Source organism: Desulfospira joergensenii DSM 10085 (assembly GCF_000420085.1).
Taxonomy (GTDB): Bacteria; Desulfobacterota; Desulfobacteria; order Desulfobacterales; family Desulfobacteraceae; genus Desulfospira; species Desulfospira joergensenii.
The window spans coordinates 919,251-1,034,593 of sequence record NZ_ATUG01000002.1; the positions used below are offsets into that span (position 1 = coordinate 919,251).

The following is a 115,343-nucleotide window of genomic DNA, read 5'->3' on the forward strand; positions in this document are numbered from 1 at the left end:
GAAGGAGAAAGGCAAGGATCTGGAATTATAGGGGGTTTTTCCGGTCGGCCCATTTGGAAACTCTTGGGGCCTCATAGGTCATGAACTTCTGGATAAGTTGTTCAGGATCTCTTTCCACAATCAGCATGGGCCGATGGGCTTCCATGATGAACCCCTCTGCCGTTGCAAGATCCAGAAAAGACTTCAGATGGTCGTAATACCCAAGGACATTGAGCAGCCCGCAGGGTTTGCGGTGAAATCCGAGTTGGGTCCAGGTCAGGACTTCAAGGAGTTCCTCCAGGGTTCCCAGACCGCCGGGAAGGGCGATGAATCCGTCGGAGAGTTTCGCCATCAGGGCCTTTCTTTCATGCATGGATCCGACGATTTTCAATTCGGTAAGTCCGGGGTGGGACACCTCTTTGTCCACCAGGGCCTGGGGCATGACCCCGATGACCCTTCCCCCTCCCGCAAGCATGGTATCGGCAATGATGCCCATGATGCCCACACCGGCTCCCCCGTATACCAGGTCAAACCCCTGTTTCAGGAACTCCCGGGCCAGGGCTGCGGCGGCCCGGCCGTATTCAGGCCGGAGACCCGGGTTGGAACCGCAGTAAACACAGAGGGTCTTCATCCAAACTCCTTTTTGATCCAGGTCAGGCAGGTTAGGATCACGGATTCGTGAATATCCTGCCCGGTCCGGGGATCTGATTTGGGCAGTTTGAATGAATGATCCCCTCCCTGGATGATTTCCAGGGTATGGGATGAACTCATATCTTTCAGTACCGGTCTGAGCAGATCAAGATCACAGAAGGGATCCCGGGTCCCTTCCACAAAGAGCATGGGAACCTGAATCTCCTTCAGGGGGGCGTCCCGCAGCTGTTCTTTCCGGCCCGGGGCATGGAGGGGGTAGCCCAGAAAAATCAGGCCGTCCGGCTGGAGAAGTCCCTGGGCAGACGCCTGGGCCGCCATCCTTGCCCCCAGAGATTTTCCAGCCGCGATGAGTTGATTACAATGGGTCCGGGACCGGATAAAATCTGCAGCCCGGCACCAGGCACGGATGAGCCTGTGTTCCGGGTCCGGACTCTTTTTGCCTTTTTCCCGGTAGGGGAAATTAAATCTCAGGCAGGAATATCCCCGGGCAGACAAACCCTCGGCCCCGGCCGCCAGCAGGGCATGGTTCATATCGTTGGCGGCCCCGTGGGCAAAAACCACACCGATTCCCCTGTCCGGCTCTTTTGCCAGGGAGAGTATCCCGGAGATCTTTTCCCCGGAATCCAGATCAATGGAGATCTTTTCAGAATCCATTGAACTTATTTTCCGTTTGTATGGTTGGCGATAAAGTCCTTGACCATCATATCCCCCAATTCCTTTGACCGTTTGGTGGCCGACTCCACGGCATTGATCAGGGTGGTGCGGAGCCCCCCCTGCTCAAGGGTGTGAATGCCTGCGATGGCTGTGCCGCCCGGGGAGGCCACACGGTCTTTGAGCTGTCCCGGGTGTTCCCCGGATTCCATGAGGAGCTTGGCCGCTCCCAGGACGGTCTGGGTGGACAGAAACAGGGCGTTTTTTCTGGACAGTCCCATTTTAACCCCTGCATCGGCCATGGCGTCCACAATGGTGAAGATATAGGCCGGGCCGGATCCGCTCAGGCCCGTGAATGCGTCCATGAGAACGTTTTCCTCGATAAACACGGTCTTGCCCACGGAATCAAAGATGGCCCTGGCCATTTCCACGTCGTTTTCAAGGACAAACTCGCCGGCGGCAATGGCTGTGGCGCTCTCTTTAACAAAGGCGCAGATATTGGGCATGACCCGGATCAGCCTGAGTTCTTTGCCCAGGCCGGCGGCAATGGCCGCCAGGGGCACGCCTGCTGCAATGGAGATGATCAGTTTGGACATGTCCAAAGCCTCTGCCGTCTTGTTGAGCACGGCACCCAGGATCTGGGGTTTGGTAGCATAAACAATGATATCCGAGGTTTTGGCCACCTCGATATTATCCGTGGTAACGGATATGCCGTATTTGTTTTTGACCTGATCCAATTGTTCCCGGTCAATGTCGGAACAGATGATATCTTCGGGCCGGGCCGCTTTAGACAGGACCAGGCCGCTGATCAGGGCCTCTCCCATGTTTCCGCCACCGATGAACCCGATTTTTTTATCCGTCAGCATGGGTTTCAACTCCTTGTTGAGTATTAAAAGAAGGATTCATATTAAGGCCATGGGCAAAAAAGTGTCAAGACCTAAATCATAAAGCCAGACTGGCCAGGGCCCAGACGCCGAAGAGGATCAGGACAATACCGGTGATGCGGTTTGTCTTTTCCTGGATGTTCCGGGAAAGCCGGGTCCCGAGTCTTGCCGTTCCAAAGGTCAGGAGGATCCACCAGAGGGCCGACCCTGTAAACACCCCGGCAACCAGGATGGCTGAGGCGGTATACCCGTTATCCGAAGCGGCCAGGCCCAGTCCGGCGAATATGGCCATGAAAGCCATGATGGTCATGGGGTTGGTCAGGGTAAGGACCAGGGCCGACAGATAGGACATGGGATATCCCTTGAAATCCGAATCCGTTCCCTCTTTGCTCCCGGTCCCGGGCTTCAGGGCCTGCCATCCCAGAAAACAGAGAAACAGGCCCCCGATGGTGTGAAGTTCCGTTTTCATGTTTAAAAGGAATCCCGTGATAAAGGTGAGGCCGAATCCGGCCACAAATCCGTAAAAGGCATCGGCCGTGGCCGCGCCCAGGCCGGTGACCAGCCCGGCCGCAGGTCCCCGGGCCAGGCTCCTCTTGATGCATAAAAGCCCGATGGGGCCGATGGGTGCTGCAATGGAGAACCCGATGACAATGCCCTTGATTAGGTACTTGATTTCCATGTATGATCCTCAATGTCAATTTCAAAAATGGCGGGTTTTGGGGCGGCCATTTGATTTTGCGTTCTATTTTATCGGATTTCAGCCGGGCAGGTACATGGGGAAATCCTGGTTTTGCGTTGGAAAAACATTAAAATTTAAGGCTGGCCAGACATGGACTTTAAATTTCAAATTGTATTGGACTCCCTGGGAAAAGCCATTCTCCGGGAGCTTGAGGCAAATGCCAGGATCAGCTTCAGTGATTTGGGTCGGAAAGTGGGGCTGTCCAGCCCGGCCGTTACCGAGAGGGTGAGGAAGATGGAAGAGGCCGGAATCATCAAGGGATACCATGCGGTCATTGACCTGCCTCCCAGGAAGGAAAGCATCACCGCCTTTATCCGGCTGACCACGCTTCCGGAACGATATGCCCGGGTAAAAACCTTTCTGGAAAACCGGCCTGAAATTCTGGAATGCCACCATGTCAGCGGTGAGGAATCTTTCATGATCAAGGTTCTTGTCCCTTCGGTTCAGGATCTGGAAAAAATTGTTGAAAACCTGAGCCCCTTCGGCCAGACCCGGACATCTATTGTCCTTTCCTCCCCCCTGGTCAGATCCGGCCCCTGACCGGACCTGACCAATAAAATTTCCAGGAAATTACCGGCTCCCCTTCCACCGTCTTGACTATTCCCCGGGCAGTCCTATTTTATTCGTATGGCATGATTCTGTGAGGTCAGGCTAATTGTTTTAGCGAAATACCCTGGCCTGTGAGTCTCTATATAAAAACGGCAAGGCAGCCATGCCTTGAAAATAAAAGGTGATGATATGGAAAAATTTCAATGCGTAACCTGTGGGAAAATCTCGTCAAACAGGGGGGAGATCTGTAATGCCGGTTCTGACATCGGTTCGGTTTTTGTCTGCAGCGACTGCAGCAAAAGAAGCAGCCGGGCAGAAGATATCTGCAACCCCGTTGAAATGACCCCCTCCTTTTACTGCGGGAAATGCGGAAACTCTGCCGTTGAAGAAGGTGCCCTGTGCGATCCTCTTAAACTTTAAAACCACTCTAATATTGTCTTTTGGCCCGATTTTTTCGCTGCAGGAAAATTTTAATTCTTAAAGATGCCCATATGCGTATCCAGAATCCATTTCTTTTCCCCTGTCCAAATGATTTTTCCTGGACAGGGGAGACACAATCCTTTACAACTTGTCCGTAACGTGGTCTCTGTTGTGTATTGGATGGTCTGGGGGAAAGTTCAGTGTCTGAAAATCTCATTGTTCTGGCCGGGAAATCGGCCTATCGTCATATCCGGGAAAAGGGGCTGGACCCGTCAGATATCGATCTGGTTCTCGGGGCGTCCGGGGCGGCCAAGTGGCTGGCCATTTACGGACTCGATTCCGTTCTTTTTTCCCATTGGTTTAGAAACAGGAAAACTCCGCTGCATCTGTTCGGCACCTCCATCGGGGCATGGAAATTTGCCGCAGCTGCCCGGTCTGAACCGGAGATGGGATTTGCCAGTCTCAAGGATGCCTATATCCACCAATACTACAACGGAGATGTGACCCCTGCCAAGGTGTCCCGGGAATCCCGGCGGATCATGGACCTGTTTCTGACGGAAAAGACTGTTGACCAGGCTCTGTCACATCCCTTCTTGAGGATGGGGTTTTCCGCGGTCCGGTGTAAACATCTCATGGCGTCTGAATCCAATCTTCTCCAGGCCCTGGGCATGTTGTCCGCCTTTGATCTGAATCTTCTGTCCAGGAAGCTCCAGAGATTCTGCTATGAAAGAACCCTGTTCCATGATCCCCGGTACAATCCCCAAGTCATGGAATTAAACGATTACCCCACCCAGAGGGTTGCCTTGGACAAAAACAATTTTTCAAAGGCCCTTCTGGCTTCAGGCTCCATTCCCATGGTCATGAAAGGGGTAAAGGATATCCCGGATGCGCCCAGGGGAGTGTACCGGGACGGCGGGCTGTTGGACTACCATCCGGCCGTTCCCCTGGGACCGGATCAAAAAGGATTTATCCTCTACCCCCATTTTTATCCTGAAATCACGCCCGGGTGGTTTGACAAGAAATTTCCCAGGCGCCGGGTCAAGGGAGGGCTGGCCGACCGGTTCATCCTGCTGGCCCCTTCGCCCGAGTTCGTCGCCACTCTGCCCTTTGCCAGAATCCCGGACCGCCGGGATTTTGTCCGGCTCAAGGGCCAGGATGAGGTCAGGGTCAAAGCCTGGACCCGCGCTGCGGACATGAGCTATGCCCTGGGGGATGAATTCATGGAAAGTGTTCAAACCGGTTCCATCCGGGACCGGGTCAGGATGATCGCCTAGATTCTCAGTATAGGAATATTAAATTCATTTCTTAATTCAAATTAGAATAATCAATTTGAAAAGTTTCAGGACCTTCATCTATTAAAGATGTAAGTGCGCCAATTCTGCAGGATCTCCGGAAGCAATGTGCGTTCCACAAACCAGATGATATAAAGGAGAAAAAATGAATAGAACAATGAAATTGGTCCTGATATTTGTATTGTCCCTGTTGACGGCGGGATTCTGTTCTGCATCGGGGCTGGATGGATTTAAGGGGGAAAAGGGCGTTTTAAGAATTTCAGGGGGAACCGCCCATATCCCCGTGATGAAAGAGGCGGCCAAGAGAATCATGGCCTCTAATTCCGATATCCAGATCACCATTGCCGGTGGAGGGTCCGGTGCCGGCATCAAGCAGGTGGGGGAAGGTCTTGTGGATATCGGCAATTCCGGGAGAAAACCCAGTGAGGCTGAAGTGGGAAAATACGGCCTGTCCATGTACAAGTGGGCCGTTGACGGGGTGGCACCCATTGTGAATCCTAAAAATCCGGTAAAAGAATTGCTGGGAAAACAACTGAGGGACATCTTCTCAGGAAAAATCAGCAATTGGAAGGATCTTGGGGGCGAGGACCGGTCCATCAACCTCTATACCCGTGACAAATCCAGCGGCACCCGGTCTGTCTTCTGGAAAAAGGCTCTGAAAAAGGGGGATATCTCAGGGAAGGCCAATTTCGTGGCCTCCAACGGGGCAATGAAATCCGCCGTGAACAACGATCCCTATGCCATCGGTTATATGTCCGTGGGGTATATTGACGAAAGCGTCACCCCTGTTGCCCTGGACGGAGTGACCCCGAACCTTGATACGGTTAGGAGTGGAAAATACAAGGTGGCCCGGGGCCTTTACAGCAATACCCGGGGGGAGGCTTCAGGACTTGCCAAAAAATTCATCGACTTCCTGCTCAGCCCCCAGGGCCAGGAGATCGCTGCTGAAAAAGGCTTTATCCCCGTTAATTGATGGGGCTAAGGGACAGGATTCTGCGGTCCGTATTTTTATGGGCCGCTGTTTTAAGCTCTTTTGCGACCCTATCCGTATTCGGGTTTGTCGCCTTTCTGAGCCTGCCCGTGATGGAAAACGGGATGCTCGGGGAGATCCTGACCGGACCGTGGTCGCCTGACCATGGGCAATTCGGCATCTTCCCCATGATCATGGGCACCCTTTATATTGCTTCTCTGAGTTTGGTCATTGCCTTTCCCCTGAGTCTGGGCTGTTCCTTTTTTATCGAAATCGTCCGTCCCTCGGGGCCTGGAAAATTGGTAAAGAAAATGGTCCAGCTCATGACCGCCGTTCCAACGGTAATTTACGGATTTGTGGGGGTGTTCCTCCTGGTTCCCCTGGTACGGACGATTTTTTCCTACGGGTCCGGGATGTGCATTTTATCGGCCTCTCTCATGCTGGGTTTTTTAATTTCCCCGACCATGATCCTTTTCTTTTCCCAGAGTTTCGCCCGGGTTCCCAAGTCTTATCTGGATGCCGTGGATGCCCTGGGAGGAAGCCCCTTTCAGAAACTGATCCATGTGATCCTTCCCCAGGCCTGGCCCGGCATATTGACCGGGCTTATCCTGGCCTTTGGCCGGGCCATGGGGGATACCCTGATTGCCCTGATGATCAGCGGAAACTCCGTGGCTGCCCCTGGATCCCTTCTGGATTCGGCCCGGGCCCTCACCGCCCATATTGCCCTGGTCATTGCCGCGGATTTTGAGAGCGTGGAATTTACCACCATATTTGTCTCCGGCTCCATTCTTTACATGATTACGGGAATCGGGATTCTCCTGGCCCGGACCGGGAAGGCATCATGACAGGGGAACGGTTTGCCGACAAACTGCTCTCCCTGTTCTCCTGGGGCTGTGCAATCCTGCTTTTCGGGGGACTGGCAACCATAATCGGTTTTCTGATCCTCAGGGGATACAGGGCCCTCAACCTGGAACTCATCTTCGCCGATACCCGGGTCATGGATGCCCTGCTGCTGAAACGCCAGGTATTCGGTGGGCTTTTCCCGGCCATGGCCGGGACCCTTTTTCTGATTCTCCTGGCCATGGGATTTGCCCTGCCCACAGGGCTGGCTTCGGGGATTTTTCTGGCAGAGTATGCCCCGCCCCGGCTTAAAGCCTTTCTCGGACTGGTCTTTGACATCCTTGCCGGCATCCCTTCCATTGTGGTGGGATTGTTCGGATTCTCCATCACCGTATTCCTCCACCATTTTTTCTCCAGCCGGATCTATCCCTGTCTCTTGATCGCCTCCCTGTCCCTCTCATTTCTGGTCCTGCCCTATATTATCCGGACCACCCAGGTCGCCCTTGAAAGCCTTCCCCTGCAGCTCAGGCTGACGGCTCCCAGCCTGGGGGCCACCCAGCTTGAAAACATTTTCCATGTTCTTTTGCCCGCCTCCCTCTCGGACATCATTTCAGGGGTCGTCCTTGCCATTGGACGGTGCGCCGAGGACACGGCCGTGATCATGCTGACCGGGGTGGTGGCCACGGCAGGGGTGCCCGGATCAATTTTTTCAAGTTTTGAAGCCCTGCCTTTTTATATCTACTATACGGCATCGGAGTATGCAGATCAGAATGAACTGATCAAAGGGTATGGTGCGGCCCTCATTCTCCTGGCCATCTGTGCCGGGCTTTTTGCCCTGTCCCACTGGATCAAGAACCGGCTTGCTTTTCGGGCCGGGTTCAGGCATTAAAGTCAAATGGCCAATGAAACCATAATAAAGATACGGGATCTTAGGTTTTTCTATAAAACCCTGCCCGTTCTGGAAGGCATCCATGCGGATATTGCGGCAAATGCCGTGACCTCCATATCCGGTCCTTCGGGCCAGGGGAAATCCAGTTTTCTCATGGTCCTGAACCGGCTCTGGGAATCCGTTGAAGGGGCAGGGGTCAAGGGGCAGGTGAGTATCGATCTGGGAAAAGGATTTGAAGATATCTATGCCGACGATATGTCCCTTTCCCGGCTGCGCAGAAAGGTGGGCATGGTGTTCCAGGTGCCCAATCCCCTGCCCATGAGTATCTTTAAGAATATTGCATTCCCCCTGAAGCTGATCGGAGAAAAGAATCCGGGCGTCATCTCCCAAAAGGTCCGGACCGCGCTTGAACAGGCATTCCTCTGGGATGAGGTAAAAGACAGGCTTTCGGAAGATGCTGAAAAACTTTCCGGCGGCCAGCAGCAGCGGCTCTGCATTGCCCGCTCCCTGGTGCTTCAGCCCCGGGTTCTGCTCCTGGATGAACCCACCTCCTCCCTGGATGAAACCTCGGTCCGGGTCATTGAAGATCTTCTTCTGGAGTTAAAAAGCAGATGCACCATTATCCTGGTCTCCCATTACATGGACCAGGTGAAACGGATCGCCGACCACCGGCTGGTCCTGTCCCACAGAAAATTGAAAAAATTATGAGCTTTTTTGATAAGGCCCTAGATTTCCTTGACAACCCCCTGGTATATTTTTAAGAAAAAGGATATAGGATAGAGTTTAAAAAATTATTTCCAAAAGGATTGAACAATGAAAAGAGTAGGACTGGTCGGATGGCGGGGGATGGTGGGCTCGGTGCTCATGGAACGGATGACGGCGGAAGAAGATTTTAAAAAATTCACCCCCCTGTTCTTTACCACCTCCCAGGCCGGCCAGAAAGCACCCGATGTGGGCGTGGAGGCCCCTCCCCTCGTGGATGCCCATGATGTGGACGCCCTGATGGAGATGGACATCATCGTGTCCTGCCAGGGGGGGGGCTATACCGAGGCTGTCCGTCCCAGGCTTGAGGCAAACCAGTGGAAGGGATATTGGATTGATGCCGCATCTACCCTGAGAATGGATGAAAACAGCATTATTGTCCTGGATCCTGTGAACCTGAAGATAATCGAAGAGGGACTGGCCCGGGGAATTAAAAATTATATCGGCGGAAACTGTACGGTTTCCCTCATGCTCATGGCCCTGGGCGGGCTGTTTGAGAATGACGTTGTAGAATGGCTGACCTCCATGACCTACCAGGCTGCTTCCGGGGCAGGGGCCAAAAACATGGAAGAGCTGGTCGCCCAGATGCGGGCCATCGGAGAGGCCTCTTCAGATCTCCTGGATAACCCGGCCTCAGCCATTCTGGATCTTGACCGGACCGTGACCTCTGCCTTGCGCTCCCCGGATTTTCCCGTTGACAACTGGGGCGTGCCCCTGGGGGCCAGCCTGATTCCCTGGATCGACCGGGCCATGGACAACGGTCAGACCCGGGAGGAGTGGAAAGGGTTTGTGGAGACCAACAAGATCCTGGGAAGGTCGGATCGTCCCGTTCCCATAGACGGCCAGTGTATCCGTATCGGCTCCATGCGCTGCCACAGCCAGGCCTTTACCATCAAACTGAAAAAAGAGATCCCCCTGGATGAGATCAACTCCATGCTGGCCGAAAACAACGACTGGGTCAAACTCATCCCCAACCTGAAGGAAAACTCGGTCCGGGAACTGACCCCGGCAGCCGTAACCGGAACCCTCGCCGTCCCGGTGGGCCGGGTCAGGAAGATGACCCTGGGAGACCAATTCCTCACCGCTTTTTCCGTGGGAGACCAGCTGCTCTGGGGGGCGGCCGAACCGCTAAGGAGGGTGTTGAACATTATCCTATAAGGGGCAGTGTTCAAAACCAAAACAGGGAAAAAGAGTTCAGCCCATGCTGTCCGGGCTGTTTCTTTTTATATGAAAATGGATGCCGGTTCAGGGTATCGCCGGGTAAAACATAGTTCTGATAACATTAAAAAGGGAGAAGAAGGGATGACAAAAAGCTCCAGATTGATTTTGACTGTTCTGCTGATCGGGTTGGGGATTCACGGGTCTTGTGCCTGGGCCGAAGGGAGTTCGCCCGAAGCCGTTGCAAAGAAGTTTACCAAGGCCTATTTCATGCTGGATAATTCTATGGCCGGCTATCTCAGTGAAGATGCCCGGGTGGATGAAGAAGACAGGGACGCGGTGGAGGTCTATCTCAGAATCAAAGAGGTTGAGGCCGAGAATCGGGGATACGGCAGGAATTACCTGAGGATGCTTCCCCTTCTCATCAAGACCGAGGTAAAGGAGATGGACGATTCTTCCGCCTCTGTGAAGCTGGATGCGGTGATGATCCGGAGCATCAATCCCCTTTACAGAATCGTGGGATATATCTTCTGCCTGCTCCAGGAACATGAGGTCGAAACCGTCATCAATTTGATCAAGGAAGACGGGGAGTGGAAGATCGGTCCGGGCGCCTTTGATATGCCGGTGTAAGAATTCCATGCAATGGGTTGCCCTTCTGCCGGCAACCCATTCCATCTTCGGTTTTATACTCCCAGGCTTGCGCCGGATGTCACGGTTTTCCCCCGGCCTGGCCCGGGAGGTCCCCGGGCTTAATTCTTGACAAGCCTCGGTCTCTTCCTTTATCATTATCCATATAAATCCTAAAAATTTCGTCCTAGGCCCGGCATCTGGTATTGATGCGAATCCGGGTGGCCGGCAGGACATCGCCAAGACTCAATATCGCCTAAAACGGAGATATCATGGAAACCAATGATCTGTTATTCAAACCTGAAGAGACCTCTTTTACCGAAGATCCCGGGAAGTCCGGAGAATGTCTGTGGAAACTCCTCATTGTGGATGATGAACCGGATATTCACAGAACCACCAAATTTGTCTTAAAGGATTTTCAATTCGATGGGGCCGGCCTGGAATTTATATCCGCCTTTTCCGGGGCCGAGGCTGTGGAACTTATGAGATCCAACGGGGATATTGCCGTGGTCCTTCTGGACGTGGTCATGGAAACCAGCCATGCCGGGCTTGACTGTGCCCGGGAGATCAGGGAAACCCTGAAAAACAGGATGGTCAGAATCATCCTCCGCACCGGACAGCCCGGTGAGGCCCCGGAGCGCCGGGTCATCATAGATTATGATATCAATGACTATAAACATAAGACCGAACTTACGGCCCAGCGCCTGTTCACGGCCGTATATACCGGGATCCGGTCTTACCGGGACATGGTATCCATTGAAAAGAACCGGCAGGGACTCAAATATATCATTGAAGCATCCGGGGATTTTTTCAAGCAGCAGTCCGTTAAAAAACTGGCCAAGGGGGTCCTGACCCAGATCGCGGCCCTGTTTCGCCTCCAGAATTCTTTTTTCCTGAGCAGCCAGGGATTTACCCTGACCCGGGATGCAGAGGGCGAACTGGAACTCATCGCCGCCACCGGTCAATATGAAAAGGGAAGAGAGGATGAGATCCTCTTCCGCATCACACCGGAACTCAAAGACCAGCTCAGCCGGGTCACGGAAGAAAAGAAATCCGCTTATTTCGGGGACGACTATATCGGATATTTTCCCACACAGACGGACAAGCACCATATCCTTTACATGGAAAACTGCGGCAGGGAGCAGAGTCAGAACTACCGGGACCTGCTGGATCTGTTTGCCTATAACGTGGGCGTTGCCTTTGACAATACCTATTTGAATCGGGAGGTCCTGAATACCCAGCAGGAGGTCATCCATCTCCTGGGAGAAATCGTTGAAAACCGGTCAAAGGAAACCGCCTTCCACGTGGTCCGGGTGGCTGAAATCATCGGAGTTCTGGGAGAGGCCGTGGGTCTGCCTCCCGGCGAAAGGGAATTGATCAAGTCCGCTTCTCCCATGCACGACGTGGGCAAGATCGCCATACCCGATGTCATCCTGCTCAAGCCGGGAAGACTGACCCCCGAGGAAATTGAAATTATGAAGAGCCATACCGTTATCGGTTTCAAGATCCTCAGCAGTTCCAACCGGAAGCTTCTCAAGACGGCCGCCACCATTGCCCACAGCCACCATGAACGCTGGGACGGAAACGGCTACCCCCTTGGGTTGAAGGAAGATGCCATTCCCCTGGCCGGCCGCCTGACCTGTATCGCCGATGTCTTTGATGCCTTGAGCAGCAGCCGGGTCTATAAACCGGCCTGGTCCATGGAACGGGTCCTTGACTTTCTCAAGGAAAACAGGGGCTCTATATTTGATCCGAACCTGGTGGATGTGTTCATGGAAAATAAGGAAAGGATATATAAAATTAGAGAACAATATACAGCAGAAGCTTGCCCTGCCTGAAATAATTTTGGACAGGCTGCGGCCCTTTGTTTGCCCGGACTTAAAAATCCCTTTGTAATTTTTTGAATATAATGAGACAATACCCCCTGCTCGTGTTGACGGAACAATTCGTGCTAGGTCGATTGTCCGTAACCGCCATGGGAAACGGTTTTCTGGAACATTTTTTACAGAGGGGAGTATCATGAAAATACTGGTTGCCTACGATAAAAACACCTCATTTGCCAATGTCCTTGATACGGCCGTGAAAAGGGCTGCCCAGGATAATGCCTATGTATATCTGGTCAGAACCTGTTCCGAAGACGCCAAGGCCGATGAAATCGCCGAGCTGGATCACCGCCTCAATGAGATGATGGTCGAGGTTTTCAACAAGCAGGGCATCCAGGGCGAAACCCATATTCTGATCCGGGGATTGACACCGGGGGAAGATGTGGTCTCCTTTGCCGCGGAAAAGAACGTGGATGAGATCATCATCGGTATCAAGAAAAGATCCAGGGTGGGAAAGATGGTGTTCGGATCCACGGCCCAGTTCATTATCCTGGAATCCCATTGCCCGGTCCTGTCCGTAAAATAGACTTCCAAGCCCTTTCCCGAAAAGCAAGCCCAAAACCAGGCCAGGAAATTGTATGGACCGGATCCGGATAATTGCCAAAGGATCCGGCTGTCCCGGAATCAAAATCCAGCCTGAATTTTGTATTGCCTTTTTCGGTTTTCACCGAGTATAAAGATTCATTGTTGGCCTATAGTTCATAATCAGGATGCTGCCATGGCCCACCACCTGAACCGAAAAACAGCCTTTGCCGGCCTTACGGACCGGCTCAACAGATTCCCCCAGGGGGCTCCCCCATCCCCTCTCTTAAATAAGATCCTGGCCATGTTGTTTTCAGAAAAAGAAGCCGGACTGGTTTCCCAGCTTCCCATCCGGCCCTTTTCCCCTGAAAAGGCCGCAAAGATCTGGAAAATCCGCCTGGGCGAGGCCCGGAAGATTCTGGACCAGCTGGCCTCCCGGGCCATCCTTCTCGACATTGAGACCGAGGACGGGTTTGTCTATGTCCTGCCCCCTCCCATGGCCGGTTTTTTTGAATTTTCCATGATGCGGGTGAGGCATGATGTGGATCAGAAAGCGTTGAGCGAGCTCTTTTACCAGTATTTGAACGTGGAAGAAGATTTTGTCAGGAATCTGTTTGCCCAGGGGGAAACCCAGCTGGGCAGGGTCTTTGTCAATGAGCCCGCGCTCCCCGACGGGGACTCCATTCAGGTGCTCGATTATGAGAGGGCCTCCCAGATCATCTGCACCGCTTCCCACATGGGCATCAGCCTATGCTATTGCCGCCATAAAATGGCCCATGTCAACCGGGCCTGTGACAATCCCCTGGAGATATGCATGACCTTCAACACTTCTGCCGCTTCCCTGATCCGGCACGGCCACGCCCGGCAGGTGGACAAGGAGGAAGGGCTGGAACTCCTTGCCCAGGCCCATGAGCACGGCCTGGTCCAGTTCGGGGAAAATGTCAGGGAAGGGGTCAATTTTATCTGCAACTGCTGTGCCTGCTGTTGTGAAGCCATGATCGCGGCAAGGAGATTTGCCCTGCTCCACCCGGTCCATCCCTCCAATTTTATCCCAAAGATCAATCCGGATTCCTGCACCGGGTGCGGCAAATGCGCGGCAGCCTGTCCGGTGGAGGCCATGGCCCTGGTATCGGCCAACGATCCCCGTCAGCCCAAACGCAAAAAAGCCCTTCTCAATCCGGATATCTGCCTGGGCTGCGGCCTCTGTGTCCGGGCCTGCGACCGGAACAGTCTTGAGCTTGAGCCCCTTGCCCGTCGGGCAATCACTCCCATGAACGGCGCCCACCGGGCCGCGGTCATGGCCCTGGAAAGGGGCTCCCTCCAGAATCTGATCTTTGACAACCAGGTGCTTTACAGCCACAGGGCCCTGGCAGTCCTTTTGGGGGTGATTCTCAAACTTCCGCCCCTCAAGCAGGCCCTGGCCCTGAAACAGGTGAAATCCAGGTACCTTGAAACCCTGGTCTCCTATTTTGAAGGATCGGATGCTGTCTGACCTTCCCACCTGGTTTTTATCCATGCCGGGATTGCTATTCTTTATAATCTGGAATATTAAAAAGGGCTTTAAACCATTATCCTTTTTAATTTTATATAGGTGTTTGAATTGTGGGAAAGAACAACAGGAACAAATCTTTATCCGGGTTGATTTCCGGGACATCGGCCTTTCTGATCTGGGGGCTTTGCCCGGTCTACTGGAAGGTCCTTTCCCATGTGCCGGCCATTGAGACCATCACCCACAGGATTGTCTGGTCTTTTCTCTTTCTCTTGCCGGTCATCTATTTCCAGGGGAACTGGAAGGTTCTGATCCGGACCTTTAGATCATTGAAAACCCTGGGACAGCTCAGCGTCACCACTCTGCTGGTGGCTGCGAACTGGTTTCTTTTCATCTGGGCGGTGAACAACGATCTGATCCTTCAGACCAGCCTGGGCTATTATATCAATCCCCTGGTCAACGTGCTCTTCGGCATGCTCTTTCTCAAGGAAAAATTGAGAAAATTTCAGGTTCTTGCCGTTTTCATCGCCGGAGCCGGGGTGCTCTACCTGACCTGGCAGTACGGGGCCTTCCCCTGGATTGCCGTCATCCTGGCCGTTACCTTCGGCTCCTACGGACTGATCAGGAAAATACTCGACCTGGACCCGGCCGTGGGCCTGGCCGTTGAAACCCTGATTCTGACCCTTCCCGGGCTTATCTATCTGTTCTGGCTGGAAAAGAATGGAACCGCCACTTTTCTTCATGTCAATACCTTCACCGACATTTTCCTGATCGGGACGGCCCTGCTCACGGCCCTGCCCCTGCTGCTGTTCAACATGGGGGCCCGGCGGCTCAGGCTGGCCACCCTCGGATTTCTCCAATACCTTGCCCCGAGTGTCACCTTTCTTCTGGCCGTATTTGTATATAAAGAACCCCTGTCCGGCCATCAATTCATTGCCTTTGTGTTTATCTGGACCGCCCTTGCCGTATATACGGCAGATTCCGCCCGGGAGTTCAGGGGAAAATAGCCCCCCGGGAAAACCGGGTTGACAAGGGGATCGGTTTCTATTATCGTTTATTTACGATTAACGATAATAGAAGTGAGTTCCAGATGAATATTGAAGAGCAAGCTGCTGTTTTCAAGGCCCTGGGCCATCCCACCCGGTTGAAGATCGTCCGGCACCTGATTGAGATCAATACCTGCGTCTGTAAAGAGATCGTCAATATCTTTCCCTATTCCCAGTCCACCATCAGCCAGCATCTTAAGCATCTCAAGGCATGTGGAATTGTCTGCGGCGAAGTCGAAGGCCCCAAAACCCATTTCTGTGTGGACAGGCAGGTGTTAAAGAAAGTCAAAGAGTATGTAAAGGATCTTTAGCCATGGACAAGACCAAACAAAAAAAGAGTGAGGCTCCCGGCCCTTCGGGTTTCTCGGGCCGGAATCTCAGTATCCTGCCGTCCATGCCCTCCCAGGAGAATTCAGACCTGTCCTGCTGCGGCAGCGGGGTGCGGGAACCTGCTCTTCCCGGGGATCAAAAACCCGGGTATGCGCTCTGTTCCCATGTCGAGGATTTTCTGCCCACCCATGCCGGCCGGGTGCCTATAATCAAAACACGCCTGAACCGGGAGGACCTGTTTTCAACCTTTTATGTCCGGTGCGGGATCGGGCGGGATGATTATCGGGTGGCCCCAGGTCTTTACGCCGTGGGAAAACCGGACCGGGAATCCGAAGTTCTTGTGACGGCGAACTTTAAGCTCACCTTTGACCATGTAAGGAAAAATTTAAAGGAGGTCGACGCCTGGATCCTGGTTCTGGATACCTGGGGTGTCAATGTCTGGTGCGCCGCCGGGAAAGGCACCTTTTCCACGGGGGAACTGGTCAGCAGAATCGAAACATCATGCCTGGATAAGGTGGTGGATCACCGCAGGGTCATTGTTCCCCAGCTCGGGGCCACCGGAGTTTCGGCCCGGGCCGTGAAAAAGGCCTCGGGCTTCAGGGTGGTCTACGGCCCCATCCGGGCCAGGGATATTCCCAGGTTTCTGGAAAACAGAAGAAAGGCGGATCCTGCCATGCGGAGGGTGACCTTCCCGCTTTACGAACGCTTTATCCTGACTCCGGTTGAGATCAAAATCGCCCTCAAGCCGGCCCTGATCACCGCCATTGTCCTGATCCTCCTTTCAGGCATCGGCCCGGGAGTGTTCTCCTTTTCAGGAGCCTGGGAAAGGGGGATGGCAGCCATTGCCGCCCTTGTTACGGGCATCCTGGCAGGGGGCTTTGTCACCCCGGTTCTTCTGCCCTATCTTCCCTTCAGGGCCTTTGCCCCCAAGGGGATCATCATTGGAAGCGCGGCATCGGTTTTGTTATTATTGATGTCAACCCATGAAACAGACTCCCTATCCCGGATTTTGGCCCTTTTTCTGTTCAGCACGGCGGTCTCTTCCTATCTGGCCATGAACTTCACCGGGGCCACCCCCTTTACTTCGCCTTCCGGGGTGGAAAAGGAGATGAAACAATTCATTCCGGTCCAGGCCGGGGCCCTGGCAATTTCTCTGGGCTTATGGATCTATTCTGCATTTTAAAGGACAGAACATGAAAAATTTAAGATACCTGGATGATGTGTCCAGTCTGGTCCTTGACCGGGATCTCTGCATCGGATGCGGCCTGTGTACGCAGGTCTGTCCCCAGGAGGTCTTTGAAATGGAGGAGAACAAGGCCTCCATTGTTGATTTCAACGCCTGTATGGAGTGCGGGGCCTGTGTGAACAATTGTCCCTCTGGGGCCCTACAGGTCAGCCCCGGGGTAGGCTGAGCCTCCTATATTATCCAGGTCTGGATAAAAGGGAAAGAAAATGCCTCCTGCGGGGGGGATGCAGGCTGCTGTTGATCATGTTTCCTGATACCTGAGGAAAAACCCCAGTCCGACAAGGATGAGCACCAATCCCATGACGGATTCCCAATTGGGGGGGGCAGCCCCCAGAAAGACAAGTCCCCCCAGCAGGGCAAAGATCACCTCGCTGGACTGGGTGGCATCCACTGCGGCCAGCTCATTTGAGTTGGATGCCCGGTTGCGGGCGAACAGAAAAATGCTGGTGGCGAACACCCCTGAAAAGAGGGCCACCAGAGAGGTGTTGATCACCTGGGACAGGCTGGGAGGCGGAGGTCGTGTGATCAGGACCAGGCAGATCCACAGGGGGAATGATCCAAGGGTCATGAGAAGCACCTTGTTGAAAACATTGTTCAGAACCCCGGATCTGATCCGGGGCAGCTTTTTATGGGTCCCGTTCTGGGCTTCCCAGACCAGCTGATTGCCAAAGGGGTAACAAAAGGCCGCTATCCCCACGGGAAGTCCCCCCAGCATCAATGCCCCCAGATTAAAATCTTCAATTTGGGATAGATTCACCAGGACCACACCCAGAAAGATGAGGGATGAAAAAAACCATATTTTTTTGGGGAATGACCGGCCCAATGCCAGAAATATAAAAAGGCTGGCAACAATGGTAAACTGCCAGGTGGCTGCGATTACCCATCCCGGAGAAAAATCGGCGGCAAAGCAGATCAGTGCATAAAATCCCCCAAATCCGATGCCTCCGGCCGTGATCCAGAACTTCCAATGGGAGAAAAACAGGTGAAAAACCTCTCTCAGCTGTTTCATCCCCCCACTGAGCAGAATGATCAGGATCAAAAACAGGGTCATGAACACATACCGAAGGGAAGCAGACCAGACCCAGTCTCCCCCTTCCAGGCTCATGGCCTCGTTGAGGATAAAGGTGGTGCTGAAAAAAGCACCGGACAGGATTCCCAGAAAGATCAGTCGAATCATGGATATGTCACCCGTTTAAAAAGTGTTCAAGTGCTGAAAATCCCTTATCCCGGGTTTAAGGCGGTCCGCACTGGTGCCTTGTTTGATCGGAACGATTAGGAAATAAGGTATGCCTCCGCCTTTTCAGGATCATTGAAAACCCTGTACTTAAACGGGAGCACTTTGGCCATGGTCACAAACATCTCTGCGATGGCCTTGTTCATCTTTCCCGGTACGAGAAGGGATGACCGGTCGGCAAAATTCTTTTTTTCAGGTTTATAGAGGCGCAAAACCCCGATAATCTCCTTGAGATCTCCAATGGACAGCCCCATGCTCCCCTGGGTTAAATCCCAGTAGGTGTGCTTTTCCAGGAATTGAGGATGATGCAGGATTTCTGACATGACTGTGATGAGCTGGGATTTAACAATCAACCCGGATATGGTTATTTTGATGTACTTCTCATGGGACGGGTCTAATGTAAAATCCATTCAATTCTCCAGGGCAGATAATCTTAAAGCGCCCAATGAATACCATAAAATAATGAGTTGTCAAGAGATTTAAGGACCCATCCCTTTCCCCCGGATCCATGAAATCCGCTCCAGGGTCCTTGTTAAATCCGACAGGGTGGTTTTTTAAAAATCCAAAAGCCCGCACTTTTCTTCAATTGCCCGGGAGGTTTTATGAAAACCTAGGGCCATATATCGTAAAAATGCTTGACCGGGCCGTGACCTTTCCCGATTTTATACCCTGCTCCGGCCTTGAGAGCCCCATGGATATAGGTATTGGCATTTTTAACGGCCGTTTCAAGGTCCATTCCCCGGGCCAGGAAGGCGCAGACGGCCGAGGACAGGGTGCATCCCGTACCGTGGGAGTTGGGGGTGTGGATGCGTTGGGCCGGAAGCTCTGTGAGGGTTCCGGACCGGGCCTGGAAGAGCAGGTCTCTGATTTTTTCCTCTTCAAGGTGGCCTCCCTTGAGAAGGACGTTGGGGCATCCCAGGGCGGCGAGGTCCCGGACCGCCTCTTCCATGTCCCGGTAACCGGTGACATCCCGGCCCAGGAGCACCGATGCTTCGGGAAGGTTGGGGGTGATGATGTCGGCCAGGGGGATAAGCTTTGTTTTCAACGCCTGGATTGCATTATCCAGAAGGAGTTTGTCCCCGCTTTTGGAGATCATGACCGGATCCAGGACGATATTGGTACACTTCCAATGGGCCAGCCGGTCTGCAACCGCTTCAATGACTTCAGGGGAGTGAAGCATGCCGATCTTGACGCCGTCCGTGCCGATGTCTTCCAGCACCGTATCGATCTGCCGGGCGATGAACTCCGGAGGGGCCGGGAATATGCCGGTGACCACCCTTGTGTTCTGGGCCGTGAGGGCCGTGATGGCGGACATACCAAAGACGCCCAGGGCGGAAAAGGTTTTCAAATCAGCCTGGATTCCGGCACCTCCGCCGCTGTCGGATCCGGCTATGGTCAATGCTCTGAAATAGGTCTTCATCAAGGGTTCTCCCTGTAATTGTTTTGAAAGATAGTTACCAGTTTTTTTGCAGCGGCAAAGGGATCTTCGGCCGAGCAGACGGCAGAGACCACAGCCAGAGAGTCGGCCCCGGCACGGATCACCTGCTCTGCATTGGACGAATCCAGTCCGCCGATGGCGACCAGGGGAAGGTCAAGCCTCCTTCTGATCCGCTGGAGACCTTCCAGGCCCCAGGGGGTCTTGGTGTCGGTTTTGGTGGGGGTGGGAAAGACCGGGCTTACCCCCAGGTAGTTCACATCCTTGTTCCGGGCCGCCTCCACATCTTCCCAGGTTTCCACGGAAAGGCCGATGATGGCCCTGGGGCCCAGGAGATCCCGTGCCGTTTCCGGGTCCATGTCGCTCTGGCCCAGGTGGATCCCGTGGGCGTCCACGGCCAGGGCAATGTCCAGTCTGTCATTGATGATCAGGGGGATGTCAAAGGGCGCCAGAAGTTCTTTGAGTTTCCGGGCCCGGTCCAGAAAGTCCCGTGTTGAGGCCTGTTTTTCCCTGAGCTGTACACAGGCGGCCCCGGCCCGGGCCGCCTGTTCCACAATCAACTCAAGGGGCCTGCCCAGGCAGGCCTTCCGGTCGGTGACAAGGTAGATGCCTTTCATGGGGTTCCTTTCATTGGCGAAAAGGCTAAAGCCCGAAGCCGAAAGCTTTGGGGAGAGTTTCCAAAAATCAAAAATCTAAACTCCCAATTCATCAATCTTCAGCCTATTCTCAATATCCGTTTCAGAGATATTGTACAGGGCATCGATAAAATTTACCTGGAGGCTTCCCGGTCCCCTGGCGGTTTCGGCGGCCATTTCTCCGGCCATGCCCATGACGGCCATGGCATGGGCTGAAGCCCGGCCAAAATTGGGATTGACCGCGGCAAAGGCTCCGCAAAGGGCCGTGGCCGTGCATCCCAGGCCCGTGACCCTGGGCATCATGGCATGGCCGTTTTTAATGGTCAAGGTTTCTGACCCGGTGATGATATAATCGGTTTTTCCGGTGACGCAGACCGTGCAGTCAAGGTCCAGGCTCAGGGACCGGGCCGGACTCACTGCCGCATCCGAACCACTGGTGGAGTCCACCCCTTTGGTGGCCGCCTCCTCCCGGCACAGGGCCATGATTTCAGAGCCGTTGCCCCGGATGACGGCAGGTATACATTCCCGGATCAGGCCGAGGGCGGTCCGGGTCCTGTAGGGAGTGGCCCCGGCCCCCACCGGGTCCAGAACAATGGGGATCCCCCGTTCTTTTGCCTTTTTTCCCGCCTTGAACATGGAATCGATCCAGGGATCGCTGAGGGTGCCGATGTTGATGACCAGGGCCCCGGCCAGGCCTACCATGTCCTCCACTTCAGGCCCGGCATGGGCCATGACCGGGGATGCGCCCAGGGCCAGCAGGGCGTTGGCCGTGTTGTTCATGACCACGAAGTTGGTGATATTGTGTACCAGGGGGGCGGTTTGTCTGATTTTTTCCATGTCCTGCCATATGGCAGAGGGTTGAATCGTCATGAAAGATCTCCTGTTTAGAAAAAGAGAGAAAGGCCGGGTCAGCCAGAGACCCTCTATCTGTTTTTAATCCTTCCACTCATGGATGAGTTTTGCCGTGTCTACCGGATGCTTTATGAGTCCGTATTTCAGGGAAAATTCCATAAACGTTTTCCATTTTTCCTTGTCGTGGCCGGCTTTGGAGGCAAAATAGGGGCGGGTCAGTTCAAAGGCCTTGGTTTCGATTTCCCTGTCGGCCTGGGGCACGGCAGACAGATAAAGTTCAAGACAGGCCTCGGGGTCGGCCTGGGTCCGGGCAAGTCCCTTTTCAAGGGCGGTCACAAATCCGCGGATGGCCTTTTTCTTTTCTTCCAGGACCCTGGGGCTGCAGACAAAGATCAGCTCTTCGTAATCCGGGATTCCGTATTTCTCCAGTTCAAAGAACAGGGCTGCATGTCCGTGCCGGGCCATGCCCACGGTTTCATAGGTCTTAAAAGGGCCCATGACCGCATCCACCTTTTGGGAGACCAGGGGGGGCAGGATGGTGAACCCCACGTTTACCGGGGTATACTCTTTGATCTTGTTGATGTCGGCAAAGGCCTTGAGCATCACATCCATGAGCCCGGGAACGGTATATCCGATTTTTTTGCCGGAAAGATCGGCAGGGGTCTGGATACTCTTATCCAGGAAGAGCAGGGTGGTCAGGGGATGAACCACCAGGGGGGCAATGACCCGGATGGAAAGTCCCTGGTCCGCCGCGATCACGGTCTGGGGCTGGTAGGACACGGCCAGGTCGACATTGCCGGAAGCGGTCAGTTTCAGTCCGTCCGAGGTTTCCGAGGGGCTGATGATCTCCACTTCAATGGACTGGTCTCTAAAGTATCCGGATTCCCTGGCCACGTAAATGGGCAGATGGTCCACATTGGGAAACCAGTCCAGCATGAGGGTCAGCTTTTCCGTTGCAGATGCGCCAACGGTGGAGAGCAGGGAAAAGACAAGAACAAGAATAAGAGTTTTTTTCATGATGTTTTCCTTAGGTTTTCCAGTTAATAAATCGTTTTTCCAGGATTCCCACCAGGGTCCACAGGATCAGTCCCATGGCCGTAAGCCAGAGGATGGCGGCAAATACCAGGTCGGTCTGGAGTCTTGCATTGGACTGGATCATGAGAAATCCAAGTCCCTGCTGGGCACCTACCCATTCCCCGATCACGGCCCCGATGGTGGCCACGCTCACCCCCACCCGAAGACCGGCAAAGAATTGGGGCAGGGCCCAGGGCCAGTAGAGCAGGGTCATGGTCCTGAAAAAGGAGGCTCCCATGAGCCGGAACAGGACCCTGAATTCCGGGTCGCAGCTTTTAAATCCCTGGACCAGGCTGACAGTGATGGGGAAAAAAATGATGATCCAGGCCATGAATACCTTGGAGGCCATGCCGTAGCCCAGCCAGACCACCAGAAGGGGGGCCAGGGCAAATACCGGAACCGCCTGGGAGGCCACCAGGAACGGGGCCAGGGCCTTTTCCAGGGTCGGCCGGGCAAACATGGTTACGGCCAGGGGCAGGGCCGTGGCCACGGCCAGAAGGATCCCCAGGACGATTTCGGCAAAGGTTGTCGCGGCATGGGGAAATATGGTGTCTGCCCTGAAAATCGCAGTGGTCAGGATATTGACCGGTGAAGGCAGAATAAATACGGGGACAGTCGCAATCCTGACCCAGGCTTCCCAGAACCCCAGGATCAGAAGGATCAGGACCAGGGCGATCAGGTTAGGTCGTCCCATGGATCAGGTCTCCTTCAAGCCGGGCCAGGAAATACTCTTTGATTTCCAGGAGTTCCGGGTCATTGAACCTTCGGGGTTTGGGCTGGTTCAGGATGAACTCCCTTTGAATCTCCATGGGCCTGGGGCTGAGCAGGCAGACTTCATCACCCAGGAGCAGGGCCTCTTCAATATCATGGGTGATCATGAGCAGGGTCTTGGAAAATTGGGTCTGGAGCATCAGTAAAAGGGAGTGCAACCCCCTGCGGGTGATGGCGTCCAGGGCGGACAGGGGTTCGTCCAGAAAGACCAGATCCCGGTCAAATATCAGGGTCCGGACCAGGGCACATCGCTGGCGCATGCCCCCGGACACCTGGCCGGGCCGGTGGTCTTCAAATCCCTCAAGCCCCAGTTTCCTGAAAAGATCCAGAGCCATGACCCGGGTGTCCTTCAGGTCCTTTTGAATGACTTTTGCGGGCAGCAGGGCATTTTCCAGCAGGGAAAACCATGGAAGGAGCAGATCTTTCTGCTGCATATAGGCGGCATGGGCTCCCAGGTGGGGCAGGTCCCGGCCCTGCCAGGAGATCTTTCCCCTGTCCAGACCGGTTGCCCCTGTGAGGGCGTCAAACAGGGTGGATTTCCCGCATCCGGACGGACCCACCAGAACCTTGAACCGGCCCGGAGCCAGTTTCAGGTCAAATCCTGAAAAGATCCGGCGCCCGTTAAATTGCTTTTCAACACCCGAGACTTCAAGCATGATTCCATGGCCGCTCCAAAAGAGCAGGTACCATCCCTTTGGTTTGGCAAACGGCGGATGAAAAAAGGAGGGAGAGAATGGCTTGACTTTCCTTCGCCAGTATAATCTGGATCAGGTTCCAAGGGTCGAAACAAAACAAAGTTTCCTCTCAGCCGTTCTTTCCCGGCTCCCCTAGTCCGTCTTTGCGGTTTTGTTCAGTGAAGGAAGGTACCACGGGGGTATTGGGTTGTCAACTATCCATGGGGCTGCTTTTTCAACTCCTCATCAATCAGGGTCTTGAACCCCTGAAAAGTTCTTCTCTTGAGCCGCCGGCCGTTGACAAAAATCGTCGGGGTGCCCCGGACCCCGGCTTCCCGGCCGTCCAGGAGATCGGCGTGAATCTTGAGCTGGATTTTGGGGGAGTCCTGGTCGGCATTGAACCGATCCATGTCCAGCCCCAGGGTCTGGGCGCATTCCTTGATTTTTTCCGGGGTCAGGCTGTCGGAGTTGTCAAAAAGCAGGTCGTGCATGGGCCAGAATTTTCCCTGGTTGTGGGCGGCCAGGGCAGCAGCGGCAGCCGGCAAAGCAGATTTATGCATGGACAGGGGAAAGTTCTTTAATACAATTTTTACCTGATCCGGATAGGCAAGGGCCACTTCTTCCAGCAGGGATACGGCCTTTGCACAGTAAAAGCACTGGAAATCCGTAAAAATCACGATGGTCACCGGCCCGTTTTCAGGACCCTTAAAGGGGGAACCCTGGATGTCGATATCCTGGATAAAATCCACCCGGATCATCCGGATATCCCCGGTTTTGGAATCTGTGAGGTAAAGAATGTCCCCCTTTCCGGAGACGGCAATGCGGTCGGCGGGAAAGTCCAGGGAGAGGTTTTCCTTTAAAGCAAGGTCGGAAGAATAAATTTCAAGCTTCCCCTGGCGGGTCAGGACAAAGAGCAGCTGCCCGTCCAGGGACATGCAGTTGTCAACTGGGGTGCTTCCGGCCCGGACCTGGTCCTCCAGGCTAAGCTCGGCTTCCGCCGGGACCATGGCAGGGAAAATAAGAAGCATCAAATACCAGACCATTGTCTGTAACAATAGTTTTTTGAACATGGGAAAAGATCTCCGCAAAGGAATTGAACGTTATTGTCAGTCATACACCATTCCCGGGCCAAGCTCAAAATATTTATCCCGGCGTTGTCTAAAAAACATCGGCATGATATCCTAGCCGGGTATGAATATCTTTTCTTGACAGCCTGCCGGTTGGGTTTTCGTACTTCTTGATATTATTCGGCGAAATGACAGGAGCCGTTTTAGGTATGGATAAAATTTTAATTGTGGATGATGAGGAAAGCATCCGTTTCAGTTTTAAAATGACCCTGGCCGACGAGGGGTACGACGTCATGGGGGCCGGAGACTATAACTCTGCCCTGCAGCTGATCTCCAAGGCGGAACCCGATCTGATCATTACAGATATCTTTTTGGGAAGGCTTACGGGGATTGATTTTTTAAAGGAAATCAGGAAAAGGGAGCTTGTCTGCCCTGTGATCATGATGACCGGGATTCCTGACATCAAAACTTCCCGGGAGGCAGTCCAGTTTGGGGCCTTTGATTATATTCCCAAACCCATCAATAGGGAAACCCTTTTGCGCATTGTCAGCCACGGGCTCCGGCACAAGGAACTCCTGGACAACAAGCATCGCCTTGAACGGGAAAACCTGAGGGTCCGCAAGAACATGGAGGCCATCTTCCGGAGCCTGAACGACGGGGTAATCACCGTGGACAATGATCTTTGCGTGGTTGAGGCAAATGATGCCGTAAAGGAGATCTGCGGGAGGACGGCCGGGGAAATCATCGGGAACCGGTTTAAGGGGTGCGGTTCATCCTGTGGGGGGGCCTGTGTCAATGCCCTGAAGAAGATTCTGAAAACCAGGAAGGCCATGGATGAAATCCAGGTTGAATGCCGGCGTCCGGGAAAGCCCGGGCAGGTGGTGAGGCTGACAGGGTCTCCCCTTAGGATAGATGAGAATAAGGTGTCCGGGGCCGTCCTTGTGATACGGAATGTGACCCAGCTGGCAACCCTGGAGAGGGAATTGGAAGAACGCCAGCAATTTCACAGGATCATCGGCAAGGGCAGAAGGATGCAGGAGATCTTCGGGCTCCTGGAAAATATATCAGACACGGACAGCACAGCCCTGATCACCGGTGAAACCGGAACCGGCAAAGAACTCATCGCCCATGCCATCCACCACAACAGCCCGAGGAAAAACCGGCCTTTTATCAAGGTGAACTGCAGCGCCCTTTCCGAGAACCTTCTGGAGAGCGAATTGTTCGGCCATGTCCGGGGCGCCTTCACCGGTGCGGTCAAGGATAAGAAGGGCCGGTTTGAAATGGCCGACAGGGGAACCATCTTTCTGGATGAGATCGGGGATATCTCTCCTTTGATTCAATTAAAGCTGTTACGGGTTCTCCAGGAAAGAGAGTTCGAGCGGGTGGGGGATGCATCCACCATCAAGGTCGATGTGAGGGTGATTGCCGCCACCCACCGTAACCTGAAAGAAATGACCCGGCTGGGGGAGTTCAGGGAAGACCTCTACTACAGGATCAAGGTTGTGGATATTCCCATTCCGCCCCTAAGGGAGAGGCGGGAGGATATTCCCATACTGGTGGATCATTTTTCAGCCATGTTCAATAAGAGGTTCCACAAGACCATAGACGGTGTATCCAATGAGTTCATGAATGCCCTCATGAACTATTCCTGGCCCGGGAATATCCGCGAGCTTGAGCATGCCGTTGAACACGGTTTTGTTCTGTGCCAGGAGAAAATTATCCTGTACGACCACCTGCCCGTGGAGATAAGGAACTATTTCAAGGAAGAAAAACCGGGCAGGCCGGGAATACAGGATATGGGCCGGGAAGATATTGTCCGGGCCCTGGCCAGAACCGGATGGAACAAATCCAAAGCTGCCCGCCTCCTGGGCATGGGGAGAAGGACCATTTACCGGAAGATTGAGGAATTCAAGATCACCCCGCCGGAAGGTTCAAAAAATTTATAAGTGTGCGCGACACACTATCGTGCGCACATTTCTGTGTCAAGCACATCCATTCTTGATTTCAAAATTCTGCAAACGGAATCGAAATATTTTATAACCATCTGATATAAAATCAGAAAAATGTTTATTGTTTTTTGTTGTCCTGCTGGCACAGGGGTTGTATATACAGCCCTTGTTTTAGAGAATATTCAGAAAAATGAGCATTGCATCCCTGTTTAGACCGGGTGCAGGATCAGATAATATATGAAAAATAAAGCGGAGACAGGTATGGACTGGAAAAATTTAAGCATATTTAAAAAAATCGGTGTGGGTCCCGGGATCGTCATTCTTTTTCTGATGATCGTGGGGGCCCAGAGTTTTTTCGGGATCACCGGTATCCTGGATGATTCCAAGGAAGTCATTTACGGCAACAGGCTGGACGGGCTCATTGCCCAGAAAGAGGTGGACCATCTGAACTGGTCCAACCGGGTCAGCAAACTGCTCAAGGGAGAAGACCCGGCAACACTCAAGATTCAGACAGACCACAGAACCTGTTCATTCGGTAAATGGCTTTACAGCGACGAAAGGAAAAAAGCCGAGCAGGCCGTACCGGATCTGACACCGCTGTTAAAGGCGATTGAGACCCCCCACAGGGAGTTGCATGAATCTGCCGTCAAAATCAAGGAAATCTACAAACCGGATCATTCCGGTCTTGACCTGGTGCTGTCCAAGCTTCTGAATGACCATGTCAACTGGGTATCCAAACTGGGGGAAGCCATTGCCGAGGAGGCAGGCGGGCTGTTCGTTTACCAGAGCCTGCTTACGACCGGTGTCCAGCAGGCCATGTCCCAGATTAAGGCCATTGACCAACGCAGGGAACTGACCGTAAACCAACGCAAGGCCATGGCCTATGAGATGTTAAAAAGTCTGAGATACGGGGAAAAGGAGAGCGGGTACTTTTTTGTCCTGGACGATCAGACAACTATTCTCATGCATCCCCACAACCCCCTCATGGAAGGCACCAGCCAGAAGCTGACGGCAGACAAACGTGGATCTTTGTTTTTCAGTGAAATGGTGGATCTGGCCAATACCAAGGGCGAGGGGTTTGTCACCTATTATTGGCAGCTGCCTGAGAGCGAGGAGATCGCCCCGAAACTGACCTTTGTACAGATGTATAAACCCTGGAACTGGATTATTGGAACGGGCATGTACGTGGATCATACCAACACCCGTCTTCTGACCCGGGTACAGGACTTCTCCGTTGGGATTGAGTTTTCAGCCGAACTGGAAGAGGATCATACCCGGTGTGCCCTCGGAAGGTTTCTCAAAGAGGAAAAAAACCTGGAAACGGCCCGGAATTTTCCCGAGCTTCAAAGGGCTTTGGACAGCATTACCGAGCCCCATAAAAGGCTTCACCAGAGGGCCGCTGAAATCGAAGCAGCCGTCAACAGCCTGGACATGGCCCTGGCCATAAAAATTTTTCAGAACCAGGTCCGGCAGGATCTTTCAGAAATTGACGGCCTGCTCACCGCTGCCATTGATGCGGAAAAGGTCCTGAAAGAGTCCAAACTTGAGGCGGAAAAAATTTATACCGCCCAGACCCTGCCCATACTTGAGCAGCTGCTGGATGGCCAGGAAAAGATCCGCCGGGTTGCCCGGGAGAATATCAAGACCGATAAGGTCATCGTAAAAGGGGCAACATCGGTCCGGAGCAAAGTGGTGATTTTCAGTTCTGTTGCCGCATTGATCGGTATCTGTCTGACCTTTTTCATTGCCAACAGCATCAGCCGACCCCTGCTCAGGAGTGTGGATTTTGCAAAGGCAGTGGCTTCAGGAGACCTGACAAAGAAGATCGATATCGAACAGAAAGACGAGGTCGGCGTGCTCTGCGGAGCCATGAATGAGATGTCCGCCAATCTGAACAGGATGTTCTCGGATGTGACCCAGTCGGTTTCCACCCTGACCTCTTCGGCGACAGAGCTCTCAGCCGTTTCCGAGCAGATTTCGGCCGGTTCGCTACAGACGGCCGGAAAATCCCACAACGTGTCCGATGCAGCCGGGGAGATGAATACCAATATGAACAACGTGGCCGCTGCAACAGAGCATACCTCGGCCAATATTCAGATGATCGTGGCGGCAACGGAACAGATGTCCTCCACCATCCATGAAATCGCCGGCAATACGGCCAGAGGCCGCCAGACCACAGCCCGGGCTGTTGAAAATGCCAGGCAGGTTTCCGGGAAGGTGGATGAATTGGGCCGGGCTGCATCCGAGATCAGCAACGTGACCGATACCATCGCCGATATTTCCGAACAGACCAACCTCCTGGCCCTGAACGCAACCATTGAAGCGGCAAGGGCCGGTGAAGCGGGCAAAGGCTTTGCCGTTGTGGCCGGTGAAATCAAAGTCCTGGCCCAGCAGACCGCCGATGCCACCCGGGAAATCAGTGATAAGATCAACGGGGTCCAGTCCACCACCCAGGAATCGGTTAAGGCCATTGAGACCATCGTTAGTGTAATCAATGAGGTCGACGAGATCGTCACCTCTGTGGCCGTCGCCATTGAAGAACAGTCCGTTTCCACAAAGGAGATCTCCAACAATGTGACCCAGGCCGCAGTGGGAGTCCAGGAGGTCAATGAAAATGTCGTCCTGACCTCTTCCATTTCCGGAAAAGTCACCAGAGATATCAAGGAAGTCAGTCAGGCCACCGAAGAGATGAATACCGGCAGTCTTCAGGTCAATACCAGTGCATCGGAATTGTCCAAACTGGCCGAGAAATTGAACAGCATGGTTGCTCAGTTTAAAATTTAAAAGGATAAGCCGTGGAAAATCAAATGAATCAGGAAAAAGTGGAAGTTGAAGATCCGGATCAGGTTGTCCAGGTGAGACTCAGGCTCCTGGACCGGCTGATGGACCTTGCCGGAGAGTTGGTGCTGGGCCGGAACCAGCTGCTCCAGTGGATCAATGTCTCGAATCTGGAAGGGATAAAGGCTACGGCCCAGCGAATAGACATGATTACCTCGGAACTTCAGGAAACCATCATGAAAACCCGGAACCTGCCCAATGCGATCATCCCCTGCCAGATTGTCCAAGTGGGCAGGGAAAGATTTGCCCTACCCCAGGATAATCTCAACGAATTGATCCGGATTCCGGGTGAACAGGTCCGGGACAGGCTCCAGCGGGTGGGGGATGCCGAGGTGTTCCAACTCAGGGGGGAGATCTTTCCCCTGTTGAATCTGGCAGCTCTTCTTCGCATTGAACAGGAGTACCCGGATCCCCAAACCGGGAAAACTCTGACAGAAAGGCGGGAAAATCTTGCGGATCGACGGTCCGGGCAGGATGTCCCCCCGGTCTTGCAGGCACAGCAGAGAGAACCTGATCCTGAAAGAGAAGTTGTCCAAAGGAAAGAGTCAGATCGGAGAATCGCCGGGATAAAGGGCTTGAACATTGCCGTGGTTTCAGACTGCGGTTTCAAGTATGGGCTGGTGGTGGACCGATTTCTCGAAACCGAGGAAGTCGTTGTCAAATCCATGGGCCGGCATCTGGGTGAGACTTCGGTATATGCCGGGGCCACCATCATGGGGGACGGAAAGGTCTCCCTTATCCTGGATGTCCTGGGCCTGGCACGCACGGCCGGACTTTCCAGGGTTTCCGAAGCAGTTCAGGTCCTGAAATCGACCGGACAGGCTGGCGAGGGGGATGGGGCCGGAGTCTCCCTGCTCACCTTCAGAAACGGTCAGAAAGATCACTTTGCCGTTCCCCTGGATCTGGTCCGGCGAATCGAAAGGATCCAGTTTTCGAATATCGAAGACATCGGTGATAGAAAAGTGGTCCAGTACAGGGGGGGGAGTCTTCAATTGTTTGAATTATCCCAGATCCTTGATATTGAATCGCTTCCCAAGGGAACCATGCAGGAAGTCATCGTTCTCAGCACCCAGGGCAGGGAACTGGGACTCATGGTAACCGGACCGGTGGATGCCCTGGAAACGGTTCTGGACCTGGATGAGACCACGATGAAAGGGCCGGGCGTAAGGGGCTCCCTGATCATCAACCACCGGACCACCCTGCTGCTTGAGGTGGAGGAACTGGCAAAAATCGTTCTTTCCCTCTAGCGGCCGTTTATTTTGCATGGGCGGCTGCCAGGGGCATGGCCCTGAACTCTTCGGTGATATGCCGGGCCAGGCAGGTTTGGGCCATGCTCTCCGATGTGCCTGACCGGTGGAGGCTGACCAGGGCCGAGGGAAGATTTCCAAACAGGCTCTGGGGAAGGATCCGGAATCCGGCCAGGGGAATGCTGCCACCCATGGGGGCGATGGAAGATCCCGATTTTACGGCGGCCAATACCCCGGCGGTGCTGGGGCTGGAACAGGCAATCCGGTAGGGGATTCCCCGGGCTGCCAGTTCCTGGAGGGCCCATTTCCTGAACATGCAGCCTTCATGGAACAGGGCCAGGGGCAGGGGGGACTCTTTTTCCGGTTCCGAATCCTTCGGGCCGATCCAGACCACGGATTCATGGCGCAGAAATTCTCCTTCGATTTCCCCTTTTTCACTATTGCACAGACAAAGGTCGAGTTCTTTTTTCTCCAGCATCTTTAAAAGGTTCTCTGACAGATCGCAGTAGAGGTCCACCCGGACCCGGGGATACTCTGCTCTGAACCGCTTCAATATCTCCGGAAGATGCTGGGAGGCGTAATCTTCGGCGGCTCCCAGGCGGATCAGGCCGTCGGGCTCCGGCTGATTCAGGGCGGATACAGCCTCGTCATGGAGGCGGATCAGGCGTACGGCATATTTGAGCAGATTTTCCCCGTCGGGAGTCAGTTCCACTCCCCGGTGGATCCTGCGGAACAGGGTTTTCTCCAGATTTTTTTCCAGCTGGTTCATCTGCATGCTGACCGCTGACTGGGTCAGGTACAACTGCCGGGCCGCCTGGGTAAAGTTGAGGGTCCGGGCCGCGGCGGTAAAGGTTCTGAGTATGTCGGGTGAAAGCTGCATCTATTTTCCCATCATAAATGCTTATGGATAGCATCAAAATTATTCGCTTGTCAAATGGCTGGTATCCTTTTACTTCTTGGGGAATTTTAAACCCAGAGAAAGAGGAGGTCAGTATGCTGGAAAATCAGATTCAATTAAAGGAACAGATCCACGGACAATGGAACCGGTATAAAGAGTTGATGCCGGATCTGGTCAGGGCCTATGATGAACTTCCCGGGCAGGCCTATTCCGACGGGGCCATCGACGCCAAAACCAAAAGACTCATGGCCATGACCGCAGCCATGATCCACGGCTGCCGGGCATGCATCCTCTACCAGGCCGATGAAGCCCTCAAGCTGGGTGCCTCGGCCCGGGAAATGCTGGAGTGCGTCGGCGTGGCCGTGAGCCTGGGGGGCACCATGGCCGAAGGCCAGGCCACACGGTTGATAGGGTTCCTTGAAGAGAAAGAGGTGATCTAAAAGAACGGCCAGAAAAAAGCGGTCCACTGCAGCCCGTGGAGACGCTGCCTTCCCAGAGCCGGATGTCCTGTCCGGCTCTGGGATCCTTCCATCTCTTCCTTCTTTCCGGGAGGGTCTCGGAGTTTTTCCGGACAAATTTACAATGTTCCTTTTTGAACCGGGATTGTTTTTAAATCTCTTTTGCCTTGCAGGCTTTATTATTGTATCATGGACCTGATTCCATTTTTTGAAAACAGGCAGTATTTCCCGGGGAGACAATAGAATATAAATAGACCTGACCTGAAAGCCCATCGTCCAGATCTTCCCATAACCGGATCTGTTCTCTTCCTTTGCTGAAGTCTTCTTGCCTCCTTCTCTTGCATCCCGGGGAAGGGATTAAAGCGATCTTATTCAAGCCGCCGGTTAAATCGGAAACGGGGAAGAGGATCCAAAAAACCCGGACTGGGGGCAAGGCTCGATAATAAGATTCGAATCCAGAACAAACGATCATCAAAGGAGGCATCATGAATATGGATTCTCTGTTGGATCTCAGAACCTTTTTGGCTCCGGAAATCGTCTACGGCCAGGGCGCCCTATCCTTGTCCGGCCGCCATGCATCCAATTTCGGTGCATCCAAGGTCTTTATCGTCACGGATCCCGGTGTCCGAAAGGCGGGCTGGACCCTGTCCGTTGAAAAAAGCCTGAAAGGGTCCAAGATCCCCTACGCCGTGTTTGACGGTGTGACCGCCAATCCCAAAGATCATGAGGTCATGGAAGGAGCAAAAATCTGCAGGGATGAAGGCTGTGACCTGATCATTGCCGTCGGAGGTGGCAGCCCCATGGACTGCGCCAAAGGCATAGGGGTTGTCATGGGGAATCCGGGCAATATCCTTGAGTTTGAGGGGGTTGATATGATTCCCAATCCCGGCCCTCCCCTGATCTTTATCCCCACCACGTCCGGGAGCTCGGCCGATGTATCTCAGTTTGCCATTATCACGGACACCCGGCGGAAAGTGAAAATCGCCATTATAAGCAAGATGGTCATCCCGGATATCGCCCTGGTCGATCCAGGGACCACGGCAACCATGTCCCCTGAACTGACGGCAGCCACGGGCATGGATGCTCTCTGCCATGCATTTGAGGCCTTTGTGTCGACGGCGGCCTCCCCTTTGACGGATATGGCGGCAAGGGCAGCCGTCAGGATCGTCTCGGAGAACCTGCTCAAGGCATATCAGGAACCGGACAATATGATCTTCCGGGATAAGATGATGACGGCCAGCCTCATGGCGGGTCTGGCCTTTTCCAATGCCAGCCTGGGCCTGGTCCATGCCATGGCCCACAGCCTGGGCGGTGCGCTGGGCCTTCCCCATGGGGAATGCAACGCCCTTCTTCTTGAAAAAGTGGTCCGGTTTAACTACCCGGCTTCATCTGAAAAATATGACCAGCTGGCAGAGGCCATGCATTTAAACATGGAGGAATATGGATTTCCGGAAAAAGGGGTTGTGATCTCCAACCGAATCACCTCATTAAGGAAACAATTGGAGATCGACCAGAAGCTGATCGATCTGGGAGTCCGGTCTTCGGATATCCCCAGGCTGGCAGAGTTTGCCTTTATGGACCCGTGCCTGGCCACAAACCCCAAAGAGGCGGGTTTGGAAGATATTGAAAAATTATATCACCAGATTTATGAATAAATATCGGGAAAAGGGAAGTTGAAACAAGGTATATGGATAAGCCGGATCATAGTAAAACACACCGGTCAGCCCGGAGAAAGTTCCTGGAGCTGAGCCTGGAATCGACGCGAAAAAGCTATTATCCCCAATTGTTGAAACAGTTTGAATCGGCAAAAGAAAATGAAAAAAGGCTGCAATTGCTGATCGACAACCTGCCGGCACAGATATCCTATGTCAATGCCGATGAACGCTATGTCTTTGTGAACCGGGAATTTGAACGCTCCTTCGGGTTAAAACGTCATGGGATCATCGGCAGACGGATGAAAACCATTCTGGGGGAAAAGAATTATGACAGAGTAAGGCCCCATATTGAGAATGCCCTGTCCGGAAAATCCGGACGGTTTGAATTTTCTTTCCTGACCTCGAAAAAAAATAAAAAATGGTATGAAATCCACTATGTTTCAGAAACCGATACCCGGGGAAAAGTAAGCGGGTTCTATGCATTGACCATGGATCTGACGGAAAAGAAACAGGCCGAAGAAGAAAAGTCTGAGCTAAAGGACAGGCTTCGCCAGGCCCAGAAAATGGAAGCCATCGGCACTCTTTCCGGCGGGATTGCCCATGATTTCAACAATATTCTTTCCGGCATGTTCGGCTACTCCCAATTGATAGACTCCCATGTCAACGAACCTGAACAGGTAAAGGCCTATAACCGGAAGATATTTGAAGGAGCCCTGAGGGCCTCGTCCCTGATTCAGCAGATCCTCTCATTCAGCCGCCAGGCCAAATACAGCAAACAGCCGCTCAGTCTGTTTGTTATCTTAAAAGAGGTATTAAAGCTGATCCGGCCGACCCTCCCTTCAAGTATCGAAATCAGGGATAAGATCAAAACAAAAGCCACGATCCTTGCAGACCCCACCCAGATCCATCAGGTCGTCATGAACCTCTGTACCAACGCCTATCATGCCATGGGAGATGAGGGCGGAGTTTTAACCCTGGGGCTGGATGAGGAGCGGCTCGGAGAAAATGAGATCCCCATGGGATCAGGTCTTTCTCCGGGCAGATATCTGAGGCTTGAAGTGAGGGATACCGGACCCGGTATCCCTCCCCGGATCCGGGAGAAGATCTTTGATCCCTATTTTACCACAAAAGAGGTGGGAAAGGGTACGGGCTTAGGCCTGGCCGTTGTCGACGGGATCGTGAAAAAACATGCCGGGTTTATAAACCTTGACACCGAACTTGGCTCAGGCACAAGCTTTCAGATATATCTTCCGGTCATTGAAACCGAGCGAACCCGCACCCCCGGGCCAGGGGAAAGGAAAACATCCCTTAAATCCGCCACCGGAAATATTATGCTCGTGGATGATGAACATGCCATCCTGACCACATTAAAGGCCATTCTCTCAAGACAGGGGTATCAGGTATCCACCTTTGACAACGGGGAATCGGCATTGGAGTCATTTACCAGGGACCCTGCCCGGTTCGATCTCATCATCACCGACATGACCATGCCCAGAATGAACGGGGACAAGCTGTCCAAAAAGATATTGGAGATCAGAAAGGATATTCCCATTATCATCTGTACGGGGTACCATGGAAGCTTTACCAAAGAAGAGGCCGTAAAGGCGGGAATTAAAAGATATCTCCAAAAACCGGTCATCGGGTCAGAACTCTCAAAGATCATCCGGGAGTTGCTGTCGATCGGATAAAATATTGATAAAAAACCTCCCGGATGGTATGCCCTGCCATGGGCATAGAAAACTTAGATAAACTCTTTGAACCCTCCTCTGTTGCCGTGATCGGAGCCAGTCCCAACAGGGGGAGTGTCGGGGCTGCCGTGATGAACAGCCTGGGGGCCGGCGGATTCAAAGGGGACATTTTTCCGGTGAACCCCAAGTATAAGATCATCAGGGGAATTCCCTGCTGTCCGGATGCCTCGGATCTCCCTTCGGGTCTGGACATGGCCGTCATTGCCGTGCCCATGGCTGTTGTGCCGGATATCGTCCGGACCTGCGGCCGGAAAAATATGGGGGGAGCCGTGATCCTGTCCGCCGACCGGACCGCCATAAGGGACGGCCGGTCCGAAGCCGGACGGAGGATCAAACAGGCGGCCGGCGAAACCGGAATCCGGATCCTGGGCCCGGATTCCGTGGGAATTGTAAATACCTTCCATCAATTGAACGCCAGCTTCATGGCCCAGACACCCCTGCCCGGTAAAATCGCCTTTCTTTCCCAGAGCGGAGGGATCATTACATCGGTTCTTGACCTTGCCATGCGGGAAAACGTGGGCTTCAGCCACTTTGTCAGCCTGGGGTCCCAGGCGGACGTGAATTTTGCCGACTTGCTGGATTACCTGGGATCCCATCCCGGGGTGGAGAGCATCCTCATGTATCTGGAAACTCTGACCCGGATGAGGGAGTTCATGAGTGCGGCCCGGGCCGTTTCCAGGGTCAAGCCCATCATTGTCCTGAAATCGGGTCAATCGGGAACCGGCATTGGAATCGGCCGGGATGAGATCTATGATACTGCTTTTAAACGGGCGGGAATTTTAAGGGTTCACGGATTCCAGGCCCTTTTCGACTGTGCGGAATTCCTGGCCAAGGGGAAACGGCCCAAAGGCCCCAGGCTGGCCATTGTCTCCAACGGCGGCGGAACCGGGGTCATGGCCGAAGATGCCATGGCCCACCACGGGCTGGAACCGGCTGTCCTGGATGGGGACTTTATCCGGGAACTGGACAATTTTCTGGGATCCAGCTGGAGCCGGAAAAATCCCATTGAACTGATCCAGGCTTCCAGGCCTGAAAATTATATCCGGGTGGTTGAGGCCTGCATTCGGGCCAGGGGAATCGACGGGCTCCTGCTCCTGAGCTCCCCGGTGGGCATCTATGACTGCACCCCCATTGCCAAGGCCCTGGTAAAGCTTCTTGAAACCGCGCCTTTTCCCGTGTTCACGGCCTGGCTGGGGGGAAAGCATATTGACGGATCCAGGGCCATCCTCAATGAAAAGGGAATCATCACCTATGATACACCCGAGCGGGCGGTCAGGGCCTTTGCCAACCTTTTCAAGTTCGGCCGGAACATGGAGATGCTCCAGCAGATTCCCTATCGCACGGACAGGCGCCTGTCCATTGACCGGGAAAAAGCCGACAGGATCATGGAATCCTGGCTGGACCGGGCCCGGGTTTCAATTGATGGCAACAGACCGGCAGAGTTTTTGTCCTCCTACGGGATATATCTGGAAGAGAGCCCGGAAGAGCCGGATTATGAGCTGACCATGGGCGCCCTGCACGACCCCTTGTTCGGGCCGGTGATCTGGTTCGGTGCCGGAGGGGCCATGACCCATATCCAGGGGGACAGGGCCCTGGCCCTTCCTCCCCTGAACCGGCTTCTGGCCCGGCGCGCCATGGAAGAGACCCGGATTTCAAAACTCTTCCACGGATACAAGGATATCCGGAAAATCGATTGTTCCCGGCTGGAAGAGATCCTGATCCTCATCAGCCGGATGGTCACGGATTATCCCCAGATAAAGCGCCTGGACATGAATCCGGTCCGGGCAGCCAAGGGTGAGTTCAAGATCACCCGGGCCCGCATCGAGCTGGAAAAATCCCGGACCCAGGCCCCGGCCCATCTGATCATCAGCCCCTATCCCTGGCGGCAGGAATCGGAATTCGTCACCCGGGAAGGAGAAGAGGTGTTTCTCCGGCCCATCCGGCCCGGGGATGCCGGAGGGATTGTCGATCTTTTTGAGGCCCTTTCCCCGGAGACCGTCTATTTAAGGTTCTTTTCACCCATCAAGCATATATCCAAGTCCATGCTGGTCCGGCTGACCCAGATCGACTATGACCGGGAGATCGCCCTGTGCGCAGTTCTACGGAGAAATTCCAAAGATCCGGATCCCCGGCCCAGGATCCTGGGCGTGGCCCGGATCATTTTTTCGCCCGACAGGAGGGCAGGGGAATTCGCCATTGTCCTTGACGATAGCTGGCATGGAAAGGGGATCGGATCGGTTCTGCTGAAACAGGCCCTGATGAGCGCTAAAAAATACGGGCTGGAAAAGGTCAGCGGCCCGGTCATCACCACCAATGCCCCCATGCTTGCCCTGGGACGAAAACTGGGGTTCAGAGTGGCCCTGGATCCGGAATCCTCGGAATACCGGCTGACCATTGATTTAAGAGAGGATCTGAAGGAGTCGGGCTGACCGGTTTTTGATTCATCACCGGTTCCCTTCTAGTTCATGTTCACGGCTTTTTGACACCCCGGACCAATGATGCCGCTTTTCCCGCCGGTGATAGGCTGTACGGTGATCTGGGTGGCGATTCTCTCCTTCAGGGCGGAAACATGGGAGATGATACCGATCAGTTTTCCATCCTGGTGCAGACCGGACAAGGTTTCCAGGGCTGTCTCCAATGCCTCGTCATCCAGGGTGCCGAAGCCCTCGTCCAGGAAAAGGGAATCCACCCTGACTTTGCGGCTGGCCATTTTTGAGAGTCCAAGGGCAAGGGTCAGGCTGACAATAAAGCTTTCACCGCCGGACAGGTTTTGGGTGGACCGGATTTCGCCGGCCTGGTAGTTGTCCACGACGTTCAGCTCAAGGGGCCGATTCTCATCCCGAATCAGCAGATACCGGTCGGTCATCTTTTCAAGCTGCCGGTTGGCATGGGCTACCATGAGTTCGAATGTCAGGCCCTGGGCAAAGTTCCGGTATTTTTTTCCGTCGGCAGATCCGATGAGACCGTGCAGTTTTTCCCAGCGCAGGCACTCTTTTTTCCGGGCCTGGATTAAGGCCTGTTTTTCCTTTATCCTCTCTCGGGCGGCCTTGTTTTCGAAAAGGGTATGCTTCAAACCGGCAATGGCATCCCTGAGTTGCTCCAGCTCTTTTTCCGATTTCTCCAGCTCGGGTTCAAGTTCCCCTCGCGTCTTGTCCGTTATTTTTCCGGCAATTTCCATGGCCAGACGATTCTCCCGGTCTTTTTGCCTGGCCCTGAGATCTGTCCGGCGGTCATCCAGATCCTTTGCCTTGGCCGTGAGCCGGGCCCGTTCATCTCCCCCAAGCCGGGCCGCAAGGAATTCTTTTTCATCGAAGAACCCTGCCGATTGAATAGAGGCGGAAAAATCCTTTTCAAGCTTTTCAAGTTCAGATTCTCTCTGTAGGATTCCTTCTTCCAGGGAAACAAAACGGGTCTTTGCGGAATTCAATTTCTGCCGGGCCTCATCGTTCAGGGTCCGGGTCTGCTTTTCGGCTGCCTCGGCATGGTCAATCCCTTTATTCAACCCCAGTTCTTCTATATCGGGATCTTTATCTTTGTACAGTTCCCGTCGCTGCCTTCGGCTGTCATCCCACTCCTTTCTGATGGACTCCAATGCCTTCTGTTTTTCCGCCAGGGCGACGGCCTGGGTTTCAATCACCGCATTCAGCCGCTTTACCTCTCCCTCTGATTCAAAGATCCTCTTTTCTATCTCTCCCCTTTTTTTAACCTGAACCTGCCACTTTTCCAGCCGATCCCTCAAGGATCTGACCAGGGAGGGGACATCCTCAGGGAATCGGTCGATCCCCAGGGGCAGCAGTTTGACGGATACGGCCTTTTTCAGCTCTTCAAAGCCGGCCCGGGCAATATTCAAGTTTTTTGTCAGGTCGGAAAGGTGCTTTTGAGCCGTCTGTTTTTCATTGGCTGCGGCGGTTTGGTGCTTTTCACTCTCGGTCAGATGATTCCGGGCTTCGCTTTCATCGGTTTCAAGTTTGTTAATGGCCGCCTCCTGGGCCTCGGCCTTCCGGATCCGTTCAGAGAGGGCTTCAATTTTTTTTTCCGTTTTATCCGGCACAGGAACATTTCCCTGGGCAAAAGGGTGTTCTCTGGAGCCGCAAAGGGGGCAGGCCCTTCCGTCTTCCAGGCGGCTGCGATGAACTTCAAGTTCTGCGATTCTTGCAAGAAAGGCCATCTCCCTGAGAAGGGTCTCTTTTTCGCTGCGGTATTCACGCAGCATCCGGTTGCCAAGAAGTTTCCTTAAAACATCTTTTCCCTGAAGGAGGGACCTGGCAGCCTGGTCCAGTTCCTTTTTTTGGTTCCTGAATTGTTTTTCGGAATTTCTGAGTTTCTTGGTTGCCTGTTCCAGGGCGGTTCCGGCCTGTTCCCGTTCAATTGCCTTCTGCCGGATCTCTTCCTGCCTGGAGAGGATACGGTTCAGCTGTTCCTCAACTCCGGCCAGGCCTCCCAGCAGCCATTCATCCTGGGAGTGATCTTTGAGGTAGTGCTCCACAAGCTCCAAATCCCTGCGGGCCTGGATCTGCTTTTCCTTTTCCCTGTGTTCAAGCTCTCTGTGGGATTCAATTTTGGCCGCCTCTTTTTTACAGCTCTTTTCTCCTTCAAAGAGAGCCTTTTCCTGTTCGGCAAGTTTTAGATCAAGGGAGCGGACTTTCTGGATCAGCGGGGCCGTCTGTTTTAGTTTTGCCCTGGCCTTGAGGGTCTTCTGTTCAGCGGCGGCCAATGCTTTTTCCCGCTGTTCCGAGTCCTCCTCCAGCTTAGGAAGTCTCTCTTTTTCCCTTTCCAGGGCCGCCTGATCTTGGGTTTGCTGTTTGCGGATCTCTGCAAGTGTGGCATATCTGCCTTCCCATTCGGCGGCCTTCAGTGCCCGGTCCAGCCTTTCCCCTTCGGGTTTGAATGCCTTGATTTCGGTTTGAATCGTTTTTGTTTCCTCTGACAGGGAGCGGATCTCTTTTTTTAATTCCTCCAGATGGATCAGCCATGTAACGGCCTTTTGGATCTCTTTTTTTTGGGCGGCCAGCCGGATCTCCTGTTCTTGTTTGTTTTCAAGATCCTTTTGAATCTCTTTTTCCTGCTCCGGTTCAAGAATTGCGATACCGGAAGTCTCTGCCTGTAAAAGATTCAGCTTTTCCCGTTCATCCCTCTGCCGCTCATGGACACGCCGGGAGATTTCCGAATAAATCCCCGTACCGGTGATCTGTTCGAGTATTCTGGATTTCTGTTCCACATCGGCTTTGAGAAATGTGTCAAACCCTCCCTGGGCCAGCAGGATGGACCGGGTGAACCGGTCGAAATCCATGCCTGTTTTTTCTTCAATAACCCCCGGTACCAGACTCTTTTTGGTCTCAATGGGCTTTCCCGTCTCCATATCACTGATTTCGTGCCTGGCGTCAATCAGGTTCCCGTCTGCTCTTTTCCGGGCCCGGTGCTGTGCCCAGTGACAGCGGAATCTGCCGGCCTGGGATTCAAACATCACCTCGGCATAGCATTCCCCGGTCTGCCGGGACATGATCTCATTGCCGCTTTTTGTGATTTTCCCAAGCCGGGGGGTTGCCCCGTAGAGCCCCAGACAGATGGCATCGAGAATGGTCGATTTCCCCGCACCGGTGGGGCCGGTCAGCGCAAAGATGCCGTTGGCTATATATTCCGGGTCTGTGAAATCAATGAACCACTCCCCGTAGAGAGAATTTAAGTTTTTGAATCTAAGTTCGAGGATCTTCATGATTTTTGATTGCCTTTGGAGGTCTTGACTAAAGATACAAATATTGCAGTCAATTCATCCCCCTCTTTGAGTAACGGCTCCACTTTTTCTTTGGGCAGTAATCCACCTTCGATAATCAGCTCAAGCCAAAAGCAGGTTTCATCCGCTTCTTCTGCAACAACGCCAAGCTTTGCTATAAATTCCGCTTTTGATCTGCCCCGGCATGCTGCCCTGTAATTGGCACCAACAGATGTGGCAGACCGGATAATTTGCCGTCCAATCGTATCGGCAGATGTGGTTTTGGGTAATGCATCGATTGATTTCATGATTCTCAACGCGAACGGCTTTGTTCTATTTTTTAGTTCCGGCCCTTTCAAACCCCAAATTCCCTTTTTCATGTTTGATTTCAGAAGCAGGATTTATGAATGCTCTCATGGGTTTTCTCCAAATCAAAAATTCTCAATCAAAAATCAAACTTCATTCACATCTTCCTCCAGCAAGTCTTTAACGATTTCCTTATAAGAACCGGTCAATTCAACCCGGTCCTCATCCGGAACATCAAAGGCATCCAGACAGCGTTCAAAGACATCGTTTACATCCAGATCATCCAGGGTCTGGTTTTCCTGAATGGCATGGATGACCCGGTCAGTCAGCCTTTTGTTTTTTATCCGCCGGATCTCCATGACAGAATCTGCCAGGGCCTCTTCCAGGGTTTCCCGGAGGTCTCCGACGATCTTTGCTCCGGTATATTCGATCTCCAGCCATGCCGTGCTTTTCTCCGTTTTCAGCCGTTCAATTTTTGAAAGAATGTCGTCAAGGGAACCCACGATTCTCTCCAGGGGTTGAAAACAGGGAATTCTCAGCTCTTGAATCAGAGGAGCTGCTCCGTTAAATTCAATGGTGACCACTTTTTTGGTCTGTCCGGCTTCGCCGTAGCCCATGGGAATCGGGGAGCCGCTATAGCGGATATGTTCGGCTCCTCCGACGCGTTGGGGCACATGGAGGTGTCCCAGGGCCAGATAATCGATGGACAGGGGAAATACCTCCTTGCCCACATGGGCCAGGGAACCGACATAGAGCTCTCTTACCCCGTCTCCGTCAACGGTTTCACCGCCGGCGGTGAAAAGATGGCCCATGGCAATGATGGGAATCTGGGATTGTGGATTTTTGATGTTTGATTGTTGAAGCAGGGCTTTGCGCTTTTTTTCCGCAATGGCGGCGACCTCGGCATAGTGTTCCTGAATGCCCCGGACCAGTTTTCTGTTCTTGTCTTCAATGGTTTCCCCGGGCTCAACAATCCGGATATCCCTGTCCCGGAGATAGGGAACTGCGCAGACAATTGCCTGGGGAAGATTCTTTTCATCCTTGAGCACGATCACTTCATCCTCCGGATGTTCAGTGATTGAGCCGACAACGTAGACCTTCAATGCCCGGAGGAGTTCTCTGGGGGCATTTAAAAAGGAAGGGGAGTCATGGTTGCCTGAAATGACAAGGATATGACGGCAGAATGAATCTGAAACCCTGCAGAGGAACCGATAGTAAAGTTCCTGGGCCCGGTTGCCCGGCGTCCCCGTATCAAAGATATCTCCGGCAATGAGCAGGACATCGATCTTTTCATCTTGTATTGTCGTGCTCAGCCAGTCCAGGAATGAAGAAAACTCATCGTATCTTTTCCGTCCGTAAAGGGAGCGGCCCAGATGCCAGTCTGATGTGTGCAGGATTTTCATGGGTTTCAAATTCCTCAAACCAAGATGATGGGAGAGATTTTTTGTGGAAGCCTTGGAGACGCCGATCGCCTCCGCCCGGATCTCCGTGAAAAGAGAACCGGCCCGGGGATGATCTCCCATACGGCCGGCTCAGGGTTCAACAGCTCCTTACTCCATATTGAGCATCTTCTTTACCTGTTCCAGGCGGTTCTGGAGCTGATCGTCTTCCAGGTCCCGGACCACTTCCTCCAGCATGTCGGGAATGGGGATGGACTGGGGACATTTTTCCAGGCATTCCCCGCACTGGATGCAGCTGGAGGCCCAGCCCGGGTCCGTATTGGAGAAGATTCCGCCGCACCGGGCCGCATACATGAATTTGGCCTCTTCCAGGTTCTTGAAGAGATGATACTTGTTGAACACCTCAAAGGCTGCCGAGATATTGACCCCTTCCGGGCAGGGCTTGCAGTACTCGCATCCGGTGCAGCCCACCTTCATGAGGCGCTTATAAGTATCCGAGGCCTGTTTGACCAGGTCTTTTTCCTTTTGTGTCAGGGAGCCGGGAAGGGCCTGGCCGGCAATTTTCAGGTTCTCTTCAATATGGGCTTCCTCGTTCATCCCCGACAATACCACCGTGACCTCGGGGTGGTCCCAGATCCATCGCAGGGACCATTCCACCGGGGTACGGGCCGGATCCGCCTGCTTCCAGATCTTATCCACATCCGGCGGCGGTTTTGGCAGTCCCAGATTGCCCCCCCGCAGGGGCTCCATGATGACGATGCCCAGATCCCTGGCCGCCGCGTATTTCAGGCCTTCGGTTCCGGCCTGGTGAACCTCGTCCAGATAGTTGTACTGGATCTGGCAGAATTCCCAGGGATAATCATCCACGATGGTTTTAAAATCGTCAATATGGCCGTGGAAGGAGAATCCTGCGTTTCTGATCCGGCCGTCGGCCTTGGCCCTGTCAATGAAATCCAGAATATCTTTTTTCATGAGGTCTTCCCAGACCGGGCCGGCCAGGTTGTGGATCAGATAATAATCGATCTGTCCGGTTTTCAGCAGCTTGAGCTGCTCGTTGAGGAAAAAATCCATATGCTCCCGGTCCCTGACCATCCAGGAGGGCAGTTTGGTGGCGATATTGGCCTTTTCCCGGTACCCTTCTTCCAGGGCTTTGCCCACAAGGGGTTCGCTTTTGCCCCCATGGTAGGGCCAGGCCGTGTCAATGTAGTTGACCCCCTTGTCCACGGCCCGCCGGATCTGGGCAATGGCCCGTTTTTCATCAATGGTCCGGTCCTTGTTCACGGGCAGCCGCATACACCCGAATCCCAGGACGGATAATTCTTCTTTTAATTTTGGCATTTTCCGGTACAGCATGGTATCTCCTTGGATATGTTTTTTGGGGTTGATGGAATTGAATTTAATCGAGTCGTGCTTATAAGTCAATATCAGTGGGAAAGCAGGAAAAACTGAATCAGCGAGAAAAGCTGGAAAAGATTCATATGGTTAAAATAGTATTAAATTTTATTCTATTTGTGTTTTTGATTTGTGTTTCACCCTTGGAAGCCCGGGAAGAAGTTTCCATAAAGATCCTGTTCCTGGGAGATTCCATCACAGCCGGACTGGGGGTGGAGCCAAGCCAGGCCTATCCGGCCCTGGTGGATGAAATGATCAAAGCCAAAGGGATCGACGGGGTGAGTGTCATCAACGGCAGTATCAGCGGTTCCACCACGGCCAGTGGTTTGTCCCGGCTCAAGTGGTTCCGGAGGGCGGAACCCGATATCCTTGTCCTGGCCCTGGGGGCCAATGATGGTCTCCGGGGACTTTCCACGGAGAAGATGGAGGAGAATCTGGGAAAGACCCTTGAATTTGCCAGGGGGCAGGGGATGGATGTCATCCTGGCCGGCATGGAAGTCCCGCCCAATTACGGACCCCGGTATGCCCGGGATTTCAGACTGGTGTTCCCGACCCTGGCGGATAAGCATAAGATTCCCCTGATTCCCTTTCTCCTGGAAGGTGTGGGAGGGGTGGCCGGTATGAACCAGGCAGACGGGATCCACCCCAATCCAGAGGGGCACCGGATCATCGCCCGGACGGTCCTCCCCTTTATCCTGGAAGAGATTCAAAGGAGGTGAACATGCTTGAGGTCAGGGGGATTCACAAGTCTTTTTCTCTGCCGGGTTCCGCCCGGATCGAGGTGCTCAAAGAGGTGGGTTTTTCAATGGAAGCGGGCCAGACCCGGGCGATCATCGGTCAGTCCGGGTCGGGCAAGACCACCCTGCTCTCCCTCATTGCCGGGCTGGATTTTCCGGATCAAGGCGAGGTGGTCCTGAACGGACAGAATCTCTCCTCCATGGCCGAGGACCGGCTGGCCCGGTTCAGGGCCGGGAACATCGGGATCATCTTTCAGCAGTTCCACCTCATGCCCCATTTGACCGCCCAGGAGAACATCAGCCTGCCCCTGGAGATTCTCAAGGCCGGCAATATCCGGGAGCGGACCCTGGATATGCTGGAAAAGACCGGACTGACCAAGCGGAAAAACCATCTGCCCGGGCAGCTTTCCGGCGGGGAATGCCAGCGGGTGGCCATTGCCAGGGCCCTGGTCACCAACCCCTCCCTGGTTCTGGCGGACGAGCCCACGGGCAATCTGGACACCCGGACCGGAGAGATCATTGCCGACCTCATGTTTGATCTGGCCAAACAGGAAGGCAAAAGCCTGGTTCTGGTGACCCATAATGGGGAACTGGCAGGCCGGTGCAGCCGGGTCCTCCACCTGGATAAGGGGATATTGTCTTGAAATTCTGGCTTGGAATGGGTCTCCGGGAGCTGATCAAGGCCAGGAGTTTTTCCCTGTTCTTTATTTTAAACCTCTCCCTGGGTCTGGCCGGGTTCATTGCCATCCAGTCCTTTAGCTTTTCCCTCAACCGCCACATGGATGAAAATCTCAAGGAGATCCTAAAGGCGGATCTGGTCCTGGCAGCCAACTCCCCCCTGACCCCGGCGGATCTGGACCTGGCCGGACAGGTTCTGGGAAAGGATGTCCAAAGGGCCAGGCTGGTCACCTTTTTTACCATGGTCAGGGGAGGGGACCGGGCCAGGATGGTCCGGGTCATGGCCATGGATGAATTTTATCCCCTCTACGGGGCCTTTGCCTTTGAAGGGGATGCAAGGCCCGGAGATGTCCAGTCCCGGCCGGGGCTGTTCATGACCCGGGACACGGCCCGGACGCTGGGCATTCAGAACCTTGCCGGTAAAGAACCGGTTTTGAGGCTGGGGCATAAAAATTTTTTTATCCGGGATTTTTTCAGGGATGACCCGGATACCTCTTTGACGGAATTCGAGCTGGCCCCCAAGATCTATATGGGATTGAATCAACTGGAGGGAACCGGCCTGGTTCAATTCGGGAGCCGGATCCGGTACCGGTATTTTTACCGGTTCAACCGGGAAGTTCATATCCAGGAAAAGGCAAGGGAACTTAAGGAGGGATTTTTTGAACTGAGCCAGGGTCAGCCCCGGATCAACGTATTCGGCCCGGGGGACGTCAACCGCCGCCTGGGGCGGTTGACCCGGTATTTTACCCGGTACATGGGCCTGGTCAGTATCGTGGCCCTTTTTCTGGCCGGAATGGCGGCTGCCTACCTGTTCCGTGGGTTTCTGAATCTTAAATCCAGACAGACGGCCATCCTCATGAGCATGGGAGGGGTCCGCCGGGAAATCTATCTGCTCATCAGTTTCCAGCTCATGGTCCTGGGCAGCCTGGCCTCTCTTTTGGCCGCACTGATCTCCATTTTTCTTCTTCCGGCCTTTCCCGTGATTTTCAAGGGACTGATGCCGGCAGGGCTTACAATCGCTCTGGATACGAGAGCCATAGGGATGGCTTTGGGACTGGGCATGGCCGGAAGCCTGGTCTTCTGCCTTCCCCTGTTTGCCCGGATTTTCACCATCAAACCCCTGACCCTGCTCCGGGCCGGCTCTGCCGGCAAAGCCGGCATGAAAAGAGCCAGGCTCTGGGCTGTGGTCTCATCTGTTCCGGGGATCCTGGCCCTTTTCTTTACGGCCTCGTATACATCCGGATCCTTTTGGGAAGGCATGATTTTTTCCCTGGGATTTATCCTTGCCCTGGGATTTTTCTTTCTGGCCGGCATGCTTATCTTTTTATCGTGCAAGATCCCGGCCCGCATGGGATTCATGCCCGGCCGGATCGCCTTCAGAAACCTGTTCCGGAACAAGTGGTCTTCTCTGTCCTGTTTTGTGACCATTGCCATGGGGATTTTTCTCATATCCGTGATCCCCCAGGTCCGGAAGGGACTTGAAACGGAGATCATGCGGCCCGAGGGACTCAAGGTCCCGGTTTTCTTTCTGGTGGATATCCAGGAGGACCAGCAAAAAGCACTCATGGAATTTATAGCGGCCGGAAAAGGAGACCTGACCCATATCTCCCCCATGGTCCGGGGAAGGATTCTGTCCGTAAATGACAAGCCCTTTTTTCGAAAAGACCGGAAGACCGGAAACAGGGGGCTCCGTCTGGAGTTTAATTTTTCCCATCGCAAAGATCTTTATCCGTCGGAAAAAATCGTCCAGGGAAATCCCATGTCCGATCTTCCCTGGGATTTCGGGTCTGAAAAGCCCTTTGAGATCTCCATGGAACAGGGATTTGCCGACCGCATGGGGTTGAAAATGGGGGATGTCATGGGATTTGATGTCCAGGGGATTCCCCTCAGAGGAAGGGTGGTCAATCTGCGCAGGGTGCGCTGGGCAAGTTTTCAGCCCAATTTTTTCATGCTTTTCCAGGACGGGGTATTAGACGATGCCCCCAAGACCTATCTTGCCACCATCTCAAATCTGGCCCCGGAACAAAGAGAGGACCTCAAGAACAGGATCGTGGACCGATTCCCCAATATCTCCGTTATTGACGTGGCCCGGACCGCGGCCACCATACTTGACGTTACGGACCGGCTTTCCCTGTCCGTCCGTTTCATGGCCTGGCTGGCTTTGGCCGCCGGCCTGGTTTCCGTTTTTTCCATTGCCCGGCATGAGGCCCGGAAAAGTGAGGCCCAGATCAACCTGCTCAAGGTCATGGGAGCGGATTTTCAGATCCTCTCCACCATTACCCTGGTGGAATTCGGATTTATCGGATTTTCCGCCGGATTGTTTGCCCTGGCCCTGAGTACCGGGTTTTCCCTGGGAATTTCCGGGTATTTTTTTGACAGTCTCTGGGCCTTTGATTTGGGATCTTCCGCCCTGATCCTGGTGTCGTCCACGGCCATCTGCATGGCCACGGGGCTTGGCGCCGCCTACAGAATCATGAAAACCAAACCCCTAAGCCTTCTCTCCGGGGGAGGAGCCTTTAGATCCTGAGCCGGTTCATTGGCCACCGGATTTGGCTGTCTGCCATGCCCGTTCAAGCAGTTCCAGGGTTCCGGGATGGGACTCCACCCTGAGCCGGTAGGTCCGGTTGAATTCCCTTGAATTTTCCCGGAGTTCATCTTCTTCCATCACCGGAGTGGGCAGGAGCAGGCTGCGCTGATAAGAGCCCATGATCTTTTCCAGGATTCTCTCTTTTTTGTGGTGCAGTTTTTCAGGGATGTCCATGGTGATGATGTCCTGCCAATGCCTTGAAAACCCGGCATTCATGAACATGGTTCCCGCGCACAGGCATTGCTGCTCGTAATACTTTTTCCTGCCGCCGATGACAAGGCCCACACAATCATCCACAGGCTCTTTGTCATCCATGGTCAGGGTCACGGGAACGGAGATATCATAAAAAAGCCCATCCAGGTCTTTCAGGGCGTTGCCGCACAGGCCGTATCCCAGAAAAACCCCATCCACAAGAGGCGCCATTTCCCTGACCGCGTCTTCCACAGCCCGGCGGAGCCTGGGAATATTGGAATGCAGCCCCACCTGCAGGACCCGGACCAGCACATCAAGGCCCCGGGCAGGGTCGGGCTGAAAGTCCTGAATTCTGGTTATCCTGTGAACGGGTTTAAGATTCCCATGTTTCAGAATCCGGATCAGCTCCCGGGAAAATTCATCATCTATCCCCCAGATCTTTGTAACATCCCTGTCCGTCAAAAGAAGGTGGGCAAATTCAAGTTCCAATATCTGGCAGGTAACGATGCCGAGTCGGGGCATGGGAGGGGCTCCTTAATCATATTTTTTTATTCAGCCTCCATTTTTTCCATTAAAAAAGGGGCATATGCCTTATCTGTTTTCATGATATGGTTTTTCAGCCAGTCGGTGAGAAAGGTCATCAGATCCATGGTCAGGGTTGCCTTGCCCTGGTCAAACTCTTCTCTGAGGGTCATGACCTTATCTACAAGTTCCCTGTGAATGGCCAAATGCTCTTCCCGTCCAGGGTAGGCGTACCTCTCAAACAACTCCTCCTCAAATCCGAAGTGGTAGACCGTGTACTCTGCAAGGCCGGCCAAGATTTCTCCTGATTTTTCCCGGCCCTGTTTGATTTTCATGGCCTTGTGCAGTTGATTGATCAGTGAGATGAGCTTGATATGCTGTTCGTCAATCTCAGGAATGTTCAGGGCCAGTTTGGGACCCCAGGGCATGAGATCCGGGATATCCTGTTCAGAGATATCCGAACTCTGGTCAATTCCTGCGTCTGTGGCGGATACCTTGAACACGCTGATCATATCCCTGAGCTTTGAGGATAGACCGGCCAGGTCCTTGGCGCTCCGGTTCATCTGGGTACTTCGCCGGGACATGTCTTCAGATACTGAAGTGACACCGGAAATATCCCCGGTAATCTCTGATGATACCTGGGAGCTTAAGGCCACATTCCCGTTTACCTCGTTGATGCCCTTGGAAGCCTGGTCGATGTTCTCAGCCACCTCAGCGGCCGTTGCCGACTGTTTGTCCATGGCCGCCACAACCAGAGTGACGATCTCATTCACCTTGAAGATGACTTTTGATATTTTTTTGACGTCCTGGACCGTATTGTCCGTGGAATTCTGTATTTCCGTCACCTTGGCCTTTATGTCATTGGTGGCCTGGGCTGTCTGCCCGGCCAGGCCCTTGATCTCTCCGGCCACAACGGCGAACCCCCTGCCGGCTTCCCCGGCCCTGGCCGCCTCAATGGTGGCGTTCAGGGCCAGGAGATTGGTCTGTTCGGCGATGTCGGTGATGGCCTCGGTCACTTTGGAGATTTCCCTGGCAGAGTTGCCCAGGAATTCCACCCGGTCCGATGCCTGGTCTGCCTGGGCTGCCGCTTCATCTGAAATATTCCGGGCCTGTTCGCAGTTCATGACCACCTCTTCGAATGCGGACTGCATCTGGGAAGCGGAATCAGACACAATGCCCACATTGGTGGAGACCTGCTCGCTGGCCGCTGCAACAGAGTTCATGTTTGAACTCATCTTTTCTGAGGCTCCGGCCACCATATTGGCACGGCCCGAGAGGTCTTCTGCGCTTTCGGCCATCTGTTCGGAAACCGAGAGAAGTTCACCGGATGCCGCGGTCACGGTTTCCGAATTGGTCCCGATATCCACGATGATATTGTTGAGCCGCTCGATAAACGCGTTAAACCATGTGGCCAGTTCTCCCAGCTCATCCCGGTTCTTGATTCTAAGGCGCTGGGTCAGGTCCCCTTCTCCAGAGGCGATGTTTCTCAGGCCTGCCGTGATCCGGCCCATGGGTTTGAGAATCAGGGACCTTAAGAGCAGAAAACTGCAGACCATGACCAGCAGGCAGCAGATGGCTCCGAATATCATGATTCTGTTTTTGGTGTGGTTTTTGACCTTGGTGCTGAAACTGGATATGCTGGATGCAGTCTGTTTGACTGCGCTGTTGTTATTCTGGGAGACTTGACTGATGATCTGATTGATGCTGGCAATCACCTTTGAAGATTCCTCTTCCAGAACCGACTGGACTTTCTCTGAATTCCTCGAGATCAGGCCTTGGAAATCCTCTTCCATTTTCCGGATTTTATCGTTCATGTCCGCCTTGCTGGTGCAGAACAGGAGGTAGCCGAGGGCCTTGCCTTCCAGGATCATATCCTTTTTAACGATAAAGACATCCGGATCGTTCTGGGAAGCGTTGATGATTTTTTCGTATTTTTTCTTTCCCTCTCCTTTTTCTATATAGGTTTTTATTTTTTCTTTTTCCCGGTCAATATATCTTACGTAAGGTTTGCCGTTAGGCCGCATATACATGGCATAGACCACGTTCTTATTGGAACCTGCGGATTTGATATAGGATATCAACGAGGAATAGTCATTGTTCAGGATGGCAGCCGGGGCCACACTGGCCAGGAGTGAGGCCAGTGAATCGGCATTCTCACTGACCGTGTTGATCCACTCGGTTTCAATGCTTTTTTTCTCCCGGGTCAACGCTTCTTCCGTGGACCGGCTCAGCAGGTCGGTGGCGGTTTGTGCCATCCCGGCCATGTTCTTGCCTGTGTCGGTTTCCATTTTTTTAAGATCGTGTCCCACGGTCCGGCCCGATTCCGTCAGAAGGTCCTGGATCCGGCTTCCCATGGTGTTCAGGGAAGATTCCTGGGACTTGATAATGATCAAAGACAGCCCTATAAGCGCAAGGGCAAGTATGCCGGTCAATGGGACCAGTATCTTTGTCCAGAGACTGGCGCCCTTTTGAAAGGGCGCTGAATTTTCATTGACTTGAATTGCCATGGTTTGATTTCCTCGGCTTGGGCAGTATTGGATTTAATTCAAGGGTTATTGATAGGCGCCTACTTTGAGTTTGATCTGAAGATCCTCCACCCCCTGGTAGTCCAGGGCATCTGTCCATCCGACGATTTTGGCGTCCTTTGCCGCCTGGTCACCGGCTTTGATCAGCTTGAGGGCGGAGACCACCTGCTGGACAACCGCATCTGGTGTGCCCTTGGTTTTCGCCATGGGCCATTCCGGATAGAGGGCGGTGGAGCAGACAAAGGGAAAACCGCTATGGGACTGTGGATTCAGGATTTTAAATTCCTCCATGTCAATGATGCCTTCAGAAGCCATCCTTTCAAGGGTGTCTGTGCGGACTGTTCCCGCATCTGAAGCCCCGTTCTGAACAGCCAGAACCACGTTGTCGTGTTTTCCGGCAAAATCCAGTTTGGAAAAATCTTTAAATGGGTCGATGCCCTGGTTCAGCAGTTCCATGTAGGCCATCTGCCATCCTCCAAAAGATGATTTTTTCACCGCTGCAAAGGTTTTGCCCTTTAAATCATTTATGGAGTTGATTTCGTCGTTCTCTTCACTGGTCAATATAACGCCCCCGAATGATTTTAAAGGATTGCCCTGCCTGGAATTGATCATGGTGGCAACAGCCTTGGCCCCGTATTTCACCTTTGCCGTGATAAACATGGAGGAATTGACCAGGAAGAAATCCACCTCTCCCTTTTCCACCGCAGGGAACACCGCATCAAAGTCCAGGGGAACCACCTCAAAGGTTCCCGGGACTTTTTCAGTCAGGTAGGTACCAGTGCTTTTCCACATCTTCAGGGCCTTTACCGGCCCCCGCTTGGCAAGGACTCCAATTTTGTAGGTATCCGCAGCAAAAACGGTCTGGGAGACCCAAAAGAGCAAAACAATCATCATGGGGCAGATGTATTTTTTCATAACCGTCACTCCATTTATTGGGTTAAAAAGGAATTGAACCATATCCGGCGATCAGGGCCCGGTCAGGTCTGGAAAAGGTTTCAGGATGCAGAGAACTGCGTATTTCGCTTCACCGGTGTATAGAGGATTGTTCTGATCGCGTAATAAGTATTTAGCATACATGAAACTTGAGAGGATGCAAGTGGGAAATCGCCTTTTTTAGGTTCCCGTGCCCAAGCAGGATATTTTTTTATTCAATTGATTCAAAATCGGAGACAGAGAGATTCAGGGTGCTGATGAGCCAATCTCCAAACATCCTGACTCCCCTGGATTCTTTGTTGAAGTTGGGCCACGAGAAATAGTAGTTTCCCGTCCGGATGGGGGGCAATCCAAGGGGGGCGATGAGGCGCCCGGAGGCAAGCTCATCCCGGACCAGGAAAAGATCACCCAGGGCTACTCCCAGGCCGGCCGTGGCTGCCTGGAGAGCGGCGTCGTCCACCTCAAAGACCTGGCCCCTTTCCAGGGAAAGTCCGGAGATTCCGGTCTGGTCGGCCCAGGCAGCCCATTCTTTATAATCCGGGCTGTTGTGGAGCAGGGTATGGTGCCTGAGATCTTCGGGCCCGGCAAGGGGATGATGCCCTTCTTTGACAAGCCTTGGGGCGCAAACGGGGATGAGCTGCTCTTTTAATATGGGTTCCCGGGTGACCCCGGGGATCTCTTCTCCCAGATGGGTGATGCCGGCGTCAAAGTTTTCCCGGGAGAAATCCACATTCTCCCCGGATGTGGTCAGCCTGACCCGGATGTCCGGGTATAGGGACTGGAAAAGATGGAGCCTGGGGATCAGCCAACGGATGGCAAAGGTGGGATGAATTTTGAGGTTCAGATCCTGCTGCTGATTTTTCAGACGGGTCACCCCTTCTGCCATGAGATCAAAGGCCCGGGCCAGGGACGATGCCAGGAGCCTCCCCTGTTCGGTCAGGGCCAGGGCACGGTGGCGCCGGTGAAAAAGGATGACGTCCAGTTCTTTCTCCAGCAGCTTGACCTGACGGCTGACCGCACCCTGGGTTACATTGAGTTCCCGGGCCGCCCGGGTAAAGCTTAAAAGGCGGGCCGCCGTTTCAAAGGCCTTGAGTCCGTTGAGGGAGGGCAGTTGATTGACTTTGGGTTTTGGCATGAGTTTTTTTCATTCCTATAATGTGTTAAAATAATTTGACCGACCTGATTAATACTGCAATACTTGGGAAATTCCAAGAATTATATGAAATCAGAAGAATGGGGAAAACTCATGAAAACAAAAGAGTATATAGAGCTTGAAGACCGGTTCGGAGCAAAGAACTACAAACCCCTGGATGTGGTTCTCAGCCGGGGGGAGGGGATCTGGGTCTGGGATGTGGAGGGCAATAGATATATGGACTGCCTGTCCGCCTACTCCGCCGTGAACCAGGGCCATTGCCATCCCAAGATCCGCCGGGCCATGATGGACCAGGCTGAAAAGCTCACCCTCACCTCCCGGGCCTTCCGCAACGACCAGCTGGCCTTTTTATACGAGGAACTCTGTGAACTTACAGACTCCCACAAGATTTTGCCCATGAACTCCGGGGCCGAAGCCGTGGAAACTGTGATCAAGTGCGCCCGGAAATGGGGATATGAGTCCAGGGGAGTGGCCGATGGCCGGGCCGAGATCATCGTATGCGAGAACAACTTCCACGGCCGGACCCTGTCCATCATCGGATTTTCCACCGATGAAAACGCCCGAGAGAACTTCGGTCCCTTTACCCCGGGGTTCAAAACCATCCCCTTTGGCGACAGCGAGGCCCTGGACAAGGCCATTACCCCCAATACCGTGGCCTTTCTGGTGGAGCCCATCCAGGGGGAGGCCGGGGTCATCATCCCGCCAAAAGGGTATTTAAAAAGGGTCAGGGAGATCTGTACCCAAAAAAACATCCTCCTAATCCTGGACGAGATCCAGACGGGCCTCGGCCGGACCGGGAAACTCCTGGCAGAGGAGCATGAGGGGATCCAGGCGGATCTCACCCTCATCGGAAAGGCCCTGTCCGGCGGATTTTATCCGGTTTCGGCCGTGCTTTCCAACGAGGAGGTTCTCGGGCTGCTCCAGCCCGGCCAGCACGGCTCCACATTCGGGGGAAATCCCATGGCCTGTGCCGTGGCCCGGGCCGCTCTCAAGGTTCTCAAGGAAGAGAACATGATTGAGAATGCCGCCAGGATGGGGGACTATTTTTTGGAAGAACTGAAAAAACTCGACCATCCGGCCATCCGGGAGATCCGGGGCAAAGGTCTCATGATCGCCGTTGAACTTCATGAAGGAACTCCGGGGGGCGCCAGGGCCATTTGTGAATCTCTGGCAAAAATGGGCATTCTCTGCAAGGAAACCCATACCTATACCATCCGGTTCGCCCCGCCCCTGGTGATTCAAAAACAGGACATCGACTGGGCCGTGGAGCGGATAGCCAAGGCCTTTGAAAAAATATAAAAATTCAATCCCGTCTATAGGAAGTCCTTGTCATTGTTCGGAAGGTATGCTCTCCAGGGTCACAGGAGATAACTTCCTGTCCACAAATCCCCCTTGCCGGATCGATACCCCCATCCCGATAACCCGTCAAATAGAGCCGGCCTTTTCTGGTGCCGGTTTATTTCAGAAAGGCAGGGACCCCTCCTGAATTACCCGTTTCCTTGTCCGGCCGGGTCGATTTTTTGTCAGACCGGACCCAAACAGCCCATTCCCTCCATCGACAATTCTAAACGATATATTCTTGAGATAAAAATATGGAAAAAATATCATGAATTGATCCATAAAAATGTAATAATGTGAACAAAATGTGCTATTTTGTGAAAAAATCCTGGCATATTATGAAAAAAATGTTATAAATGCTGGCGTTTATATTTCCTCAGCCTGGAAAGAAATATTTATAATTCAAAGGGTTCCATGGGGAATAAAAAATATTCGTTCAAGGTACAAAAGTTGCAGACATTCCCGTAGGATTTTATAAGAGTAAGAATTTTCTTGTCAGTAAAAGAAACGTATAGGAAAATTCAAACCAAAACTAACATAAAGGTCCAAAGAAAATGGAAGGGACCGATCACAAATTTTAAGAGAAGGCCATTGGGGTCCGAAACAGAAACCGGACGACCGGCTGTCATGGAAAGGAAAATTGTATGAAAAAGGTTTTTAGTTTGTTGGCTGGATGTTTTTTAACCCTATATATTGCTGGGAGTGCAGGTGCATCAACCTATGAGTTTGAAGACATGATTGATTATTGGAACTTAACCGGAACATCTTATGGGGAGTCTCAGTCTTCCTCCCATTATTGGGATTCCGTATATATGAGTGAAAACTACTCGCTCTCTTATACCCATGATATAAACGATTCCGTTGATTTGGCGGCAGGGGATCTGGTTACTGAAGCATGGCTGGAACTGGATTTCACCAACGATGATGGTGATGATGCCGGTAGTTTATTGTGGGGCCTGATTAAATGGGACTTTAGAGAATATGTTGAATATGTCTTTGATGACGGTGCCTGGACAGAGATCGGGGAAGTCGATAACGGGCAGTATGATCTGGTTGTCGGAGTTGACTGGTTGAATGATGATGGGCTCCTTGAGGTGACCTTGTCTGTCTCAAATCTCCTTGGAACCGCAGATGCTTCTCTGGATCACTCAAGGCTTTATGGCACGGCTCAAACTCTTGAACCCAGCGCCCATGCTCCGGAACCCACCACAATGCTTCTGTTCGGCCTCGGTCTCCTGGGGCTTGCAGGAATCGGCAGGAGAAAAAAGTTGAATTAGTTTGATCCAGATCCAAAATTTTAAGCAGAAAAGGGCCGGCCTTGAAAATACAGGGCCGGCTTTTTTTGTTCTCCTTCCCGGTCATTACAAGCTCGATCGTTGACCGGAAATGAGGAAAACCTCTTCGTTGTCCGGCCACCTTTCAGGGTTGAGCAGGGTCAGTAACGGACCAGGCTTTTATATTTTCTCCCCCAGTATTTTAAGGGGAACTTCTTTTTCGGTACGGTTCCGGCCATTCTGCTTGGCAACATAAAGAAGATTGTCCACCCGGGAGAGCATGGCGTCCTTGTCCTCGCTGGGCCGATACCGGCAGACGCCCAGGCTGATGGCGGCAGGGATCTTCTTTCCCTTATAAAGGGTGGGTGATTTCCCGACCTCTTTTCTTATTCCCTCGGCCAGGGAGAAGGCATTCTCAAGGCTGCACTCTTTTAACAGGATTAAGAACTCTTCCCCGCCCCAGCGGCAGAGAACATCGGATTCCCTGAGCCTGGACCGGGCAATCTCCACGATATTCTGAATGACGGCGTCTCCTGCCAGGTGGCCGAATTCATCGTTGATCTCTTTGAAAAAATCAATATCAAACAGGATCACGGACAAGACATACTCTTTTCTATGGATGTCTTTTATGATTTCATCCATGACCAGATCAAAGGCCTGGCGGTTGAGAATCCCGGTCAGTTTATCGATGGTGGCCATCTCTTCCAGCCGTTTCTGATAGGATGAAAAGGTCAGGTTGATTAACAAAAGAACAACCAGGGTGATTACGGCGCAGATGCCCAGGTTGGTCATGAGTGTCTTGAAGATCTTCTTCACGGCCAGTTCTTCGGTCTGCTCCACCACCAGAATCCAGTCAAATTCGGGGATGAACCGGCTGGTCAGATGAATCATCTGGCCATTCCGTTTATAAGTGTAATACCCTTCCCGGTTCGACAGGATCTTGTCTGCAATGGATGAGATCCCCGGGATCTCTTTCAAGTGTTTACAGTTATATGAAGGTTTTGATCCGGTCAGGGTGATGTTTCCCTTCTGGTCAATAAAAAAAATATCTCTATTGTAATTGTTCTGGTATCGTTCAATGAGATTTTTTACCGCACCGACCCTCAGGCCCACGCCGGTGGCTCCGATGAAATTGTCCAGATAGTCGCGGACTTTAAAGTTGATAAAGATGGTCATGGAATCTTTATTGGCCATGTCCGGATCGATGTTGATCTCATTTTCAGAGGTCATGGACCGAACCCTGAAATACCAGCGGTCCCTTTCTTCGGATTCTTTGACGGTCTTGAGGATCCCGTCGGCATGGTAATAGATTCTCGACAGGTCGGACACGAAAAAGGCGGTAAAGGTATTGTATTTATCCTTGATCGCCCTGAGGTACCGGGTGATGCTTTCCGGATCCGCTTCTCCGCCGATGACCCAGTCCCTTAAAAAGGTATCATTGGCCATGGTGGATGAGATAAAGATCGGTCTGAGCAGGTCCCTTTGTATCTCGGAATAGATATTGTCACTGGTCAGGGGGAGTTCATGGTAGGCGATCTGGGATCTCAGGGATGCCCTGGAAACAAAAAAACTGGCCAGACTGGTGGTGAGAAACCCGGTGATCAGAACCAGGCTTAAGATAAAGATCAGACGATTTTTTTTTATCATGTAAACTTCCTGGATTTTACTCCCTGGGGCCGGCGGAACCGGGGAAAAAGACCTGGGGTTCCTTTCTTGCGGTATAATTGTCAAACAGCCAGCGCGTAATATCTTTAAACGGTCCTTCTTTCATGATTCTGGCCCCCCGGGGGCAGGCCTTGATACAGGCGCAGCAGTGAATACATATAGGGTCCAGGGTGGCATACCCCTTTGTTTTATCAATGGCGTTGACCGGGCAGACTGCAACACAGGTGGAACACTCGTCACACTCATCGCTGACTTCAATGAACTCCACAGGGCCCATTTTTTTTCTTTCTCTATAGGGAAAGTTGCCGGGAACATCGAAAGAAGCCAGGTCATCGGCCTTTTCTGCGGTTTCCATCAGGGTCGAGATTTTCTGTCCAAAGGCATATGCCCTTTCCAGATCCCGGTTGTCCGGCCGGTCCGTGGCGATCTTGAAATCCTCCGTGGAAAAGGAATGCTCGCCGATAAAGGCTCCGGCTGCCACAGATGAAAATCCTGCCCGGTCAAGGATATCCTTTAACTCCAGGAGGGCATCCTCAAATTCCCGGTTGCCGTATAAGACCAGGGGAATAGCAGGGGTCCCTGAAGATTTCAGGTTTTTAAAATAATCGGCCGCCACCTTTGGCAGGCGGCCGGCGTAAACCGGAGCCCCGATAAGCAGAACCTGGTCCGTTAAATCGGGTACGGGCCGGTTTCTGATATCCGGCCGGGTGATGTCAATGACTTCTGCAACAGGTTTTCCCATGCCCTGGGCTATCTTTTCCAGGACAGTTCTTGTGGTGGCAGTGGGGCTGAAGAACAAGAGCGTGGTACTTTTATGATTCATTTTATTTGCTCCTTGAAATAGTCATTGTGAGTAAAAAAGAATACTTTTGAATCCATTGCCCCTGGATTTAAATCGTTGTCCCTTTCTTCCAGGCCGAAACACTGACGATATGGATTCTTATTCTCTTTTCTTACATGGCATAGATGGACGGCGAAAACCAGTAAAAAAAGAATGGGGATCCATATTTCAGGGGAGGATAAAAGGGTTCTTTCCGGAAGGGAGAGGGAAACTTCCTCTCCCCCCTTTTTCATCCCGGCCGGCTTGACAGAGAATCAGCGCCGGTCCGGCCAGATTTCTTCGGACATCTCCGTTAATTTGTACTTCTGGATTTTGCCCGAGGCGGTCATGGGGTAATCGGTTACAAACAGGACATACCTCGGTATTTTATACCGGCTGATCTTTCCCCGGCAGAAATCCTTGACATCGCTGGGCTCGATACGGGCCCCCTCCTTGAGCACGACAAAGGCCCCGACCTCTTCCCCGTATTTGGGGCTGGGCACCGCTGCCACCTGGACATCCTTTATCTCGTCCATGCGGTAGAGAAATTCTTCAATCTCCCTGGGATAGATGTTTTCCCCGCCCCGGATGATCATATCCTTGTACCGCCCGGTAATGGACAAATAGCCTGCCTCATCCATGACGCCTAAGTCCCCGGAGTGGAGCCAGCCTTCCGGGTCAATGGCCTCTTTTGTGGCCTCGGGATTGTTGTAATACCCCTTCATGATGCTGTATCCCCGGCAGCAGACCTCTCCCTGGGTTCCCCTGGGCAGTTCCTGTCCGGTTTCCGGGTCCACCACTTTAACCTCAATATGGGGCAGGGCCCGGCCCACGGTTTCCACACGAAGCCGGATATCATCCCCGATTCTCGTATAGGTCATGACCGGTGAGGCTTCGGTGAGGCCGTAGCAGATGGTGACGTCGGTCATGTGCATCCTGTCGATGACCTGTTCCATGACATGAACCGGACAGTTGGACCCGGCCATGATTCCGGTGCGCAAAGAGGAAAAATCGAATTTATCGAACAGGGGATGGTCCAGAATGGCGATGAACATGGTGGGGACCCCGTACAGGGCCGTACATTTCTCCTGCTCCACCGCCGCCATGGTCTGGAGGGGTTCGAACCCTTCCTGGATGACCATGCAGGCGCCGTGGTTCACCGCAGCCAGCACTCCCAGGACACAGCCGAAACAATGGAACAGGGGCACGGGCAGGCAGACCCGGTCCTTTGCCGTGAACTTCTGGTTCTCTCCGATCCAGAATCCGTTGTTCCCGATATTGTAGTGGGTGAGCATGACACCCTTGGGAAATCCCGTGGTGCCCGAGGTATACTGCATATTGACCACATCGTGGGGGGAGAGGATGGCCTGGCGGGCATTGTACTCCTCATCCGTGATCATCACGGCAAGGGAACGGATCTCCGGAATGGTATACATTCCCCGGTGTTTTTCCTGACCCAGGAAGGCCACCCGCTTGAGATGGGGAAATTTTTCACTGGAAAGGCTTCCCCGCTGGCAGGATCGCAGCTCCGGCACCAGCTCGTAGACCGTATTCACATAGTCCGTGTCCTGGAATCCGTCGATGATGAACAGGTTTTCGGTTTCAGACTGTTGGAGCAGGTACTCCAGTTCTGCGGTTTTATAATTGGTGTTCACCGTGAGCAGGACTGCCCCGATCTTGGCCGTGGCAAACTGGAGGGTGACCCAGTAGGGGATATTGGTGGCCCATACGGCCACTTTTTCACCCTTTTGAACCCCCAGGGCCATGAGGCCCTTGGCCACTTCGTCCACCATGTTTGAAAATTCTTGAAAGGTGAGCCTGAAATTCCGGTCCACATAGACAATGGCCTCGTTGTCCGGGAAATTTTTAACGGTCCGGTCCAGCAAATCCCCCAGGGTCAGTTCCTGTAATCCCATGTCAGCGTTCATGAATACCTCCCTTTAATCCGGTATGTAGATCACGGCGTGGATTTCAGCCTTTTCTTCCCCGGCACAGGATACATAATGGGGGACAATGGAATTATAATATACCGAATCTCCGGCGTGGAGCACATGGGTTTCCTTTCCGTAGATGACTTCGATTTTGCCTGAGACCACTGCGATGAACTCTTCTCCCTCATGGGAAGAAAGGTGCTTTTCCCTGGCGGATTCGGGCAGGATCTCAACGAAAAAAGGCTCCATGTGGCGGTCGGTTTTCCCCTTGCCCAGGGCGTAGAAGTTCAGGGCGGCAGGTTTGTTTTTCCCGGCCAGGACGCTGAATTCAGCCTGCCGGTCGCTGCGCCGGACAATGTATGGATCCCTTGTGTCCTGGTCGTCCAGAAAGGTTCCCAGTCTTACCCCCAAGGCCCGGGCGATTTTCATCAGGGGGCCCAGGGGAGGGAAGGTTTCCTCCTTGATCATGGTGTCGAGAAACTCTTTATCAAGCCCGGTTTCCCCGGCCAGATCCGACAGGTCCATTTCCCGTTTTTCCATGTAATATTTGATTCTCTGGCTGATTTTGCCGGTTTCCATAACTCCTCCAAACAAGGTCAAAATTTTTCTCTATAGTATAGGAAGAGAGCTTTGTCAAAATTTCTTTGCAGACAGGGGCTGGTGCTCCCGTTTCCGGCCGTTATTTTAGAAACAAGATCATGTTCATTCGTTGACACGCTGCCTCAACAGGTTTATCCTCATTTCTGTTCCATTGTCTGTAAAAGGCTCTGGGTCCATCGGACCGACAGGTCCGGTTCCGGGTTGAGGTTTAAAATAAATATCCCACAGGGGGCAATGTGTTTAATTTTTTTTTCAAAAAAGAAAATCAGGTGAATGAGCTGATCTACTCTTACCTGGATAATTTTCAATTGATTTATGAGAATTTCAGGAAAGCTGTGTTTTCCTGCATCCGGGAGCCGTCCTGTGAAGAGTTCAGTTTTCTGCAGGAACAGACCCATAAGTACGAATCCAAGGCAGATGACATTAAAAATGAGATCAACAATCTCATGTACGGCAAGGTTCTGATTCCGGATTCCAGGGAGGATATCATGGGGCTGATCCTTGCCGTGGACAAGATCCCGGGCAACCTTGAAATCGTTCTTTCCATGATCAAATACCAGAAATTGAGCATCCCCGAACCATTTGCCGCCGATTTCAGCGAATTGATCACGGCCAGCCTTGAGGCCTGCACCATCCTTCCCCGGCAGGTGATCCGCCTGATACAGAAGAAAACCGGCATCCGGGATCTGATGAATCAGGTTGACGAAAGGGAAAGCTATTGCGACCATATCGAAACAAAACTGATCCAGAACGTTTTTAATTCAGAAATCGATCCTTTTATCAAACTCCAGCTCAAGGAACTCATCCTCAAGGTGGGGGATATATCGGACCAGGCAGACAAAGTGTCCAAGCTCATTAATATCCTGAGCCTGAAGCGGAGGGTCTGATGTTATCCCTTTTGGGCGGGATTTTCATGGGGTGGGCCCTGGGGGCCAATGATGCCTCCAATGTTTTTGGAACAGCTGTGGGCGCAAGGATGGTAAAGTTCTGGACAGCCACCTTTCTGGCCTCCGTATTTGTCGTGCTCGGGGCTGTGATTTCCGGCCGGGCCGGGATTGAAACCCTCCAGGGACTGACCTCCTTTGAATTGTCCCAGGCCGTTATCGCATCCGTTGCCGCGGCCTTGAGCGTCAGCATCATGACCCTGGCCGGCTGGCCCGTATCCACATCCCAGGCGGTCATCGGAGCCATTATCGGGATCGGCATCATGAACCATCAGATCAACCTGGCCGGGCTCGGGAAAGTTTTGGCCTGCTGGTTTACCACCCCCCTGGGCGGGGCCTTGATCAGCTTTACCGTCTACAAGGTTCTGGCCTTTTTCTACAACAGGCTTGAGATCAGCCTTTTCACATCCGACCGGCTCCTGAAGATCGGTTTTGTGATCTTTGGTTCCTACGGGGCCTATGCCCTGGGAGCCAACAACGTGGCCAATGTCACCGCCGTGTTTGTGGGGGCCGGAAAGCTCACCGTTTTTCAGGCCGCTTTAATCGGAGGGGTGAGCATTGCCCTGGGAATCCTGACCTTTTCCAGGCATGTCATGGAAACCGTCGGTCAAAAGCTGGTGGAACTCGACCCGTTTTCAGCGCTCATGGTTTCCATTTCCCTGGCCATCACCATCCATATCTATACGATTATCGGAGTGCCCGTGTCCAGTTCCCAGGCCATTATCGGAGGCCTTCTGGGGATCGGGATCATCAAAGGCACCTCCACGGTCAGTCTGAAAACCCTGAAAGGGATTTTTCTGGCCTGGTTCCTCACCCCGGTACTGGCCTGCGCTCTGGCCCTTTTTATGGTTTTCGTCTCCTTTTTGGAGTATGTCGGTCCCTAAAGATCCGGCAGGGATCAGATCCCCTTGAAAATTTTTGATAATTGAACTATGACTCCGGTAAGGATCACGGGAAAGGGGAGCGTTATCCGGGGAAAACCACAGGGAATTTACTCCCCCTTTGGGAGAGAAAAATGAAAACCATTGAAGTGAGCATAAAGGCGGAACTGAGCATCCCGGAAGAGTGGGAGATTGTGGAGCATTGCCCTGATCCGGCCTATCCGGATGAGCGGGTAACGGTATTGAAAATCAGGGATAATTTTTATGATTTTTTCCCGGAATGCCTGATGAAGATTAAAACCGATGAAAAGGTTTTCTGGTCTGCCGACGAAGGACAGACAGAGGATATCATTGACTGCATGGACCGGTTCACGGTTCAAATTTCAGAAAAAAAATAATTCCATTCCCACGGATTGACACCTGGATTCGGCCGGTTTATTATCCTGAACTGTTTTGCCGGAGGCAGGGGCCTGCCGCCGACCCGAAAACCGGTCCGGTGCAATTTGAAAACATCCGTCAATTGGATCAGACCAGCCCTGGGTTTAAAAGGAAAATATTCACAAGGAAGAGTCTGATGTTTCCCATTCTCAAGCTGTTTATCGCATTGTACTCCTCGGTCTTTTTCTTGATGACCGGTTTAAGTCTTCTCAATACCTTTCTGAGTTTACGGCTGTCCATGGAGGGGATCTCCACCCAGACGACCGGCGTGATTTTAACCGCCTATTTTATGGGCCTGGTCTGCGGGACCTTTTTCTGTAAGCGCGTGATCCGGCGGGTGGGCCATATCCGTTCCTTTGTCGCTTTCTGCGCATTGACCACGGTGATGGTCATGGTTCACGGGCTTTATCTTTCCCCTTTTTTGTGGACCGGACTTCGGTTCGTCTCAGGAATTTCCAATATGGGGTTGTTCATGGTGATCGAGTCCTGGCTCAATGAGTGTTCCGGCACCGATATCCGGGGGAGGGTATTTTCCATCTATATGATCATGAATTATCTGGGGGGTAGCATCGGTCAGACACTTTTGAATGCAGGGGACGTGGAGACCCAGACCCTCTACCTGGTCGTGGGAATCCTCATGGTGCTGAGCATCATTCCCATTGCCCTTACCCATTCCATCCATCCCGAGCTGCCCAAAGCGGAACGGATTGATCTCAAAACCATTATAAAAAAAGCGCCCCTGGGGATCATGGGATGCTTTGCAACCGGCCTGATGACATCGGCCTTTTATACCATGGGCCCGGTATTTGCCCATCAGATCGGGCTGAACGTTTCCCGGCTTTCCTGGTTCATGACCCTCACCGTCCTGGGGGGGCTGGTTTTCCAGTGGCCCGTGGGAAATTTTTCCGACCGGTTTGACCGCTCCCTGGTATTGCCCGCCCTGGCATTGATCGTTTCCGGGATCTGCATCGTTATCCTGGCGGTTCCCGGAAATTCTTTTCCCCTTTTACTGGGACTTACCACCTTGTTCGGAGGATTCATCTTCACGGTTTATCCGGTGGCCGTGGCCAGGGCCCATGATATGTTTGAGCCCCAGGACGTGGTCAAGGTCAGTTCGGCTCTTCTTCTGGCATTCGGCCTGGGGGCCGTGCTCGGCCCTGTTCTTGCCTCTACATTTATGAACCTGAACGGGTCACCCTACGGGTTTTATTATTACTATCTCTGCGTTTCAGGTCTTTTCGGAGCCGGAGCCCTGGTGATCCGGCAGCGGGAAATGGTGGAGATCGTCCCTGCAGAAGACCAGGTGGATTTTGTGATCATGCAGGAAACCTCAACGGTTGCCATGCATATGGATCCCCGCCTGGAAACCGAGGAGGAAAATCATGAAGAAAAAGGGGATTGAGAAAATAGAGGATTTTGTAAAGAAACATCAGGAAAAAGAGGATGTTTCAACCCGGTGGGGTGCCTGTCGTGGGGTTCGCCTCTGCCGGGGATTCCTTCTTTTCCCGGCCGTCTTCCGTGGCAAGGCCCACCCATGCCCTTCCCCGGGATTTTCTGCCCGGTGCGGCCATGTCTAGGTTGAAGCCAATGAATTGATCCGGCGGCCCAGTCTCGAGCTTGAGAAGATCATGACCGGGCCGGAGCCTCCGGTCCAGCGTAGAATCCCTGCGCCAATCCGCCCTCTTTGTTCAGCTCATGCAGGATGCCTTTCAGATTCCAGCCCATACACATACGGCACCGGCAGCGATTCACCGGATATTGACGGCCAGGGCATGGTGGAAAGAGCCATTTTACACGATTGCCCAGGGACAACTGGGCGCTGATGACCTCAATACCCGGGTCAGCCGATATTTGGAAGATCTCATGGAAGATGCAGGCCCCATTGATCTTCCACTGGAAATCAGAAAAGAAATGGGATATCCTGGAACAAGCGGACAAGAATCTTTGTTAAGGGAAAAATGAAAATTGAATCTTTAGTTGATATTGCAACTCGATATATCGAAGAGTTGATTATCACCGGAAAATTGAATCCGGGTGAGCAGATTAAAGAGGATATCATTGCCGGGCAGCTGGATATCAGCCGTCCTCCGGTGCGTGAAGCTCTTAACAGCCTTGAGGGCGAAGGGCTGGTGACCCGCCGTCCCCGTAAAGGCGCCTTTGTCAGTGAAATGACGGAAAAGGACATATGGGAGATCTATACCCTTAAGGCAGAGCTTTATGCCATGGCCACGGACTGGGCCATTGACCGCATCACCCAGGAGCAGATCGATGAGCTCAACTCATTGGTGGTGCTCATGGGAATCAACTCCAGGCCGGCCCAGGATGTTATTCTGAACTATCAGAAACACCACCGGGCCTTTCATACCCGAATTATGGAAATCGCAGGGAACCACAGACTGGTTAAATTCGCCTCATCCCTTCACAAGCAGATCCGCCGGTATAGTTTCAAAACCCTTGGATATGAAGATCATTTGAACCGCTCAAATCAGTATCACAGGCAGATCGCCGTCCATATTGCTCAGAAAGATAAGGAAAATGCCGGAAAACTGATGAAAGAGCATGTCCTTGATGCCATGAATTTTCTACTCAAAACCCCGGGTATCTTTGTCTGAGTCCATAGAGTGCAGTTTCCGGCCGGATCAATCAGGAAGTTCAGATACAAGCTTTTCCAGGCATTTGATTTTGGGGTTGATGCTGAACCGGGCCGGAATATTTTCCCGGTGGCAATATAGAACGGACAGGGCCTTGGAGGCGGTCAGCCGGGCGCTTTGGGTCCTGTCCCAGGTTAGAAATTCAAAGGCCCCGGCCGAGCGGATCAGGGCCTGGAGAATCGTTTTTTCAAGGCCGCTGACAGTCTGCCAGTTTTGCTCCAGCCATTCGTGGCACTCAAAGAAAAGATCTTCACACCAGAGCAGGTCGGCGATCCAATAGAGTTCTTCCGGGGGAATCCTCTGGGCCCGGATCTTTTCCAGGACGGTTTCATACCGGGTCATCCGGTTTTCAACGTACTCGGCGGTCCGGTGTTCTTCCTTTCCTAAATCAAAGGCGGCCGCAGCCTGGCGGACCGGTTTCAGATCTCCTTTATGAATGGAGTCGATGAGCGCCGAACCCAGCCTGTTCCGGATATCCCTGGATCTCCGGTTTTCAAAGGGGTTGAATTCTGATTTCATAGCTTATTTTCCTTTAAGAGAATTAGTATTGCAAAATAGAGTAAACTTCAATAGAGAGTTATGGAAATCAAGGCTCGTACATGAAAGAGAACCTGCAGAACCGGGAGTGGATATGGAAATTTTGACAAGGATAAAAGAGCAGGGGCTGATTCTCGACGGGGGCATGGGATCCATGCTCATCGACAGGGGACTTGGCGGCGGTGAGGCCCCTGAAACCTGGAACCTGACCCGCCCGGATATCCTCCGGGAGATCCATGGGGCATATTTCAAAGCAGGTGCGGATCTGGCCACGGCCAATACCTTCGGGGCCACGGCCATGAAACTCAAAAAAATGGGGGTCACCCGGGACATGGCCGACATCAATCGGGCCGGAGTGGCCCTGGCCAGGGCTGCGGCCGGTTCAGGACAATATGTCGCCGGGGATATGGGAAGCCTGGGGGAAATGCTGGAACCCATGGGGCCGGTATCCGTGGATGGGGCCGAGGCCTGTTTCAGGGATCAGGCTGAAATCCTTGAAGATGCGGGCGTGGACCTTTTCTTCATAGAAACCGTTTTTGACCTGAACCTGGGACTGGCAGCGGTCAGGGCGGTCAGGTCCGTCTCTTCCAGACCGGTGTTCTGTTCCCTGACCTTCAAGGAAACCCCCAAAGGCTTTTTTACCATTTTCGGAAACAATGTCAGGGACAGCATGAAGGCCCTTGTCGATGCAGGGGCCTCCGGGGTGGGGGCCAATTGTTCCATGGGAAGCGATACCATGGTCGAACTGGCCGCCCGGATCCGGGACAGCGTGGATGTTCCCGTCATGATCCAGCCCAATGCCGGCCTGCCCCAGATCACGGGGGACAACCAGAAGGCGGTTTATCCGGAGGAGGATCTCTTTTTTGCCGGCAATATCAGAAAGATAAAGGATCTGGGCATTGAAATCGTGGGGGGCTGCTGCGGCACCACACCTGCGACCATCCGGGAAGTTAAAAAAATTATCTAAGCCCGTTGGCCTCCACGATAATATCCCAGGCCTCCTGGGCCCGGTTCACAAATTGAAAAAGGTCAAGATCCTTTTCTGAAATGGTCCCCTGTTCCACCAGAAATTCAAAATTTACCAGGGTTTTCCAGAATTTTTCACCGAAGAGGATCACGGGGATGGGCTTGATGGTTTGGGTCTGGATCAGGGTCAGGGCCTCAAAAAGCTCGTCCAGGGTTCCGAATCCCCCGGGGAAGGCCACCAGGGCCCTGGCCCGCATGAGAAAATGCATTTTCCGGATGGCAAAATAATGGAACTGGAAGCAGAGTTCCGGGGTGATATAGGGGTTGGGGGCCTGCTCAAAGGGAAGTACGATGTTCAGCCCGATGCTTTTGGCGCCCACATCTGCGGAACCCCGGTTGGCCGCTCCCATGATGCCTTCCCCGCCCCCGGTCATGACCACATGTTTGAGTTTCTCTGTGTTCTGGGAGATCAACCGTCCCAGGGTCCTGGCCTCGGTATAATAGTCGCTGTTTTTAAGGGCTGTCCGGGCGGCCTTTAATTCTTTTGCCAGGCCGGGCCTGCTGGAATCCTCTTTTGATTCATCTTCCAGGATTTCCAGGTTTTTCCGGGCCTTTTCCGGATCAGGGAGTCGGGCGCTGCCGAAGATCACGATGGTGGACTCTATTCCCTGGCTGCGCATTTCCAGCTCCGGCTTAATCATCTCCAGCTGGAGCCTGACCGGCCGAAGTTCGTCTTTGAGCATCAGGTCCGTATCCTGGAACGCCACCTTGTACGAAGGGGAAAGGCATTGGGGGGAGTCCACATGGAGGACGGCGGATCTGGCCCCTTCTTCGGCCCGGGGCAGGGGCCCGGAACGTCCGGGTTTTTCTTTTTTCTTGTTCATGGGTGGGTCTCTCTATTCGTTAAAAGCGTAAAGTCAAAAGGCAAAAGTCGAAAGCATCTGACCGGGGATGATCTTTCCCGGCAAAAGCGATGAAATTCGATCTTTCTTTGGTGTTTGGATGAGAATTTGCGCCTTGCAGACGGGTGAGTTCTCGTTCAAACGCGGATGGTCTCGCCTGCATGGGGAACAAAAGCCTGAAACCCCTGTTGGTTCAAATGATCGGCAAAGCTCAGGGAACTTTGTTCCTCACCGTGGACCACGGCAATTTTTTTCACATCCAGGTTGGATCCTTTTAAAAACCGCATCATCTCTTTCTGGTCGGCATGGGCGCTGAATCCCCCCAGCCTGACCACCCGGGCCTTTAAGGGATACTCTTTGCCCAGGATTTTGATCATGGGGGGCTCCCCTTTTTGTCCGCTTTCCATGTACTCCTGCCCCAGGGTCAGGATCTTGCGGCCCAGGGTGTGTTCGGCCATGTATCCCACGATCAGGATGGTGTTGTTGGGATTGTGGACCCTGTATCTTAAGTGGTGGAGGATCCGGCCAACCTCACACATGCCCGAGGCCGAGATAACGATATGGGGCTTTTCCTCCCGCATGAGCTTCATGGACTCGTCCACCGAGGAGACAAAGTGGACCTTGTCAAAGATAAAGGGGTTTCTCCCGGTTTCAAGGAAGGTCTTATGGGTTTCCCGGTCATAGGTTTCCGGATGCTCGCCAAACACCTTTGTCATGGATGAGGCAAGGGGGCTGTCCACATAGACCGGCACTCTTGGCACCTCCCCCTTCATGAAGAGTTCATGGATGACGTAGAGCAGTTCCTGGGCCCGGCCGAATGCAAAGGAGGGGATCACAACGGTTCCGCCCTTGTCAAAGGTGGTGTTCAGCTCATCCCTGAGCCTCTGGTAAAGGTCTTCAGTCCCCTCGTGGGTCCGGTTTCCGTAGGTGCTCTCCATGATCATCAGATCCACATTCCTGTCCGCCTCGTTGAAATCCTGTGCCGGGTCTTTGAGGATGGGCTTGTCAAACCGTCCCAGATCCCCGGTATAGCAGACCGTGAAGGTCCGGTCTCCATCCCGGTACTTGATGATGCTGATGGCCGACCCCAGGATATGGCCTGCCTCGTAAAAGGTGCAGGTCATGTCCTTTCCGATGGTGACTTCATTGTTGCAGGGGATCCCTTCAAAAGATCCCAGGGCGGCCTTGGCATCCTCTGTGGAGTAGAGGGACTGGGCCCTTTCCAGGGAATATTTGCGGATATATCCGTCAATGGCCTCCCGGTTCAGGCTGTTTTTTCCACTTTTGAGCAGCTTGACAGCCTTTGCCGCATCTCTTTTTCCGGTCCCCTCTTCCCCTTTCCCCTGGCTGATATCGGCCAGAAGAGAGCGGACAGCCTTATAGTTGAGGTAATCGGCATCCGACTCCTGGATATGGGCGGAGTCGGGGAGAAGGTATTCGCAGGCGCCGTGGGTGGCCCGGGTGGAGAAAATCCGTCCTGTGAAATTCTTTTTCACCAGCAGGGGGATCCTTCCGGAATGATCGATATGGGCGTGGGAAAGGATTACATTGGTCAGGATCCGGGGATCAAAGGGCAGGATTCTGTTTTTTTCTGCGGTATCTTTCCGCCGTCCCTGGAACAGGCCGCAATCCAGCAGAATTCTGTCCTGCTGGGTGGTGATCATGTGCATGGAGCCGGTGACTTCCCGGGTGCCTCCGTAAAATGTGACGAGCATGAGGGTCTCCTTGGTCAGTATATTTGTGTCCGAACTTCCGGCCTTTTTGATTCCTGATCTGCATCCGATCCCGGGGAATCATCGATTTTCGGCCAGACTGACACATACCAGTCCTTTTGAGGGGTGTCAAACCGGTCCCGGTTTTCTTATCCTTGTTCTCAAAATAAAATTCCGATTGCCGTCGGGAGGAGCAAAGATTTTGCGCTCATTCTCGAAAATCATCCATGATTTTCTCCGAGGAGGGATCCCTTCTCCAGCCGCGTCCTGCCGCCCGAAGGAATCCAACCCGCGAAAACCTTTACTCCTCCTTGAGCCTGAGCAGAGTCCAAATATAAGATAAAATAAAGGAATATATTTTTGAGAACGGCTATAGACCACGTCGGATCTGTCAGGAATCTCATTTGGACGGACCGGGTTTCCGGGGCAATCGGTTGGATATGGGCAACTGAAATCGCCGGACGGTCTGAAAGCGCCTCTTGAAAGATGAAATCATCGGCCCGGAATTCATTGCCCATCCTTCAAGTATAGATCCCTTGGTCCTTGGAAGGGATGCAAAGAGATATATTTCTATAATATTAGAAATATGGTTGACAAAGATCCGATTTATCCATATGTTCAAATCATGGAAAATGAAACAGCAGCAAAGAAATTGGCAGAACTGGGGCATACCACGAGATTATCGATTTTCAGGTATCTGGTAAAAGTAGGAGGCCAGGGGGCTTCGGTGGGCCAGATCCAGGAAAAACTGGGTATTCCGGGCTCAACCCTGTCCCATCATATCCGCAGGCTGGTGGCGGCCGGACTGATCAAACAGGTCCGGGAGAGCAGAGTTCTTTACTGCATTCCCCAATTTGATGTTCTGGACCGGCTGTTGGAGTTCCTGAAATCCGAATGTTGCACAGAGGCAAAGTGTAAAATGTAATTTTTTTTGCATACATATTTCGAAATACTTAGAAATATAGAATAGGAGGAATCGCCATGACCACAGAACTATATAAGATCCTTGATTTCATGATAAAGGCATTTGCCCACATCTGGCCTTATCTTGTGATCACCATACCGATTGCAGTCGCCGTGAACATGTCCGGGGCATCCCGGTACATTAAAAGAGCCTTTGACTCAGGACCGGTAACGGCCGTTTTACTGGCGACCCTGGTCGGGGCGTTCAGCCCCTTTTGTTCCTGCGGGGTGATTCCCGTGATAGCGGCACTTCTGATCGGAGGGGTTCCTCTCCCTCCGGTGATGGCTTTTTGGATCGCCTCCCCTTCAATGGACCCTGAAGTTTTCTTTTTAAGTGTGGGGACCATCGGTTGGAATCTGGCTGTCTGGCGTCTGGCCGGAACCTTGGTCATGAGCTTGAGTGCGGGATTCATTACCCAGGCCTTGATGCAAACCGGATGGATCGGCATGGATATCCTCCGGAGAAAAACAGGATCAAAGGGTTTGGAACAAACTTCAACTTTAAAGCAGTGGGGAAGTACTGTCCGTTCAGGCTTGAGAAATCTGTCTGCATTCAGGTACAGGAAGGGGATTCCGGTCCAGGCTTCCGCCTGTTGTGCAGGAGAGGCAGGGGGAAGTGTGCAGATTCAGGCCCATGTTCCTTCAGTAAAAACGGGATTTCACAAAAGCGGTGATTCAGGCGATCTTTCATCCTCATGCGGATGCCCGGAGGAAGAATCTTTCCGGAAAAGACTGGGCAGGGAATCCATGGATGCCACCTTAATGGTGATCAGGTTTATGGCCCTGGCTTTTTTTCTCGAAGCCTTAATCGTTCTTTATGTACCCGAAGAGTTCATCACACAGATCATGGGCAAAGAAAATTCCTGGGCAATTGTCACAGCAGCCGTTGTCGGCATTCCTGTATACACCAGTAATCTAAGCGCACTGCCCATGGTGAACGGCCTTCTTGCCCAGGGGATGAGCCCGGCAGCCGCCCTGTCTTTTTTAATCGCAGGACCTGTGACGACCCTGCCGGCCATGGCGGCGGTCTGGACATTGGTAAAACACCGCATTTTTATTCTCTATCTATCTTTTTCACTGGCGGGGGCCATCCTTTTGGGATATCTGAACTTATATTTCGGGTAAATGCGGATTTTGAAAATTATTTCTCTGTCCCTTGACCGGCAGGATTTCGTTGGATTATAACGGCGCTCATATTTTTTGTACCGATTGCTTTGGAAGGATTATGAAACCGAAAATAAATAAAATCAGTTTTTTCTCAAGCCTGTTCATCCTCTTTTTGATATCCATTCCCGGCTTCTATGCCTATTATTTCACTGACTGGAGAAATGAAAAATCTTTCCAGGATGCTGACCGGAGAAGAGCCTATACCGAATTTCAGGAAGACTCCAGAATTTTTGATGACCGAATATTATTGAGAAAAGACAAAAGTTTAGTCGTGGACAAAAACAGGCTGGTTTTCAAAGGGGTAAAAGACAATGTGGTTCATCTGGATGTCTATCTGCTTGAACTGGATCCGGAATCTGCCTATCCCCACTATATTTCCAAGGCAGATGCGGATAAACAGATCCGTATCGGCGATTCAACCTTCGAGGTTTTAAAAGTGAACAAGAGAACCTTGCAATTAAAAATCCTTGACCGGTATGAATCATAAAGGGTTCTCCCACAGCCCGATTCCAGGAAGACAAAAAAGACTTTCAATCAAGGTGTAGACAAGATCCGGGTGAAGCCGGCCAGGCTCATTTCTCGTTTTCGGAAAAACCTTTGATTGTCCCTTGGGCTCAATGCTTTTTGCATTTTCCCTCTCTTTTATGTAGAATCCGGGTATTCAAAAAAAGGAGTCCTATGATTGGAATCATCGGAGCTTTGGGGGAAGAAGTCGATCTGGTCTGTCATCGACTCAAACAAACGCAGTCCCTGACAAAAGCCGGAATCGTTTTTTGCAGGGGAAAGCTGGAGGATCTTGAGGTCACGGTTGTCAAATGCGGCGTGGGAAAGGTCAATGCCGCCATCTGCACTCAAATCCTGGCAGACGTGTTTCAATGCGAAAAAATTCTTTTCGGAGGCGTTGCCGGAGCCCTGTTCCCCGGGTTGAAACAGGGAGATGTGGTCATCTCATCCCATGCGGTACAATTTGATATCGATCTGACGGCCTTTGGCAGACGGCAGGGGGAACTTGCGGACCATGACCGCCTCATTGAAGCAGATCCGTACATGGTTCAGGCGGCATCGGCTGCATTTGATGAACAGGTAAAAGGGATGCAGACTCCGCCGGAAATGGTGGTCGGGACCATTGTTTCCGGCGACCGGTTCATTTCAGACCCGGACACGATCCGGTGGCTCCAGCGGGAGTTCAGCGGGGTCTGTACGGAAATGGAAGGCGGTGCCCTTGGATATACCTGTAAAATTAATCAGATTCCATTTGTGATCATCCGAATCATCTCAGACAGTGCCGGGAAAGATGCTGTGGGAGAGTTTGATTCATTCCTGTCAAAAAGTTCTGAAATGCTGGCCGATCTGATCTCCGGTACAATCCGTTTCCTTAAAGTTCAATAACCATTGAATACAGTGTAATTCATTATCCGGATGTTTCCGATTCATCCGGTTTGCCGGTCTATTTTCAATGTTCCGGTTGCCATATGCGGACGGTTCTGGTATGGAGTTGCTCTCAAATTGTATTGAAAGGCAAACAGACACAGACATGGGGAAGGTGTATTGAAAACAAATCTGACATTGATCGGCATGCCCGGGGCCGGTAAAAGCACGGTGGGAATCGTCCTGGCCAAGAACATGGGGCTTTCATTCATTGATACGGATATCCTGATCCAGATCAACAACCAGAAAACCCTCCAGGAGATCCTGGACGAGAGTGACCACATGAATCTGAGGACCATTGAAGAAAAAGAGATTTTAAAGATTAATATCCGCGACCATGTGATCTCCACCGGCGGCAGTGTGGCCTATAGTGACAAGTCCATGATCCACTTGCAGACCCTTTCAACCATCATCCACCTGGATGCAAGTTTTGACACCATTGAGAAAAGGATCAAGAATTTCGAGACAAGGGGGATCGCCAAGGATAAGGATCAGACCTTTAAAGATCTCTACGATGAGCGCCAGAGACTTTATCGGAAATATGCCGATATCACCGTTGATACCGACGGGATCACCCAGGATGAGGTAGCTGCGCAGATCGAAAAGGCTGTGGGCAGAGAATAAGGCTGAAACCCGTCCCCTACCTTGAAAACACCCAGTCATTCTGTTCTGAAAGATCCGGGTTGAAACCATACCCGTTGCCGGTAAAGTCTTTTAATGGCCCGGCCCGATTGATTTTATTTTGAATGATAAAATCTGCCATCAGGCCCCGGGCCCGCTTGGCATGGATGCCGATCACCTTAAAGACATCCCCTTTTTTTTCCTTGAAATGGATGTTGAGAAGATCTGCCTGCAAATCTTTTGGCCGGACCGCCTTGAAGTACTCATTGGAGGCCAGGTTGACCAGGATGGAGTCTCCTTCCGATTTTTCCAGTTCATGGCTGATACGGTCCGTGATCCGGCCTTCCCAGAATTCATATAAGTTCTTTCCCCAGGGGCCGGAAAGCCGGGTCCCCATTTCCAGGCGATAGGCCTGGATCAGATCCAGGGGGCGGAGCAGCCCGTAAAGGCCCGAAAGAATCCGAAGATGATTCTGGGCAAAATAAAATTCCTCATCTCCATAAAGATCCGTATCCATGCCCTGGTAAACATCCCCTTTAAAGGCCAGCAGGGCCTGGCATGCACTTCCCCGGGCAGGATTTTCTGAGAACTCCTGGTACCGTTCATGATTCAGGGTGGCCAGCTTGGGGCTGATCTTCATTAGGTTTTCCAGATCTTTGGCAGACATCTCCTTTAAGCGGGCGGCCAGTTCCCGGGTCTGGGTGAAGAAAAAAGGCGAGGTCTGGACAGGATAGGATCTCCCATCGAAATCCAGGGTCTTGGACGGTGAAATGATACTGAGCATATTGATTCTCCTTTGAAAGAAAGTTTAGCCCAATTTCCATGGAAAAACAATCAAGGGTCTTTTCCCGGCAGGATGATCGCATGTCAAAATTATTGTTTTTGCCCCGGCCATGGGCATGGATCTTCCGCTGCATCCTCGCCGGCCTGTCCTGGCCGGCTTCGAGGATGCCGGCCCAGACCTGACAGATATGGATGTGGAAAACATCTGACCGGGTCCTTGACCGCTTAATGGGTTTAAAAGAATCCGGCAGAGCCCGAAATGTATCAAGGGGGAGTTGAACTCCCCCTTGATATTTAATCGGTACTGGTAGTGGATTTAGGAAACAATTAGTTCGGATTCAACATTTACCGGGTTTTGAATGGTATCCCAGATGGGAGAGTGCTGATTGACATAATCATGCAGTTCCTGCAGCTTTTCCTTTGGGGCGTCAGATTTGATGTGGGCCTTGACATGGCACAGCCAGTTATATCTCGGGATGGTATCGGAGAAGATTTCCAGAAGACACTCTCGGTCTTCCAGGAAAATACGGGCCCGAGCATTCCCACGGGAAGTGATGTGATAAACTGCTCCTGGATATTCTATTCTAAGGGGGCGAGCCATGATGTTGTTTCTAAATCATGATAAGCCTTATTTTTCGACGGGCTGTTGCCCAAAGCGTCAAATAAAGCCGATGAATAATTCACTTGAATTCCATAAATGTTTATTCTGATTTGCTGATCAGACTTTTTCAACCATCTTAACCAAATTCGGGTAATACTCCAGGCTTCTGCCCATAACAGCCCGGTCTTTGCTCCTTCCGTTCCGGACAAGAATCATAATATTTTGGATGGTAGCCGTCAGATATTCCTGAATTTTGAGCCGCCACAGCCGTCTCCACCTGCTTCGTTTATATCCATATCGAACACTTCTGGCAAAGGAGCGCTCCATCAGATGCTGTCTTTTGCCAATATCATCCTTGGATGTCTGGCTTTGGGATTGGGTTACCTTTCGATCCAGATCTTCTTGTCTGACATGGCGCTTGAGAGTCCTGCCAAATTTGGAGCGTGTACACTGGTCTTTCAGGTTGCACTTGTTACACACTTTGCCGGATATCGCATATTCAAAATGGTTTCGTTTCTTTTTAAATTTTCTCAGCTTCAGATGTTTCCCATTCGGACAGATGAACCTATCTTTCTCTGTATCATATGTAAATTCTGAAGGAAGAAAAATCCCTCTGCGCCGTCCATCGTTTTTACTGGTTGCCTCTAATGATTCAAAATGAGGACTAAGGTTGCGGTCACAACAAGCCAGATAGTTATCTATCGTGCCATATTCTCTCTCCTTGCTCCAACCTTTCTTCTAACCTGCGATAGCTTTTATTTAAATACCGTCTAAGGGATTGTTGGTTTACTACAGAATTGTTAGATGCATCGGCCTGAACCAGACTTGCATCCATGAAAATTTTGCTCCCGTCTACCAAGTTTTCATGGACACATTGTATGACGATACGCTTAAAAAAAGTTTGGAAAATCTCAGTGCCCCAATGATTCCTTGCTTTACTTAACACACTGTGATTTGGGATCTGGTCATCCAAATCATACCCAAGAAACCACATCCAATCCAAACGAATCGGAATGGTATCCATTAGTTCCCGCTCGGAGCGAATATTGTAAAAGAACAAAAGGAACATCATCTTAAGGATCATCGGCGGAGGAACCGATACATTGCCGTTTGAGCCATAACAGTGTTCAACCTCATCATAGACAAAATTGAAATTGATTGTTTCACTAATTGCTCTGAGTGGATGATTGGGACTGATTCTTTCTTCTATGCTTATACGATCATAAAAGAGTTTAGGTTCGGCATGGGTTTGCTTGCCCATCATGATAAGAAACTCTCCATATATTTTTATTTTATCTTATCAATACAGATGGTTGTGATTAACATTTAATTGGGGTATTTGGGCAACAGCCCGTTGAAATATCATTTTATATATTAATAATTTTGCTTCTCCTTTCTGGAATCAACATCTGCATACCCCGTATGTGGGTCCAGATTATCTGTTAATTTCTAGTTTTTATCGCAATTATTAATTACGCCTATTACAGAAAAGGAGGGAATGCAATAGGCGGTTTTGATTTTGCTTTGGCGATAAGATATTTGAATTATTTGTTAATTTAAATATTTTTAATAAATTGGGGAATGGAACTCCGTTTGGAACACTTCCAGGCGGCTGTTCCTGCCCCGGGGATTCCTAATTCAAAAATCCCGCCTGAGGATTCTATAGTGCTTCTGGCTTTCTTGATTAAAGAGATTGATTGATAATTTCGGCTTCGGAGGGGAAATCAGGATACCGGGAACTGAGAATTCCCGGTATCAATGGATTGTTACTCTACAGCCGGATAATCTCCGGAGTCTGTCCGATATGCTCCAGGAATTTGACCAGATCCTTGGATGCAATGGTGGTGGTGGCCGTGTTGACCAGGGGATGGAAGTTGAGCAGATCCTTTTCCATCATCTCTTCATCCAGGACGATCTTGACTTCCTGGCCGTCGCTGATGTTGACGGCGGCAAAGGGAGTCACGGCTCCGGGGATCATGCCAAGGACATCCATGAGCAGTTCAGGCTTGCCGAAGGACATGTTCTTGGCCCCGATTGTTTTGGCCACGTCCTTGATTTTGATGGGTTTGTCGTCCAGGGTGACCACCAGGAACAGGTTTTTCTTCTTGTCCTTGAAAAACAGGTTCTTGCTGTGGGCGCCTTCAATGCCTTCATGGTATTTTGCCGCCTCTTCCACGGTGTACACGGCCGGGTGTTCGTGGTTGGTATATTCAATTCCGATTTCCGTAAGCAGGGTAAGCAGTTCTTCCTGTGTTTTTGACATATGTCCTCCTCTAAAAATAATTCTTATATATTAATCTGACGATGGTGAAGAATACCACAGTCAGGAAAATGGGCCGGATAAATGCGGCCCCTCTTTTTATGGCCATGCCGGATCCGATCCTGGCCCCGACGATCTGGCCCGCTGCCATGGTCAGGCCGGCCGAGTACAGTACATTGCGGCCTATAATAAAGACGGACAGGGCCACGATGTTGGAGACAAAGTTCATGATCCTTGTGGTGCCCGAAGCCTTGGTCATGTCCAGGCCAAGCAGGATAAGCAGGGCTCCGGTCCAGAAAGAGCCTGTGCCCGGGCCGAAAAATCCGTCGTAAAAGCCCAGGCCAAGACCGAAGACCATGAAAAACAGGTTTCTGCCCATCCTGGGCCGGCCGGCTGCCCTGCCCAGGTTCTTTGAAAACAGGGTATAAAAGAAAACAAACAAGAGCATGACCGGGATGATGTGGCGGATAAAACCGGCCTGGATCTGCTGGATGGACCAGGCCCCAAGTACAGCCCCCATGAAGGTGAACACAATCCCGTGGATGCTTTCATCCAGCTTCACAATTCCTGTGCGGATAAAATTCCAGGCGGCAGACAGGGTACCGAAACTGCCCTGGAGCTTGTTGGTACCCAGGGCCATCTGGGGAGGTAGTCCCACGGAAAGAAGGACAGGCAGGGAAATCAAGCCGCCGCCCCCGGCTATGGAATCCACAAATCCCGCGCAGAGCCCGGTGAAAAAAAGAAGAATGAAATGGAATGATGAAAGATCAGGTATCATTACAAGTAGCTGAAAGTCAAAAGCCGAAAGTCAAAAGTCAGAAAATACATCTGCAATAAATAGTTGACCCGGGAAAAAATTCATAGTCTTTTTTTCATCCTTTTATTTCGGGCCCAGGTTGAACAGGATGTCGTTTTCCAGGTAGACCTGCTCCAGCTGCTCCTGGTATTCCCTGAGATCGTCTCCTCTTTTGCTGGCCACTTCCTGAACAATATACTGGATTACGGCCAGCATGCCCGAGACATTCCCGATAAAGGGGATGGATTTGGCCGGTACCACCAGGGAGAGGTGGGCAAAGGGGATCACCGGGGAAATATTGGAATCGGTCAGGGCCAGGAGGGTGTGGCCGCAGCGCCGGATCATCTTGCTCAGCTTGATAAGCTCATTGGGATACCGGGTGGTGGCCGTGAGAACAACCAGGCTCTGGGCCGGTGCATTGGTCAGCATATCCATGGCCGTGGAGTCGCTTCCCTTGACGATGTGGATGCCTTTTCTGACCTTGGTCAGGGACCAGCCCAGATAGTAGGCAAAGGTATAGGAGAGCCGGGAGCCGGTGACGTAGACCGCAGGGCTCTTATCCAGGTGATCTACAAATTGGTTCATGACTTCCACGTCGATGTGCTCATAAAGGTGTTTCAGGTTGGCCAGTTCCTCCAGGATTCCCCTCTGGAGACGGTCCAGGCCGTGTTCCTTGATGCCCTTGATATCCACCCGGTCGGGCAGAGACATGCCGGTATTGAGAAAATCTTTCAGTGCATCCTGGAAATCGGAATACCCCTTGTACCCCAGGGTGGAGACAAACCTGACCACGGTGGCCTCGCTGGTTTCACAGGCTTCGGCCAGTTCCTTGGTGGTCATGAATACGGCCTTGGAGGGGTTCTGGATAATATAATTGCCCAGGGTCTGGGCCTTGGGGGTCAGGCTGTCCAGCTTGAGGGCAATGTCGCTGATGACCGGATGTGATGCTAAATCATTCATTCTAAAGGTCTCTTTTTGTTCATGTTCTTTCAAACGCCTTTGTCAGGAGTTTGTGATATCTAATTACTTAATTTTATTGAAATTTAATACGGGCAATTTTTTTTGTCAAGGACTTATGAAAGAAAAACATTCATTTTTTAAAAAAGTTCTTGACACCGTTTCTTTCATGGCGTATTCAGAAACTGGATAAATACTAAACCCAAAATCCATAAGCTAAGAGAAGGCCAATGTTTTTGAAAAGCAAACCCATGTGGGGAGAAAAAACCAAACTTAAGTCAAGTTATGATGTGGTTATCATCGGAGGCGGGCTTCACAGCCTTGCTACCGCTTATTATCTGGCCAAGGACCATGGCATCACCGACATAGCGATTATAGAGAAGAACTATATCGGCTACGGCGGTGCAGGAAGAAACACCGCCATTGTCCGTGCCAATCAGCGGACCCAGTACAACGTGCCTCTGTATAAGGAGGCCCTGGACCTCTGGCCGGTTCTTACCAAGGAACTGAACTATAACCTGATGTTCAATAACTGCGGGAACCTCAATTTGATGCATTCCGAGGCGGCCATGAAAGCGGCCCGGATGACCATTGCCACGGCCCAGTTCCATGGAGTTGAGTCCCATCTCATCGATGCCAAGGAGGCCAAGGAACTGGTGCCTGCCCTGAACATTTCCGAGGATATCACCTTTCCCATCCACGGGGCCATGTTCCATCCCCCCGGGGGTGTGGTCCGCCATGACGCCGTGGTCTGGGGCCTGGCCAAGGGCTGCGCCAAGCTGGGGGTTGAAATTCACCAGCAGACCGAAGCCACAGGCATCGGCACCAAGAACGGCAAGGTAACCTCCGTGACCACGGACAAGGGGCTGATCCACTGCAAACAGGCCCTGATCTCCGCCGGCGGATACTCCGCCGCTCTGATCAACGGATTCCTGGGGATACGACTGCCCATCTCCGTCCTGACCATCCAGGCCATGGTAACCCAGCCTTTGAAACCCATTCTGGACCACGTGGTCTCTTCCGGAGCCTACCATTGCTATGCCAACCAGACCCTGAAAGGGGAGATTGCCACCGGCGCCCATATGGATCAGTGGCCCAACTACACCACCCTGAACACGGCCCACTATATCAAGCACCAGGCCGAGGCCCTGTCTGAATTCCTGCCTGCCCTGCGGGGGCTGCGCTTCATGAGAATCTGGGGGGGGCTGGCCGATATGACTCCGGACATGGCTCCCATCATGGACGGAAACGATCAGTATGAAGGGTTCTTCATGGATTGCGGATGGGGATATTTCGGATTCAAATCCTGTTCTGCCGTGGGCAAGTACATGGCTGAGTTTATGGCCAAAAACGAGTGTCCCGACATGCTCAAACCCTTTGCGCTGAAACGGTACCAGGAACACAAACTCATGGGCGAGACCGCTGCTCTGGTCAACTACACACCGGACAATTAAAAAAGGCTGAAGGCTGAAGACTGGAGGCGGATAGGGGATTGATAACCTTTAACCTAAAACCCTTCAGACTAAAACCCTGAATAGCTAATCATTAGAGGAGAAAAGAGAATGGCTTTAACCATAACATGTCCGGTCTGTGGAAAGAGAAACGGATATGAATTCAGATACGGCGGAGAAGAAAAGGGGCCCAGACCCGAGGAAGAAGGCATGACGCCGGAAACCTGGTGCGATTACGTGCATATGAACAAGTGCGTGGCCGGGGTCCAGCAGGAGTGGTGGTTTCATAAAGACGGCTGCGGCTCCTGGTTCACCATTTACCGGGATACCACCACAAACCTTGAAAAGGAAGAAGCGGAGGCAAACAAATGATGAACAGGCTCAATCATCTGCCTACACTGAGAATTGATTCAAGTGAAAAGATTCCTTTTACCTATAAAGGCAAGATTTATAACGGAATCAAAGGAGATACCATTGCGTCGGCACTCTACGCCAATGGGATCAGAATATACTCAAGAAGTTTAAAGTACCACCGGCCCAGGGGGCTCTACAGCCTGGACGGTGAATGCTCCAATGCCATGATGGAAGTGGACGGAATTCCCAATGTCAGGACCGAAACCACCTATCTGAAATCCGGGATGGTACTCAAGGAACAGAACGTCAAAGGCTCAGCCGACAAAGACCTCATGGGATTCATGGATAAACTGGACTGGGCCATGCCCGCCGGTTTCTACTATAACACCATGCACAAGCCCGCCAAGATCTGGCCCGTTGCCATGAAGCAGATCCGCAAGGCAGCCGGTCTGGGCAAGCTGTCTCCGGACTTCAGAATGCCGGGCCGGTTTGACGAGATCTTCCCCACAACCGATGTCTGCGTCCTGGGCGGCGGGCCTGCCGGCATGACTGCAGCCCTGGCAGCTGCGGAAAAGGGTCTGAGGGTCATCCTCATGGAATCCCGGCCCTGGCTGGGGGGCAACTTTGAATACCGGTCCGCCAAGTACAAGGACAGCCTGACCTATCACGCCCGGGCCGAGCAGCTGGCCAAGGATGTGGAATCCAAGCCCAATATCCGGGTGTTCAAGCACACCTCCATGGTGGGTGCCTATAACAACAATCTGATCACCGGGTTCCAGGTGGGCAAAGAAAGCGATCCCTTTGACGAGCGCTATATCGAAATCCGGGCCAACGCCGTTGTCGTGGCCACCGGATGCATTGAGCGCCCCCTGATTTTTGACAACAATGAAAGACCGGGTGTCATGCAGATCAATGCCGCCCTGCGCCTGGCAAACACCTACGGAATCATGCCCGGGAAAAAGGCCGTGTTCAGCATCGGCCATGATCTGGGTCTGGAAGCCGCCGTTACCCTTTATGACCTGGGGCTTGCCATCGAGTGCGTGGCCGATGTCCGGGAAGACGGTCAGGATGAAGCCCTGGTCAAGGCGGTCCGGGACAGGAAAATGACCCTGCTCCGGGGCTGGGTTGCTGCCGAAGCCCACGGCATGAAAACCGTGAAAAGGGTGACCCTCACCAGTCTTGACGGAATGACCACCAAAAGCCTTGACTGTGACGTTCTGGTGGCCTCCGCCGGTATGACCCCGGTGACCGGGGCCCTCACCGTTGCCCAGGCCAAGCTCAAATATGACAACCATACCGGTTTTTTCCTGCCCGTGGATCTGCCCAAAAAGATGCATGCCGCAGGCCGGATGCTGGGACTGGACTCCGGGCTGGCCATTGAAGCCTCAGGCCGTCTGGCAGGACTCCAGGCCGCCTTTGACTGTGAGAACGCCTCCATCGCGGAAATCGGCGAGGCCAAAAAGGCCCTGGAGAATCTTCCCGGACCTGCAAGGGGTTCCAAGCTCATCACCGCACCGGTGAAGGGACGGAAGAGCTTTATCTGTTTTGATGAAGATACCACCATCAAGAATATCAAACAGTCCATTGACAAGGGATTTGATGTTCCCGAACTGATCAAGCGCTTTTCCGGCGCAGGACTGGGACCGGGCCAGGGCGGAATCCCCGGCCACAACCTGCCCCTGTTTGCGGCCAAATATCAGGCCCTGTCAGATGTGTCCATCCGGCCCACAACGGTCCGGCCTCCTCTGGTCCCCACCATGATCTCCACTTATGCAGGCTCCAACCATAAGATGTTCAAGATTACACCCATGGATGAGATGCAGCGGAAGGACGGCGGGATCTTCAGGAACATCGGCGTATGGCAGCGGGCCCGTTATTTCAGCGACGATTTTACCTGTAAAAAGGAAATCGAGAATGTCAGAAACAACGTCGGCATACTGGACGGATCCACCCTGGGCAAGTTCCGGATTCACGGACCCGACGCCCTCAAGGCCCTGCAGCGGGTCTACGTGTCCGACATGAGCAAGGTTAAGGAAGGGCGGATCAAATACTCTGCCATGTGCAACGACGACGGCTGCGTCATTGATGACGGGGTTGTGGTCAAACTGGGCGAGAACGACTATTACTTCACCACATCCACCGGCCGTGCCGGTCAGACCGTGGAGTGGATCCGGTACCATACCCGGTACGACGGATGGGGTTTTGCCCTGGTCAACCTCACCGACTCCATGGGCGTCATCAACCTGTCCGGGCCTAACGCCAGAAAGGTTCTGGAAAAGGTCGTGGACATTGACGTGTCCAACGAGGGATTCGGTTTTTCCGAATACAAGGAGTTCAAGATCCAGGATACCATCCCGGTTAAGGCCATGCGCCTGGGCTTTGTCGGGGAACTCTCCTATGAACTTCACGTACCCGGCTCGTATATGAAGACGGTATGGCTCATGCTCAAGGAAGCGGGCAAGGAGTTCAAGATCCAGAATTTCGGGGTGGAAGCCCAGAACGTTCTGCGTATGGAAAAATGCCATATCATCCTGGGGCAGGAGTCTGAACAGCGGACCAACCTTCTGGATGTGGGCCTGGGTTTCCTCTGGGCCCGCAAGAAAGCCGAAGCCAAAACCGTGGGTGCGGTTGCCCTTCGCCAGGCTGAAAATGATCCCAGCCGTCTGACCCTTGTGGGTGTTGAAATGGAAGGCAATGGCAGGGCCGCAAGAGACGGTGCCCTGGTAGTGGATGAAAAGGTCCGTGGTTACATCGCCACCATGCGGGACAGTGTTACATTGGGTAAAGGCATAGGCATGGCCCTGGTGGAAAAACACATGGCCAAGATCGGGACCCGGCTCACCATCTTTGAGGATGAGTGCAACGGCGAACTGATTTACGGCAAGATTGTGAAGATGCCTTTTTATGATCCTGAAGGCAAACGGATGAAAATGTAAGGGAAATATCATGAATGAGATAAAAAGATACTCACCGGTTGTGTTAAAGGCAACCCCCCTCAAATCAGAGGTCAGGGACAATTGGAATGTTGTCCTGGAATACCATGGAGAAGGTCAGGGCCCTTATATCGTGGACTTAAGCCATCGGACCCGGCTGGACCTCCAGTCCCCGGACCTGGCATCCAAAAAACCCTTTGGGATCAGCGTTCCTGAAGTGCCCTGCCAGTCGGTCCTGGAAAAGGGAATCCTGGTCAACAGGATGAACCGTACCCAGACTTCCATCTACAACCTGGCTTCCCAAGGCATGGAAATGCCGGCAGAGGCTGAATACACCGATGTAACGGAAAATACCGTTTTTGTGGCCATCATGGGTGAGGCTGTTTTTTCCATCTGCGAAAAACTCTCTGCCCTGGATTTCATGGACCCGCAGAAACAGGCCCCATTTCTCTACCAGGGCCCCTTTTCCCATGTTCCCTGCCAGATCGTGACCCTGAGCCGGGACAAGGAAAAATCCGGAGTGGTTCTGACCTGCTCCAGGGGATATGGAAGAGACATGATCCATTCCATTATGGATGCCGGTGCCGAGTTTGGTCTTAAGCCTGCCGGTGAAACCCGGTTTGTCGAGTGGATTAAGAGTTTATAAGCAAGGAATCGTTAACGGTCGACAGGGGCGGAGTTTAAGTGAAACAGCGCTTTGTAAACCGTGATCTGAAGACCGTTAACTGCCAATTAAATGAGGAGATAAAACCATGACCAAAAAATACGATGCCATTATCATTGGTGCCGGTGTGATCGGAACCCCCATTGCCTACGAACTGTGCAAAATGGGCTATAAAACCCTGAACGTGGACAAGGTGGCCGATGCCGGTGAAGGCTCCACCGCGGGTTCATGCGCCATTGTCCGGGCCCATTACTCCACCGAGGACGGGGTGGCCCTGGCCTACGAAGGATTCAAATACTGGCTGGACTGGGAAAATTACCTGGACAACGTCAAGGATGAAAAAGGCCTTGCCAAGTATATGAATACCGGGTCCATCCTGATCAAATCCGAAGGCCATGACTGGCGCAAGGTAAAAAAACATTATGATGCCATTGGTGTCAAGTACGAAGAATGGGATAACGACACCATCAAGTCAAAGGTTCCCGTAGCCGATCTCCATAAAAACTGGCCGGTCCGCCGCCCTGAAGATCCCAAGTTCTACGACGAGCCCACCGAGATGCTGGAAGGTGCTCTTTTCTGCCCCGAGGGCGGCTATGTAAACGATCCTGCCCTGTCTGCCCACAACATCATGAGGGCGGCCGAAGCCAAGGGCGGAGAATTCATATTCAACGCAGAAGTCGTGGATATCCGCAGCGAGAACAACAAGGTAAAGGGCATCACCCTTAAAGACGGCACCCAGATCGATGCAGATATCGTCGTCAACGTGGGCGGTCCCCATTCCTACAAGGTCACCCAGATGGCCGACGGCGCCTGGGAAGGATGCAATATCAAAACCAAGGCCCTGCGCCACGAGGTCATGTACTGCCCCTCTCCGGACGGGTATGACTATCTCAACGACGGATACCACATGTCCGACGGAGACGTGGGGTGCTACACCCGCCCTGAAGTCGGCAATATGTTCCTGATCGGTTCCGAAGATCCGGAATGTGATCCCCGGGAAATTGTAGATCCGGATGCTTTCTATGCCGGTAAAGGCGGACACGGCAAGGATAACGTCCTGACCGACGAACAATGGAAAGCCCAGTGCTATAGATGGGCCAAACGGGTTCCCTCCCTCCAGGTGCCCAACCAGCCCAAGGGTGTGGTGGATCTCTACGACATCTCCGATGACTGGATCCCCATCTACGACAAATCCGATCTGGACGGATTCTACCTGGCCATCGGAACTTCGGGTAACCAGTACAAGAATGCCCCGGTTGTCGGCCGGATGATGGCGGAACTGATCGACGCATGTGAGAAGGGCCTGGATCATGACAAGGAGCCTTTCCAGTATGACTTCAAGTATCTCACACGGACCATCAACGTTGGCTTTTTCTCCAGAAAAAGGGAGATCAACAAGGATTCCAGCTTCTCCGTTAACGGATAAGCATAGATCAAAATAGTTTTTGTACTCTTAAAAGGGCAGTGTCCGGGTGGTAAACCTGCGCTGCCCTTTTTATTAAGGCAAAAGGCTAAAAGCCAAAAGCCTAAAGTCAATTGGAGATAATGCGAAGTCCTGACAAAGGGCTTTTCCGGAAAAGAATGTGGAAAAGCAGGGGTGAAAAATGCTAAAAGAAAGAATAATCGGAGTTGTTAGTATCAACCTTTTTCATTCCGGGCTTTTGCCTTTTGGCTTTCGACTGTAAGCTCGAAACAAAGTGGAATAAGAAAATGCAAATATACGTATGTATCAAACACGTACCCGATTCTGCGGCCAATATTTCCATTAGGGATCGGGTGTCCATAGACGAAAATGTGGCCTTTCTTATAAATCCCTATGACGAACACGGGATAAGCGAGGCGGTCAGATTGAAGGAGCAGTTTCCCGGCTCGGAAATCATTGCCCTATGCCTGGGGAAAAAGGATGCGGAAAAAACCATCCGCTCAGCCATGGCCATGGGCGCAGACCGGGGGATCCTGGTGGAAACGGATGCCGTTCCCGACGCCATGATCACGGCCCGGGTCCTCAAGGCAGCCATGGAAGAGGACGGACAGCCCGGTATTATTTTTACGGGCAAGGAGTCCATTGACAGGGAAGGCATGCAGACCATGTTCCGCCTGGGGGCTTTGTTTGATTTTCCCGTGGCCAACAACGTGGTGGGCCTGGAGATCCAGGAGAACCGGGCCCGGGTGACCTATGAGATGGGCGGGGGCCAGACCCGGGTCTGCGACATGTCCATGCCCTGCGTCATCGGGGCGGGCCGGGGACTGAATACCCCGGGCTATCCCACATTCCCGGACGTGGTCAAGGCCAGGAAAAAACCGGTTAAATTTATAGACATGGACAGCCTGGCTGTTGAGCCGTCCAAAGGAAGCCTCCGGGTCAAGGAACTTGAGCCTTTTGTCCAGGACAGGACGCCCAAAGAGATCAAGGGTTCTCCGTCTGAAATTGCACAGACCATTTTTACCATTCTCAAAGAGGAGGCAAAGGTTATTTAATGAAAAATATCGGAATCCTCATTGAAATGGATAATAATGAAATCAAGGCCACCAATGCAGGGGTCATCACCCTGGCCGGGAAAAGTCAGGAAAATCTGACCGCCCTGGTCCTCCATGGGGGAGAATCGTCAGGGGACCCGGGTGAAATGACAGAATTCCTCGGCAGATACGGGATTTCAAGAATTATAGAGGTTTTCCTGCCCTTGGATCCTGAAATCTGCTTTAACCCGGTTGTCAGGGCCGGGGTGGTGGTTTCCGTCCTGGAGGAATACGGGATAGATACCCTCCTGGGATTGTCCGGCGGAGAGGGAAAAGATATGCTCCCCAGGATCGCGGCCCAAATGGACGCTCCCCTGGTGATGGACTGCGTGGACCTGGACCTGAAAGAGAACATCGGCATCACCTCCCAGTATTCCGGAAAGACCCTTGCCAGGATCGAGGTCACGGGAGACAGGAGGGTCTTCGGGATCCGGCCCAACAGCATTTCCCCCCGGGAAAATCCCCAGTCTCCTGAGGTGGTGAAGATGAGCCCGGATCCGGCAGAGCCGGACAATTTCAGAATCATTCCCGGGGAAATTACAGATTCAGATTCAGACCAGGTCAGCCTGGCCGAGGCAGACATCATCATTGCCGGAGGCCGGGGCATGAAGTCCGAAGACAACTTTAAGATTTTATTTGAGTGTGCCCAAAAGCTGAAAGGGGGAGTGGGCGCCTCCAGGGTGGCCGTGGACAACGGCTGGATTCCCTATGCCCACCAGGTGGGGCAGACCGGGGAAAAGGTCTCTCCCTCGGTCTATATCGCCTGCGGCATTTCCGGCTCAATCCAGCATTTTGCCGGGATGAAGACCGCCAAGATGATCATCGCCGTAAATCAGGATGAAAAATCCGCCATTGTGGCGAACTCTGATTATTACATCATCGGGGATCTGTTTGAGATCATCCCTGAACTGATCCGGATATTATGAATAAATTATCCAAGGGAAACGCAAAGAAGTTTTTATTCGACCTGGACAATGCCAATTTCCTGGCCGTATTTGACGAGTACAGCGACGGGGTCATGATCACCAATACCGACGGGGTAATTGTCTATTACAACCAGGCCATGTCCCGTATCGACGAGCTGGATCCTGAAAACGTCATCCTGACCCGGGTGACCGATGTCTACGACCTGGATGATGAAACCAGCATCATCATGCAGTGCCTGGCTAAGGGCAGTCCCATTGTTGACCAGCCCATCTACTACCGGACCCGGATGGGCAAATTCGCCAATACCATTCACTCGGTTTTTCCGGTGTTCAACCGGAACCGGATGGTGGGCGCTGTCTGCTTTATCCGGGACTACAATGTCCTGACCGAAACCCTGGCCACCATGCATCTGCCGGAAAGCCAGAAACGGATCCCGGGTCATGAGATCAGTTTTGAGAGCATCATCGGCCAGGATCCGTCCTTCAGGGACGCCCTGAACGCGGCCCGCATGGCCGCTTCCACCCCGTCCCCGGTCATGCTCTACGGAGAAACCGGAACCGGCAAGGAGCTCTTTGCCAGGGCCATTCACAACCACAGTCCCCGGTATGAAAAAAAATATACCCCGGTCAATTGTGCCGCCATCCCGGAAAACCTTTTGGAGGGGATATTGTTCGGGACCTCAAAAGGGGCCTTCACAGGCTCCATCAACAAGGCCGGGCTCTTTGAGAGAACCAGCCAGGGCACCATTTTTCTGGATGAGATCAACTCCATGCCCGTGGGCCTCCAGAGCAAGATCCTGAGAATTGTCCAGGAGGGCAAGGTCAGGCGGGTAGGGGCCCTTAAAGAGATAAAATTTGATGTCAAGATCATCTCTTCCGTAAACCAGGATCCCCATACCTCCATCACGGACGGAAGCCTGCGTTCCGACCTTTTCTACCGCCTGGGCGTGGTCTTCATCCACATCGTGCCCCTGCGAAAGCGCCTGGGAGATCTGGAACTTCTGGTCCGCCATTTTATCACCAAGCACAATAAGCTGCTGTACAAGCAGGTGGCCGGAGTGGAAAAAGAGGTTATGGAGATGTTCCGTCAATATCACTGGCCGGGCAATGTCAGGGAACTGGAGCACGTGATCGAAGGGGCCATGAACATTATCGGGAACAAGGACCGGATCGGGACTGCCAACCTCCAGCCCCATTTTTCCAACTGGTTTTCCAGCCGCAGAAGCCCGGGACCGAGGCCGTCTCCGGGAATAGCGATCAATCCGGCAACCCCGGAAGATGCAGGGGACGGCGGCCTGATTCTCAACAAGCAGGAACACGAAAAGAAGATGATCGCCCAGGCCCTGGGCCAGCACCGGGGAAACATCACCCGGGCTGCCGACAAGCTCGGAATCTCACGCCAGCTCCTCTATTATAAGATGAAAAAATTTCAGTTTACCCGGGAAAATTTCCAATAGTCGTCCCAAAACCGTTCTATTCCTTTGGTTGACAGATTTCAGCATCCGTGATTGGGTAGGGGGTAAATCATGGCCCTAGATTTCCGGAGAATTTAAATTGCAGGCAAAAAAACAGGCGGGACCGGTTCTCTTTTTCTGGATCCTTTTTGCATATATTGGGTTTATTTCCGGGCAAGGGCCTGCCAGGGCCGAAGAATTTCATGAGCCCCGTCATCTTCTTTTGCTCAACTCCTATAACCAGCGGATGAGCTGGGTAAAGGATATTGTCTTGGCCGTTGAAGATGTCCTTGACCCGGACAACAACAATATCCTCCTTCACATCGACAACATGGATGCCAAGCAGTTCCACGGTCCGGATTATTTTGAGGCCTATAAGTCCTATTTGCGGGTCAAGTACGGGAATAGCCGTTTCTCCCTGGTTTTATCCTCTGACAACCATGCCTTTGATTTTCTTCTCAAATACCGGGAAGAGCTTTTCCCAGGCGTTCCCGTGGTGTTCTGCGGGGTCAATGACTTCAGGCCGGATTTGATAAAAGGGGTGAACAAATTTACCGGCGTGGCCGAGGTGTTTTCCGCCAGAAAAACCGTTGAGCTGGCCCTGGCCCTTCACCCCGGTACAGAGGAGATCTTTATTATCAACGATTTTCTTGAAACCGGCAGGGCCTGGCAGAGGGACATTGACACGGCTCTGGAGGGGCTAAAAAAGAGAACCCGGATCACCTACTCGGAAAATCTTCCCATCCGGGAGCTTATGGAAAAAATCACCCATCTTGATGACCATGCCCTTGTCCTCCTGGGGGTCTATTTTGCCGACAGAGACGGAAGATATTTTACCTATGAGAAAATCGGGGAGATGATTGCCGGTGCCAGCCGGGTCCCGGTCTATTGTCTGCTGGAATTCAACATGGGCAAAGGAGTGGTGGGCGGCGAGGTCATCAGCGGGTATCACCAGGGAGAGGCCATGGCCGGAATGGCCCAAAAGATACTGGCCGGAGAAGATCCGGAAAAGATTCCGGTATTGCAGAAAGGGGCCAACCAAATCATTTTCGACTTTACCCAATTAAAACGCTTTGGCCTGAATCCGTCCCGGCTTCCGCCGGAGGCCCTGATCATCAACCAGCCCTTTTCTCTGTTCCAGGAGTATAAAAAGGAGATTCTGGTGGTCGCCGTTCTGATGGCTGTTTTGATATCTACCATCGGTATTCTGATTGTAAATATATTCAGACGGATCCGGGCGGAAAAACAGGTGAGAAAGAATGAGGAAAAATACCGGAGAATCTTTGAAAATTCCGTGGTCGGGTTTTTCCAGAGTTCGCCCGGGGGCAAACTGATCAGTGTTAACCCGGCCTTTGCCGGGATGCTGGGGTATGACTCTCCGGAGGATATGATTGCCTCTATTGCAGATCTGGAAACCGATCTCTACCTGAAGGTTGAAGACCGGCAGACCTATCAGGAGATTTTGCAGCGTGAGGGCAGGGTGGACGGATTTGAATATCCGGTCAAGTGCAAGGACGGCTCGGCAATCTGGCTTTCAAACAGCACCCGGGCCTATTTTGACGATAAGGGAAAGCCGGTCACCTATGAGGGGGTGGTCAAGGATATTACCGGAATCAAACTGGCCCAAAAGGAAAAGGCAGAAGCCGAGCAGAAACTGATGCAGGCCCGTAAGATGGAAGCCATTGGAACGCTTTCCGGGGGAGTAGCACACGAATTCAACAACCTTCTGGGAATCATTCTTGGAAATGCCGAACTGGCAGCGGACGACACCCCTGAAGAAAACCCGGTCCGGCCCTATCTGTCGGAAATCGGAAAAGCCTGCCTCCGGGGGAAAAAAATCGTCGGTCAGCTGCTCAGTTTTGTCCGGAACCCCCGGACCAGCCAGAAACCCATTGATATCGGTAAGGTGACTGCGGAATCCTTCCATTTTTTAAAGGCATCCCTGCCCCCTTCAATAGAATGCAGGATGAATCTGCCTGAAAAGTCCATGGCGATCCTGGGGGATTCCACCGAGATTCACCAGGTGATCATCAATCTGTGCAACAATGCCGCCCACTCCATGGAGGGCCGGGCCGGGATTTTATCCCTGACCCTGGAAGAAAGATTCCTGGAGAAGACCGAATCCTTTTATGATCAGGAACTGGAGCCGGGCCGGTACGGAGTTATCAAGGTAGCGGATACCGGGGAAGGCATTGAACCCCATCGCCTGGACAAGATCTTTGATCCCTTTTATACCACCAAAGAGGTGGACAAGGGGTCGGGTCTCGGGCTCTCTGTGGTGCTTGGCATTATAAAAGGCCATAGAGGCGGAATCCGGATCATGAGCCGTCCCGGCCATGGGACCGAGGTGGAATGCTGTTTTCCCCTGATAGAGGAGCGTGTGTCCGAATCCCGGGCTGAAAAGGCTGAACTCCGGGGAGGAAACGAGAGGATCCTTTTCGTTGACGACGAGGCCGCCGTTGTCACTATCGGTAAAACCAGCCTGGAAAGAGTCGGGTATACGGTTTTTACCCAGACCGATCCCTTAATGGCCGTTGAGGCGGTTCGAAAGGATCCCCAGGGATTTGACCTTGTGATTACGGATCTGTCCATGCCCGGGATGAACGGCCAAAGCCTCATATCTATGGTAAACAAGATCCGGCCGGATCTGAAAACCATTGTCTGCACCGGATTTCATGACAGGCTCGAGGCAGTCGGGAAAGAAAACCTAGGGGCAAACGCCCTGCTGATGAAGCCAATCAGGCAGGAGGACTTGAGGAAAAGCGTCCGCATGGTTCTGGACGGCAAAGGCCGGTAAATCAGATCCGGGTTTCAGAAATTTGACGGGGGGCGCGTTGCCCCCCGTTTTTTATCTTTGCCTAGATCTGGAATTTCTCGGTCATGGCCCTTAACTGGTTCATGACCTGGGCCAGGGTCTCTGCTTTTTCCTTGACCTGGGATGAGAATTCATTGATCTGCTGGGAAGCCTCAAGCACATCACTGATCTCCGTGGCCACCTGGCTGGAAACGCTTGAGCTCTGGGCCACGTTTTCATTGACCTCCTGGATCCCCTGGGAAACCTGGTTGATATTGACGGCGATCTCGCTGGTTGTGGAGGACTGGGCTTCAATGGCCTCGGCAGATTCATTCACAAAACTGTTGATCTTGTCGATGATTCCGGAAATATTCTGAATTTCAGTGACAGCCCCGCCGATCTGGGCCTGGATCTCCTGGATATTCCGGGTGATGTCTTCCGTGGCTCCGGCGGTCTGGCTGGCCAGATCCTTGATCTCGGTGGCCACCACGGCAAAGCCTTTGCCCGCCTCTCCTGCCCGAGCCGCTTCAATGGTGGCGTTCAATGCCAGCAGATTGATCTGGGAGGAGATGTTGGTGATGGTGTCTGTAACCTTGTTGATCTCTTCGGCTGCTTTTCCGAGCTGCTGTACCCGTTCAGAGGTCTGGCCGGCCTGTTCAACCGCCGCACTGGTGATCTCCCGGGTATCGTTTGAATTCTGGGCCACCTGCTCAAGGTTCTTCTTCATCTGGTTGGTGCCTTCGGCCACGGTTTCCACATTGGTGCTGGCCTCTTCCATGGCCGCGGCCACGGAGTCCATATTCACGCTCATCTCCTCTGCGGCCGATGCTACGGTATTGACCTTGCTCACGCTGGTCTCGGCTCCGGTGCTCATCTGTTCGGAAATATGGTTCAATTCCCCGGAGGCCGAGCTCAGGGTGTCCACACCGGAATTCAGGTTCCGGATCATGTCTGCCAGGCCCTCCACCATTTCGTTCATGGAATCAACGGTATCGTGGATGGCATCCTTTGCCTCATAGGTAAAACTGTGCTTGAAGTTCCCCTTGGCCACTTCCTTGGCCAGGGTGGCCATGCCGTTCATGTTTTTCATGAGCTGACGGTTCATGATCCCGATGATCAGGATGCCGATGGCCAGGGCAATGATCCCGCTTAACCCTGAACTGGTCAGGATCTGCTTGTTGATGCCCGACATGAGTTCGGCCTCGGATACGGCAACGGTGAAGTACATGTCCCAAGGTTTGAAATAATTGACAAATCCGTAATAGGTCTGGTTTTCATGTTCATAGGAGATAAAACCGGTTTTGGTCGTGAGAATGTTTTTCCCTCCCTTGAAATCCTTTACGTTCAGCTTGGCATAGGCCGGGTCGGGGTGGGTCAGGATTTTGCCGTCTCCATCGCAGATAAAAGAGTAGCCATTCCCGTTCACGTTGACTTTTTTCACCATACCTTCAAGATTCTGGGTCAAAATTTTCCGGGAGATACCAAAGGCTCCTGCCATGACGTCTTCCAGTTCATCCCTGAAGGGAGAGAGCCCGTAAAGGGTTTTATCCCTGCCGGATCCGCTTAAAAAGGAGATCGGCTTTTCAGCGACTATGGATTTGTACTGCTTGGTATCCGAGGAGTAAAATCCTCCTATGGGCCGGGTCTCATCCTGGTTTTTTACATTGGTGGAGACCTTGATCAGTTTTTCTTCGAAGAGTTGGAAAAACATGATTTCCGAATCACTGAATTTCCCCACCTTATCAACGAGTTCGTATTCCCCAGTGACGAAGCTGAGGCCGAAGATCAGTTTGGGTATGGTGACCTTTGATTTATCCTTGGTCTTGAAGTCGAAGATCTCCATATCCACCTCTTGGGATTGCACGACCGAGGCTTTCCCCGAACTGCTGGATTCGGTGAAAAGCATTCCAAGATCCGAGTCGAGTTTGTTCTTCTGCAGGTTGTGCTGGATTTCCACGGTCTTGAGAAGGACATCGGAAACGCTCTGGATTCCGGCCTTGCCTTTTGCAAGAAAGGTGGTTTTGGTCTGGTAAAAATTAACTGCTGCAATAATGATGATGGTCAGCAGAATAATTCCTATGGAGGAAATATATAATTTTTTCCCAAATCCTACTTTTCCCATGAAACCTCCCTATTCGGTAAATTCAATTAATATTAAAGGAGTGAATAGTTGGGAATCCGTGTTTTGTCAATAGAAATAGGCGAAAATAATGCCTAACCCTGCTAAAATAAGCAGAATTTTATCTGTTTATGACCTTTGGAAACAGCTTTCTAATAATCCCTTCGGAATTTTATCGATTCTTTTCCTGCGAAAAATCGACGGAGTAAATTCCAGCCCGAGGCGGGCCGGCCAGGTGATTTCAGAGGGATCGGGGTCCCGGGGTCTTCTAAAGGAAACCTAAAATTTTTTGATTTCCTCGATCAGGGAAAAGCTGATCACCTGGTTCAGATTTACATAGACCCGGCTCCTGTTGGGCTTGACACCTGTCTGCCGGCTTTCAAATACGTAGAGATCCTTGGACGTGGATGTGTCTGAACTGTCATGAACGTCTGCGTTCTTGAGAATGGCAGATTCATCGGTCACATTTTCAAGGGTTCCCAGATAGACCCAGGAGGACCGGGTATCCAGGACAATTTGCCTGCCCAGGTATTTTTCCAGATCTTCTTTCACGTCACCTTAGCTCATCCATAAAATCGATCGAAACATGGTTATAATAGCCATTTTATCAGGGAATCCACTACGGTAATCAAAAAAGCAGCCATAAAAGTGGTGAAAAAATCCTTGATCTGAAAATCTTCGATGATCCTGTCCGTGAGCCACAGCATAAATGCATTGATCACCAGTTTGAACAGTCCGAAGGTGATGACGATAAAGGGCAGGGACAGGATGATAAGGACCCAGCCCAGGAAAAAATTGATCAGAGAGTAGACAATCGCCACAACAATGGCAGTTACATAGTTTTTAATTTGAATGCCGGGCAGAATCTGGGAGACCAGGAATACAGCGGCACTGAGAATCAGAAGGTTGATGAGCATGGTTTTATTCCTTTTATTTTAATATACGGTTCTGGTTGATTTTTACGTTTTTGAGAAGGAATGGTCAAGTTCTGATTTCCCGATATCCATACTCCTTCTTGACAAAATTTCCTCTACCATCCTACAGTCTGTATTCAAAGACAAAAAGGCTTCCCATGTCTATCTTGCGTCCGAATACATATCCAAGACCCGGCCGGCGGGTCGCAGCAGCACTTTTGCTGGTTCTGTTTTCCTGCCCCTTTTTATATGCCCGGGAGATTTTCCTGCAGAAGGCAAAGTCCTATACCGGAAAAGAAGAGGTCATTGGATGGGTGATGAGTGAAAAGCTGGATGGGATCCGGGGATACTGGAACGGAAGACAGCTGCTGACCCGAAAGGGATTGTCTTTGAGCCCCCCGTCATGGTTCATTCAGAATTTTCCACCCTTTGAACTTGACGGAGAGCTCTGGAGTAAACGCGGAGATTTTGAATTTATCCAGTCTGTGGCGCTGGATAAAGAGCCGGGGGATGGGTGGAAAAGGATCACCTATAATATCTTTGAAGTTCCCAATCAGAAAGGCCGGTTTTTGTCCCGGCTCAAAAAGGCGGCCACCTGGTTTAAATCCCATCCAAATCCCCATGTCCGGATCATTCCCCAGACGACCATTAAGGAGGAGGCGGATCTGCACCGCTTCTTCAGTGAAGTGGAATCAAAAGGCGGAGAGGGAATCATTATTAAGGATCCTGAGATGGTCTATCACACCGGGCGAAGTCCCCATGTACTGAAAGTCAAGCGGGCCCGGGATATGGAAGGGGTTGTCATCGGGATCAACCAGGGAAAGGGAAAATACAAGTCTGTCATGGGGTCCCTTACCCTGAAATTGAAAAACGGGGTCATTTTCAAACTGGGGACCGGGTTTACAGACCGGGACCGCAGCAACCCGCCCCCGGTGGGGACCGTAGTTACATTCAAATACCACGGATTCAGTAAAAACGGGATCCCCAGGTTTGCCAGTTTTTTACGGATGAGGCTCGATTAAATTAAATTTTCTGGATAGAAATTTTGCCTTTTTCAGACCCGGCAAGAGTTCTATTCTTGGTCTGTCCGGACAGCATCAGGGAGAAGATTGTTTAAAGGGATGGAGAAACCGGCTGCCTCATATAGATCTCTCAGCCTGAGGAGATCCTTTTCAAGGCTTTCCCCGGGCTGGATCCGCCCGATCCACCGCGTTCTTTTCCTCTCGTTATCCAGGTACCAGCAGATGATCGGGACATCGGCCGCTTTGGCAATATACCAGAATCCGGTTTTGATGGACCCTACTTTTTTCCGGGTGCCTTCGGGTACCAGGGCCAGAACCAGCTTTTCTCTTTTATCAAATTCCTTTGCCACGTTTTGGACAAATCCGCTGGACTTGTCCCTTTTCACGGGCATGCCCCCCAGGCTCTTCAGGAGAATGGACATGGGAAAGAAAAACCATTCCGCCTTGACCAGGAGCCGGGCCCGGACCTTTGCGATTTTGATATAGGTCAGGGCCCTTACCGTATCCATGTTTTTGGTATGGGGAAATCCGATGACCACGCATTTGTCGGTCCAGTAATCCGGCAGGTTGTCATAGCTCCATCCCATGGCGCGGTACAAAAGGCGCCCTAATATACTGAGGATAATTTTCATCTCTTTCCTTTATTACGGATGGATTCCGCGGAGTTTCTTTTCTGTCGGATTTGATCCGACGATTTAAGATGGACCATGGATGATCTTCACCCTTCCCACCAGGCCGTTTTCCAGCCGGACTTTTATCCCGTGGGGATGGGAGGATGATTTGGTCAGCAGGGTTTTTACAATTCCCCGGGTCAGTTTTCCGGTTCTCTGGTCCTGCTTCAGTACAATGGACACTTCCTGCCCGGGCCTGATGTCCGCCCGTTTTTGTCCGTCTGACATTTTAAATTCCTTCTTCAAACAGCATTAAACTCTGTGCCGGTCTTCTAATAGTGCGGCGGCTTTTCATCGGCCGGCCCTTCAATCCCTGAAACCATCTTGGCCTGCTCATTGAAAAGTTTTGTCAGCTTTTTATAACCGGCCTCAAGCTTTTCAATGACTTTTTGCTGCTCGCAGACCACATCATTCAGATCCTTAATGATCTTTTCCTGGTATGCCAGTTTGGTCTCCATATCGATCAGACGGTTTTCATCCAAGTCAGCTTCCTCCGGTTTCTTTAAAAAAGGTATATTAAACGATCCTGGACTGCCGATCAATACTTCATGGCAGGATATAAAATTTTTATCCTTTTTGCCAATCCTGTAAAGTCTGTTTGCTGTGTCTATTGTACGGATTTCGGGGGCTAATCCCGATTTGACCGGAACCATTGGCGATGCCATCCTCATTACCCCCATCGCATCTGCCCTGTCCATCGTTACCATTTCCATGGCGATTCTGTTTCTGAAGGAAAAGATATCCAGACTGCAGGGGATCGGCATCGGAACCGCGGTTGCCGGTATTGTTTTGGCCGGTTTGTAACCATTGGCCTTTTGGAACATTTTGAATCAAGGTCTCCTGAGTAGAATTGAAAAAGAGGCTGCCGCAAAGCCCGGAAATGAGAATGGCAAATCAAGCTCTCTTTTCTGTCTGGGAAACAGTTTCAGCGGTGTTGTTCAATATTGTTAATCAAGCCGCAAGCAAGTCTTCTGTAAGGGGTTTTATACGATCGATCATGGATTTTTGAGGGAGCTATTCCGGAGGCCGAAGGGGAATCGGTCGGCACCCCCAGCCGGCTGCGAATTGTCATGATGTTTATGCAACCTTGGGGTTCAGTATCCCTTTATCAAGGTCTGCAGGAAATCGATGAGCCGGCTTTTGTCGGTGAATTTTTGGATCACCGCTTTGTGGGTGACGTACAGGTCATCCCTGAAATTTCGGATGACATTGCTGTTTTCGGTGGCAAATCCGACGAAGCGGCCGGAATGGTGTGAAGCGGAAGGGTGCGGCGGAAGATAGGTCATCAGCAATTTGTCCCCGGAGCCGTCGGCCTCACCCGACTCCTTCAGGACCATCATGAAAGTGGGGCAGTCACAGGTGATATGGGCGTTGAAATTTTCGTAATTCTTCAAATGCCAAATCAGGTTTTCAATATGCCGGCAGCGCCATTCAAGTTCTGTCTTATCCGTGCAATTGTGAATATATTCTTCGAGACAGGTCTTGCAGATATACTGGTTTACCTTGAAACGGGTTAGGTTGCGGGTCAGGTGACGTTTTCTTTCCCGGCCGATGGACTCGATCAGTTCAGGATAGATCGGATGGGCTTCGGCAAAAAAACGCTCGGTATAGCTGGGATGTCCTTCGGCTCTGATGGAATGGGTGGGCCGGGAACTTACGACCGTCAGATTGCCGGGAATGCGCTCCGCGGAAAGCATCATCAGGTCCAGGGTGAAGCGATCCCGGACAGGAAGCATGGCCTGGGAAAATTTGCTCTGGCCGGAGGTCTCGATAAAAACGGGGATATCATCGGAAGAGAGGGCGGTCCGCTCAAAATCGTTCAGGAGCCGGTCGATTTCATGCAGGCCTAAATTCAGGGCAACAGACAGTGAAATCAACTTTGTCCGGGAAACATTGACGATGTTTCCGTTTTCAAGGTCCCGGATATAGGTATTGGAAATACCGGAGATGGATGCCACCTGGTTCCGGGGCATCTGGCTGGCGTTGAGCAGTTCCCGGATGCGGGCCGACCGCTTTTCCTGGCGTCTGTTCCTGAGGTTTTCTAAATCCATGGATCTCTTTATTCCCTTAACTTTAATTCTGCCCGGGCCCTGGATTGAAAATCTTCCCCTCTTTAGCGACGACCCGTTATTAGTTAATCAAATAAATATATAGATGTAAATATTTTTATTATGATCTTAAAATATATTGTTGATGTTATTTTTGGTTGCATTAAAAATAATATTTTAACTATTTGATTTTTAAATATTATTATAGATATATATAAAATATTTTATGTGCTTTATATAAATATTAAACGCATTTAATATTTTTCTTGACGCCCTTCTTTTTTTTGCATATAGAAAGAAACACGCCCTAGGCCTCGGCAGGGCATTTGGTATTCGGTGCGCAGAAAAGACCGGGCGCAGCCGTTCCGGACCGGCCGCAGTTGACTGCGGCCTCAAACAATAGAAAGGGGGAAAAATGAATCGGTTTTTATCCTGTGTCTGTGTACTCACCATTGTCTTTGGACTTGCTTTTAACGGGGCGGCAGCGGCCGCAGAATCCGGGGAAATCATCATTGCCACCCGCTCTGAGCCTTCCATTGACCCCCACTTTCTTTATACGGAACCCAATATCGGATATGCCAAGCATATTTACGGCCGCCTGGTGGGCAGGGACAATGAATCCCACAGAGAGCCGGATCTTGCCGTGTCCTGGAAAGCCATAGATGATACGACCTGGGAGTTCACCCTGAGAAAAGGGGTCAAATTTCATGACGGATCGGAATTTACCGCTGAAGATGTTATCTTCTCCATAAAGCGGATCCCCGAGGTTCCCAATAATCCGGGAACCTATGCCGGGAACCTGCGTTCCATAACCGATGTAAAGGCCCTGGGGCCATACAAGATCCTGATCAAAACCGACAAACCCAACCCGGTTCTTCCCACCCAGCTCCATAACGTCTCCATTGTCTCCAAGCGGCTGGTTACCGGGGCCAGTACCGCCGATTTCAGTTCGGGAAAAGTTGCTGTGGGAACCGGACCCTATAAATTTGTGGAATACGTCCCGGGCGACCACCTGGTTCTCGAGCGATTCGATGGATACTGGGGCAAGGCTCCGGCGTTTAAACGGGTTGTTTTTAAAATCGTCAGTAACGATGCGGCCCGGGTGGCGGCCCTGCTTGCCGGGGATGCAGACCTGATCGATTTTGTGCCCCCCACCGAAGTGGCCCATCTGGCCAAGAACGGCAAGGTCAAGCTGTTCAAACGGCCGGCCGACCGGATCATATATTTCCATATGGACAGCATCCGGGACAATACGCCCCAGATCCATGCCCTTGACGGCAGCCGCCTGGAGAAAAACCCCTTAAAAGATCCCCGGGTCCGCAAGGCCCTTTCCCTGGCCATCAACCGCAGGGCTGTCTGCGATCGTGTCATGGAAGGACTGGCTGCACCGGAAAGCCAGCTGGTGCCCTCGGGCTGGTTCGGCCACAGCCCCAATCTGGAAGTCGATCCCTATGACCCGGCCCAGGCAAAGGAACTCCTTGCCCAGGCAGGATATCCCCAGGGATTTGCCATGACCATTCACGGCCCCAATGACCGGTATGTGAACGATTATAAAATCTGCCAGGCCGTGGCCCAGATGTTTGCCCGTATCGGAATCAAGGTTCAGGTTGAAACCATGCCCAAAAGCGTCTATTTTGGAAAGTTTGTTCCCCCGGAGTCGGAGTTCAGCTTTGCCATGATGGGATGGGGAACCTCGGCCACCTGTGAATCGATCCACGGGTTGATGGGTCTTTTACACAGCTATGACAAGGCAAGGGGAATGGGGGCCTATAACCTGGGCTATTCCAACCCGGAATTTGATTCCGTGGCCGAAAAAGCAGTCACCCTGGTAAAGGATGCCGAGCGGGAAAAGATGCTTCACAGGGCAATGGAAATTGCCATGAATGAAACAGCGGCCATTCCCATGCATACCCAGTTTACCGTCAGTGCCGGGCGATTGGGGATCGACTATACGGTCCGTCCCGATGAGATGACCCTGGCATACAATGCCAGACCGGTCCGTTAAAAAAGGTCAAGCAAGTTCGGGCAGGCCCTTTCAGCCGGGTCTGCCCCTTGATTTAAAAGTGAATGATTCAGGAATGCCATGACCACATTTATTATAAGACGATTGATACAGACCCTTATGACGCTTGTCGTGATGTCGCTTATCGTCTTTGTCGGCATTTTTGCCATCGGTGATCCGGTCAAGCTGCTGATCAGTCCAGAGGCGAACCAGATGGAGCGGGAAGCCGTCACCCATTCCCTGGGTCTGGACCGGCCCTTGCACGTCCAGTATTTTTCCTTTCTCAAGGGTGCCCTCAAAGGGGATCTGGGGAATTCCTATATTCATAACATCCCCGCCCTGAAGCTGATCATGAAAAGATTGCCGGCAACCATGGAACTGTCGCTTTTCGCCATTTTCCTTGCCATTGTCCTGGGCATTCCCCTGGGGCTTCTGGCCGGGGTCTCACCGGAATCCAAAACCTCGGGCACCATCATGGTCGGCTCCATATTCGGGTTCAGCCTGCCGACTTTCTGGGTCGGATTGATGATGGTCCTGATTTTTTCAGTCAGTTTAGGATGGCTGCCGGCCTCGGGTCGGGGGTCAACCGTTGAAATCATGGGCATTCCTCTGAGCTTCATGACCCTGGACGGCCTAAGGCATCTCATACTGCCGGCATTCAACCTGGCCCTCTTTCCCATGGCCCTGGTCATCCGGCTGACCAAAGCCGGTGTCAGCGAGGTACTGCAGCAGGACTACATCACCCTTGCCCGGGCCAAGGGGTTGTCCCAGGCCCGGGTCATGGGGGTTCATGTTTTGAAAAATACCCTGATCCCCATCATCACCGTGGTCGGCATGCAGTTCGGGGTCCTGCTGGCCTTTGCCGTGGTGACTGAAACGGTTTTTGCCTGGCCGGGCATGGGCAAGCTGATCATCGATTCCATCAATATGCTTGACCGGCCCGTGGTCATCTCCTATCTGCTGGTCACCGTGGTCATGTTCATGGGGATCAACTTTGTTGTGGATATCCTCTACTCCTGGCTTGATCCCCGGGTGCGCCTGGGAGAAAGGCAGATATGAGTTCCGAATCAATGTCAGAAAAGGCATTCTCCTCCAGCATGAGCCCGTTACGGCAGGTGACCTCGAATTTTATGGACAGCCGTATTGCAATTGTTTCCCTCGGTGTTCTGATCCTTGTGGTGATCGCCGCTCTGCTGGCCCCCTGGTTATCCATACAGAATCCCTACGACCTGGCCCAGATCGATATCATGGACAGCCGCCTGGTCCCGGGAAGCAAAAGTCTGGACGGTAACACCTATTGGCTGGGCACCGACGACCAGGGACGGGACATGGTCAGCGCAATCCTGTACGGTCTGAGGATCAGTCTCTGGGTGGGCATTCTTTCCGGCGCTGCGGCCTTTGCCCTGGGAACCCTGATCGGACTTTTGGGGACTTACGCCGGGGGGAGGCTGGATGCCCTGATCATGCGCGCCGTGGATATTCAGCTCGGGTTTCCACCCATATTGATCGCCCTGATCCTGCTGGCCCTGCTCGGGCGGGGGGTGGATAAGGTCCTGCTGGCCCTGATTCTGAGCCAGTGGGCCTTTTATGCCCGGACCGTACGGGCCACGGCTCTGGTGGAAAGAGAGAAAGAATATATGGAGGCGGCCCGGAATCTGGAACTGCCCCCCTGGCGGATTCTGATCCGCCATCTGCTGCCCAACTGCCTGCCGCCCCTCATCGTTGTGTCCACGGTAAATGTGGCCAATGCTATCCAGCTGGAAGCCACCCTGAGCTTCCTGGGAGTGGGGCTGCCCATTACCGAGCCTTCCCTGGGACTTCTGATCGCCAACGGATTCCAGTATATCCTCAGCGGCCAGTACTGGATCAGTGTTTTTCCGGGTATTGCCCTTCTCATCGCGGTGGCCAGCATCAACCTGGTGGCCGACCGGTTGCGGGATGTCCTAAATCCCAGGGGGCAGCGATGAAGCGCCAGGATCCAATACTTTACATTGAGGGGCTGACCACCCATTTTTTCTCCAAAACCGGAGTTGTAAAGGCCGTGGACGGTGTCAGTTTTTCTGTCTCGGCCGGTGAGATTTTTGGTATCGTGGGAGAGTCCGGATCGGGCAAGACCCTTACCGGGTTGTCGGTGCTGGGGCTGGTGCCGCCCCCTGGAAAGATTATTGACGGATCCATTCACTTAAACGGGATTGATCTTACGGGAATGGACGCATCCGGCCTGCGCCGGCTTCGGGGCATGGAGATGGCCATGATCTTCCAAGATGCCATGACGGCGCTGAATCCGGTCCTGCGGGTCGATACCCAGGTAATTGAAGCGATCCGGGCCCATCGGCCCATGCCCAGGCACCAGGCTCTTAAGGAGGCGGCTGCCGCCCTGGCCCAGGTGGGCATCCCGGCACCTGAAGAACGGCTCAGGGCCTATCCCCATCAATTTTCCGGCGGCATGCGCCAACGGCTTGCCATTGCCCTGGCAATGATAAATTCCCCCGGGCTGATCATTGCCGACGAGCCGACCACGGCCCTGGATGTCACCATCCAGGCCCAGATCCTTTCCGAGGTGCAGAAGCTGAGCCGCAGCAAGGGGACCGCCATTGTCTGGATCACCCATGACCTGACAGTGGTCGCCGGCCTGGCCGACAGGATCGGGGTCATGTACGCGGGCCGACTGGTGGAGACGGGAACCACGGATGATGTTCTGGACAATCCTTTGCATCCCTATACCCGCGGACTTATCGGTTCAATTCCCAGCCGCACCCGCAGAGGGCTCCCCCTGGCCCAGATTCCCGGCTCCACTCCATCTCTGGATAATTTGCCGGCCGGATGTGCCTTCATAGAGCGTTGCAGCCGGGCCCGGACCGCCTGCCGGGAAAACCCAGCCATGGCTGAGACGACCCCCGGCCACCAGGTGCGCTGCCATTTTCCCGGAGGAGAATTGCCATGACCGCGCAAAACCTGAATCCGGCTTTCCTGGAGCTTGAAAATATTGCCAAGATATTCCGCAAGGACCTGGACTTTGCAGCAAGGCTGGTGCGCCGTCTGGGCTCAGGGAATCCGGAACCCTCGGTTCATGCTGTGGACAAGGTTTCACTCCAGATCAACAAGGGGGAGGTCGTCGGCCTGGTGGGGGAATCAGGATGCGGCAAATCAACCCTGGGAAGAATCGTAGCCGGGTTGATCCGGCCCACCCGGGGCCAGGTCCGGTTCAAGGGCCGATTGCTTGAAATGGCTAAAAACAATGGGCCCAGAAAAAAAGGGCTGAATATGCAGATGATCTTCCAGGATCCCTTTGCCTCATTGAATCCGAGGATGCGCGTGGGGAAGATCATTGGAGAGGCCCCCTGCTACCATGGCCTGGTCCCCCGGGAAGAGATCCCTGACTATGTGAACGGTCTTATGGCCCGGTGCGGTCTGGAACCTTCCTATAAAAACCGATTTCCCCATCAATTTTCCGGGGGGCAGAGGCAGCGCATCGCCATCTGCAGGGCATTGGCCGTAAAGCCCGAGTTCCTGGTCTGCGACGAAGTCGTTTCAGCCCTGGACGCCTCCATCCAGGCCCAGATCATAAACCTTTTCAACGAGCTGCGCCTGGAACTGGCCCTGACCTCTCTTTTTATCAGCCACGATCTGGGCATAGTGGAGCATATCAGCGACCGCGTGGTCATTATGTACCTGGGACGCATCATGGAAATAGCAGATACGGAGACCCTGTTCAAAGAACCCTGCCACCCGTATACCCGGGCCCTGATGTCCCAGGTGCCCCGCATCGAAAAACGGCACACGGACTTTCAACCGGTTCCCGGTGAGATTCCCTCTCCGCTTTCACCTCCCCCGGGGTGCCATTTTAACCCCCGGTGCAGCCGGAGTCAGCCCGAGTGCAGCCGTGAAAGGCCGGAACTCAGGCAGATGGGAAAAGGCCGCTGGGTGGCCTGTCATTTATATCCTTGAAAACCCGTAAAACCTCAGCCAATACCCATTGCCGCAGTGACGGTGATGGCCGGACCAGGAGTGAAAATGAAAGAAAGATTCATAGCCCTTACAGGCGGAACCCTTATTGACGGAACCGGTGCCGAACCTTTGAAACAAAGCTGCCTGCTGATTCAGAACGGCCTTGTCAGGGCAGCCGGAACATTAGAAAGCATAAGCATTCCAGAGGATGCCCAAACTCTTGATTGCCGGGGCAAAACCATCATGCCGGGGTTGATCGATGCCCATGTCCATTTACTGGGCGTAACCTCCCTGGACACCTTAAGCTGGGTGGTGGATGATCCCTGCCTGCGGACCGCCAGGGCCACCATGGATGCCTGGCGCCTTCTGGACAGCGGATTCACCACGGTCCGGGATCCAGGCACCTATATCAGCCTGTTTATCCGCAACGCCGTCAACGAAGGGACGGTTCCGGGCCCGCGGATCCTCTCCGCGGGAAAGGTCATCTCCCAGACCGGGGGGCATGGCGATCCTGCCCATCATCTGCCGGATGGCTGGGTGGCCGATCGCAACATCTGCCGGATTGCAGACGGGGAGGCAGACTGCCGCCGGGCAGTCCGCGAACAGGCCCGGGCCGGAGCAGACCTGATTAAAATTATGACCACCGGCGGGGTGATGTCCGACGCTGATTCCCCGGAACATACCCAGTATTCAATCGCTGAAATCAGGGCCATGACAGATGAAGCTCACTCCATGGGCCTTAAAGTCGCCAGCCATGCCCAGGGAAGACAGGGGATCATCAATGCCCTTCAAGGCGGGGTGGATACCATAGAACACGGAACCGGCCTTGATTCCCAGGCCATTGACTTAATGCTCAAGACCAGGGCTTTTTTGATTCCGACCCTGTCTGTTTTTCATGCCCTGGTCCACCGCGGCGAGAGGATCGGGATCAAACCCCACCATCGTGAAAAAGCCCGGGGCCTGTTAAAGGTCCACAAGAGTGCTTTTATCCAGGCCTGGAAGGCCGGAGTCAAGATCGGCCTGGGAACGGATTTTCTCCTGACGCCCCAGGTAATCAACCCTGTCATGGGAAACCATGCCGAAGAACTGGCCCTTTATGTGTCTGCGGGCCTTTCTCCCATGGACGCCATTGTCTGCGCCACACGAAACAACGCCGAGGCCTTGGGGGTAGATGACCGAACCGGTACTCTGGTTCCCGGAAAACAGGCAGACCTGCTTGTATTGGACAAAGATCCCCTGGTGGACATCTCCCGGTTGCAGTCCCCTGAAAATATTGCACAGATATTCAAGGGCGGCAGACCGGTTCCCCGGATCCAGAAGGAGCCTGGAACCGACTTACCTTTATAGTCGGTCTGTGCCCTGTGACTGTGCGGGCAGAGCCCAATGGTTTCCAGCTTTGGAATATTGGATGCGCAAGGGGCCGGAAGTTTTCATTAGAATCATTGATTTAGGGCAGGCATGATCCTTTATAGCAGGGATATGCCTTACGGTATGAGAGCTTTCGGCTAAAATTTATCCTGGAGCCGGACCCGCCGGGAGAAGGGCGGATTTATTCACTGTCTGGGCTTACCTGTTCTTGGGAAGATAATCGTAAAATTTTTTAATAAGGGATTCCATTTCTCCGGAATCCACCATCTCTTTTACCACAGCCTCCACCCGGTCTTTTTCAGCCATTAAGGGTGATTTTTTTGAAATCCCGATATAGACGGAATTTTTGCCTGCAAAATAATAGATTGCCGGTTCCACCTGATCTGTAATTCCCATTTTCATCATTGTTGTATAGCCCGAGCGATAGCTATAAATCACCGCATCAATCCGTTTCAACAATAATTTTCTAAAATTTTGTTCAACGCTGGATACCGGCTGCTTTTTCAGCTTTTCATCCTGATCAAACCGGGGAAAGTATTTGGAATTGATTTTTGTTCCTATCTCCAGTCCGTATAGATCCCCATAGCTTTGAATTCGCTTGGCCTCCCCTTTTCGTACGAAAAAAATTTTCCGGCTGCTTTTCACATAGGGCGGCGAAACAAAATAAATATAGGATTGACGGCTCCTCCTTTTTAAAAGCCCTCCCATAATATCGATTTCGCCGGATTTCATGAGAAGAAGCCTGCGGGCGAAGGGTGCGTATTGCATTTCCAGATGGATATCGAGTTTTTCCGCAACCCTTTGCATTATCCTGGAGACAACTCCGTGGGCATGCTCCCTGGAAAGACCGCTCTGATAGGTTTGTGCTGAAACAAGTGAGATTTCTGCCTCTGCCAGGAACAAACTCCAAAAAACAAATAGAACCAAATAAATGCGCTTACGAGTCATTTTTTTTGCGATCGCCTGGGGCTTTACTCTAATTGTAAACTTGATACTTTTCAGTCAATACCATACCCATCGCTTCGATTCAATCTCAGATTGCGAAAATCGATAATTAGACAGATGAGTGCGTCTTGCTGATACACCAGAGGGTGGCGGAAATGGCTCTTCTGTCTGAGCATGGGGCTGGCGAAGGTATGGTTGTATTCCATCCCTTTGCCGGCCGGTGTTGTCTTTATCTTCAATGATACAAGAGCAAAAGAAAGGAGCAAAACACCAATGTTCTGCTTCTCCGGAATACTGAAAAGGGGGCTGGTCTGAAATGGAACCAAAAGAGGGAATGCAGTAGACTACCCGCCTGTCAGGATCAATAGGGAAATCTCTGAAGGAGTCCCCAGCCGAAAAGGGATGCCCCAATAGCCGGTACCATTACTGACATAGATCTGAGTGTTTTCGTACGTATACAATCCGGACTGAAAGGGTGACCCAAAACTTGCCAGCCAACGGACAGGGCTTAACAGCCCTCCGTGGGTATGCCCTGAGAGCTGCAAATTAAATCCGGCCCGGGCAGCTTCATAAACACTGTCCGGCTGATGTGCCAGGAGGATTTTGACATCTGCGTCCGCATGGAATCCCATTGCCTTGGCAGGGCTGGAAGCAGGACTGCTGTAGTCGTCTACACCTCCGAAAAGCAGCACGCCACGGCCCTGGGTGACAAGACGGTGTTCATTCTGAAGTACGATGAAACCCAGGCGTTTCATTGTGTTCATCCAATCTTCCACTCCAGCCAGGTATTCATGGTTCCCAGTGACAAAAAAAATACCATGGGGTGCCCTCAGTTCTGCCAGTTTGTCCACTTCCCTTTGGATCTGCGAGCCGTCGCCTTCAACGATATCACCGGTCAATGCAATGACATCGGGAGAAAGATCATTTACGCTATCGACAATGTACGGCACCAAGCCGCGCTGAAGTGCCTGAAAAAGGTGCAAGTCGCTGATCTGGGCGATGCTGAACCCTTCCAGATCCGGATGGAGACCGGCTATTTTTATTTCCACTCTTTTGACCTGTGGCGGGGCCAATCCCTCTGATATCCCTGAAACGGCTATGGATACGGAGATAACAATGATTCCTATGTTGATGAAATTCCGGAATAATTTTTTTTGACCCGTGTCTAAAATGGCTCCTGCCGTTGATTTTGATAGGATGTTATACGATGAAAGTTTTTCAAAAATAACGGGAACGATTTCTCTAAATGCAGCTTCCGTCATTTTGCCGCCAATCACGAGAGCAGAGATCATCAGCCCGCCCCAACCGATCCAATCGGGCCAAAGGGAATATCCCAGAGAACAGGCGATGGTGTTGAAAAACAGTACAAGAATAGCCACCGCCATTAATAGAGTAACAAAAAGGACCAAAACAGATCCTCAATCCAAATATTGTGTTCTTGCCTGGTGGATCAGTACATCCAAGAAGAGTATCCGGCATCCACTCTCTATATCCTGCCTTTTGCCATAAATGCAATTGTTGAACGGTTACTAAAATCCTTGTGATTTGAGTTCATTAACAAAATCCATGTGAGTTAATATTTTTGTCGAAGCATGACCGGCGTCGGGAATCCCCAGCCAGGTATGATGGTAAGAAAGAGATTTTCCCGCCATTTGTTCTAAGTGGTATTTATAAAGCACCCCTCTCTGATACCTGTTTTTCTCTTGGGCGTCTCCTTCACAGGATGTATCCAGACTCCAGTTTCTATCCTTGTCTTCAGTTCCCAGCAAAAATATAATCGGTCTGGTTAACAGTCTTGCCCGAATTGCCTTTAACGGCAATTCTTTGGCATAACCATAAAGATTTTCCATGCCGTATTTGTATCTGTTATAACCAGGACACTCTAACAGCTTTGTTTTGGGCACTTCCTCGATTTCCCCCTCAGAGTTGAACTGATAGCGGGATCCGTCAAGATAGAGATAGCTTGAAGGATTGGCGACAACATATTGAATGGTAACGCCCTGTTGCGCAAGCTGCTCATGTCGGCTATTGACTGCCGCGTATCTCAGGACGAACTGTCCCCCGGCGGAATGCCCCAAGATAATAATTTTACGGATGTTGGGATTCCGTTGTACGGAAGTTCCAATTAATCGATCAATCACTTCGAAACTGCTCAGGCTGGGCAGGTTCTCATTTTGGACGGTAGATAAAGACATGCCGCCGCTCCTCCAGTTTTGATCCCAGAAAAGCAAACCTCTTTCGTTTCGCTTAATCCCTTCTAAGAATTGCGGCGCCAGAATCAAAAATTGATCCATGGAGACACCTAAGGACTCGGCCAATTGTTTTGCCGTTTTAAATGAATTTTCAGCGTTCAGTCCTCCCCCATGGATCATAATCACTATGTAGGTCGTGTCCTTGTTTGTTGCCGTTAAAGGACTTGATGACACTATGGGAATAAAGAGGGTTTGATGTTCTTTTTCCATTTGAAATCGGAGTGGTGGGACATCGACAGAACAATTTAGAAATAGATACCAAAGTTTTTGACCTTGGCACCCATTCAACATTAATATCATCGAGCACAATAAACCTATAAATTTCACTCTTTTCATTTTACCTTCATTTGGACTGCTGGCTCCGTGTTGTCCAAAAACGGAATTTAGATTTGCGTCTTGTAACTTCGCCTGACAGTTATTTGAACCATATTCTATGCCCGATTACTTTGCAAAGTTTTTGTGGTTTACAAAGTAATCGGGCCTCGGTTCATGCGACCATTTTTTTCCTCAGAATTTCGTATGGAGTTTTCCCTTTATGGGAGAAATGTGGTCTACAGAAATTATAGAAAATTTCCCACTCCTGAAGCTTCTCCTCAAGGTCAACATCCCCCTTATATGATATCAGTTGATAAAACTCTTCTTTATCCGTTAGGTGGGATCGCTCAACTTTTCCATTAAGAATAGGGCTACGAGGTTTTATATACACATGATGAATGCCCTGATCCTCAAGATGCCAGTGGAATTTGGCCTGAAACTCATGGCCGTTGTCGGTCCTGACAGTATGAATTCTGAAAGGGAAAGCCTCTATCACGTGGTTTGAAAAGTGGATAGCATTTTTCTGTGTATGGCGTTTATAGATTTTCAATGCCCTGATGCGGGTAGCGTCATCAATGGCAGTATATTGGAATCGTTTTACCTTTTTTCCGTCAGAATCTATAAATGAAAGAAACTTAACGTCCATCTGAATATGATGACCTGGCACTTGCTTTTGATAGCGTTTGGTCATTACAGATCTTTTTCTGCAGTTTTTAGGCAATCTATTGAGACCATTTCTTTTTAAGATGAAATAGACCTTGGAAGGTGCCACTGTCATCTTATGGTATCGCTCAAGATACCAAGAGATCCGTTGCTGCCCGAGATGGTATTTCTTCCTGAGATAAAGAACATTCTCTTCTATATGTGCCGGTGTTCCAAGTTTTGGATTTTTGGGGCAAGGTTTGCTGTTTATTAAGCCAGTTTCACCTTTTTCAGCATAATTGTTTTTCCACTCCTAGAAAGTTGTTCTTGCTATTCCAAATTAGCGACAGGTTTTTGAAACGTTACCGGAATCTTTTGCGTGGTTCAGGACTTTAGGTTTTCGATTGATGTCTCTTTGTACTTGCTGATCCATCTTTGGGTCTCCTTTTTTCTAACAGTTAAGATTTATTAGCAAAACCGTTAGGCGAAGTCCAAAGATTCATACCTTATATTTGCACTCTGCGAAGGCCCAGGGAGGAGTGAAGATTTTCGCGGTTTGGATCCCTTCGGGCGGCAGGACGCCTCAGGAGAAGGGATCCTCCTCGGAGAAAATCATGGATGATTTTCGAGAATGAGCGTAAAATCTTTGCTCCTCCCGGCAGTACTCGGAATTCCGTTTTGGGAGCTGCTAAAAGAAGAGGGGGTTTCTATATTTCACGAAGCATAATTAATGAACTGTCCGGCAAAAGGACTGGCAAGCTCTGTGGTTCCGGCCGGGGCAGACTGCGGCTCCGCATAGTGAAGAATTCCAAGAGCCTCTAAATTCCATTGCGCTGAAGGGGAAAAACTCGCGACGCTCAAACAAATCCCCCTTTTAACCGCTCCATTGCATTAAGAGGCTCTAGGGAATCCCACTTGATGTCTCCTCCGCAGTCCGCCCCGGCCTCCTCTCGGGAGTCGGGACGGAGCAGGGAGCAGGGATCTATGCTGTAGCAGGGGTCCGGTCGTGCTGCTTGAGAACGATGTCCGGCTGGCCCGTGAGGGAGCCCAGAACGGTCCGTCCCATGAAAAGGGGGTCGCCCGAGGCGGTTCTGGCGATTTTGTCCTCGGCCCGGATCTCCACCCGGGTGGAGGAGGAGCCGGCCTCCAGAGCCATCTCAAGAATCATCCGGGTCAGTTCTTCCCGGGCAAAGAGGTCTGCATCCTGGAAATCCTTGAACCGGGGGCTGCCGGGGATGCCCTCCACAATAAATCCCCCCTGTTCTCCGGGAATGATCCTGAGCTGCTTTTTCACGGAAACATTGGAGGTAATGGCGCCGATGGCATTGGCCACGTCCGCGTCCTCGGGAAGGATGGCCTCGGCTCCCAGAAATCTGGCTGCCCTGGGCAGAAAATACTTTATGGGGGCGCCGATGCCGATGACGGGCCGTTTCAGGTTGATGCTCACCTGGAAATCCCGGGATCCGCCCTGCAAAAGGTTGTCTGTCAGGGTTCTGCATACCGGGCAGGTGTCAAGGCTTTCCGGATTGACCTGATCATCCAGCTGTCTTTTCAACAGTTCCAGGGTCAGTTTGCGGATGCCGGTCTGGAGCAGTTCTTCAATCATCTCCTCTGTTTCCCGGCCGGAGACCAGGGAAAAGAGCCGGGCGTATTCCCCGGCAAGGTCAACATCCCATTTGACGAACCGGCCCGTAAGGTGGAGCAGGTCCGTAAGGGTGAGGCCGCAGCGCTGGATGAGGAAATTTTCCTCCAGCCGCTCCAGGGGAAGGCCGGCATCGGTGAGGACATCGGTGGCCTTGGCCAGTTCGTCAATGGAAAAAGGTCGTTTTTCAAGCAGGGACAGGACTTTTTCTTCCAGGGGAGTCAAGGTCAGGTCTTTTCTGGCCCCGGTATGGGTCAATATCTGCATCCTACGGGTGGAGGCGGCATACCGGTTCAGGTTGGCGGCAAGAAAACGAACAGCCTCTCCTGCTTTTGTCCGTTCCCGGCCCAGCCAGGCCATGGGAGCCACCCGTCTGGGGCCCATGGAAAATTCCCCGGCTTCAAATCCGATGAGGCTGTCGCCTCCCAGGCCTGCCGTCCGGATTTCCAGGGCCTTGACATGGGTTCTGTGTCCGCCCACATTGGAGCCGCTTTCATTGAGACTGACCTGACCGTCGGTGAGGGCGGCCGTATCCGTGGTGGTGCCTCCCATATCCACCACCAGGGCATCATTGATCCCTGTAAGATGTTTGGCCCCGGCCACCGAAGCGGCAGGGCCGGAAAGGATGGTCTCCACGGGCCGCTGCTTGGCCATGGCAGAGCTCATGAGGGTGCCGTCCCCCTTGACCACCACAATGGGGGCCTGGATGCCAAAGGTCTCCATGACCTTTTCCAGGTCGGTCAAGAGACTGGCAAGGCGGGGGATGATCCTTGCGTTGAGCATGGCCGTAATGGCCCGGGTCTGGAAGTTCAGGGAATCTGAGAGTTCATGGCCGCAGCTTACAAAGAGTCCGGTATGATCCTGGAGGATCCTCTTGACCTCAAGTTCATGGGCCGGATTGATGGAACCTGCATATCCGGATACGGCAAAGGCGGTGATGCTTTGATTTTTGATCATCCGGTCGGCAACGTTCCGGACCTGGTCCGGGTCTATGGCCGTTTTTACCTCTCCGGAGATGTCCAGCTCTCCCTGGATTACGGCTTTGGGTTCATAGGCGATATTTTCGGCCAGGCCGAATGGCGGCATGAGGATCATGCCCACTTTCTGGCCTTCGTTCTCCACGATGGCATTGGTGGCAAGGGTGGTGGACAGGGCCACCAATTCCACCGAAAGCAGGCTGTCCCGGTCGAGCTTGTCCAGGGCCCTGCCGATCCCAAGGGTGAAATCCCATTTGGTGGTCAGGGATTTGGCCTTGGCAATGGTGGCCTTGTCCTTAAGACTGTAGATCACCGCATCGGTATAGGTGCCTCCGGCATCGATGCCCAGGCCGATTCTGATCAGGGGGGCGCCCTGGGACGGGCCCTCAGGCGGGGAAAGAACCGGGGAAGCAGGATCCTCTTTTTGTTTCTTATCCCAGACCGGATTGGCAGACAGGGTGGAGGTGATGGCATCAAATCCGATCACCTGCTCCGGGGGAACAAAAAGAACCTCCCGGCTGGACTTTTCCGCCAACAGCATTTTTTTGATCAGGGCCTGGTCCCCCTGGATCTTGGCAAATTCCCAATTGTACTCTTCGGCCATTTCCCTGGCATAGGCCTCATATTTGGGGGACTGTTTGGCCCCGGTCTCGATAAAGGCGGCCCGCTGGTAGTTTTTCTGCCAGGAATTGAGAAAATCAAATGTGGTGGTGGCGGCCTTTTCTCCGTGGGCCTTGACAATATCGTCAAATTTAAGCTTTTCAGAACCGAACCAGGCCCTCTGCTTTCTCTGGGACATGGGCTCGGCATTTTCTTCACACCAGCCCGCAGACAGGTAATAGGTGCCGGGGAATTTTTTAAACTGGTCTTTGTAGGCCTGGTCGCCGCCCAGGAATAAGGCAATACAGTCGTGTACCTTGGGGATGACCAGGGGGATGGAGCGGGCGCGGACCCCGATGGTTCCTTTGCCGCAGACCCCGTATCCGATGATGATCCGGTCCCCGTCTTTTTTGGTGGAGATCTCGTCTATGGCGGCCTGGAGTTTGGCGGTCAGGAGTTTGGGGTTGTTGTGAAGTCCGGCTTCAAGGAATTTGGTCTCAAGGTCGATGCCCAGGGTTTTGGCTGCGTGGCGCATATCCACGGCCAGAACCGCACAGGCAATTACATAGGTTTTTTTCTTCAATTATAGTTTCCCCATAGTCAAAATATAGATCCAATGATCCTCTTTGTTAGTCTACCGCTTATATAATAGCCCTGTCCGGCCGGGTGTCAATGGGAATTCAAACCCGGCGGAATCAGAACCAGCTTGCCCACATGCCTTTTCTCCAGAAAATCGGTCTGGGCCCGGACCATCTCCTTCAGGGGATAGGTTTGGGCCACAATGGGCCTGATTTCATTGTTTTCAATATAGGAGATCAGATTCTGGAATACAGCCGGATCCTGGAAGGTGCATCCCAGGAAGGTCAGGTCTTTCAGGTAGAGGGTCCGGATGTCCAGCTCCACCATGGGACCGGCAATGGCCCCGGCCACGGTGTATTTTCCTCCGGGCTTCA

At 52.3% G+C, this 115,343-nt stretch carries 105 protein-coding genes, 1 pseudogene and 1 riboswitch (1 of these 107 only partly in view); of the genes and pseudogenes, 58 read left to right on the forward strand and 48 right to left on the reverse strand.

Annotated features, from left to right (window positions below):
* Positions 1 to 25 precede the first annotated feature (25 nt).
* The 4 genes from F608_RS0116540 to F608_RS0116555 all read right to left on the reverse strand — a co-directional run bounded on the left by F608_RS0116540 (position 26) and on the right by F608_RS0116555 (position 2,844).
* Complete coding sequence (locus F608_RS0116540; RefSeq protein ID WP_022666763.1) at positions 26 to 610, reverse strand: LOG family protein; 585 nt, start codon at positions 608 to 610, stop codon at positions 26 to 28.
* Positions 607 to 1,284, reverse strand: coding sequence for an alpha/beta hydrolase family protein (locus tag F608_RS0116545; protein WP_022666764.1), 678 nt, complete (start codon positions 1,282 to 1,284; stop codon positions 607 to 609). Before F608_RS0116545 ends, F608_RS0116540 begins: the two co-directional genes overlap by 4 nt.
* Positions 1,285 to 1,289: 5 nt before the next feature.
* Positions 1,290 to 2,147 carry a pyrroline-5-carboxylate reductase gene (proC, locus tag F608_RS0116550; protein ID WP_022666765.1) on the reverse strand — a complete coding sequence of 286 codons (858 nt, stop codon included), beginning with the start codon at positions 2,145 to 2,147 and terminating at the stop codon, positions 1,290 to 1,292.
* 76 nt (positions 2,148 to 2,223) lie between these two features.
* On the reverse strand, positions 2,224 to 2,844 hold the full coding sequence (locus tag F608_RS0116555) for a LysE family translocator (protein WP_022666766.1): 621 nt from the start codon (positions 2,842 to 2,844) through the stop codon (positions 2,224 to 2,226).
* 150 nt (positions 2,845 to 2,994) lie between these two features.
* On the opposite strand from F608_RS0116555, the gene F608_RS0116560 reads away from it, so the two are divergent.
* From F608_RS0116560 to hgcB, 16 genes are all read left to right on the forward strand, one after another.
* A complete protein-coding gene (locus tag F608_RS0116560) occupies positions 2,995 to 3,444 on the forward strand; it encodes an Lrp/AsnC family transcriptional regulator (RefSeq protein WP_022666767.1) in 450 nt (149 codons plus the stop codon).
* A gap of 198 nt (positions 3,445 to 3,642) precedes the next feature.
* Entirely contained in the window at positions 3,643 to 3,873 is a 231-nt protein-coding gene (locus tag F608_RS0116565; protein ID WP_027362836.1) for a hypothetical protein, read from the forward strand.
* A 200-nt stretch (positions 3,874 to 4,073) separates the two neighbouring features.
* Positions 4,074 to 5,147, forward strand: a complete 1,074-nt coding sequence (locus F608_RS0116570) for a patatin-like phospholipase family protein (RefSeq protein ID WP_022666769.1) — start codon at positions 4,074 to 4,076, stop codon at positions 5,145 to 5,147.
* Positions 5,148 to 5,310: 163 nt separating this feature from the next.
* The gene (locus F608_RS0116575; RefSeq protein WP_027362837.1) at positions 5,311 to 6,138 is read left to right on the forward strand and encodes a phosphate ABC transporter substrate-binding protein; all 828 of its coding nucleotides are present in this window, start codon (positions 5,311 to 5,313) and stop codon (positions 6,136 to 6,138) included.
* Positions 6,138 to 6,980, forward strand: a complete 843-nt coding sequence (locus F608_RS0116580; protein WP_033398504.1) for a PstC family ABC transporter permease — start codon at positions 6,138 to 6,140, stop codon at positions 6,978 to 6,980. Before F608_RS0116575 ends, F608_RS0116580 begins: the two co-directional genes overlap by 1 nt.
* On the forward strand, positions 6,977 to 7,864 hold the full coding sequence (locus F608_RS0116585; protein ID WP_022666772.1) for a PstA family ABC transporter permease: 888 nt from the start codon (positions 6,977 to 6,979) through the stop codon (positions 7,862 to 7,864). The genes F608_RS0116580 and F608_RS0116585 overlap by 4 nt, the downstream gene beginning before the upstream one ends.
* A 6-nt stretch (positions 7,865 to 7,870) precedes the next feature.
* On the forward strand, positions 7,871 to 8,572 hold the full coding sequence (locus F608_RS0116590) for a phosphate ABC transporter ATP-binding protein (RefSeq protein ID WP_022666773.1): 702 nt from the start codon (positions 7,871 to 7,873) through the stop codon (positions 8,570 to 8,572).
* 105 nt (positions 8,573 to 8,677) lie between these two features.
* Positions 8,678 to 9,784, forward strand: a complete 1,107-nt coding sequence (asd, locus tag F608_RS0116595; protein ID WP_022666774.1) for an aspartate-semialdehyde dehydrogenase — start codon at positions 8,678 to 8,680, stop codon at positions 9,782 to 9,784.
* 144 nt (positions 9,785 to 9,928) lie between these two features.
* Positions 9,929 to 10,414 carry a hypothetical protein gene (locus F608_RS0116600; RefSeq protein WP_153307528.1) on the forward strand — a complete coding sequence of 162 codons (486 nt, stop codon included), beginning with the start codon at positions 9,929 to 9,931 and terminating at the stop codon, positions 10,412 to 10,414.
* A gap of 269 nt (positions 10,415 to 10,683) precedes the next feature.
* Complete coding sequence (locus tag F608_RS0116610; protein WP_022666777.1) at positions 10,684 to 12,249, forward strand: response regulator; 1,566 nt, start codon at positions 10,684 to 10,686, stop codon at positions 12,247 to 12,249.
* Between the two features lie 181 nt (positions 12,250 to 12,430).
* Positions 12,431 to 12,820, forward strand: a complete 390-nt coding sequence (locus tag F608_RS0116615) for a universal stress protein (protein ID WP_022666778.1) — start codon at positions 12,431 to 12,433, stop codon at positions 12,818 to 12,820.
* Between the two features lie 192 nt (positions 12,821 to 13,012).
* Entirely contained in the window at positions 13,013 to 14,308 is a 1,296-nt protein-coding gene (locus F608_RS0116625) for a 4Fe-4S binding protein (RefSeq protein WP_022666780.1), read from the forward strand.
* A gap of 110 nt (positions 14,309 to 14,418) precedes the next feature.
* Positions 14,419 to 15,312, forward strand: coding sequence for an EamA family transporter RarD (gene rarD, locus F608_RS0116630; RefSeq protein WP_022666781.1), 894 nt, complete (start codon positions 14,419 to 14,421; stop codon positions 15,310 to 15,312).
* 83 nt (positions 15,313 to 15,395) lie between these two features.
* Positions 15,396 to 15,662, forward strand: coding sequence for an ArsR/SmtB family transcription factor (locus tag F608_RS0116635; protein ID WP_022666782.1), 267 nt, complete (start codon positions 15,396 to 15,398; stop codon positions 15,660 to 15,662).
* 2 nt (positions 15,663 to 15,664) lie between these two features.
* Entirely contained in the window at positions 15,665 to 16,864 is a 1,200-nt protein-coding gene (gene hgcA, locus F608_RS0116640; protein ID WP_022666783.1) for a mercury methylation corrinoid protein HgcA, read from the forward strand.
* Positions 16,865 to 16,874: 10 nt separating this feature from the next.
* Entirely contained in the window at positions 16,875 to 17,168 is a 294-nt protein-coding gene (gene hgcB, locus F608_RS32325) for a mercury methylation ferredoxin HgcB (protein ID WP_250697400.1), read from the forward strand.
* Here the strand turns inward: hgcB and F608_RS0116650 are convergent, their stop codons facing one another.
* The 9 genes from F608_RS0116650 to F608_RS32330 form a co-directional block, all read right to left on the reverse strand.
* Complete coding sequence (locus tag F608_RS0116650; RefSeq protein ID WP_022666784.1) at positions 17,169 to 18,104, reverse strand: DMT family transporter; 936 nt, start codon at positions 18,102 to 18,104, stop codon at positions 17,169 to 17,171. It lies immediately after the preceding gene.
* A 95-nt stretch (positions 18,105 to 18,199) separates the two neighbouring features.
* The gene (locus F608_RS0116655; protein ID WP_022666785.1) at positions 18,200 to 18,571 is read right to left on the reverse strand and encodes a hypothetical protein; all 372 of its coding nucleotides are present in this window, start codon (positions 18,569 to 18,571) and stop codon (positions 18,200 to 18,202) included.
* A 200-nt stretch (positions 18,572 to 18,771) separates the two neighbouring features.
* Entirely contained in the window at positions 18,772 to 19,581 is an 810-nt protein-coding gene (thiD, locus tag F608_RS0116660) for a bifunctional hydroxymethylpyrimidine kinase/phosphomethylpyrimidine kinase (RefSeq protein ID WP_022666786.1), read from the reverse strand.
* Entirely contained in the window at positions 19,581 to 20,213 is a 633-nt protein-coding gene (gene thiE, locus F608_RS0116665; protein WP_022666787.1) for a thiamine phosphate synthase, read from the reverse strand. The genes thiD and thiE overlap by 1 nt, the downstream gene beginning before the upstream one ends.
* Positions 20,214 to 20,288: 75 nt before the next feature.
* On the reverse strand, positions 20,289 to 21,101 hold the full coding sequence (thiM, locus tag F608_RS0116670) for a hydroxyethylthiazole kinase (protein WP_022666788.1): 813 nt from the start codon (positions 21,099 to 21,101) through the stop codon (positions 20,289 to 20,291).
* 63 nt (positions 21,102 to 21,164) lie between these two features.
* A complete protein-coding gene (locus tag F608_RS0116675) occupies positions 21,165 to 22,100 on the reverse strand; it encodes an ABC transporter substrate-binding protein (protein WP_022666789.1) in 936 nt (311 codons plus the stop codon).
* A gap of 10 nt (positions 22,101 to 22,110) precedes the next feature.
* Positions 22,111 to 22,851 carry an ABC transporter permease gene (locus F608_RS0116680; RefSeq protein ID WP_022666790.1) on the reverse strand — a complete coding sequence of 247 codons (741 nt, stop codon included), beginning with the start codon at positions 22,849 to 22,851 and terminating at the stop codon, positions 22,111 to 22,113.
* The gene (locus F608_RS0116685; RefSeq protein ID WP_022666791.1) at positions 22,838 to 23,584 is read right to left on the reverse strand and encodes an ABC transporter ATP-binding protein; all 747 of its coding nucleotides are present in this window, start codon (positions 23,582 to 23,584) and stop codon (positions 22,838 to 22,840) included. Before F608_RS0116685 ends, F608_RS0116680 begins: the two co-directional genes overlap by 14 nt.
* 71 nt (positions 23,585 to 23,655) lie before the next feature.
* A riboswitch (TPP riboswitch) is annotated at positions 23,656 to 23,767 on the reverse strand.
* A gap of 50 nt (positions 23,768 to 23,817) precedes the next feature.
* Positions 23,818 to 24,672, reverse strand: coding sequence for a DsbA family protein (locus F608_RS32330; RefSeq protein WP_022666792.1), 855 nt, complete (start codon positions 24,670 to 24,672; stop codon positions 23,818 to 23,820).
* Positions 24,673 to 24,878: 206 nt separating this feature from the next.
* Between F608_RS32330 and F608_RS0116695 the strand changes: the two genes are divergently transcribed.
* From F608_RS0116695 to F608_RS32340, 3 genes are all read left to right on the forward strand, one after another.
* Positions 24,879 to 26,615 carry a sigma-54 dependent transcriptional regulator gene (locus F608_RS0116695; RefSeq protein WP_022666793.1) on the forward strand — a complete coding sequence of 579 codons (1,737 nt, stop codon included), beginning with the start codon at positions 24,879 to 24,881 and terminating at the stop codon, positions 26,613 to 26,615.
* Between the two features lie 264 nt (positions 26,616 to 26,879).
* Entirely contained in the window at positions 26,880 to 29,402 is a 2,523-nt protein-coding gene (locus F608_RS34980; RefSeq protein WP_051148590.1) for a cache domain-containing protein, read from the forward strand.
* 23 nt (positions 29,403 to 29,425) lie between these two features.
* Positions 29,426 to 30,703 (forward strand): chemotaxis protein CheW, encoded by a 1,278-nt coding sequence (locus F608_RS32340; RefSeq protein WP_051148591.1) that lies wholly within the window; start codon positions 29,426 to 29,428, stop codon positions 30,701 to 30,703.
* A 7-nt stretch (positions 30,704 to 30,710) separates the two neighbouring features.
* On the opposite strand, the gene F608_RS0116710 is transcribed toward F608_RS32340, so the two are convergent.
* Positions 30,711 to 31,583 (reverse strand): LysR substrate-binding domain-containing protein, encoded by an 873-nt coding sequence (locus F608_RS0116710; RefSeq protein WP_022666796.1) that lies wholly within the window; start codon positions 31,581 to 31,583, stop codon positions 30,711 to 30,713.
* 113 nt (positions 31,584 to 31,696) lie between these two features.
* On the opposite strand from F608_RS0116710, the gene F608_RS0116715 reads away from it, so the two are divergent.
* The 4 genes from F608_RS0116715 (at position 31,697) to F608_RS0116740 (ending at position 37,891) form a co-directional block, all read left to right on the forward strand.
* Positions 31,697 to 32,041, forward strand: coding sequence for a carboxymuconolactone decarboxylase family protein (locus F608_RS0116715; RefSeq protein ID WP_022666797.1), 345 nt, complete (start codon positions 31,697 to 31,699; stop codon positions 32,039 to 32,041).
* Between the two features lie 503 nt (positions 32,042 to 32,544).
* Positions 32,545 to 33,714 (forward strand): alcohol dehydrogenase-like regulatory protein ErcA, encoded by a 1,170-nt coding sequence (gene ercA / locus F608_RS0116730; protein WP_022666800.1) that lies wholly within the window; start codon positions 32,545 to 32,547, stop codon positions 33,712 to 33,714.
* 32 nt (positions 33,715 to 33,746) lie between these two features.
* The gene (locus F608_RS32345) at positions 33,747 to 35,402 is read left to right on the forward strand and encodes a hybrid sensor histidine kinase/response regulator (RefSeq protein ID WP_022666801.1); all 1,656 of its coding nucleotides are present in this window, start codon (positions 33,747 to 33,749) and stop codon (positions 35,400 to 35,402) included.
* Positions 35,403 to 35,440: 38 nt separating this feature from the next.
* On the forward strand, positions 35,441 to 37,891 hold the full coding sequence (locus F608_RS0116740) for a bifunctional acetate--CoA ligase family protein/GNAT family N-acetyltransferase (RefSeq protein WP_022666802.1): 2,451 nt from the start codon (positions 35,441 to 35,443) through the stop codon (positions 37,889 to 37,891).
* 29 nt (positions 37,892 to 37,920) lie between these two features.
* On the opposite strand, the gene F608_RS0116745 is transcribed toward F608_RS0116740, so the two are convergent.
* From F608_RS0116745 to F608_RS0116760, 4 genes are all read right to left on the reverse strand, one after another.
* Complete coding sequence (locus F608_RS0116745) at positions 37,921 to 41,175, reverse strand: SbcC/MukB-like Walker B domain-containing protein (RefSeq protein WP_022666803.1); 3,255 nt, start codon at positions 41,173 to 41,175, stop codon at positions 37,921 to 37,923.
* Positions 41,172 to 41,552 carry a four helix bundle protein gene (locus F608_RS0116750; protein ID WP_022666804.1) on the reverse strand — a complete coding sequence of 127 codons (381 nt, stop codon included), beginning with the start codon at positions 41,550 to 41,552 and terminating at the stop codon, positions 41,172 to 41,174. Before F608_RS0116750 ends, F608_RS0116745 begins: the two co-directional genes overlap by 4 nt.
* Before the next feature lie 72 nt (positions 41,553 to 41,624).
* The gene (locus F608_RS0116755; protein WP_027362841.1) at positions 41,625 to 42,881 is read right to left on the reverse strand and encodes an exonuclease SbcCD subunit D C-terminal domain-containing protein; all 1,257 of its coding nucleotides are present in this window, start codon (positions 42,879 to 42,881) and stop codon (positions 41,625 to 41,627) included.
* Between the two features lie 147 nt (positions 42,882 to 43,028).
* Positions 43,029 to 44,231, reverse strand: coding sequence for an aldo/keto reductase (locus F608_RS0116760; protein ID WP_022666806.1), 1,203 nt, complete (start codon positions 44,229 to 44,231; stop codon positions 43,029 to 43,031).
* A 125-nt stretch (positions 44,232 to 44,356) separates the two neighbouring features.
* Here F608_RS0116760 and F608_RS0116765 point away from each other — a divergent pair, with 125 nt between their 5' ends.
* The 3 genes from F608_RS0116765 to F608_RS0116775 are packed head-to-tail and all read left to right on the forward strand — an operon-like array spanning position 44,357 to position 48,212.
* Positions 44,357 to 44,989 (forward strand): arylesterase, encoded by a 633-nt coding sequence (locus tag F608_RS0116765; RefSeq protein WP_033398765.1) that lies wholly within the window; start codon positions 44,357 to 44,359, stop codon positions 44,987 to 44,989.
* 2 nt (positions 44,990 to 44,991) lie between these two features.
* Positions 44,992 to 45,651 carry an ABC transporter ATP-binding protein gene (locus tag F608_RS0116770; protein ID WP_022666808.1) on the forward strand — a complete coding sequence of 220 codons (660 nt, stop codon included), beginning with the start codon at positions 44,992 to 44,994 and terminating at the stop codon, positions 45,649 to 45,651.
* Entirely contained in the window at positions 45,648 to 48,212 is a 2,565-nt protein-coding gene (locus F608_RS0116775) for an ABC transporter permease (protein ID WP_022666809.1), read from the forward strand. Before F608_RS0116770 ends, F608_RS0116775 begins: the two co-directional genes overlap by 4 nt.
* Positions 48,213 to 48,218: 6 nt before the next feature.
* On the opposite strand, the gene F608_RS0116780 is transcribed toward F608_RS0116775, so the two are convergent.
* From F608_RS0116780 to gcvA, 4 genes are all read right to left on the reverse strand, one after another.
* Positions 48,219 to 48,986: a DUF1638 domain-containing protein gene (locus F608_RS0116780; RefSeq protein ID WP_022666810.1), complete on the reverse strand. Its 768-nt coding sequence runs from the start codon at positions 48,984 to 48,986 to the stop codon at positions 48,219 to 48,221.
* 26 nt (positions 48,987 to 49,012) lie between these two features.
* Positions 49,013 to 51,493, reverse strand: a complete 2,481-nt coding sequence (locus tag F608_RS34985) for a bacteriohemerythrin (protein WP_022666811.1) — start codon at positions 51,491 to 51,493, stop codon at positions 49,013 to 49,015.
* 45 nt (positions 51,494 to 51,538) lie between these two features.
* Positions 51,539 to 52,426 carry a phosphate/phosphite/phosphonate ABC transporter substrate-binding protein gene (locus F608_RS0116790; RefSeq protein WP_022666812.1) on the reverse strand — a complete coding sequence of 296 codons (888 nt, stop codon included), beginning with the start codon at positions 52,424 to 52,426 and terminating at the stop codon, positions 51,539 to 51,541.
* A gap of 229 nt (positions 52,427 to 52,655) precedes the next feature.
* On the reverse strand, positions 52,656 to 53,579 hold the full coding sequence (gcvA, locus tag F608_RS32355) for a transcriptional regulator GcvA (protein WP_022666813.1): 924 nt from the start codon (positions 53,577 to 53,579) through the stop codon (positions 52,656 to 52,658).
* An 84-nt stretch (positions 53,580 to 53,663) separates the two neighbouring features.
* Between gcvA and rocD the strand changes: the two genes are divergently transcribed.
* Together rocD and F608_RS0116810 are read left to right on the forward strand one after the other, a co-directional pair.
* Entirely contained in the window at positions 53,664 to 54,896 is a 1,233-nt protein-coding gene (gene rocD / locus F608_RS0116800) for an ornithine--oxo-acid transaminase (protein ID WP_022666814.1), read from the forward strand.
* A gap of 683 nt (positions 54,897 to 55,579) precedes the next feature.
* Positions 55,580 to 56,212: a PEP-CTERM sorting domain-containing protein gene (locus tag F608_RS0116810; protein ID WP_022666816.1), complete on the forward strand. Its 633-nt coding sequence runs from the start codon at positions 55,580 to 55,582 to the stop codon at positions 56,210 to 56,212.
* A 177-nt stretch (positions 56,213 to 56,389) separates the two neighbouring features.
* On the opposite strand, the gene F608_RS0116820 is transcribed toward F608_RS0116810, so the two are convergent.
* From F608_RS0116820 to F608_RS0116840, 4 genes are all read right to left on the reverse strand, one after another.
* Complete coding sequence (locus F608_RS0116820) at positions 56,390 to 57,856, reverse strand: sensor domain-containing diguanylate cyclase (protein ID WP_022666818.1); 1,467 nt, start codon at positions 57,854 to 57,856, stop codon at positions 56,390 to 56,392.
* A 16-nt stretch (positions 57,857 to 57,872) separates the two neighbouring features.
* Positions 57,873 to 58,697 carry an EFR1 family ferrodoxin gene (locus F608_RS0116825; RefSeq protein WP_022666819.1) on the reverse strand — a complete coding sequence of 275 codons (825 nt, stop codon included), beginning with the start codon at positions 58,695 to 58,697 and terminating at the stop codon, positions 57,873 to 57,875.
* 272 nt (positions 58,698 to 58,969) lie between these two features.
* Positions 58,970 to 60,622, reverse strand: a complete 1,653-nt coding sequence (locus F608_RS0116835; protein ID WP_022666821.1) for an AMP-binding protein — start codon at positions 60,620 to 60,622, stop codon at positions 58,970 to 58,972.
* A gap of 12 nt (positions 60,623 to 60,634) precedes the next feature.
* Complete coding sequence (locus tag F608_RS0116840; protein WP_022666822.1) at positions 60,635 to 61,204, reverse strand: cupin domain-containing protein; 570 nt, start codon at positions 61,202 to 61,204, stop codon at positions 60,635 to 60,637.
* A 257-nt stretch (positions 61,205 to 61,461) separates the two neighbouring features.
* Here F608_RS0116840 and F608_RS0116845 point away from each other — a divergent pair, with 257 nt between their 5' ends.
* The 6 genes from F608_RS0116845 (at position 61,462) to F608_RS0116875 (ending at position 66,100) form a co-directional block, all read left to right on the forward strand.
* Positions 61,462 to 62,112, forward strand: coding sequence for a DUF47 domain-containing protein (locus F608_RS0116845; protein WP_022666823.1), 651 nt, complete (start codon positions 61,462 to 61,464; stop codon positions 62,110 to 62,112).
* Positions 62,112 to 63,053 (forward strand): inorganic phosphate transporter, encoded by a 942-nt coding sequence (locus F608_RS0116850; protein ID WP_022666824.1) that lies wholly within the window; start codon positions 62,112 to 62,114, stop codon positions 63,051 to 63,053. Before F608_RS0116845 ends, F608_RS0116850 begins: the two co-directional genes overlap by 1 nt.
* Before the next feature lie 131 nt (positions 63,054 to 63,184).
* Positions 63,185 to 63,448 carry a hypothetical protein gene (locus F608_RS32360; RefSeq protein ID WP_033398511.1) on the forward strand — a complete coding sequence of 88 codons (264 nt, stop codon included), beginning with the start codon at positions 63,185 to 63,187 and terminating at the stop codon, positions 63,446 to 63,448.
* A gap of 176 nt (positions 63,449 to 63,624) precedes the next feature.
* A complete protein-coding gene (locus F608_RS32365) occupies positions 63,625 to 64,890 on the forward strand; it encodes an MFS transporter (RefSeq protein ID WP_022666826.1) in 1,266 nt (421 codons plus the stop codon).
* 41 nt (positions 64,891 to 64,931) lie between these two features.
* A complete protein-coding gene (locus F608_RS0116865) occupies positions 64,932 to 65,084 on the forward strand; it encodes a hypothetical protein (protein WP_153307529.1) in 153 nt (50 codons plus the stop codon).
* Between the two features lie 362 nt (positions 65,085 to 65,446).
* Positions 65,447 to 66,100: a GntR family transcriptional regulator gene (locus tag F608_RS0116875; RefSeq protein WP_022666830.1), complete on the forward strand. Its 654-nt coding sequence runs from the start codon at positions 65,447 to 65,449 to the stop codon at positions 66,098 to 66,100.
* A gap of 27 nt (positions 66,101 to 66,127) precedes the next feature.
* Here F608_RS0116875 and F608_RS0116880 read toward each other — a convergent pair whose 3' ends face one another.
* Positions 66,128 to 66,658: a DUF309 domain-containing protein gene (locus tag F608_RS0116880; protein ID WP_022666831.1), complete on the reverse strand. Its 531-nt coding sequence runs from the start codon at positions 66,656 to 66,658 to the stop codon at positions 66,128 to 66,130.
* Between the two features lie 112 nt (positions 66,659 to 66,770).
* Here F608_RS0116880 and F608_RS0116885 point away from each other — a divergent pair, with 112 nt between their 5' ends.
* Positions 66,771 to 67,643, forward strand: a complete 873-nt coding sequence (locus F608_RS0116885; protein WP_022666832.1) for a homocysteine S-methyltransferase family protein — start codon at positions 66,771 to 66,773, stop codon at positions 67,641 to 67,643.
* On the opposite strand, the gene F608_RS0116890 is transcribed toward F608_RS0116885, so the two are convergent.
* Both F608_RS0116890 and F608_RS0116895 read right to left on the reverse strand, forming a co-directional pair.
* A complete protein-coding gene (locus tag F608_RS0116890) occupies positions 67,636 to 68,526 on the reverse strand; it encodes an LOG family protein (RefSeq protein WP_022666833.1) in 891 nt (296 codons plus the stop codon). The genes F608_RS0116885 and F608_RS0116890 overlap by 8 nt on opposite strands.
* 155 nt (positions 68,527 to 68,681) lie before the next feature.
* A complete protein-coding gene (locus F608_RS0116895) occupies positions 68,682 to 70,259 on the reverse strand; it encodes an MBL fold metallo-hydrolase RNA specificity domain-containing protein (protein ID WP_022666834.1) in 1,578 nt (525 codons plus the stop codon).
* 622 nt (positions 70,260 to 70,881) lie between these two features.
* On the opposite strand from F608_RS0116895, the gene F608_RS0116905 reads away from it, so the two are divergent.
* From F608_RS0116905 to F608_RS0116925, 5 genes are all read left to right on the forward strand, one after another.
* A complete protein-coding gene (locus F608_RS0116905) occupies positions 70,882 to 71,181 on the forward strand; it encodes an ArsR/SmtB family transcription factor (RefSeq protein WP_027362847.1) in 300 nt (99 codons plus the stop codon).
* Positions 71,182 to 71,237: 56 nt separating this feature from the next.
* A complete protein-coding gene (locus tag F608_RS34990; RefSeq protein ID WP_022666838.1) occupies positions 71,238 to 72,344 on the forward strand; it encodes a permease in 1,107 nt (368 codons plus the stop codon).
* 100 nt (positions 72,345 to 72,444) lie between these two features.
* Complete coding sequence (locus F608_RS0116915; protein ID WP_022666839.1) at positions 72,445 to 72,873, forward strand: hypothetical protein; 429 nt, start codon at positions 72,445 to 72,447, stop codon at positions 72,871 to 72,873.
* Positions 72,874 to 73,064: 191 nt separating this feature from the next.
* Complete coding sequence (locus F608_RS0116920; protein WP_022666840.1) at positions 73,065 to 73,775, forward strand: 5'-methylthioadenosine/adenosylhomocysteine nucleosidase; 711 nt, start codon at positions 73,065 to 73,067, stop codon at positions 73,773 to 73,775.
* 159 nt (positions 73,776 to 73,934) lie between these two features.
* Entirely contained in the window at positions 73,935 to 74,438 is a 504-nt protein-coding gene (locus F608_RS0116925) for a shikimate kinase (protein WP_022666841.1), read from the forward strand.
* A 16-nt stretch (positions 74,439 to 74,454) separates the two neighbouring features.
* Here the strand turns inward: F608_RS0116925 and yaaA are convergent, their stop codons facing one another.
* Entirely contained in the window at positions 74,455 to 75,219 is a 765-nt protein-coding gene (yaaA, locus tag F608_RS0116930; protein ID WP_022666842.1) for a peroxide stress protein YaaA, read from the reverse strand.
* Between the two features lie 378 nt (positions 75,220 to 75,597).
* Between yaaA and F608_RS36955 the strand changes: the two genes are divergently transcribed.
* Positions 75,598 to 75,840 carry a hypothetical protein gene (locus tag F608_RS36955; protein ID WP_244154299.1) on the forward strand — a complete coding sequence of 81 codons (243 nt, stop codon included), beginning with the start codon at positions 75,598 to 75,600 and terminating at the stop codon, positions 75,838 to 75,840.
* A 96-nt stretch (positions 75,841 to 75,936) separates the two neighbouring features.
* Here F608_RS36955 and F608_RS37400 read toward each other — a convergent pair whose 3' ends face one another.
* The 5 genes from F608_RS37400 to F608_RS0116970 all read right to left on the reverse strand — a co-directional run bounded on the left by F608_RS37400 (position 75,937) and on the right by F608_RS0116970 (position 79,835).
* On the reverse strand, positions 75,937 to 76,521 hold the full coding sequence (locus tag F608_RS37400) for a transposase (RefSeq protein WP_084681181.1): 585 nt from the start codon (positions 76,519 to 76,521) through the stop codon (positions 75,937 to 75,939).
* On the reverse strand, positions 76,514 to 77,083 hold the full coding sequence (locus tag F608_RS0116955) for a transposase (protein WP_022666847.1): 570 nt from the start codon (positions 77,081 to 77,083) through the stop codon (positions 76,514 to 76,516). Before F608_RS0116955 ends, F608_RS37400 begins: the two co-directional genes overlap by 8 nt.
* Before the next feature lie 507 nt (positions 77,084 to 77,590).
* Positions 77,591 to 78,082 carry a prolyl-tRNA synthetase associated domain-containing protein gene (locus tag F608_RS0116960; protein WP_022666848.1) on the reverse strand — a complete coding sequence of 164 codons (492 nt, stop codon included), beginning with the start codon at positions 78,080 to 78,082 and terminating at the stop codon, positions 77,591 to 77,593.
* Between the two features lie 10 nt (positions 78,083 to 78,092).
* Entirely contained in the window at positions 78,093 to 78,857 is a 765-nt protein-coding gene (locus F608_RS0116965; protein WP_022666849.1) for a TSUP family transporter, read from the reverse strand.
* A gap of 102 nt (positions 78,858 to 78,959) precedes the next feature.
* The gene (locus F608_RS0116970; protein WP_022666850.1) at positions 78,960 to 79,835 is read right to left on the reverse strand and encodes a MurR/RpiR family transcriptional regulator; all 876 of its coding nucleotides are present in this window, start codon (positions 79,833 to 79,835) and stop codon (positions 78,960 to 78,962) included.
* 227 nt (positions 79,836 to 80,062) lie between these two features.
* Between F608_RS0116970 and F608_RS0116975 the strand changes: the two genes are divergently transcribed.
* The 9 genes from F608_RS0116975 to F608_RS0117015 all read left to right on the forward strand — a co-directional run bounded on the left by F608_RS0116975 (position 80,063) and on the right by F608_RS0117015 (position 92,928).
* Positions 80,063 to 81,286 (forward strand): FAD-dependent oxidoreductase, encoded by a 1,224-nt coding sequence (locus tag F608_RS0116975; RefSeq protein ID WP_022666852.1) that lies wholly within the window; start codon positions 80,063 to 80,065, stop codon positions 81,284 to 81,286.
* Between the two features lie 108 nt (positions 81,287 to 81,394).
* The gene (locus tag F608_RS0116980) at positions 81,395 to 81,655 is read left to right on the forward strand and encodes a sarcosine oxidase subunit delta (RefSeq protein ID WP_022666853.1); all 261 of its coding nucleotides are present in this window, start codon (positions 81,395 to 81,397) and stop codon (positions 81,653 to 81,655) included.
* Positions 81,652 to 84,573 carry a 2Fe-2S iron-sulfur cluster-binding protein gene (locus tag F608_RS0116985; RefSeq protein WP_022666854.1) on the forward strand — a complete coding sequence of 974 codons (2,922 nt, stop codon included), beginning with the start codon at positions 81,652 to 81,654 and terminating at the stop codon, positions 84,571 to 84,573. The genes F608_RS0116980 and F608_RS0116985 overlap by 4 nt, the downstream gene beginning before the upstream one ends.
* 10 nt (positions 84,574 to 84,583) lie before the next feature.
* The gene (locus F608_RS0116990; RefSeq protein ID WP_022666855.1) at positions 84,584 to 85,216 is read left to right on the forward strand and encodes a hypothetical protein; all 633 of its coding nucleotides are present in this window, start codon (positions 84,584 to 84,586) and stop codon (positions 85,214 to 85,216) included.
* Between the two features lie 106 nt (positions 85,217 to 85,322).
* Positions 85,323 to 86,660 (forward strand): NAD(P)/FAD-dependent oxidoreductase, encoded by a 1,338-nt coding sequence (locus F608_RS0116995; protein WP_022666856.1) that lies wholly within the window; start codon positions 85,323 to 85,325, stop codon positions 86,658 to 86,660.
* Between the two features lie 284 nt (positions 86,661 to 86,944).
* The gene (locus F608_RS0117000; protein ID WP_022666857.1) at positions 86,945 to 87,712 is read left to right on the forward strand and encodes an electron transfer flavoprotein subunit beta/FixA family protein; all 768 of its coding nucleotides are present in this window, start codon (positions 86,945 to 86,947) and stop codon (positions 87,710 to 87,712) included.
* Positions 87,712 to 88,677, forward strand: a complete 966-nt coding sequence (locus F608_RS32380) for an electron transfer flavoprotein subunit alpha/FixB family protein (RefSeq protein WP_022666859.1) — start codon at positions 87,712 to 87,714, stop codon at positions 88,675 to 88,677. The genes F608_RS0117000 and F608_RS32380 overlap by 1 nt, the downstream gene beginning before the upstream one ends.
* Entirely contained in the window at positions 88,674 to 90,134 is a 1,461-nt protein-coding gene (locus F608_RS0117010) for a sigma-54 interaction domain-containing protein (protein WP_022666860.1), read from the forward strand. The genes F608_RS32380 and F608_RS0117010 overlap by 4 nt, the downstream gene beginning before the upstream one ends.
* Positions 90,135 to 90,231: 97 nt before the next feature.
* On the forward strand, positions 90,232 to 92,928 hold the full coding sequence (locus F608_RS0117015; RefSeq protein WP_022666861.1) for a hybrid sensor histidine kinase/response regulator: 2,697 nt from the start codon (positions 90,232 to 90,234) through the stop codon (positions 92,926 to 92,928).
* A gap of 61 nt (positions 92,929 to 92,989) precedes the next feature.
* Here the strand turns inward: F608_RS0117015 and F608_RS34995 are convergent, their stop codons facing one another.
* The 3 genes from F608_RS34995 to F608_RS0117030 form a co-directional block, all read right to left on the reverse strand.
* Positions 92,990 to 95,047 (reverse strand): methyl-accepting chemotaxis protein, encoded by a 2,058-nt coding sequence (locus F608_RS34995; RefSeq protein WP_022666862.1) that lies wholly within the window; start codon positions 95,045 to 95,047, stop codon positions 92,990 to 92,992.
* Between the two features lie 276 nt (positions 95,048 to 95,323).
* Positions 95,324 to 95,596: a hypothetical protein gene (locus tag F608_RS0117025; protein WP_022666863.1), complete on the reverse strand. Its 273-nt coding sequence runs from the start codon at positions 95,594 to 95,596 to the stop codon at positions 95,324 to 95,326.
* 38 nt (positions 95,597 to 95,634) lie between these two features.
* Positions 95,635 to 95,961: a phage holin family protein gene (locus F608_RS0117030; RefSeq protein ID WP_022666864.1), complete on the reverse strand. Its 327-nt coding sequence runs from the start codon at positions 95,959 to 95,961 to the stop codon at positions 95,635 to 95,637.
* Between the two features lie 215 nt (positions 95,962 to 96,176).
* On the opposite strand from F608_RS0117030, the gene F608_RS0117035 reads away from it, so the two are divergent.
* On the forward strand, positions 96,177 to 96,980 hold the full coding sequence (locus tag F608_RS0117035) for a DNA ligase (protein ID WP_022666865.1): 804 nt from the start codon (positions 96,177 to 96,179) through the stop codon (positions 96,978 to 96,980).
* 50 nt (positions 96,981 to 97,030) lie between these two features.
* Here F608_RS0117035 and F608_RS0117040 read toward each other — a convergent pair whose 3' ends face one another.
* The 3 genes from F608_RS0117040 to F608_RS36490 all read right to left on the reverse strand — a co-directional run bounded on the left by F608_RS0117040 (position 97,031) and on the right by F608_RS36490 (position 98,133).
* Positions 97,031 to 97,612, reverse strand: a complete 582-nt coding sequence (locus tag F608_RS0117040) for a 1-acyl-sn-glycerol-3-phosphate acyltransferase (RefSeq protein ID WP_022666866.1) — start codon at positions 97,610 to 97,612, stop codon at positions 97,031 to 97,033.
* A gap of 63 nt (positions 97,613 to 97,675) precedes the next feature.
* Entirely contained in the window at positions 97,676 to 97,879 is a 204-nt protein-coding gene (locus F608_RS0117045; protein WP_022666867.1) for a YwbE family protein, read from the reverse strand.
* A gap of 44 nt (positions 97,880 to 97,923) precedes the next feature.
* On the reverse strand, positions 97,924 to 98,133 hold the full coding sequence (locus F608_RS36490; RefSeq protein WP_027362848.1) for a SlyX family protein: 210 nt from the start codon (positions 98,131 to 98,133) through the stop codon (positions 97,924 to 97,926).
* A gap of 157 nt (positions 98,134 to 98,290) precedes the next feature.
* Between F608_RS36490 and F608_RS36495 the strand changes: the two genes are divergently transcribed.
* Positions 98,291 to 98,455 carry a hypothetical protein gene (locus F608_RS36495; protein WP_022666869.1) on the forward strand — a complete coding sequence of 55 codons (165 nt, stop codon included), beginning with the start codon at positions 98,291 to 98,293 and terminating at the stop codon, positions 98,453 to 98,455.
* A 290-nt stretch (positions 98,456 to 98,745) separates the two neighbouring features.
* On the opposite strand, the gene F608_RS0117060 is transcribed toward F608_RS36495, so the two are convergent.
* On the reverse strand, positions 98,746 to 99,702 hold the full coding sequence (locus F608_RS0117060; RefSeq protein ID WP_022666870.1) for a helix-turn-helix domain-containing protein: 957 nt from the start codon (positions 99,700 to 99,702) through the stop codon (positions 98,746 to 98,748).
* A gap of 412 nt (positions 99,703 to 100,114) precedes the next feature.
* Here F608_RS0117060 and F608_RS0117065 point away from each other — a divergent pair, with 412 nt between their 5' ends.
* The 6 genes from F608_RS0117065 to F608_RS32390 all read left to right on the forward strand — a co-directional run bounded on the left by F608_RS0117065 (position 100,115) and on the right by F608_RS32390 (position 106,996).
* Complete coding sequence (locus F608_RS0117065) at positions 100,115 to 101,704, forward strand: ABC transporter substrate-binding protein (RefSeq protein WP_022666871.1); 1,590 nt, start codon at positions 100,115 to 100,117, stop codon at positions 101,702 to 101,704.
* Between the two features lie 78 nt (positions 101,705 to 101,782).
* The gene (locus tag F608_RS0117070; RefSeq protein ID WP_022666872.1) at positions 101,783 to 102,760 is read left to right on the forward strand and encodes an ABC transporter permease; all 978 of its coding nucleotides are present in this window, start codon (positions 101,783 to 101,785) and stop codon (positions 102,758 to 102,760) included.
* Positions 102,757 to 103,668: an ABC transporter permease gene (locus F608_RS0117075; protein ID WP_022666873.1), complete on the forward strand. Its 912-nt coding sequence runs from the start codon at positions 102,757 to 102,759 to the stop codon at positions 103,666 to 103,668. The genes F608_RS0117070 and F608_RS0117075 overlap by 4 nt, the downstream gene beginning before the upstream one ends.
* The gene (locus F608_RS0117080; RefSeq protein ID WP_022666874.1) at positions 103,665 to 104,645 is read left to right on the forward strand and encodes an ABC transporter ATP-binding protein; all 981 of its coding nucleotides are present in this window, start codon (positions 103,665 to 103,667) and stop codon (positions 104,643 to 104,645) included. Before F608_RS0117075 ends, F608_RS0117080 begins: the two co-directional genes overlap by 4 nt.
* Entirely contained in the window at positions 104,642 to 105,649 is a 1,008-nt protein-coding gene (locus F608_RS0117085) for an ABC transporter ATP-binding protein (RefSeq protein WP_022666875.1), read from the forward strand. The genes F608_RS0117080 and F608_RS0117085 overlap by 4 nt, the downstream gene beginning before the upstream one ends.
* Positions 105,650 to 105,715: 66 nt before the next feature.
* Positions 105,716 to 106,996 carry a metal-dependent hydrolase family protein gene (locus F608_RS32390; RefSeq protein ID WP_022666876.1) on the forward strand — a complete coding sequence of 427 codons (1,281 nt, stop codon included), beginning with the start codon at positions 105,716 to 105,718 and terminating at the stop codon, positions 106,994 to 106,996.
* A 219-nt stretch (positions 106,997 to 107,215) separates the two neighbouring features.
* Here F608_RS32390 and F608_RS0117095 read toward each other — a convergent pair whose 3' ends face one another.
* The 6 genes and pseudogenes from F608_RS0117095 to F608_RS0117125 form a co-directional block, all read right to left on the reverse strand.
* Positions 107,216 to 107,965: a transporter substrate-binding domain-containing protein gene (locus F608_RS0117095; protein ID WP_084681184.1), complete on the reverse strand. Its 750-nt coding sequence runs from the start codon at positions 107,963 to 107,965 to the stop codon at positions 107,216 to 107,218.
* A 341-nt stretch (positions 107,966 to 108,306) separates the two neighbouring features.
* Positions 108,307 to 109,371, reverse strand: a complete 1,065-nt coding sequence (locus tag F608_RS32395) for a metallophosphoesterase (protein ID WP_153307531.1) — start codon at positions 109,369 to 109,371, stop codon at positions 108,307 to 108,309.
* A 120-nt stretch (positions 109,372 to 109,491) separates the two neighbouring features.
* Positions 109,492 to 110,424 (reverse strand): alpha/beta hydrolase family protein, encoded by a 933-nt coding sequence (locus tag F608_RS0117110; RefSeq protein ID WP_153307532.1) that lies wholly within the window; start codon positions 110,422 to 110,424, stop codon positions 109,492 to 109,494.
* A gap of 277 nt (positions 110,425 to 110,701) precedes the next feature.
* Positions 110,702 to 111,604 (reverse strand): annotated as a pseudogene (locus F608_RS34175) (IS481 family transposase).
* A 549-nt stretch (positions 111,605 to 112,153) separates the two neighbouring features.
* The gene (locus F608_RS0117120; RefSeq protein ID WP_022666881.1) at positions 112,154 to 114,973 is read right to left on the reverse strand and encodes a DUF1638 domain-containing protein; all 2,820 of its coding nucleotides are present in this window, start codon (positions 114,971 to 114,973) and stop codon (positions 112,154 to 112,156) included.
* Positions 114,974 to 115,059: 86 nt separating this feature from the next.
* Positions 115,060 to 115,343: the final stretch of an alcohol dehydrogenase family protein gene (locus F608_RS0117125; RefSeq protein WP_033398514.1), read on the reverse strand. Its footprint extends 820 nt past the window's final position; 284 of the gene's 1,104 nt are visible here — the last part of the coding sequence; the start codon falls outside the window, past its right edge; its stop codon occupies positions 115,060 to 115,062.

Coding starts and splice junctions, on each gene's coding strand:
- F608_RS0116540 (WP_022666763.1), bottom strand. CDS start 610: ATGAAGACCCTCTGTGTTTACTGCGGTTCCAACCCGGGTCTCCGGCCT.
- F608_RS0116545 (WP_022666764.1), bottom strand. CDS start 1,284: ATGGATTCTGAAAAGATCTCCATTGATCTGGATTCCGGGGAAAAGATC.
- proC (WP_022666765.1), bottom strand. CDS start 2,147: ATGCTGACGGATAAAAAAATCGGGTTCATCGGTGGCGGAAACATGGGA.
- F608_RS0116555 (WP_022666766.1), bottom strand. CDS start 2,844: ATGGAAATCAAGTACCTAATCAAGGGCATTGTCATCGGGTTCTCCATT.
- F608_RS0116560 (WP_022666767.1), top strand. CDS start 2,995: ATGGACTTTAAATTTCAAATTGTATTGGACTCCCTGGGAAAAGCCATT.
- F608_RS0116565 (WP_027362836.1), top strand. CDS start 3,643: ATGGAAAAATTTCAATGCGTAACCTGTGGGAAAATCTCGTCAAACAGG.
- F608_RS0116575 (WP_027362837.1), top strand. CDS start 5,311: ATGAATAGAACAATGAAATTGGTCCTGATATTTGTATTGTCCCTGTTG.
- F608_RS0116580 (WP_033398504.1), top strand. CDS start 6,138: ATGGGGCTAAGGGACAGGATTCTGCGGTCCGTATTTTTATGGGCCGCT.
- F608_RS0116585 (WP_022666772.1), top strand. CDS start 6,977: ATGACAGGGGAACGGTTTGCCGACAAACTGCTCTCCCTGTTCTCCTGG.
- F608_RS0116590 (WP_022666773.1), top strand. CDS start 7,871: ATGGCCAATGAAACCATAATAAAGATACGGGATCTTAGGTTTTTCTAT.
- asd (WP_022666774.1), top strand. CDS start 8,678: ATGAAAAGAGTAGGACTGGTCGGATGGCGGGGGATGGTGGGCTCGGTG.
- F608_RS0116600 (WP_153307528.1), top strand. CDS start 9,929: ATGACAAAAAGCTCCAGATTGATTTTGACTGTTCTGCTGATCGGGTTG.
- F608_RS0116610 (WP_022666777.1), top strand. CDS start 10,684: ATGGAAACCAATGATCTGTTATTCAAACCTGAAGAGACCTCTTTTACC.
- F608_RS0116615 (WP_022666778.1), top strand. CDS start 12,431: ATGAAAATACTGGTTGCCTACGATAAAAACACCTCATTTGCCAATGTC.
- F608_RS0116625 (WP_022666780.1), top strand. CDS start 13,013: ATGGCCCACCACCTGAACCGAAAAACAGCCTTTGCCGGCCTTACGGAC.
- F608_RS0116635 (WP_022666782.1), top strand. CDS start 15,396: ATGAATATTGAAGAGCAAGCTGCTGTTTTCAAGGCCCTGGGCCATCCC.
- hgcA (WP_022666783.1), top strand. CDS start 15,665: ATGGACAAGACCAAACAAAAAAAGAGTGAGGCTCCCGGCCCTTCGGGT.
- F608_RS0116650 (WP_022666784.1), bottom strand. CDS start 18,104: ATGATTCGACTGATCTTTCTGGGAATCCTGTCCGGTGCTTTTTTCAGC.
- F608_RS0116655 (WP_022666785.1), bottom strand. CDS start 18,571: ATGGATTTTACATTAGACCCGTCCCATGAGAAGTACATCAAAATAACC.
- thiD (WP_022666786.1), bottom strand. CDS start 19,581: ATGAAGACCTATTTCAGAGCATTGACCATAGCCGGATCCGACAGCGGC.
- thiE (WP_022666787.1), bottom strand. CDS start 20,213: ATGAAAGGCATCTACCTTGTCACCGACCGGAAGGCCTGCCTGGGCAGG.
- thiM (WP_022666788.1), bottom strand. CDS start 21,101: ATGACGATTCAACCCTCTGCCATATGGCAGGACATGGAAAAAATCAGA.
- F608_RS0116675 (WP_022666789.1), bottom strand. CDS start 22,100: ATGAAAAAAACTCTTATTCTTGTTCTTGTCTTTTCCCTGCTCTCCACC.
- F608_RS0116680 (WP_022666790.1), bottom strand. CDS start 22,851: ATGGGACGACCTAACCTGATCGCCCTGGTCCTGATCCTTCTGATCCTG.
- F608_RS0116685 (WP_022666791.1), bottom strand. CDS start 23,584: ATGCTTGAAGTCTCGGGTGTTGAAAAGCAATTTAACGGGCGCCGGATC.
- F608_RS32330 (WP_022666792.1), bottom strand. CDS start 24,672: ATGTTCAAAAAACTATTGTTACAGACAATGGTCTGGTATTTGATGCTT.
- F608_RS0116695 (WP_022666793.1), top strand. CDS start 24,879: ATGGATAAAATTTTAATTGTGGATGATGAGGAAAGCATCCGTTTCAGT.
- F608_RS34980 (WP_051148590.1), top strand. CDS start 26,880: ATGGACTGGAAAAATTTAAGCATATTTAAAAAAATCGGTGTGGGTCCC.
- F608_RS32340 (WP_051148591.1), top strand. CDS start 29,426: ATGAATCAGGAAAAAGTGGAAGTTGAAGATCCGGATCAGGTTGTCCAG.
- F608_RS0116710 (WP_022666796.1), bottom strand. CDS start 31,583: ATGCAGCTTTCACCCGACATACTCAGAACCTTTACCGCCGCGGCCCGG.
- F608_RS0116715 (WP_022666797.1), top strand. CDS start 31,697: ATGCTGGAAAATCAGATTCAATTAAAGGAACAGATCCACGGACAATGG.
- ercA (WP_022666800.1), top strand. CDS start 32,545: ATGAATATGGATTCTCTGTTGGATCTCAGAACCTTTTTGGCTCCGGAA.
- F608_RS32345 (WP_022666801.1), top strand. CDS start 33,747: ATGGATAAGCCGGATCATAGTAAAACACACCGGTCAGCCCGGAGAAAG.
- F608_RS0116740 (WP_022666802.1), top strand. CDS start 35,441: ATGGGCATAGAAAACTTAGATAAACTCTTTGAACCCTCCTCTGTTGCC.
- F608_RS0116745 (WP_022666803.1), bottom strand. CDS start 41,175: ATGAAGATCCTCGAACTTAGATTCAAAAACTTAAATTCTCTCTACGGG.
- F608_RS0116750 (WP_022666804.1), bottom strand. CDS start 41,552: ATGAAAAAGGGAATTTGGGGTTTGAAAGGGCCGGAACTAAAAAATAGA.
- F608_RS0116755 (WP_027362841.1), bottom strand. CDS start 42,881: ATGAAAATCCTGCACACATCAGACTGGCATCTGGGCCGCTCCCTTTAC.
- F608_RS0116760 (WP_022666806.1), bottom strand. CDS start 44,231: ATGCTGTACCGGAAAATGCCAAAATTAAAAGAAGAATTATCCGTCCTG.
- F608_RS0116765 (WP_033398765.1), top strand. CDS start 44,357: ATGGTTAAAATAGTATTAAATTTTATTCTATTTGTGTTTTTGATTTGT.
- F608_RS0116770 (WP_022666808.1), top strand. CDS start 44,992: ATGCTTGAGGTCAGGGGGATTCACAAGTCTTTTTCTCTGCCGGGTTCC.
- F608_RS0116780 (WP_022666810.1), bottom strand. CDS start 48,986: ATGCCCCGACTCGGCATCGTTACCTGCCAGATATTGGAACTTGAATTT.
- F608_RS34985 (WP_022666811.1), bottom strand. CDS start 51,493: ATGGCAATTCAAGTCAATGAAAATTCAGCGCCCTTTCAAAAGGGCGCC.
- F608_RS0116790 (WP_022666812.1), bottom strand. CDS start 52,426: ATGAAAAAATACATCTGCCCCATGATGATTGTTTTGCTCTTTTGGGTC.
- gcvA (WP_022666813.1), bottom strand. CDS start 53,579: ATGCCAAAACCCAAAGTCAATCAACTGCCCTCCCTCAACGGACTCAAG.
- rocD (WP_022666814.1), top strand. CDS start 53,664: ATGAAATCAGAAGAATGGGGAAAACTCATGAAAACAAAAGAGTATATA.
- F608_RS0116810 (WP_022666816.1), top strand. CDS start 55,580: ATGAAAAAGGTTTTTAGTTTGTTGGCTGGATGTTTTTTAACCCTATAT.
- F608_RS0116820 (WP_022666818.1), bottom strand. CDS start 57,856: ATGATAAAAAAAAATCGTCTGATCTTTATCTTAAGCCTGGTTCTGATC.
- F608_RS0116825 (WP_022666819.1), bottom strand. CDS start 58,697: ATGAATCATAAAAGTACCACGCTCTTGTTCTTCAGCCCCACTGCCACC.
- F608_RS0116835 (WP_022666821.1), bottom strand. CDS start 60,622: ATGAACGCTGACATGGGATTACAGGAACTGACCCTGGGGGATTTGCTG.
- F608_RS0116840 (WP_022666822.1), bottom strand. CDS start 61,204: ATGGAAACCGGCAAAATCAGCCAGAGAATCAAATATTACATGGAAAAA.
- F608_RS0116850 (WP_022666824.1), top strand. CDS start 62,112: ATGTTATCCCTTTTGGGCGGGATTTTCATGGGGTGGGCCCTGGGGGCC.
- F608_RS32360 (WP_033398511.1), top strand. CDS start 63,185: ATGAAAACCATTGAAGTGAGCATAAAGGCGGAACTGAGCATCCCGGAA.
- F608_RS32365 (WP_022666826.1), top strand. CDS start 63,625: ATGTTTCCCATTCTCAAGCTGTTTATCGCATTGTACTCCTCGGTCTTT.
- F608_RS0116865 (WP_153307529.1), top strand. CDS start 64,932: ATGTTTCAACCCGGTGGGGTGCCTGTCGTGGGGTTCGCCTCTGCCGGG.
- F608_RS0116875 (WP_022666830.1), top strand. CDS start 65,447: ATGAAAATTGAATCTTTAGTTGATATTGCAACTCGATATATCGAAGAG.
- F608_RS0116880 (WP_022666831.1), bottom strand. CDS start 66,658: ATGAAATCAGAATTCAACCCCTTTGAAAACCGGAGATCCAGGGATATC.
- F608_RS0116885 (WP_022666832.1), top strand. CDS start 66,771: ATGGAAATTTTGACAAGGATAAAAGAGCAGGGGCTGATTCTCGACGGG.
- F608_RS0116890 (WP_022666833.1), bottom strand. CDS start 68,526: ATGAACAAGAAAAAAGAAAAACCCGGACGTTCCGGGCCCCTGCCCCGG.
- F608_RS0116895 (WP_022666834.1), bottom strand. CDS start 70,259: ATGCTCGTCACATTTTACGGAGGCACCCGGGAAGTCACCGGCTCCATG.
- F608_RS0116905 (WP_027362847.1), top strand. CDS start 70,882: ATGGAAAATGAAACAGCAGCAAAGAAATTGGCAGAACTGGGGCATACC.
- F608_RS34990 (WP_022666838.1), top strand. CDS start 71,238: ATGACCACAGAACTATATAAGATCCTTGATTTCATGATAAAGGCATTT.
- F608_RS0116915 (WP_022666839.1), top strand. CDS start 72,445: ATGAAACCGAAAATAAATAAAATCAGTTTTTTCTCAAGCCTGTTCATC.
- F608_RS0116920 (WP_022666840.1), top strand. CDS start 73,065: ATGATTGGAATCATCGGAGCTTTGGGGGAAGAAGTCGATCTGGTCTGT.
- yaaA (WP_022666842.1), bottom strand. CDS start 75,219: ATGCTCAGTATCATTTCACCGTCCAAGACCCTGGATTTCGATGGGAGA.
- F608_RS0116955 (WP_022666847.1), bottom strand. CDS start 77,083: ATGATGGGCAAGCAAACCCATGCCGAACCTAAACTCTTTTATGATCGT.
- F608_RS0116960 (WP_022666848.1), bottom strand. CDS start 78,082: ATGTCAAAAACACAGGAAGAACTGCTTACCCTGCTTACGGAAATCGGA.
- F608_RS0116965 (WP_022666849.1), bottom strand. CDS start 78,857: ATGATACCTGATCTTTCATCATTCCATTTCATTCTTCTTTTTTTCACC.
- F608_RS0116970 (WP_022666850.1), bottom strand. CDS start 79,835: ATGAATGATTTAGCATCACATCCGGTCATCAGCGACATTGCCCTCAAG.
- F608_RS0116975 (WP_022666852.1), top strand. CDS start 80,063: ATGTTTTTGAAAAGCAAACCCATGTGGGGAGAAAAAACCAAACTTAAG.
- F608_RS0116980 (WP_022666853.1), top strand. CDS start 81,395: ATGGCTTTAACCATAACATGTCCGGTCTGTGGAAAGAGAAACGGATAT.
- F608_RS0116985 (WP_022666854.1), top strand. CDS start 81,652: ATGATGAACAGGCTCAATCATCTGCCTACACTGAGAATTGATTCAAGT.
- F608_RS0116990 (WP_022666855.1), top strand. CDS start 84,584: ATGAATGAGATAAAAAGATACTCACCGGTTGTGTTAAAGGCAACCCCC.
- F608_RS0116995 (WP_022666856.1), top strand. CDS start 85,323: ATGACCAAAAAATACGATGCCATTATCATTGGTGCCGGTGTGATCGGA.
- F608_RS0117000 (WP_022666857.1), top strand. CDS start 86,945: ATGCAAATATACGTATGTATCAAACACGTACCCGATTCTGCGGCCAAT.
- F608_RS32380 (WP_022666859.1), top strand. CDS start 87,712: ATGAAAAATATCGGAATCCTCATTGAAATGGATAATAATGAAATCAAG.
- F608_RS0117010 (WP_022666860.1), top strand. CDS start 88,674: ATGAATAAATTATCCAAGGGAAACGCAAAGAAGTTTTTATTCGACCTG.
- F608_RS34995 (WP_022666862.1), bottom strand. CDS start 95,047: ATGGGAAAAGTAGGATTTGGGAAAAAATTATATATTTCCTCCATAGGA.
- F608_RS0117030 (WP_022666864.1), bottom strand. CDS start 95,961: ATGCTCATCAACCTTCTGATTCTCAGTGCCGCTGTATTCCTGGTCTCC.
- F608_RS0117040 (WP_022666866.1), bottom strand. CDS start 97,612: ATGAAAATTATCCTCAGTATATTAGGGCGCCTTTTGTACCGCGCCATG.
- F608_RS0117045 (WP_022666867.1), bottom strand. CDS start 97,879: ATGTCAGACGGACAAAAACGGGCGGACATCAGGCCCGGGCAGGAAGTG.
- F608_RS0117060 (WP_022666870.1), bottom strand. CDS start 99,702: ATGGATTTAGAAAACCTCAGGAACAGACGCCAGGAAAAGCGGTCGGCC.
- F608_RS0117065 (WP_022666871.1), top strand. CDS start 100,115: ATGAATCGGTTTTTATCCTGTGTCTGTGTACTCACCATTGTCTTTGGA.
- F608_RS0117070 (WP_022666872.1), top strand. CDS start 101,783: ATGACCACATTTATTATAAGACGATTGATACAGACCCTTATGACGCTT.
- F608_RS0117075 (WP_022666873.1), top strand. CDS start 102,757: ATGAGTTCCGAATCAATGTCAGAAAAGGCATTCTCCTCCAGCATGAGC.
- F608_RS0117080 (WP_022666874.1), top strand. CDS start 103,665: ATGAAGCGCCAGGATCCAATACTTTACATTGAGGGGCTGACCACCCAT.
- F608_RS0117085 (WP_022666875.1), top strand. CDS start 104,642: ATGACCGCGCAAAACCTGAATCCGGCTTTCCTGGAGCTTGAAAATATT.
- F608_RS32390 (WP_022666876.1), top strand. CDS start 105,716: ATGAAAGAAAGATTCATAGCCCTTACAGGCGGAACCCTTATTGACGGA.
- F608_RS0117095 (WP_084681184.1), bottom strand. CDS start 107,965: ATGACTCGTAAGCGCATTTATTTGGTTCTATTTGTTTTTTGGAGTTTG.
- F608_RS0117110 (WP_153307532.1), bottom strand. CDS start 110,424: ATGGAAAAAGAACATCAAACCCTCTTTATTCCCATAGTGTCATCAAGT.